The organism is Janthinobacterium sp. NKUCC08_JDC (genome assembly GCF_019345575.1).
GTDB classification, from domain to species: Bacteria; Pseudomonadota; Gammaproteobacteria; order Burkholderiales; family Burkholderiaceae_D; genus Janthinobacterium; species Janthinobacterium aestuarii.
This window is the reverse complement of sequence record NZ_JAHKQW010000009.1, coordinates 1-115,343: the sequence shown is the minus strand read 5'-3', so window position 1 is coordinate 115,343 and position 115,343 is coordinate 1. Positions and strand designations below refer to the sequence as shown.

General features: G+C 63.2%; 96 protein-coding genes and 3 tRNA genes (1 of these 99 running past the window's edge). 59 read left to right on the top strand and 40 right to left on the bottom strand.

Annotated features, from left to right (window positions below; genetic code table 11):
• Nucleotides 1-2,863, bottom strand: partial view of a DUF748 domain-containing protein gene (locus tag KO538_RS20085; RefSeq protein WP_374106867.1) — the 5' portion only. 602 nt of this gene lie to the left of the window's left edge; only the first 2,863 of its 3,465 coding nucleotides appear in the window; it begins with the start codon at nucleotides 2,861-2,863; the stop codon falls past the left edge of the window.
• A 248-nt stretch (nucleotides 2,864-3,111) separates the two neighbouring features.
• On the opposite strand from KO538_RS20085, the gene KO538_RS20080 reads away from it, so the two are divergent.
• From KO538_RS20080 to KO538_RS20065, 4 genes are all read left to right on the top strand, one after another.
• Nucleotides 3,112-5,256, top strand: a complete 2,145-nt coding sequence (locus KO538_RS20080; protein ID WP_219329433.1) for a TonB-dependent siderophore receptor — start codon at nucleotides 3,112-3,114, stop codon at nucleotides 5,254-5,256.
• Between the two features lie 51 nt (nucleotides 5,257-5,307).
• Nucleotides 5,308-5,700 carry a DUF2946 domain-containing protein gene (locus KO538_RS20075; RefSeq protein WP_072453789.1) on the top strand — a complete coding sequence of 131 codons (393 nt, stop codon included), beginning with the start codon at nucleotides 5,308-5,310 and terminating at the stop codon, nucleotides 5,698-5,700.
• An 89-nt stretch (nucleotides 5,701-5,789) separates the two neighbouring features.
• Nucleotides 5,790-7,868, top strand: a complete 2,079-nt coding sequence (locus tag KO538_RS20070) for a TonB-dependent receptor (protein ID WP_219329432.1) — start codon at nucleotides 5,790-5,792, stop codon at nucleotides 7,866-7,868.
• 227 nt (nucleotides 7,869-8,095) lie between these two features.
• The gene (locus tag KO538_RS20065; protein ID WP_139248284.1) at nucleotides 8,096-8,317 is read left to right on the top strand and encodes a hypothetical protein; all 222 of its coding nucleotides are present in this window, start codon (nucleotides 8,096-8,098) and stop codon (nucleotides 8,315-8,317) included.
• A gap of 42 nt (nucleotides 8,318-8,359) precedes the next feature.
• On the opposite strand, the gene KO538_RS20060 is transcribed toward KO538_RS20065, so the two are convergent.
• Entirely contained in the window at nucleotides 8,360-8,584 is a 225-nt protein-coding gene (locus KO538_RS20060) for a hypothetical protein (RefSeq protein WP_034751205.1), read from the bottom strand.
• Between the two features lie 308 nt (nucleotides 8,585-8,892).
• Here KO538_RS20060 and KO538_RS20055 point away from each other — a divergent pair, with 308 nt between their 5' ends.
• The 3 genes from KO538_RS20055 to KO538_RS20045 are packed head-to-tail and all read left to right on the top strand — an operon-like array spanning nucleotide 8,893 to nucleotide 12,006.
• Nucleotides 8,893-10,224, top strand: a complete 1,332-nt coding sequence (locus KO538_RS20055) for a D-serine ammonia-lyase (RefSeq protein WP_219329431.1) — start codon at nucleotides 8,893-8,895, stop codon at nucleotides 10,222-10,224.
• On the top strand, nucleotides 10,224-11,147 hold the full coding sequence (gene dsdC, locus KO538_RS20050; RefSeq protein ID WP_219329430.1) for a DNA-binding transcriptional regulator DsdC: 924 nt from the start codon (nucleotides 10,224-10,226) through the stop codon (nucleotides 11,145-11,147). The genes KO538_RS20055 and dsdC overlap by 1 nt, the downstream gene beginning before the upstream one ends.
• 43 nt (nucleotides 11,148-11,190) lie before the next feature.
• Nucleotides 11,191-12,006, top strand: coding sequence for a ferritin-like domain-containing protein (locus KO538_RS20045; protein WP_034751444.1), 816 nt, complete (start codon nucleotides 11,191-11,193; stop codon nucleotides 12,004-12,006).
• A 6-nt stretch (nucleotides 12,007-12,012) separates the two neighbouring features.
• Here the strand turns inward: KO538_RS20045 and KO538_RS20040 are convergent, their stop codons facing one another.
• Nucleotides 12,013-15,384, bottom strand: a complete 3,372-nt coding sequence (locus tag KO538_RS20040; protein WP_219329429.1) for a hypothetical protein — start codon at nucleotides 15,382-15,384, stop codon at nucleotides 12,013-12,015.
• A 229-nt stretch (nucleotides 15,385-15,613) separates the two neighbouring features.
• On the opposite strand from KO538_RS20040, the gene KO538_RS20035 reads away from it, so the two are divergent.
• Nucleotides 15,614-15,874: a hypothetical protein gene (locus KO538_RS20035; protein WP_219329428.1), complete on the top strand. Its 261-nt coding sequence runs from the start codon at nucleotides 15,614-15,616 to the stop codon at nucleotides 15,872-15,874.
• Here KO538_RS20035 and KO538_RS20030 read toward each other — a convergent pair.
• Nucleotides 15,834-16,931, bottom strand: coding sequence for a DNA topoisomerase IB (locus KO538_RS20030; RefSeq protein WP_219329427.1), 1,098 nt, complete (start codon nucleotides 16,929-16,931; stop codon nucleotides 15,834-15,836). The genes KO538_RS20035 and KO538_RS20030 overlap by 41 nt on opposite strands.
• Nucleotides 16,932-17,023: 92 nt before the next feature.
• Between KO538_RS20030 and KO538_RS20025 the strand changes: the two genes are divergently transcribed.
• Entirely contained in the window at nucleotides 17,024-17,407 is a 384-nt protein-coding gene (locus KO538_RS20025; protein WP_046685558.1) for a YkvA family protein, read from the top strand.
• On the opposite strand, the gene KO538_RS20020 is transcribed toward KO538_RS20025, so the two are convergent.
• The 4 genes from KO538_RS20020 to KO538_RS20005 form a co-directional block, all read right to left on the bottom strand.
• Complete coding sequence (locus KO538_RS20020; RefSeq protein WP_219329426.1) at nucleotides 17,404-17,574, bottom strand: hypothetical protein; 171 nt, start codon at nucleotides 17,572-17,574, stop codon at nucleotides 17,404-17,406. The genes KO538_RS20025 and KO538_RS20020 overlap by 4 nt on opposite strands.
• A gap of 91 nt (nucleotides 17,575-17,665) precedes the next feature.
• Entirely contained in the window at nucleotides 17,666-18,847 is a 1,182-nt protein-coding gene (locus KO538_RS20015) for a serine hydrolase (protein WP_219329425.1), read from the bottom strand.
• A gap of 109 nt (nucleotides 18,848-18,956) precedes the next feature.
• The gene (locus KO538_RS20010; protein WP_219329424.1) at nucleotides 18,957-20,252 is read right to left on the bottom strand and encodes a sodium:proton antiporter; all 1,296 of its coding nucleotides are present in this window, start codon (nucleotides 20,250-20,252) and stop codon (nucleotides 18,957-18,959) included.
• A gap of 51 nt (nucleotides 20,253-20,303) precedes the next feature.
• Nucleotides 20,304-21,419, bottom strand: coding sequence for a mechanosensitive ion channel family protein (locus KO538_RS20005; RefSeq protein ID WP_072453781.1), 1,116 nt, complete (start codon nucleotides 21,417-21,419; stop codon nucleotides 20,304-20,306).
• Nucleotides 21,420-21,678: 259 nt separating this feature from the next.
• Here KO538_RS20005 and KO538_RS20000 point away from each other — a divergent pair, with 259 nt between their 5' ends.
• The 4 genes from KO538_RS20000 (at nucleotide 21,679) to KO538_RS19985 (ending at nucleotide 27,007) form a co-directional block, all read left to right on the top strand.
• Entirely contained in the window at nucleotides 21,679-23,943 is a 2,265-nt protein-coding gene (locus KO538_RS20000) for a trehalose-6-phosphate synthase (protein WP_139143514.1), read from the top strand.
• A complete protein-coding gene (gene otsB / locus KO538_RS19995) occupies nucleotides 23,943-24,704 on the top strand; it encodes a trehalose-phosphatase (protein ID WP_219329423.1) in 762 nt (253 codons plus the stop codon). The genes KO538_RS20000 and otsB overlap by 1 nt, the downstream gene beginning before the upstream one ends.
• Nucleotides 24,705-24,707: 3 nt before the next feature.
• The gene (locus KO538_RS19990; RefSeq protein ID WP_219329422.1) at nucleotides 24,708-26,549 is read left to right on the top strand and encodes a glycoside hydrolase family 15 protein; all 1,842 of its coding nucleotides are present in this window, start codon (nucleotides 24,708-24,710) and stop codon (nucleotides 26,547-26,549) included.
• A gap of 98 nt (nucleotides 26,550-26,647) precedes the next feature.
• Nucleotides 26,648-27,007: a hypothetical protein gene (locus KO538_RS19985; RefSeq protein ID WP_034751161.1), complete on the top strand. Its 360-nt coding sequence runs from the start codon at nucleotides 26,648-26,650 to the stop codon at nucleotides 27,005-27,007.
• A gap of 40 nt (nucleotides 27,008-27,047) precedes the next feature.
• Here the strand turns inward: KO538_RS19985 and KO538_RS19980 are convergent, their stop codons facing one another.
• Nucleotides 27,048-27,971 (bottom strand): LysR family transcriptional regulator, encoded by a 924-nt coding sequence (locus tag KO538_RS19980; RefSeq protein ID WP_070305853.1) that lies wholly within the window; start codon nucleotides 27,969-27,971, stop codon nucleotides 27,048-27,050.
• A gap of 119 nt (nucleotides 27,972-28,090) precedes the next feature.
• Here KO538_RS19980 and mdcA point away from each other — a divergent pair, with 119 nt between their 5' ends.
• The 9 genes from mdcA to mdcH are packed head-to-tail and all read left to right on the top strand — an operon-like array spanning nucleotide 28,091 to nucleotide 35,365.
• Nucleotides 28,091-29,764 (top strand): malonate decarboxylase subunit alpha, encoded by a 1,674-nt coding sequence (gene mdcA, locus KO538_RS19975; RefSeq protein ID WP_219329421.1) that lies wholly within the window; start codon nucleotides 28,091-28,093, stop codon nucleotides 29,762-29,764.
• Nucleotides 29,764-30,651, top strand: a complete 888-nt coding sequence (locus tag KO538_RS19970; RefSeq protein WP_374106866.1) for a triphosphoribosyl-dephospho-CoA synthase — start codon at nucleotides 29,764-29,766, stop codon at nucleotides 30,649-30,651. Before mdcA ends, KO538_RS19970 begins: the two co-directional genes overlap by 1 nt.
• The gene (locus KO538_RS19965) at nucleotides 30,638-30,946 is read left to right on the top strand and encodes a malonate decarboxylase subunit delta (RefSeq protein ID WP_219329419.1); all 309 of its coding nucleotides are present in this window, start codon (nucleotides 30,638-30,640) and stop codon (nucleotides 30,944-30,946) included. Before KO538_RS19970 ends, KO538_RS19965 begins: the two co-directional genes overlap by 14 nt.
• On the top strand, nucleotides 30,943-31,797 hold the full coding sequence (locus tag KO538_RS19960) for a biotin-independent malonate decarboxylase subunit beta (protein ID WP_219329418.1): 855 nt from the start codon (nucleotides 30,943-30,945) through the stop codon (nucleotides 31,795-31,797). Before KO538_RS19965 ends, KO538_RS19960 begins: the two co-directional genes overlap by 4 nt.
• The gene (gene mdcE, locus KO538_RS19955) at nucleotides 31,794-32,606 is read left to right on the top strand and encodes a biotin-independent malonate decarboxylase subunit gamma (protein WP_219329417.1); all 813 of its coding nucleotides are present in this window, start codon (nucleotides 31,794-31,796) and stop codon (nucleotides 32,604-32,606) included. The genes KO538_RS19960 and mdcE overlap by 4 nt, the downstream gene beginning before the upstream one ends.
• A gap of 54 nt (nucleotides 32,607-32,660) precedes the next feature.
• Nucleotides 32,661-33,065, top strand: coding sequence for a malonate transporter subunit MadL (madL, locus tag KO538_RS19950; protein ID WP_219329416.1), 405 nt, complete (start codon nucleotides 32,661-32,663; stop codon nucleotides 33,063-33,065).
• Nucleotides 33,058-33,822: a malonate transporter subunit MadM gene (madM, locus tag KO538_RS19945; protein WP_034751139.1), complete on the top strand. Its 765-nt coding sequence runs from the start codon at nucleotides 33,058-33,060 to the stop codon at nucleotides 33,820-33,822. The genes madL and madM overlap by 8 nt, the downstream gene beginning before the upstream one ends.
• Nucleotides 33,822-34,430: a malonate decarboxylase holo-ACP synthase gene (locus KO538_RS19940; RefSeq protein ID WP_219329415.1), complete on the top strand. Its 609-nt coding sequence runs from the start codon at nucleotides 33,822-33,824 to the stop codon at nucleotides 34,428-34,430. The genes madM and KO538_RS19940 overlap by 1 nt, the downstream gene beginning before the upstream one ends.
• Nucleotides 34,427-35,365, top strand: coding sequence for a malonate decarboxylase subunit epsilon (gene mdcH / locus KO538_RS19935; RefSeq protein ID WP_219329414.1), 939 nt, complete (start codon nucleotides 34,427-34,429; stop codon nucleotides 35,363-35,365). The genes KO538_RS19940 and mdcH overlap by 4 nt, the downstream gene beginning before the upstream one ends.
• On the opposite strand, the gene KO538_RS19930 is transcribed toward mdcH, so the two are convergent.
• Together KO538_RS19930 and KO538_RS19925 are read right to left on the bottom strand one after the other, a co-directional pair.
• Nucleotides 35,362-37,665: a TonB-dependent receptor gene (locus tag KO538_RS19930; protein ID WP_257620463.1), complete on the bottom strand. Its 2,304-nt coding sequence runs from the start codon at nucleotides 37,663-37,665 to the stop codon at nucleotides 35,362-35,364. The two genes, mdcH and KO538_RS19930, sit on opposite strands and share 4 nt — an antisense overlap.
• A 298-nt stretch (nucleotides 37,666-37,963) precedes the next feature.
• On the bottom strand, nucleotides 37,964-39,223 hold the full coding sequence (locus KO538_RS19925) for a PepSY domain-containing protein (RefSeq protein WP_219329412.1): 1,260 nt from the start codon (nucleotides 39,221-39,223) through the stop codon (nucleotides 37,964-37,966).
• A 249-nt stretch (nucleotides 39,224-39,472) separates the two neighbouring features.
• Here KO538_RS19925 and KO538_RS19920 point away from each other — a divergent pair, with 249 nt between their 5' ends.
• From KO538_RS19920 to KO538_RS19905, 4 genes are all read left to right on the top strand, one after another.
• Nucleotides 39,473-40,303 carry an alpha/beta fold hydrolase gene (locus KO538_RS19920; protein ID WP_219329411.1) on the top strand — a complete coding sequence of 277 codons (831 nt, stop codon included), beginning with the start codon at nucleotides 39,473-39,475 and terminating at the stop codon, nucleotides 40,301-40,303.
• 11 nt (nucleotides 40,304-40,314) lie between these two features.
• On the top strand, nucleotides 40,315-41,850 hold the full coding sequence (locus tag KO538_RS19915) for an ATP-binding protein (RefSeq protein WP_219329410.1): 1,536 nt from the start codon (nucleotides 40,315-40,317) through the stop codon (nucleotides 41,848-41,850).
• 25 nt (nucleotides 41,851-41,875) lie between these two features.
• Nucleotides 41,876-42,391, top strand: coding sequence for a hypothetical protein (locus KO538_RS19910; RefSeq protein WP_219329409.1), 516 nt, complete (start codon nucleotides 41,876-41,878; stop codon nucleotides 42,389-42,391).
• 122 nt (nucleotides 42,392-42,513) lie between these two features.
• Nucleotides 42,514-43,212, top strand: a complete 699-nt coding sequence (locus tag KO538_RS19905) for an aspartate/glutamate racemase family protein (protein ID WP_161781482.1) — start codon at nucleotides 42,514-42,516, stop codon at nucleotides 43,210-43,212.
• 51 nt (nucleotides 43,213-43,263) lie between these two features.
• On the opposite strand, the gene KO538_RS19900 is transcribed toward KO538_RS19905, so the two are convergent.
• The 3 genes from KO538_RS19900 to KO538_RS19890 all read right to left on the bottom strand — a co-directional run bounded on the left by KO538_RS19900 (nucleotide 43,264) and on the right by KO538_RS19890 (nucleotide 46,228).
• The gene (locus tag KO538_RS19900) at nucleotides 43,264-44,481 is read right to left on the bottom strand and encodes an MFS transporter (RefSeq protein WP_035818476.1); all 1,218 of its coding nucleotides are present in this window, start codon (nucleotides 44,479-44,481) and stop codon (nucleotides 43,264-43,266) included.
• Between the two features lie 294 nt (nucleotides 44,482-44,775).
• Nucleotides 44,776-45,192 carry an SRPBCC family protein gene (locus KO538_RS19895; RefSeq protein WP_219329408.1) on the bottom strand — a complete coding sequence of 139 codons (417 nt, stop codon included), beginning with the start codon at nucleotides 45,190-45,192 and terminating at the stop codon, nucleotides 44,776-44,778.
• A 19-nt stretch (nucleotides 45,193-45,211) separates the two neighbouring features.
• Nucleotides 45,212-46,228, bottom strand: coding sequence for an aldo/keto reductase (locus KO538_RS19890; RefSeq protein WP_219329407.1), 1,017 nt, complete (start codon nucleotides 46,226-46,228; stop codon nucleotides 45,212-45,214).
• 101 nt (nucleotides 46,229-46,329) lie between these two features.
• Here KO538_RS19890 and KO538_RS19885 point away from each other — a divergent pair, with 101 nt between their 5' ends.
• Both KO538_RS19885 and KO538_RS19880 read left to right on the top strand, forming a co-directional pair.
• A complete protein-coding gene (locus tag KO538_RS19885; RefSeq protein WP_219329406.1) occupies nucleotides 46,330-47,253 on the top strand; it encodes a LysR family transcriptional regulator in 924 nt (307 codons plus the stop codon).
• 30 nt (nucleotides 47,254-47,283) lie between these two features.
• Nucleotides 47,284-47,748 carry a DUF421 domain-containing protein gene (locus KO538_RS19880; protein WP_219329405.1) on the top strand — a complete coding sequence of 155 codons (465 nt, stop codon included), beginning with the start codon at nucleotides 47,284-47,286 and terminating at the stop codon, nucleotides 47,746-47,748.
• 92 nt (nucleotides 47,749-47,840) lie between these two features.
• Here the strand turns inward: KO538_RS19880 and KO538_RS19875 are convergent, their stop codons facing one another.
• From KO538_RS19875 to KO538_RS19860, 4 genes are all read right to left on the bottom strand, one after another.
• A complete protein-coding gene (locus KO538_RS19875; protein ID WP_219329404.1) occupies nucleotides 47,841-50,051 on the bottom strand; it encodes a hypothetical protein in 2,211 nt (736 codons plus the stop codon).
• Between the two features lie 266 nt (nucleotides 50,052-50,317).
• A complete protein-coding gene (locus KO538_RS19870) occupies nucleotides 50,318-50,791 on the bottom strand; it encodes a DUF6328 family protein (RefSeq protein ID WP_070301903.1) in 474 nt (157 codons plus the stop codon).
• Nucleotides 50,792-50,878: 87 nt separating this feature from the next.
• Nucleotides 50,879-51,586, bottom strand: coding sequence for a hypothetical protein (locus KO538_RS19865; protein ID WP_070301901.1), 708 nt, complete (start codon nucleotides 51,584-51,586; stop codon nucleotides 50,879-50,881).
• A gap of 109 nt (nucleotides 51,587-51,695) precedes the next feature.
• On the bottom strand, nucleotides 51,696-51,908 hold the full coding sequence (locus KO538_RS19860) for a hypothetical protein (RefSeq protein WP_034751103.1): 213 nt from the start codon (nucleotides 51,906-51,908) through the stop codon (nucleotides 51,696-51,698).
• Nucleotides 51,909-52,199: 291 nt separating this feature from the next.
• On the opposite strand from KO538_RS19860, the gene KO538_RS19855 reads away from it, so the two are divergent.
• Nucleotides 52,200-52,586, top strand: a complete 387-nt coding sequence (locus KO538_RS19855) for a YidB family protein (protein WP_051991132.1) — start codon at nucleotides 52,200-52,202, stop codon at nucleotides 52,584-52,586.
• A gap of 167 nt (nucleotides 52,587-52,753) precedes the next feature.
• Here KO538_RS19855 and KO538_RS19850 read toward each other — a convergent pair whose 3' ends face one another.
• The gene (locus KO538_RS19850; RefSeq protein ID WP_235194210.1) at nucleotides 52,754-53,779 is read right to left on the bottom strand and encodes a LacI family DNA-binding transcriptional regulator; all 1,026 of its coding nucleotides are present in this window, start codon (nucleotides 53,777-53,779) and stop codon (nucleotides 52,754-52,756) included.
• Nucleotides 53,780-54,017: 238 nt separating this feature from the next.
• Complete coding sequence (locus tag KO538_RS19845; RefSeq protein WP_219329402.1) at nucleotides 54,018-56,078, bottom strand: Ig-like domain-containing protein; 2,061 nt, start codon at nucleotides 56,076-56,078, stop codon at nucleotides 54,018-54,020.
• Nucleotides 56,079-56,257: 179 nt separating this feature from the next.
• On the opposite strand from KO538_RS19845, the gene KO538_RS19840 reads away from it, so the two are divergent.
• The 5 genes from KO538_RS19840 to KO538_RS19820 all read left to right on the top strand — a co-directional run bounded on the left by KO538_RS19840 (nucleotide 56,258) and on the right by KO538_RS19820 (nucleotide 60,760).
• Nucleotides 56,258-57,508 (top strand): Hsp70 family protein, encoded by a 1,251-nt coding sequence (locus KO538_RS19840; protein WP_219329401.1) that lies wholly within the window; start codon nucleotides 56,258-56,260, stop codon nucleotides 57,506-57,508.
• 38 nt (nucleotides 57,509-57,546) lie between these two features.
• Nucleotides 57,547-58,176, top strand: a complete 630-nt coding sequence (locus tag KO538_RS19835) for a PolC-type DNA polymerase III (RefSeq protein WP_170846245.1) — start codon at nucleotides 57,547-57,549, stop codon at nucleotides 58,174-58,176.
• Nucleotides 58,177-58,352: 176 nt separating this feature from the next.
• Nucleotides 58,353-59,741: a tetratricopeptide repeat protein gene (locus KO538_RS19830; RefSeq protein ID WP_219329400.1), complete on the top strand. Its 1,389-nt coding sequence runs from the start codon at nucleotides 58,353-58,355 to the stop codon at nucleotides 59,739-59,741.
• 102 nt (nucleotides 59,742-59,843) lie between these two features.
• A complete protein-coding gene (locus KO538_RS19825) occupies nucleotides 59,844-60,320 on the top strand; it encodes a DUF4262 domain-containing protein (RefSeq protein WP_219329399.1) in 477 nt (158 codons plus the stop codon).
• Complete coding sequence (locus KO538_RS19820) at nucleotides 60,317-60,760, top strand: DUF6386 family protein (RefSeq protein ID WP_219329398.1); 444 nt, start codon at nucleotides 60,317-60,319, stop codon at nucleotides 60,758-60,760. Before KO538_RS19825 ends, KO538_RS19820 begins: the two co-directional genes overlap by 4 nt.
• 22 nt (nucleotides 60,761-60,782) lie before the next feature.
• On the opposite strand, the gene KO538_RS19815 is transcribed toward KO538_RS19820, so the two are convergent.
• The gene (locus KO538_RS19815; protein ID WP_034751085.1) at nucleotides 60,783-62,570 is read right to left on the bottom strand and encodes a GGDEF domain-containing protein; all 1,788 of its coding nucleotides are present in this window, start codon (nucleotides 62,568-62,570) and stop codon (nucleotides 60,783-60,785) included.
• A gap of 196 nt (nucleotides 62,571-62,766) precedes the next feature.
• On the opposite strand from KO538_RS19815, the gene KO538_RS19810 reads away from it, so the two are divergent.
• The gene (locus tag KO538_RS19810) at nucleotides 62,767-62,973 is read left to right on the top strand and encodes a hypothetical protein (RefSeq protein WP_139248279.1); all 207 of its coding nucleotides are present in this window, start codon (nucleotides 62,767-62,769) and stop codon (nucleotides 62,971-62,973) included.
• A gap of 11 nt (nucleotides 62,974-62,984) precedes the next feature.
• A complete protein-coding gene (locus KO538_RS19805) occupies nucleotides 62,985-65,180 on the top strand; it encodes a prolyl oligopeptidase family protein (protein WP_219329397.1) in 2,196 nt (731 codons plus the stop codon).
• 93 nt (nucleotides 65,181-65,273) lie between these two features.
• Here KO538_RS19805 and KO538_RS19800 read toward each other — a convergent pair whose 3' ends face one another.
• From KO538_RS19800 to KO538_RS19775, 6 genes are all read right to left on the bottom strand, one after another.
• Nucleotides 65,274-66,170 carry an STM4011 family radical SAM protein gene (locus tag KO538_RS19800; protein ID WP_219329396.1) on the bottom strand — a complete coding sequence of 299 codons (897 nt, stop codon included), beginning with the start codon at nucleotides 66,168-66,170 and terminating at the stop codon, nucleotides 65,274-65,276.
• The gene (locus tag KO538_RS19795) at nucleotides 66,164-67,543 is read right to left on the bottom strand and encodes an STM4012 family radical SAM protein (RefSeq protein WP_219329395.1); all 1,380 of its coding nucleotides are present in this window, start codon (nucleotides 67,541-67,543) and stop codon (nucleotides 66,164-66,166) included. Before KO538_RS19795 ends, KO538_RS19800 begins: the two co-directional genes overlap by 7 nt.
• Nucleotides 67,540-68,382: an STM4013/SEN3800 family hydrolase gene (locus KO538_RS19790; protein ID WP_257620462.1), complete on the bottom strand. Its 843-nt coding sequence runs from the start codon at nucleotides 68,380-68,382 to the stop codon at nucleotides 67,540-67,542. Before KO538_RS19790 ends, KO538_RS19795 begins: the two co-directional genes overlap by 4 nt.
• On the bottom strand, nucleotides 68,375-69,451 hold the full coding sequence (locus KO538_RS19785; protein ID WP_219329394.1) for an STM4014 family protein: 1,077 nt from the start codon (nucleotides 69,449-69,451) through the stop codon (nucleotides 68,375-68,377). Before KO538_RS19785 ends, KO538_RS19790 begins: the two co-directional genes overlap by 8 nt.
• Before the next feature lie 6 nt (nucleotides 69,452-69,457).
• On the bottom strand, nucleotides 69,458-70,384 hold the full coding sequence (locus KO538_RS19780; RefSeq protein ID WP_219329393.1) for an STM4015 family protein: 927 nt from the start codon (nucleotides 70,382-70,384) through the stop codon (nucleotides 69,458-69,460).
• 91 nt (nucleotides 70,385-70,475) lie between these two features.
• On the bottom strand, nucleotides 70,476-71,051 hold the full coding sequence (locus tag KO538_RS19775; RefSeq protein WP_070218654.1) for a helix-turn-helix domain-containing protein: 576 nt from the start codon (nucleotides 71,049-71,051) through the stop codon (nucleotides 70,476-70,478).
• A 218-nt stretch (nucleotides 71,052-71,269) separates the two neighbouring features.
• Here KO538_RS19775 and kbl point away from each other — a divergent pair, with 218 nt between their 5' ends.
• From kbl to KO538_RS19760, 3 genes are read left to right on the top strand one after another with little or no spacing between them, the layout of a single operon-like run.
• A complete protein-coding gene (gene kbl / locus KO538_RS19770) occupies nucleotides 71,270-72,493 on the top strand; it encodes a glycine C-acetyltransferase (protein ID WP_219329392.1) in 1,224 nt (407 codons plus the stop codon).
• Nucleotides 72,494-72,513: 20 nt separating this feature from the next.
• Nucleotides 72,514-73,479, top strand: a complete 966-nt coding sequence (locus tag KO538_RS19765) for an NAD-dependent epimerase/dehydratase family protein (protein WP_219329391.1) — start codon at nucleotides 72,514-72,516, stop codon at nucleotides 73,477-73,479.
• 46 nt (nucleotides 73,480-73,525) lie between these two features.
• Nucleotides 73,526-74,938: an L-serine ammonia-lyase gene (locus KO538_RS19760; RefSeq protein WP_219329390.1), complete on the top strand. Its 1,413-nt coding sequence runs from the start codon at nucleotides 73,526-73,528 to the stop codon at nucleotides 74,936-74,938.
• A 156-nt stretch (nucleotides 74,939-75,094) separates the two neighbouring features.
• On the opposite strand, the gene KO538_RS19755 is transcribed toward KO538_RS19760, so the two are convergent.
• Entirely contained in the window at nucleotides 75,095-75,838 is a 744-nt protein-coding gene (locus tag KO538_RS19755; protein ID WP_034751064.1) for an AAA family ATPase, read from the bottom strand.
• Nucleotides 75,839-76,108: 270 nt separating this feature from the next.
• Here KO538_RS19755 and thrC point away from each other — a divergent pair, with 270 nt between their 5' ends.
• From thrC to moaD, 3 genes are read left to right on the top strand one after another with little or no spacing between them, the layout of a single operon-like run.
• The gene (gene thrC, locus KO538_RS19750) at nucleotides 76,109-77,590 is read left to right on the top strand and encodes a threonine synthase (protein WP_070301878.1); all 1,482 of its coding nucleotides are present in this window, start codon (nucleotides 76,109-76,111) and stop codon (nucleotides 77,588-77,590) included.
• On the top strand, nucleotides 77,590-78,816 hold the full coding sequence (glp, locus tag KO538_RS19745) for a gephyrin-like molybdotransferase Glp (protein ID WP_034751056.1): 1,227 nt from the start codon (nucleotides 77,590-77,592) through the stop codon (nucleotides 78,814-78,816). The genes thrC and glp overlap by 1 nt, the downstream gene beginning before the upstream one ends.
• Nucleotides 78,817-78,826: 10 nt before the next feature.
• A complete protein-coding gene (gene moaD / locus KO538_RS19740) occupies nucleotides 78,827-79,081 on the top strand; it encodes a molybdopterin converting factor subunit 1 (RefSeq protein ID WP_034751044.1) in 255 nt (84 codons plus the stop codon).
• Nucleotides 79,082-79,122: 41 nt separating this feature from the next.
• On the opposite strand, the gene KO538_RS19735 is transcribed toward moaD, so the two are convergent.
• Entirely contained in the window at nucleotides 79,123-79,356 is a 234-nt protein-coding gene (locus KO538_RS19735) for a hypothetical protein (RefSeq protein WP_034751041.1), read from the bottom strand.
• 152 nt (nucleotides 79,357-79,508) lie between these two features.
• On the opposite strand from KO538_RS19735, the gene KO538_RS19730 reads away from it, so the two are divergent.
• Complete coding sequence (locus KO538_RS19730; RefSeq protein WP_219329389.1) at nucleotides 79,509-80,765, top strand: TIGR03862 family flavoprotein; 1,257 nt, start codon at nucleotides 79,509-79,511, stop codon at nucleotides 80,763-80,765.
• Here the strand turns inward: KO538_RS19730 and KO538_RS19725 are convergent.
• The 6 genes from KO538_RS19725 to hpnC all read right to left on the bottom strand — a co-directional run bounded on the left by KO538_RS19725 (nucleotide 80,752) and on the right by hpnC (nucleotide 85,793).
• Nucleotides 80,752-81,558 (bottom strand): head GIN domain-containing protein, encoded by an 807-nt coding sequence (locus KO538_RS19725; RefSeq protein ID WP_070301869.1) that lies wholly within the window; start codon nucleotides 81,556-81,558, stop codon nucleotides 80,752-80,754. The genes KO538_RS19730 and KO538_RS19725 overlap by 14 nt on opposite strands.
• 10 nt (nucleotides 81,559-81,568) lie before the next feature.
• On the bottom strand, nucleotides 81,569-82,357 hold the full coding sequence (locus tag KO538_RS19720) for a DUF1700 domain-containing protein (RefSeq protein WP_257620461.1): 789 nt from the start codon (nucleotides 82,355-82,357) through the stop codon (nucleotides 81,569-81,571).
• 28 nt (nucleotides 82,358-82,385) lie between these two features.
• A complete protein-coding gene (locus tag KO538_RS19715; RefSeq protein WP_161781480.1) occupies nucleotides 82,386-82,541 on the bottom strand; it encodes a hypothetical protein in 156 nt (51 codons plus the stop codon).
• Nucleotides 82,542-82,665: 124 nt separating this feature from the next.
• Nucleotides 82,666-84,039, bottom strand: a complete 1,374-nt coding sequence (gene hpnE / locus KO538_RS19710) for a hydroxysqualene dehydroxylase HpnE (RefSeq protein ID WP_219329388.1) — start codon at nucleotides 84,037-84,039, stop codon at nucleotides 82,666-82,668.
• Nucleotides 84,032-84,865, bottom strand: a complete 834-nt coding sequence (gene hpnD, locus KO538_RS19705; protein ID WP_139092815.1) for a presqualene diphosphate synthase HpnD — start codon at nucleotides 84,863-84,865, stop codon at nucleotides 84,032-84,034. Before hpnD ends, hpnE begins: the two co-directional genes overlap by 8 nt.
• A 46-nt stretch (nucleotides 84,866-84,911) precedes the next feature.
• A complete protein-coding gene (gene hpnC, locus KO538_RS19700; RefSeq protein ID WP_219329387.1) occupies nucleotides 84,912-85,793 on the bottom strand; it encodes a squalene synthase HpnC in 882 nt (293 codons plus the stop codon).
• 288 nt (nucleotides 85,794-86,081) lie between these two features.
• Here hpnC and KO538_RS19695 point away from each other — a divergent pair, with 288 nt between their 5' ends.
• The 3 genes from KO538_RS19695 to KO538_RS19685 all read left to right on the top strand — a co-directional run bounded on the left by KO538_RS19695 (nucleotide 86,082) and on the right by KO538_RS19685 (nucleotide 90,596).
• Nucleotides 86,082-87,245, top strand: a complete 1,164-nt coding sequence (locus KO538_RS19695; RefSeq protein ID WP_080698541.1) for an efflux RND transporter periplasmic adaptor subunit — start codon at nucleotides 86,082-86,084, stop codon at nucleotides 87,243-87,245.
• A complete protein-coding gene (locus KO538_RS19690) occupies nucleotides 87,242-90,340 on the top strand; it encodes an efflux RND transporter permease subunit (RefSeq protein ID WP_219329386.1) in 3,099 nt (1,032 codons plus the stop codon). Before KO538_RS19695 ends, KO538_RS19690 begins: the two co-directional genes overlap by 4 nt.
• Before the next feature lie 173 nt (nucleotides 90,341-90,513).
• Nucleotides 90,514-90,596, top strand: a tRNA-Leu gene (locus KO538_RS19685).
• A 59-nt stretch (nucleotides 90,597-90,655) separates the two neighbouring features.
• Here the strand turns inward: KO538_RS19685 and KO538_RS19680 are convergent.
• Together KO538_RS19680 and KO538_RS19675 are read right to left on the bottom strand one after the other, a co-directional pair.
• Nucleotides 90,656-92,215: a hypothetical protein gene (locus KO538_RS19680; RefSeq protein ID WP_219329385.1), complete on the bottom strand. Its 1,560-nt coding sequence runs from the start codon at nucleotides 92,213-92,215 to the stop codon at nucleotides 90,656-90,658.
• A complete protein-coding gene (locus KO538_RS19675) occupies nucleotides 92,178-92,360 on the bottom strand; it encodes a hypothetical protein (RefSeq protein ID WP_034751016.1) in 183 nt (60 codons plus the stop codon). The genes KO538_RS19680 and KO538_RS19675 overlap by 38 nt, the downstream gene beginning before the upstream one ends.
• A 600-nt stretch (nucleotides 92,361-92,960) precedes the next feature.
• Between KO538_RS19675 and tig the strand changes: the two genes are divergently transcribed.
• The 8 genes from tig (at nucleotide 92,961) to KO538_RS19635 (ending at nucleotide 102,270) form a co-directional block, all read left to right on the top strand.
• On the top strand, nucleotides 92,961-94,301 hold the full coding sequence (tig, locus tag KO538_RS19670) for a trigger factor (RefSeq protein ID WP_219329482.1): 1,341 nt from the start codon (nucleotides 92,961-92,963) through the stop codon (nucleotides 94,299-94,301).
• 85 nt (nucleotides 94,302-94,386) lie between these two features.
• Nucleotides 94,387-95,004 carry an ATP-dependent Clp endopeptidase proteolytic subunit ClpP gene (gene clpP / locus KO538_RS19665; RefSeq protein WP_374106865.1) on the top strand — a complete coding sequence of 206 codons (618 nt, stop codon included), beginning with the start codon at nucleotides 94,387-94,389 and terminating at the stop codon, nucleotides 95,002-95,004.
• Between the two features lie 200 nt (nucleotides 95,005-95,204).
• Nucleotides 95,205-96,473, top strand: a complete 1,269-nt coding sequence (gene clpX, locus KO538_RS19660; RefSeq protein WP_034751010.1) for an ATP-dependent Clp protease ATP-binding subunit ClpX — start codon at nucleotides 95,205-95,207, stop codon at nucleotides 96,471-96,473.
• A 276-nt stretch (nucleotides 96,474-96,749) separates the two neighbouring features.
• Nucleotides 96,750-99,161 carry an endopeptidase La gene (lon, locus tag KO538_RS19655; RefSeq protein WP_034751007.1) on the top strand — a complete coding sequence of 804 codons (2,412 nt, stop codon included), beginning with the start codon at nucleotides 96,750-96,752 and terminating at the stop codon, nucleotides 99,159-99,161.
• A gap of 204 nt (nucleotides 99,162-99,365) precedes the next feature.
• Nucleotides 99,366-99,638 carry an HU family DNA-binding protein gene (locus tag KO538_RS19650; RefSeq protein WP_010398442.1) on the top strand — a complete coding sequence of 91 codons (273 nt, stop codon included), beginning with the start codon at nucleotides 99,366-99,368 and terminating at the stop codon, nucleotides 99,636-99,638.
• 125 nt (nucleotides 99,639-99,763) lie between these two features.
• Nucleotides 99,764-99,840, top strand: a tRNA-Asp gene (locus KO538_RS19645).
• Nucleotides 99,841-99,857: 17 nt separating this feature from the next.
• A tRNA-Asp gene (locus KO538_RS19640) sits at nucleotides 99,858-99,934 on the top strand.
• A gap of 410 nt (nucleotides 99,935-100,344) precedes the next feature.
• Nucleotides 100,345-102,270, top strand: coding sequence for a SurA N-terminal domain-containing protein (locus KO538_RS19635; RefSeq protein WP_219329384.1), 1,926 nt, complete (start codon nucleotides 100,345-100,347; stop codon nucleotides 102,268-102,270).
• Between the two features lie 232 nt (nucleotides 102,271-102,502).
• On the opposite strand, the gene KO538_RS19630 is transcribed toward KO538_RS19635, so the two are convergent.
• Nucleotides 102,503-103,192 carry an arylesterase gene (locus KO538_RS19630; protein ID WP_080698539.1) on the bottom strand — a complete coding sequence of 230 codons (690 nt, stop codon included), beginning with the start codon at nucleotides 103,190-103,192 and terminating at the stop codon, nucleotides 102,503-102,505.
• On the opposite strand from KO538_RS19630, the gene KO538_RS19625 reads away from it, so the two are divergent.
• On the top strand, nucleotides 103,191-103,943 hold the full coding sequence (locus tag KO538_RS19625) for an ABC transporter ATP-binding protein (protein WP_046685128.1): 753 nt from the start codon (nucleotides 103,191-103,193) through the stop codon (nucleotides 103,941-103,943). The two genes, KO538_RS19630 and KO538_RS19625, sit on opposite strands and share 2 nt — an antisense overlap.
• A 108-nt stretch (nucleotides 103,944-104,051) precedes the next feature.
• Here KO538_RS19625 and KO538_RS19620 read toward each other — a convergent pair whose 3' ends face one another.
• Nucleotides 104,052-105,596, bottom strand: coding sequence for an NAD(P)H-hydrate dehydratase (locus KO538_RS19620; RefSeq protein WP_219329383.1), 1,545 nt, complete (start codon nucleotides 105,594-105,596; stop codon nucleotides 104,052-104,054).
• 144 nt (nucleotides 105,597-105,740) lie between these two features.
• Between KO538_RS19620 and KO538_RS19615 the strand changes: the two genes are divergently transcribed.
• Nucleotides 105,741-109,313: a hydantoinase B/oxoprolinase family protein gene (locus tag KO538_RS19615; protein ID WP_219329382.1), complete on the top strand. Its 3,573-nt coding sequence runs from the start codon at nucleotides 105,741-105,743 to the stop codon at nucleotides 109,311-109,313.
• On the opposite strand, the gene KO538_RS19610 is transcribed toward KO538_RS19615, so the two are convergent.
• Nucleotides 109,295-110,242, bottom strand: a complete 948-nt coding sequence (locus KO538_RS19610; RefSeq protein WP_219329381.1) for an AraC family transcriptional regulator — start codon at nucleotides 110,240-110,242, stop codon at nucleotides 109,295-109,297. The two genes, KO538_RS19615 and KO538_RS19610, sit on opposite strands and share 19 nt — an antisense overlap.
• A 179-nt stretch (nucleotides 110,243-110,421) precedes the next feature.
• Between KO538_RS19610 and KO538_RS19605 the strand changes: the two genes are divergently transcribed.
• The 3 genes from KO538_RS19605 (at nucleotide 110,422) to KO538_RS19595 (ending at nucleotide 114,984) form a co-directional block, all read left to right on the top strand.
• Nucleotides 110,422-111,468 carry an NAD(P)-dependent alcohol dehydrogenase gene (locus tag KO538_RS19605; protein ID WP_219329380.1) on the top strand — a complete coding sequence of 349 codons (1,047 nt, stop codon included), beginning with the start codon at nucleotides 110,422-110,424 and terminating at the stop codon, nucleotides 111,466-111,468.
• 502 nt (nucleotides 111,469-111,970) lie between these two features.
• On the top strand, nucleotides 111,971-114,331 hold the full coding sequence (locus KO538_RS19600) for a membrane-bound PQQ-dependent dehydrogenase, glucose/quinate/shikimate family (RefSeq protein WP_219329379.1): 2,361 nt from the start codon (nucleotides 111,971-111,973) through the stop codon (nucleotides 114,329-114,331).
• Nucleotides 114,332-114,411: 80 nt separating this feature from the next.
• Nucleotides 114,412-114,984, top strand: coding sequence for a TetR/AcrR family transcriptional regulator (locus KO538_RS19595; RefSeq protein ID WP_219329378.1), 573 nt, complete (start codon nucleotides 114,412-114,414; stop codon nucleotides 114,982-114,984).
• The last annotated feature ends 359 nt before the right edge of the window (nucleotides 114,985-115,343 follow it).

The window sequence follows — 115,343 nt, the reverse complement described above, 5'->3', positions numbered from 1 at the left end:
CCCGCTCAGGCGGCAGCAGCACGGCGCTACCCGCGTCGAAGTCGATAGCTTCGAGCTTGTCGGCACTGATGCCGAGCAAGTTGCCCAGCGCGCGGAACGGCGCCGTGACGATTTTCGTCAGCACATTACCCACGGCTTTCCAGATCAGGGCGCCATAGCTGAATTGCGGGTCGTTCATGTCGCCCGACACGGGCAAACCGAGGTCGATGCGCCCGTCGCTATCCTTGAGGATGGCCAGCGCCAGTTCCAGCGGCAGCTTCAAGGCGTCCGGGCTGTCGATGCGTTCGCCCAGGGTCAGCTTGTCGAGCACGATCTGGTTGGTACCGTCGAGCTGGCGGTTGCGCACCTTGTATTGCAAGTCCAGCGAAATCTTGCCTTCTGCCACCTTGTAGCCGGCGAACTTCATCGTGTACGGCGAGGCGGACACCATGTCGACATTCTTGAAGACGACGTTCAAGTCCGTGTTGTCGGTCGGGGCGAACGGATTTAATTGGCCGCGCACGCGGGCCAGGCCGAATTCGTCGATGCGGCCATCGAGTTCGATCTGGCTGCGCGCATCGCGTTTCGTCGACAGGCCCGTGACGACGCCATTGAGTTCATAGATCTTGGCGGCGAACTGGGGCCGCAAGCTGAGGTCGGCAAAGTCCAGCTTGGCGTTTTGCAGGCGCACGCGGCGCACGCGCACGGGGAAGGCGGCGTCGGCCGCCGGCGTGGCGGAGGCCGCAGGAGCGGGGGCCGTGGCCATGGCAGGCTCGGGCGCCTTGACCAGCAAACGCTGGGCATTGAGGCTGCGGTCGTTTTCGATGATCAGCTGGGCGTTCGGTTCGACCACGCGCAGTTCGGGGATGTCGATAAAGTCGGGCCCCACGCTGGCCGTCATCTTGTCGGCGCGCACGCTTTTCCATGAGGCAAAGCGTTTGCCATCCGTTTCATTGAGCACGAGGCCGGCGATATCGACGCCCCCCACATAGCGGACCTTGGGCGCTTTCGGCGCGCCGCCGCCCGTCGTCAGGCGGCCGCTGCCGGAGAGCGACCCGCTTGCCAGTTTCAGTTTGATATGCTGCGCCAGCAATGGTTGTACGGGCGCCAGGGTCAGCTGTTTCAAATTCAGCTGCGCATCGACGGCGCCCGTGCCCGGCACGAACTTGCCATTGGCTGTCAACAGGCCGCCTTCGCGCAGGCCCACGCCCAGCTCGAACGGCAGCGCCTGTTTCATGTCGTTGCTGACGTCTTGCAGCGACAAACGGGCATCTTGCACATTGACCTTGATGCCCGTGCCCGCGTCATCGAAACGGGCGCCGAACTTGCTCAGATCTACCTTGTCTATCTTGGTGGACCAGGGCGCGGATGGCGCGTCCTTGGCAGGGGGGGCCTTGCTGGAGGCAAACACGGGCAGCTTTTGCGCAATCGCAAATTCCCCCTGGCGGTTGCGCGCCAGGTCAATCTGCGCGCCGCTGGCCGTCACGGCGCCCAGGTGCACAGTGTGCGCGGCCAGGTCGATCTTGCCGCCGGTGAAGCCCAGTTGGGCCAGCTTGAACGGCGTTTGCGCGCCCCGTTGCATGGTGAGGTCGGCCAGGCCGAACTGTGCGCCATCGATGACGGTGGCCATGCCCGATGGCCCTTGCTGCAAGCCCAGTTGCAAATTCAGCTGCAGCTGTCTGGCGCTCAGCTGCAAGGCCGGCGAGACGGTTTCATCGATGGCGGACACGTCCACATTGGCCAGCGCCAGCTGTTTCAAGTCTACCTTCCACTTGCCAGGCTTGGCTGGTGCGGCGGGCGTGGCGGCGGCCGATGCTGCTGGTGCGGGATTACCCGGCAGCATCAGGTTTGCCACATCGATCTCGCCCTTGCTGTCGCGGCGCACGGCGACCTTGCCGCCAACCAGGTTGACCTTGTCGACCGTAACGCTCTGGCGCGCCAGGTCCACGTTCACGCCGGCGATACCCAAAGTGTTCAGCGACGTAAAGGCGTCGCTCTTGCCACTTTGTACCAGCGCCAGGTCGCGCAAGGCGAGGCCGGCGCCTTTGACGGTCGCTTCCAGCTTGCCATCCGCATAGGAAAAAGCGTAGGGCAGGCGCGCCGACAGCTTGCCGCTGGCGACAGTCGCGCGCGTATAGGCTTTCAAATACGCGGCCAGGCCGGGCAGGGAAGCGTCGTTCAGTATCAGTTCGCCCTCGCCACGGATGGGGCTGAGCGAGGCCGTGCCGCGCCAGTGCAGCTTGCCGCCGCGCGCCGCATCGGCACTGAGGCTGTAGCTGCCGTTGGCGTCGGGCAGGGTGGAGATATTATCGAGCGTAAAGTTGATCGGCGTGAAGTTGTCCGCATAGCCGGCCTTCTGGTCTTGCCAGTCGACTTTGCCTTGCTCCAGTGCAAAGTGGGCGATGACGAGGCGCGGCATGCCGCCTTCGCTCTTTTCCGGATGGTTGCGTTGCCAGGTGGCCAGCACTTCGGCCAGGTTGAACTTGCCGTCCGGCGTGATCGTCAGCTGCGCTTGCGGCGCCGTGATGCGGATTTCCGCCAGGCTCCAGGCGCGGCGGACGATGGATTTCCATTCCAGCTGCACGGCCAGGGCGCCGATGGACAGCAGCGGAGCATTGTTTGCGCTGGCCGCTTCCTTGAAAGCGATCTTGTCCGCTTCCAGGCGCAGGGTAAACGGGTTGAAACGCACGTCGGCGATGCTGGCCTGGCGCGCGAGTTCTTTTTCTGCAAATTTGGGTAACTGGTTTTTGATGACGTAGGGTACCAGCCAGAAGCCGGCCGCGCTGTAGGCGGCCAGGGCGCAGCCCGTGCCCAGGGCCCAGCGCTGCCAGCGTTTCCAGCGAAATGTTTTCGTCTGCACGCTTTTGTTGTCGATTGTGTTCACGAACTTACCTTTTAGTATCTTGTTAGGCGGCACGTCTTGCGCGCCGTGACTGTCAGTATGCCTCTTTGCGGCCTCGTCTGCAAAATCCAAACGTGTTCAAGTGATAACAGGCGCCAGAGGGAGCTAGTTTCTTCTGTAAAACTCACACAAACTCACCTTTTCTTGATAATGATTCTCATTATCGGTATCATGTGCGCTAACCGTAAGTTTCCGCTTGCCCCCCATTTTCCAATTGAAAGCCTGACGCCATGCCTGTTGCCACTCCCCGCACCCGTTTACTTCCAGTGGCGGCAGCCTTGTCGCTGGCCTTCGCTTCCCACGCCGCGCTGGCGGCCAAGGCGGCCAGCGGCCAGGACGAGCCGACGGCTGGCGATGAGAAAGTCATGCAAGCCGTGCAGGTGACGGGCGCCCGCGCGCAAGGACTGGTGCCGCTCACCACGGAGGCGGGCAGTTTTCGGGGCGCCAGCATCATGGACGTGCCATCGACCGTCAACGTGATCACGCGCGAATTGCTGGAGCAGCAAGCCGTCTCCGGCCTGTACGACGCCGTGCGCAATACGGCCGGCGTGACGCGCCAGCAAAACGGGGGAGAGACGTGGGATCAGCTGGTGATACGCGGCATTGCCGTGGAAAACCGCACGAATTACCGCCTCAACGGCTCCCTGCCCATCATGAACTTCTCGCAAGTGCCCATGGAAAACAAGGAGCGGGTGGAAGTGCTGAAGGGCGCTTCGGCCCTGTACTACGGCTTTACGTCGCCGGCCGGCGTCGTCAACTTCGTTACCAAGCGGGCCGGCAGCCAGCCCGTCACCAGCATGGGCTTGAGCCTCGATGACCGTGGCAGTGCCGTGGCGAATGTCGACGTGGCGCGCCGTTTTGGCGCGCAGCAGGAATTCGGCGTGCGCATCAATGCGGCTGGCGGCACCCTTGGTTCCTACCTGGATGATGTCGGCAATGGCAACCGCCGCTTCCTTTCCACGGCGCTCGACTGGAGAGTGACGAACAAATTGCTGCTCAAGGCCGACCTCGAGTACGAGCGCCGCAGGGTGACGGAGCAGGCGGGCATCGCCTTGCCCACGGCCGTGAAAGGCGTGATCAGCTTGCCGCGTGCCGTTGATCCGCGCAAGCTGATCGGCCCGGACTGGTCGAATTTCGAAGCGCAAACGAAAAACGCGCAATTGCGCGCCGACTACGCCATCGCCGATGGCTGGGCCTTGACGGTGGAGGCGGGCCACTCGGAAACGGCGCGCGACCGCCGCCTGGCGATCTTCCGCCTGAACAACGCGGCCGCGCTGGCCACGGGCGCGGGCCGCATCACGGGCAATATCCAGCACAGTGTGATGGCGTCGGACTTGCTGCGCGCGGAACTGGCCGGCAATTTCAACACGGGTTTCATCGCCCATGAACTGACCCTGGGCGCGTCGCGCACGGACAAATCGCAAGATCCGATTTACCAGAGCAATTACACGATCGCCTCGCAAAACCTGTACAACCCAGTGCCCGTGACGACTGTCGTGTTCGGCCCCAAGCCGACGGCGCCGACGACGGCCGGGCTCGACACGCGCGACACGGGCTTGTATGCGCTCGACCGCATGGTTTTCAGCCAGCAATGGCAAAGCGTCATCGGCGTGCGCCGCAGCAGCTATCAAAGCGACCAGGGCGCCAGCCACTACGACGTCAGCAAGACGACGCCGATGGCCTCATTGATCTACAAAGCCACGCCCGAGCTGTCGTTCTACGCCTCCACGGCGCGGGGGCTGGAAGAGGGCGAAACGGGCCCGACGGGCACGGTCAACCAGGGCGTCAAGATGGCGCCCGGGGTCAGCAAACAAAAGGAGCTGGGCGCACGCTGGCTGACGCCGGGCGGTACCTTGCTGTCTGCGGCGCTGTTCGACATCACGCGCCCCGGCTACTACACGAATACCAGCAATGTATTCACGTCGGACGGTGAACAGCGCTACCGTGGCCTGGAACTGTCGACCCAGGGCAAGCTGACGCGCCAGTTGTCGTGGCAGACGTCGGCCCAGTTCCTCGATCCAAGCTTTGCGCACATCAATGCCGACTACAATGGCAAGGCGCCGGAAAACGCGTCGAAACGCACGGCCAGCGTCTTCCTCGCCTACGCGTTTGACACCGTGCCGGGCCTGTCCGTCAACGGCGGCGCGTATTACTACAGCGCCCGTCCCGTCAACGACCTGAACCAGGCCTTCCTCGGCGGCGTGAGCCTGTTCAGCGCGGGCGCCCGCTATGCGAGCCGCGTGATGGACAAGGCCGTCGTGTGGCAGTTGAACGTGGAAAACGCGGCCGACAAGCGCTACTGGGCCGGCGCCGGCACGCGCCTGGCGTCGGGCGCGCCGCGCGCGATCAAGCTGTCGATGAAGGTGGATCTATAAGGCTTGACTTGCGCGCTGTCCACGGGTGATCGGCGCTGATACAATGTTGCCATGTTCATCAGCAAAAGCAAGGCCAGCATCGTCCTGTGGATCGCGTGTATCGCCATCTTCCTGGCTACGCTCGCCCCTACGGTGTCGCGCGCGCTGACGGTCGCCAGCGGCCTGGCCGTGCCCAGCCTGGAAATCTGCTCGGTGGCGGGCGGCATGAATATGCTACCCGCAACATTCTCCACGGATAAGCCCGATACCAAGAGCAGCATGCGCATAGGCGATTGCCCGTGCTGCAGCATGCATGCGGCCACCCTGGACGTGCCACCGACGACCCTCGTGCTTGCTTCCGGCGAGCTCATCACGGGCTTGCTGCCCCTGCTGTTTTACCAATCCGCCACGCCGCTGTTCGCCTGGACACCCGTCCAGCCCCGCGGGCCGCCTGCCGCTTTCTGATCTGTCCCTTTCCCTGAACTGCCTTGCGCCGCGCGTGTCGTGCGCTTGCGTCTGTTCGTCTTGCCCATACAGAATCTGAAAGCAGCACCATGAAACATTTACCGTTATTGATTTCCCTCGCCATCGCCATGCCCGCCGTGGCGCAAACGCGCACTGAACAGGTCCTGCCCGAGATGAAAGTCATCGTCACGGCCATAGGCGACGGCTACCGTCCCGCCGCCGACACGGCGCTCATGTTGTCCAGCACGCCTGGCTACAGCGTGGCGGCCGGCGGCGGCGTGTCCGGCTTGCCGGTGGTCAATGGCTTTGCCGATGACCGGCTGAAAATACGCATCGACGGCATGGAACTGACGTCGGCCTGCGCCAACCACATGAATGCGCCGCTGTCGTATATCGATCCGCAGCAGGTGCAGCGCATCCGTCTGATCGCGGGCGTGACACCCGTCAGCGCGGGCGGCGACAGCATAGGCGGCACCATCGAAGTGCAGTCGAACGCGCCCGTGTTCGCCCAGCCCGGCGCGGGCCTGCTCACGCAAGGCAGCTTTGCCGTGTCGGGACGCAGCGTCAACAACAGCGTGGCGACCAGCGTGAACGCGTCGGCCGCCAGCGACAGCCTGAGCGTCGGCTACAGCGGTGCCTACACGCGCGGTCACAGTTATGAGGATGGCCACGGCAATAAAGTGCTGGCCAGCATGTTTGAAAGCATCAACCAGTCCATCGTGCTGGCGGCGAAGCGCGATGGCCAGCAGCTGACCCTGCGTGCCGGCGTGCAGCACATCCCGTACCAGGGATTTCCCAACCAGTACATGGACATGACGGACAACCACGGCCAGTTCGCCAACCTCGCTTACCAGGGCACATTTGCCTGGGGCGTGTTTGACGCGCGCGCCTACTGGCAGCAGACGGATCATGAAATGGGTTTCTTTACGCCCGAGCGCAAAGGTTCGATGCCGATGATCACGCACGGGCGCAACACGGGCTATGCGCTGATGGCCAGCCTGCCGACCGCTGCGGGCGAGTTGCGCCTGGGCCAGGAGTGGCACGGCTTCCGCCTCGACGATTACTGGCCGGCCGTGCCCGGTTCCATGATGATGGGACCGCGCACCTACCTGAACATCAACGACGGCAAGCGCGACCGCACCGTGCTGTTCGGCGAACTGGAAACGCGCCACGATGCGCGCTGGACGAGCGTGCTGGGCTTGCGCGGCGAATCCGTGCGCATGGACACGGGCGACGTGCAATCGTACGGCACCAACATGATGAACATGCCGGACGTGATGGCCGCCAGGGCTTTCAATGCGCGCAGCCGCAGCCAGCGCGACACGAATATCGATGCTTCCGCGCAAGCCACGTTCACGCCAGACTCGGCCAGCAGCTATGAATTCGCGCTGGCGCGCAAGGTGCGCTCGCCCAACCTGTACGAGCGCTACTCGTGGGGCCGGGGTTCGATGGCGATGACCATGACCAACTGGTTTGGCGATGGCAACGGCTATGTGGGCGATATCGACCTCAAGCCCGAAACCGCTTACACGGCTGGGTTCACGGCCGACTGGCATGGCGGCGGCGAGGAGGGCTGGTTCGTGCGCCTCAACCCCTATTACAGCAAGGTCGACAATTACATCGACGTCGACGTGCTGTCATCTTTCCACCCGTACATGAAAATGGGTGCGAACGGCAATTTGCTGCGCTTTGCCAACCACGACGCCAAGCTGTACGGCGCCAATCTGGCGTGGCAGCTGCCACTGACGAGCAGTGCACGCTGGGGCAGCTTCATGGCGACAGGCAACGCCGCATATACGCGGGGCAAGCGCAGCGATGGCGGCGACCTGTACCGCATGATGCCGTTCAACGCCTTGCTGGCCGTCGAGCACAAGCTGGGCGCCTGGAGCAACCGCATCGAAACGAAGATCGTGGCCCGCAAGGACAAGGTCGACGCGCGCCGCTTCGAACCGGAAACGGGCGGCTACGCGCTCGTCAACCTGCGCAGCAGCGTAGCGCTGAGCAAGATGGCCAGCCTGAGCGCGGGCGTGAGCAACCTGTTCAACCGCGCGTATGCAGACCCGCTGGGTGGCGTGTATTTGTCCGGCTTGAAAGCGAACGGCGGCGCGCTGCAAGCATTGCCGGCCGAGGGCAGGTCGATTGATCTGGGGCTGCAACTGAAGTTCTAAGGCGGGCAATCAGCGGCGTCTTCCTGTGCCGATGTGGAAGGAAGACGCCTGCTGATAATGCCGCACCGGCGAGCGCCAGGTGTTCGTGACAATGTGCGCATGTTTCTTCCTGGTAATTTGTTATGCTGTGTGGCGCCTGTTTCAAACGTTCGGCGCACATGGGTGCGATAGCGGAGGCTGCCGGCCTTGGCTGCTGAAATGATGCCGACTTTAATAAAAAGGTGTACATGATCGCGTTTAAAGATTTTCGTTCGACCACGTCGGGCAGTCCTCTCTCTGACGGCATGGACAGATCGCTGGTAATGGCCAATGAATGGCTGGTAAAAAACGGCATTCGTCCTGTCTCCATTGAAACCATCACGGAAACCAGGGGCTGGATGGCGATCACCCAGATTGAGCGAGGCTTACGGGTTTGGTACGAAGTGACTTCACTTCCATTGAAACCCTGACGTGTTCAAGCCGGATATCCCAGGGTACCCGGCACAGCGCCATCAATTTCCGCCTCCGTTCTTTTTCCGCCGTGACCCCGTCAGCACGCGCAGCGCGGTGGCGATCGGCACCTTGTTCTTGGCGAGGTAGGCGGCGGCCGTGGCCGTATCGAGCATTTCCTGGAAAATAATGCCGACTTCAACCTTTTGGGCCGTCAAATCGTCCTGCCTTGCGCAGTCGAGGATATCCATATTCGTAGCAGTGACTTTGTCGTTCTTGGAGCGCATTTTTGCCTCGGTGGAAAAGAGAAAAAATGTCTCCTTTTATTTGCCTTTAAGATAACTTATTTTTGTGACTTTGTGGTAATTTTTCTTTAATCGATAGTGCATTCAGGAATTAAATTTAGCTATCGTTCAAGTTCAGGGCCCAGTCATGCGCGGTGTCGGCATGCGATATCGTTCACGCGTTCTGGCGTTCCGTGCGGACGATAAATAAGGCATAGATGATCCACCGTCACCCATTGCCTGATCAACCATCGTTTGCCAGTGGCGCCCGGATACGGTCTAATCATGGCTTGTTCCTTTACGAGCTTGCCATGCTGCCCACTTCCGCCATCGTCGCGCTGCGCGAAAAATTTCCCCTGATTACAGAACTGATGGCCTTGCAGCCCTTGAGCTGGTTCAATCCCGGCATTGCGCCGGCGGCCGAGGGCCTGAAAGACGTAGGCTTGACGGCCGATGACGTGGCGCAGGCCAGTGCGCGTCTGGCCCGTTTTGCGCCGTATCTGGCCAAGGCTTTCCCGGAAACGCAGGCCAGCGGCGGCATCATCGAGTCGCCCGTCGTGCCGTTGCCGGCCATGCAGGCGGCACCAGGTTTGGCGTTAGACATGACAAGCGGTCAGCTGTGGCTCAAGCAGGATAGCCATTTGCCCATTTCCGGCTCGATCAAGGCGCGCGGCGGCATCTATGAAGTGCTGAAACATGCGGAAACGCTGGCGCTGGACGCCGGCTTGCTGAAAGAGGGCGATGATTACAGCTTGCTGGCCAGCGACGCCGTACGCGCCTTCTTTGGCCAGTATGCGATCGCCGTCGGCTCCACGGGCAATCTGGGTTTGTCGATCGGCATCATGAGCGCGCGCCTGGGCTTTCGCGCTACCGTGCACATGTCGGCTGACGCGCGGCAGTGGAAAAAAGATAAATTGCGCAGCCACGGCGTCACCGTCGTCGAGTACGCGACCGACTACAGCGTGGCCGTGGAAGCGGGGCGCAAGCAGGCGGAAAGCGATCCCACCTGCCACTTCGTCGACGATGAAAATTCGCACGATCTGTTTCTCGGCTATGCGGTGGCGGGCGAACGCCTGAAAACCCAGTTCGCCGCAAAGAACGTCACGGTCGATGCGCAGCACCCCTTGTTCGTGTATCTGCCGTGCGGCGTGGGTGGCGGCCCCGGCGGGGTGGCCTTTGGCTTGAAGCTGGCCTTTGGCGATCATGTCCACTGCATCTTCGTCGAGCCGACCCACTCGCCATGCATGCTGCTGGGCGTGTACACGGGCTTGCATGATGGCATCAGCGTGCAGGAAATCGGCATCGACAACCTGACGGCCGCCGATGGCCTGGCCGTGGGACGCCCGTCCGGCTTCGTCGGGCGTGCCATGCAGCGGCTGATCGACGGCTACGCCACCGTCACGGATGAAGAACTGTACCGCTTGCTGGCGACCTTGGAACAAACGCAAGGCTTGCGCCTGGAACCGTCGGCCGTGGCCGGATTCGCGGGCATTCCCGCTGTGCTGGCCGCGCCGCAATACCAGCAGCACCTGGAAACGGCCACGCACCTGGTGTGGGGCACGGGCGGCAGCATGGTGCCGGAGCACGAAATGGCCGCTTACGTGGCGCGCGGCCGCGCCTTGCTGGCGGCCGGCGCCGCTTGATGCCGGCCGGCGCACCGCGCATGGCCACGTTGACGGCCAGCCAGTTTGCCAACCTGCACACGTTTCTCGTGGCGGCGCGCCATGCCAGTTTTGCCTTGGCCGCGCAGGAACTGGCGCTCACGCCCAGCGCCGTCAGCCACCGCATTGCGCGGCTGGAAGCGGGCCTGGGTCTGCGCTTGTTCCAGCGCCTGACGCGGCAAGTAAAGCTGACGCAGGATGGCGAGCGCATCTTCGCCGCGCTGCAAATCGGCTGGGATGGCTTGCATGCAGCGCTGGCCGGCGGCGATGCGCTCACGGGCAGCATCACCGTGCATGCGCGCCCCTCCATCGCTCAATGCTGGCTCGTGCCGCGCCTGGCAGGCTTTACGGCGCAGTATGCGGACGTGTCGATCGATTTGCGCGTGGGAAATGATAGCGTGGACTTTCGCGCGGGCCAGGTCGACCTGGCCTTGCATTACGGCGACGGCAGCTTTCCCGGCCTGGCATCGCGCAAGCTGATGGACGAATGGCTGGCGCCCGTGTGCAGCCCGGATTATGCGCGCGAACACGGTTTGCTCGATGCGCCGCATCAGCTTCAAGGCGCGACGGTACTGTACGACACCCTGGCCTGGCCCGCCTGCGCGCCCGATGCCGAGTGGCGGCTGTGGCTGGACGGGCAGGCGCCCGGCGTGAACTTGCCCGCGCGCAGCCTGCGTTTCGACCGCGCCGACCTGTGCGCGCAGGCAGCCATCCACCACGCGGGCGTGGCCATGGGCCGGCGCCAGCTGGTGCAGCCGTGGCTAGATAGCGGCCAACTGATCCTGCCGTTTGGCGGCTTTGCCTTGCCCAGCCCGCAGGCGTATTACCTCGTGCACAGCGGGCGCGCCGCGCTGCCGGCAAGAGTGCAGGCCTTGTTCGACTGGCTGCTGGGGCAGGCAATTTGATACACTGCGCGCCTTGTTCAAGAAAGCGCACGAAGGAAGCACCATGCACGCATCATCCCCACTGACCTCCACGCCGCCACAGGAATTGCGCGCGACTGCGCTCGCCTGCCTGCTCGAACCGGACCCGGCAACGAAGGTGGCGATGGTGGCGGCCATGGCCGAAGCCCAGCTTTCTATCGATGCGCAAGCGCCTTTGGCGCCGACCGGCCCCGTGCCGGGCCGTCCCGAACGGCCGGAACTGGTGCCGCCGCGTCTGGTGGGGCGGCGGTCGATGATCACGCCGGAAGGGCGCGCCATGCTCGTGCATGCGCTCGCGCACATCGAATTCAATGCCATGAATCTGGCGCTCGACGCGCTGTGGCGCTTCCCGGATTTGCCCTTTGACTACTACACGGACTGGCTGCGCGTGGCAAAGGAGGAAGCCACGCACTTTGCCATGCTGCAGGCGCACCTGCAGGTGCTGGGGCACACATATGGCGACTTCCCAGGCCACGACAGCCTGTGGGAAATGGTCGACAAGACGCGCGGCGACGTGCTGGCGCGCATGGCGCTCGTGCCGCGCACCCTGGAAGCGCGGGGGCTCGATGCGATTCCGCCGCTGCGCGCCAAGCTGGCGCAGGCGGGCGACATGGCCGCTGCCGCCATCCTCGACATCATCCTGCGCGATGAAGTGGGGCACGTGGAAATCGGCAACCGCTGGTATGGCTACCTGTGCGATCAAAGGGGCCTGGAATTGCGCGCCACCTATGCCGAGCTGGCGCTGCGCTACGAAGCGCCCACCCTGCGCGGTCCGTTCAACCTGGAAGCGCGGCGCCGTGCGGGGTTTTCGGAGCTGGAATTGTCCGATCTGCCCGCCTGACCATGCTTACGGATGGGCCGTGATGCTGATGTGCCAGTGGCTCAGGTGTCCCGTCTCGATGTGCACTTTTGCCGGCTTGGTCCAGGCGCCAGCGCCGGGGATATGGTCGGTAGTGGCGGCGGAAAAACGCCCGTCGACGAGGGCCAGCTTGATGAAGCGGGGGCCGATGTAGATCACGCGCGTGCTGGCCTGCGCCGCTTCCAGGGCCAGCATGGCGCGGTTCGCCGCAATCCACGCCACCAGGGCTGCCAGTTTCGGCTTTTGCGCGAGGTTGGCCACCACTTCCGCTTTGGCGGCATTGATCAGATTTTGAATGGCGGCGCCATCGTTCTGGCCGCCCAGCGCGTCCGTGTAGCCGCCCGCGCCGTCCGCGTAGCGCAAGTCGATCTGCTGGCCGTCGCTGTGGCCGCTGTGGCCGAGGATGGAGCGGCCCGTCGCCGTCTGCGTCACGTGCTGGCCGCTGATGTCGTCGAAACGGTAAGCCTTGCCTGCCAGCCAGGCGATGGCCAGGCGCGTGGCCCACGAATCGCCGCCAGGGTCGCGCGTGCCATAGCGCCGCGCCGCCAGCGCCGCCTCGTTGTCGGCCAGGTACAGGGGGATGTAGGCCGTGTCGCCCTTGAACTCCACTTGCCCCCCTTCGGCGGGGTCCGAGCTGGCATCGACATTATCGATGCGGCCCTTCAGACGCACCGTGACGACGGCCTTCTTGTCGAGCTTGGCGCCGGCAAAGGCTGGCAGCACCAGGCTGGGAAATTTTACGGTGCCGGCAGTCTTGGTATTGGTCTGGGACAATAGATTCTCCGCGCTGAAGGCGGGATTGCCGCCGCCCGACGAAATGCCGATGTTGACTTCCGTAATCGTCGCCGCCGCTGGCGTGTAGTGCAATTCCAGCGGCAAGGTGTGCGTGGCCGTAGCCGTTCCTTGCGAGACGGAAACATACGGCCCCGCCAAATTGCCCGTCAGCTTGATCGGCTGCAGCACGGGGTGGGCGGCCTGGTTCGGCGAGCTGAACTTCGCCAGCGTCACCTTCAAACCCTTGCACGCGAGACTCAGTTCCACCGTCGTCACGGTGGCCAGGGCGCTGTCGCCGATATTCGTGGCGCTGACGTTGCCACCCAGGTTCAGCGCGCCATTGCTGGTTTGCTTGCTGACGTCGACGCACTCCGTCCTGACGATGGTGCCTTGCGTGAAGTGCGACTGGTTGACTGCGCCCGTGGCGGCCAGGTTGACGCCGGGCAGCCCTGTCACGGCGTATGACCAGGTATCGTTGTACTGGCTTTGCGCCGTCGTGTAGGTGGGATACTCGGCCGTGCTGACGGTGATTTTCACGCCCACGTTTTTCGTGCCCTGGGGCACGGTGAAGGCGATGGGCGAGGTGATGGTCTGGTTTTGTGCGGCTGCAATGGCCGTGAAGGTCTTGCTGCCCTCGTCAGCCTGCGGCGTGGCGTCGCCCGCGGCGCGGGGGCTGGCGGGCAGGTCGCGCGCGGGCGGTCCGGCGCCATCCTGCGTGACGCGGCCGGCCGCATAGGTCTGCGCCCCGCCGCGCAAGGCCAGGCTCGCCGCATACGGATAGACGATGTCGACATTGACGTTGCTGCTGTTCTCAAAAACGACGGCGCTGACGCTGACCACGTTCGGGTGGACGAGATCGTTCAAGGTCAGCTGGTAGGTATCGGGCAGCACGCCATCGAAATGGAAGGCGCCCGTGGCGTCGACCACGGCCACCTGGCGCTGGTGGTTGTTGTAGCCGGCCAATAGCATCTTCTTGCCGGCCAGTCCCGTGGCATTGCCGCCCGCCGGGGTGCGCAGCTGTCCTTGCAGCACGATGCCGGATTTGATGACGATCAAGGCATAGCTGGCCGTGAACTCGCCATCCTGCGAGACGAAATTGAGGTTCAGGTCGTAGCTGCCGTTGGGCAAGGATGCCAGCAGTTGTTGCATGGCCGTGGCGCCGATGCTGAAGGTGCCGCTGGCCGCATCGAACGTCCAGTAGGTCTTGAGGCTGATGGCCACGTCATTCGGGCCGGACAGCAGGCCGTCGCTGTCATCCTGCAGGGCCATGGGGGCCGCATCCACGAGGCGGAACGCGAGGCCGCCCGGCTGCAGGCGGTTGTTCGGCCCCAGTCCCGTGATGGCCAGCACGGGCGCCGTGGTCGGCACGCTGCCGTCATCGTTCGGCTCCACATAGGTTTCCACAGCCGTGGGCAGTTGCGTCTGGATCAGCAGGTCCAGGGTCGTGACCTTGCCGCCCTTGCTGAGGGAAAATTGCGCGTGCTGGTCCACGCCCGTGTCGCCGGGCGTGGAAAAGCGCAGGCTGCCGTCCTGCAGCAGCACGTCCGTCACGGCCCCGCTGGCCTTGACGCTGTCGGCGCCATCGGGAAAGCCCAGCTCGGCCAGCGGCAGCACGATCACTTGCGCGGGCCGTACGGGGTCGAGGACGATGCCGTCGCCGGTACTGAAGGTCCATGTCAGGCCGGAGCTCTGGAAGGCGATGCTGCGCTCGATGCGCACGGTGATGGTGTCGGCGGGCGTGACGGTGGCGCCCGCGCCGATGCTGCCGGCCAGCACGTTGCCATCGATGATGGTGCTGCCTGCGGGCGCGCTGGCCAGCACGGCTTGCACGTTGACGGCCGCTTCGCTGCCATTGTTGCGGATGTGTACGCGGTAGGTGTAGTCCCAGGCCGTGCGGTTGACGCGCTGCTCGGCCACTTTTTCCAGCAAGGTGACTTCCAGGTCCCCGGCGGCCTGGGCGGTGGTCGCACCGGCCAGCATGACCTTCGGCGCGGGCGCCTGCGTGGGATCGTTCGGGCCGCCGCAGGCACACAGGCTCAGTGCCAGCCCCGTGGCCAGCGCGGCGCCCGCCAGCTGCCGGCGCCGCAGGCAGGCCATGGCCAGTACGCCGGCCAGCAGCAGCCATGGCGTGGAGGGCAGGGCGACGGCGGCAGGCAGCGTGATGCCCGCCTCGAGCTCGATGAAGGAGACGGGGTCGAGGATGGAAAACGGCTGGGCGCCGGGGCTGCCCGCGCCCAGATAATCGAAGGTGACGGAAAAGCTCGTGGCCGTGGCGCCGGGCGCGATGCCGCCGGCCAGCGCCAGCGCGTCGAGGTAGCCGCTGGCGGGAATGGCGGGATCGGGCTGCACCAGCAGCACGTCCCAGCCTGGTAGCGTGGAGGCGCTGTGCAGGTTGGCGTACTGGCCCACGCTGAAGAACAAGGTGAATTCCTCGATGGGCACGGCCAGGGTGGTATTGCTGACCGTATAGTCGTAGCGCCACTGCATGCCGCCCAGCGATGTTGCCGTGTAGCCGATGCTGGCGCCGTGCGCGGCGGACATTGCGCACAGCAGCAGCGCCAGCAGCGCCTGTTTGATAAAGCTCATGATCGTTCCCCCCGTAGACTGGCGCCAAGCGTGCCCAGGCAGGAGGTCAAGCAGGAAGCGTTCCTATATTAATTGTGCTGCAAAAACAAGGGCTTGGCGGAAACGGGACGGAGCAGGTGTCAAATTTTCCGACACGGCACGTTATGGCTGAGCCTGTCAGCGCTATCCTACTCGTCTTGTCGAAACTGTCTGATTGTATGCCTTGCGGAAACACGCGATGATCGTGTCCATGCTGCAACAGCCAACCAGTCCGACGGAGTACGCGATGCAAAAGCCAGGCCAGTCCATCCACGTGAACAAGCCCTTCCTGCTGATCTGCCTGTTTACGTTCTCGACCCTGGCGGCCACCTTGATGAATACGGGCGAGGCCCAGCCGGACGATGCCGCGCCGGCACCCGTGGCGCGCGATGCCGGCCATGGCGCCTTGCCTGTCTGCAGCAGCGATGCGCTCACGCTGTCGGCACATTGCCAGCCGGAACGCCGGGCTTGACCGTAGCGGCACCCTGCAGCCGCTGCTGCAGCAAGGCCAGCACGGCCGCTTCCTCCGGCGCCAGCGCCTGCAAATCGTCCTGCATCTGCTGCCGCGCCCGCTCGCGCATGCCTTCCAATAAACTGCCATCGAGATACGATTCCAGCACGGCCGGGTGCACATAGCACTTGCGGCAGATCGTCGGCGTGTTGCCCAGCTTCTTGGCCACGGATTCGATCGCCTGCACGATGTTCTTCTTCGCTTGCGCATCGGAATCGACCTGTTCGAACGCCTGCAGGGCCAGCGCGGCCAGCAGGGTGCCGGACCAGGTGCGGAAATCCTTGGCCGTGTAGTCTTCGCCCGTCACTTCGCGCAGGTAATCGTTGACGTCGCCCGAACCGATGCCGTGGCGCGCACCATCCTCATCGACATATTGGAACAGTTCCTGCCCCGGCAGTTCGCGCATGCGCTGCAGCACCCTGGCCAGGCGCCGGTCGCTCAGGCGGATATCGTGGCGCACGCCGCTCTTGCCCTTGAAGTGGAAGGCCACGGCGCTGCCGTCGACCTGCACGTGGCGCGTACGCAGGGTGGTCAGGCCGAACGATTTGTTCGTGCGCGCATATTCTTCGTTACCGATGCGCATCATCGTCAATTCCAGCAGATGCACGATGGTGGCCAGCACTTTTTCCCGGGGCAAGCCCGGCAGCTGCATGCCGCGCGCGACGGCGGCGCGGATGGCGGGCAGGGCACGGCCAAAGCTGAGCATGCGCTCATATTTCACCTCATCGCGCACCTGGCGCCAGCGCGCATGGTAGCGGTATTGCTTGCGGCCCCGCGCATCGCGCCCCGTCGCCTGCAAATGGCCATTCGCGTGCGGGCAGATCCACACGTCCGTCCAGGCCGGCGGAATGGCCAGCGCCTTGATACGCGCCAGGGTGGCGGCATCGCGCAGGACTTTGCCATCCGCGTCGCGGTAACGGAACTTGCCGGGCTTGCCCGATCGGGCGATGCCGCTCTGATGGTCGCCCGTGTAGCGCAGGCCGGCGGCGCGGGCCGTGGTGGTGGCGGATATTTCCATGGATATAGCGTACCTTGTACGCCGCGCACCTGCCGCGCCGTTATGCTAAGGTGCGCATTCGTAACGCCGTGCGCGGCAGACAGGAGCAGCAGATGTTTGGCAGAAAAAAGAATCTGGAAGAAGACCACGCCCCCCAGGCCGACAAGCAGTATGAAAAGAAATACACGGATGACAGCTTCTGGGACAAGGTCGTCAAGTTCGCCAAGACGGCGGGACGCGAAGTCATCGAAAAAGCCCTGTGGCTGTATTACGCGGCGCAGCAGCCGAATACGCCGCTGTGGGCCAAGACGGCCATCTACGGCGCGCTCGGCTATTTCATTTCGCCCATCGATGCGATTCCCGATATCACGCCCGTGGTCGGCTATGCGGATGACCTGGCCGTGCTGGCGGCGGCTGTTGCCACGGTGGCCACCTACATCACGGCCGAGGTCAAGGAACGGGCCGCCGAGAAACTGCGCGGCTGGTTCGGCGCCTAGCTTGCCGGGGCGTGCTGGCCCGGCTGGCCCTTGATGGCGTTGCGGTACTTGGCCCTGGCCTCGGCCTTCTTGACCGCCTCGTTGGCGATGTTCTGCGCCTTGATGCGGGCTTTTTCACTCTTGCTGCGCTGCTGCGCCACGTCCTTGTTGCCGATGCGGTTAGTCATGCCGGTCTCCTTGTTGAGCGTCAAATCTGACCAGCACAGCATACGTTCTTGCCCGTGCGCCACCGTGCGTCCGCTCACACAAGCGGCATGCCTACCGCGCTTGCGCGCCGCTGCCGCCATGGGCCAGCAGGCGCAGCACGACTTCTTTCTGGAATGAACGAAACTCCTTGTCGGCGCTGACGTTGGCGAAGGCCAGCACGGCCGTCTTGCTGGCGCGGTCGACGCAGACGACGGACGCGGCGCCCGGGTCGCCGCCGCTGTGCGTGGCCAGCGGCCTGCCGTCGACGTCGCGCAGCAGCCACACGAGGGCTTGCCGCACGGACGAATCGGCGGGCACGACGGGAGCTGCTTGCGGCGCGAAAAACAATTGCAGGGTGGAGTCTTGCAGGTAGCGGTGGCCATCGACCCGGCCGCCATTGCTGAAGATGGCCAGGAAGCGGGCAAAGTCATGCGCCGAGCTGCGCAGCAGGCCGGCAGGCCAGTCCGGATAGCCGACGGGCGGCAGCGCTTGCAGGCCCGGTTCCTTGTGCGCATACGGCTGGGCGACGACGGTGCGCCGCGGCAAGCCGGCCAGATTCCACGCCGTGCTGTCCATGCCCAGTGGTTCGAACAGGTGCTCGTGCGTAAAGGCGTCGAGGCCATCGGGGTTCAAGCGGCCCACGAGATAGCCGAGCAGGGCGATGCCGACATTGCTGTAGCGCCATTCCGTGCCGGGCCGGGCCGCGAACGACACGTCCGCGTCATACCAGGCGCCGCCGCGCGACAGATAGCCCTTGACGAAGTCGCGCAGCGGTAATCGCGGGTCGCCCTGCACGGCAAACGTCGTCGTCTTTTCGTACACGGCGTCGGAAATGCCCGAGGTGTGGCTGAGCAAATGGCGAAAGGTGATAGGCACGTCGGGAAACTTCGGATGCATGAGCGGGAAGTCCAGGTAGGCCGCCACCTTGTCGTCGAGCTGGAAGGCGCCCTGTTCCAGCAGCATCATGACGGCTGTGGCCGTGACGAGCTTGCTGACGGAGGCGACATGGAACACCGTGCTGGCGTCGGCCTTCTTGCCGGCCTGGATGTCGGCCCAGCCATAGCCGCGCGCGAAAATCGTTTGCTCGCCGCGCACCACGGCCACGCTCATGCCCGGCGTTTCCGTGCGGGCCAGGCCATCGCGCATGAAGCCGTCAAATGCCGTTTCCCACGCCAGCCTGGCCGGATCGGTGGCGCAGCCCGTTTGCAGCAGGGCCATCGAGACGCCCAGTCCCAGCACGCTTCTTCGTTTCATTGCTTCTCTCTTTTGCCATTTTTAATTATCTTAACAATATTTCCGCCCGTCATAGGCGCAATTGACAAAACATTGCTTTGAAGCAGTGATAAATGGGTGCCGCCGGCGCCTATTTGCGCCAGTAGCGTTCCAGCAGCGGTTTGACCGTCAGGCCGTGGGCGACGATGGAGAGGATGACGACGACGAGGGTGATGTCGGCCAGTTCGCGCGCCAGGCCGTCCGCCAGGCCATGCGCGATGGCATAGCTGAGGTAGTACAGCGAGCCGATGCCGCGCACGCCGAACCAGGCGGCCAGCCCGCGCAGGCGCACGCTGGTGCCCGAGGCCAGCAAACCGAGCATCACGCTGGCCGGGCGCGCCACCAGCAGCAGGAACAGCGCCACGCTCCACGCCTGCCAGCTCCAGGCGGCGGCCGTGACGGCGCCGCCCAGCAGCAGCACCAGGGTCAGTTCGGACAGGCGTTCCAGATGTTCCTTGAAGACGAGGGATTCGCCGCTGACGGTCAGCGTCACGTCGCTGTCGTGCGGCTTGGCGGCGGACACGGCATGGGTTTCCTCGTCTTGCAGCAAGCCGTGCCGGTCTTTCGGCGCGCCCGCCAGCCGCAGTTCCGTCTGGCGCAAGGCCACGCCGGCAAAGAACACGGCCAGAAAGCCCCACGCGTGCAGCCACGTGGACACCCCATACACGAGGGCGATCAAGCCCAGGGCCGCCAGGTCGTCCAGCATCGCGTGTTTCGGCTCCTTGGCGCGCACCTGCCAGCCCAGCCAGGCCAGCAGCGCGCCGCCGGCCGCGCCCAGGGCGATGGCGCCCGCGCTGGCCCAGACCAGATCGCGCCACAGCCAGGTGGCGCCTTGCGGGCCCAGCTCATGCAGGCCCAGCAAGCCCAGGCCCAGCATGACGAAGGGAAAGCCGCTGCCATCGTTCATGCCCGCTTCGCTGGTCAGCATGAAGCGCAATTGCTCGCGGTCGCCCGCATGGCGCAGCTGCACGTCGGTGGCCAGCACGGGGTCGGTGGGTGCGAGGATGGCGCCCAGCAGTATGCCCGCGCCCAGGGGCAGGCCCAGCACCAGGCAGGAAAAGGCCGCCACCAGGGCCACGGAGATGGCCATCGACAGCCACGCCAGGCGCAGCGACGGCAGCCAGCGCGCCAGGCTGAAAGGCACGGGCATCTTGACGCCGGCGGAAAACAGGGAGATGAGGACGGCGATTTCCGTCAGGGTTTCCAGCAGTGGCGCTTGCTGCACCAGGTCGAACGAAAACAGGCCGAGGAACATGGGCCCCAGCAGCAGGCCCACGCCCAGGTAAGCCATGGCCGAGGTCAATGGCAGGCGCGCGATGCCATCGGCGCCCAGGCCACGCGCCAGCATCAGGCAACCGATCAGGATGAACCAGGCGGTGGTGCTCATGTGAACCATTGTAGCGGCGCGCGGGCAAGGGCAGCGCGCCGCACGGTTTTTTTATGCTTTGTGCAGCGACACGCTGTCGTTCTGCGCCTGCATGCCATGCAGCTCGATGGGGTCGTGCGTGGAGCGCAAGCGGGGCAGGCCGTGCGGATAGTGGGTGGTGATAAAGGCCAGCATCTGTTCGCGTACCATGCAGCGCAATTCGAACGCCGTGCCTGAATCGACAGCGCTGATGAGGAAACGTACACGCACGGCCCGCTCGTTCGAATCCGTCGCCTGCACCGTGCAGACCCGGCCATCCCATTGCTTGGCGCCTTCGCAGATGCGCGTCAGTTCCGCGCGCAGGGGCTCGATCGGGATGCTGAAATCGAGCCACAGGAACACCGTGCCCAGGATCTCCGAGGAGGTATGCGTCCAGTTCTCGAACGGATTTTCAATGAACCACTGCAGCGGCACGATCAAACGGCGCTCGTCCCATACGCGCACGACCACATACGTGCCCTTGATTTCCTCGACCGTGCCCCATTCTCCGTTGACGATCAGCACGTCGTCGATGCGGATCGGTTGAGAGAACGCAATTTGCAGGCCTGCGATGAAATTGCCGAGCACGGGCCGGGCGGCGATACCGGCCACCAGGCCCGCCACGCCGGCCGACGCCAGCAGGCTGGCGCCGATCTGCCGCGCGCCGGGCAAGGTCAGCAGCACGAAGGACAGGCCCAGGAGGACCACGATGGCGTGTGCGCTGCGCGTCAGTACGCGGGCCTGGGTGATCCGGCGCCGCGCGCGCAGGTTGTCGGCCGCGTCGACGGGATTGATCTGGGAAATCGTGATGCTGAGCGATTCGATGCATTGCATGGCCAGCCAGGTCAGCGCGATGATCAGCGCCACGCTGGCCAGGTGCGACATGGCGACCAGGCCCGGCGTGTCGTCGGGCGCGCTGGCCAGCACCATGCGCAAGCCGAAGACGATCAGGCACAGCTGGCTGGCGCGGAAGGCCACGCGCGCGACGTTGCTGGCAAGCGGGTGGCCATTGGCCAGTCTTTTCAGCAGGCCGATGCCGGCCCGGTGCACGCCGATGGCAACCAGGGTGACGAGCAGGGCGGAAACGAGCACGGTCAGCGCCGAGCGCAGCGGGCCTCCCATCAGCGAGTGGAACGTGCTGAGATCCATAGGCGAAAACTCCTTGTTCTTAAATGAAATGGATGTCGGAAGCGGGTATTTTACGGGCAGATGGCGTAACGGGGCGTGCGTTGCCGTACGGATAAGACTTGCGTCAACGTGGATACTTGCAGAAATTGCTGCGCTGCGCCATGTCACGTTGACGTTTCAATACGGAAAGCAAACGGGCGTCGCCGCAGTGGAAACATAGTCATACTTGCCATGCTTTTTGTTTTTGCAAAGGAAAACGATGATAGTACGATCACTCCGAATGTCCTTGCGCTTCATCCTGCCACTGGCCCTGGTGCTGGGACTGTTTGCCTATATTGTGGTACCCCTGCTCGACAACATCACCCTGCGCTGGTATGTGCGCGACCTCGACAGCCGGGCAGAATTGCTCGCTGGAACCCTCCGGCCTTCGCTCACCGAATACCTGCCCGCGCAGGACACCACCCGCATCAGCGAACTGTTCCAGGGCGCCACGCGCGACGAGCGCCTGATCGCCATCGGCTTTTGCGACAATGCGGGCCATTTGCTGTACCAGTCCGCGCAATACCCCGCTTCCATCGGCTGCTGGAGCACGCCTTCCACGGGCGGCTTGTACAAATCCTTGGCGCAATTGCCGCAAGGGCAAGTCCATATCAGCGAAACGCCCGTGATGCAGGATGCGTCCCAGCTGGGCCGGTTGGTGCTGGTGCAGGACATGAGCTTTGTCGAGCGCCGCAATACCGATACCAAACGTTTTATCTTTGCCTTCCTGGCCGTGCTGGCCGTGCTGATTTCCCTGATGACCGTGTTCGTGGCCCACCTGAGCTGGCGCGGCTGGCTGGCGGCCGTCAAGGACATTTTGCGCGGCGAATTGCTGTCGAAGAATAATCCCGCCGTTGCCGCCGCCGCACCGGCCGCCGCGCCCGCGCCGCCGCCGGAAATGCAGCCGCTGATCGGCGACTTGCGCGAATTGCTGCAGGAATACCACCTGGAACGCCAGGGCGATAACGGCTGGTCGTCCGACTGGACGCCGGACAAGCTGCGCGCCTTGCTCGAAGCGGACTTGTCGGGCGACCAGGTGCTCGTGGTGTCGAACCGCGAACCGTATATCCACACCAAAACGGAAACCGGTGTTGCGGTGCAGCGTCCCGCCAGCGGCCTGGTGACGGCCGTGGAAGCCGTGATGCGCGCCTGCTCCGGCACGTGGATCGCGCATGGCGCCGGTTCCGCCGACCGCGAGACGGTCGACAAGCTCGACCACGTGCCCGTGCCGCCCGATAACCCCAGCTATACCTTGCGCCGCGTGTGGCTGACGCAAGAGGAAGAGCAGGGCTATTATTATGGCTTCGCCAATGAGGGCATGTGGCCGCTGTGCCATATCGCCCATGTGCGCCCCGTGTTCCGCTCGTCCGACTGGGAGCAGTATGTGAAGGTCAACCGCCGCTTTGCCGACGCCGTGATCGCCGAGGCGAAGGCGGACAACCCCGTCGTACTGGTGCAGGATTACCACTTTGCCTTGCTGCCGCGCATGGTGCGCGAAGCCTTGCCGAAGGCGACGATTATCACTTTCTGGCACATCCCTTGGCCAAACTCGGAGTCGTTCGGCATTTGTCCATGGCGCGAAGAAATCCTCGACGGCTTGCTGGGCAGCACGATTCTCGGCTTCCACACGCCATTCCACCGCAAGAATTTCCTCGAAACGGTGGACCGCTACCTGGAAACCCGTATCGAACCGGAAGCGTCGACCATTTCCTATGGCGGCGAGATGACGCAGGTCGAGGATTATCCGATTTCCATCGCCTGGCCGGAAGACAACCCGGACCAGCCCGACGTGGCCACGTGCCGCGCACAGATTCGCAGCGAACTGGGCGTGGCGCCCGACCACTTGCTGGGCATCGGCGTGGACCGCCTCGACTACACGAAAGGCATCGTCGAGCGATTCCAGGCCGTCGAACGCATGCTGGAACAGCAGCCCGGCATGGTCGGTCATTTTACCTTCGTGCAAATCGCCGCCCCGAGCCGCGCGTCGCTCGATGAATACCAGAGTTTTGACGCCCGGGTGCGCAAGATGGTCGAACGCATCAACCGTCGCTTCGGCAGCGGAGACTATGTGCCCATCCTGCTGAAAGCCGAACACCATGGCCAGGACGATTTGCAGCGCTATTTCCGCGCTTCCGAAGTGTGCATGGTGACAAGCTTGCACGATGGCATGAATCTGGTGGCCAAGGAATTCATCGCCGCGCGCGACGACGAGCTGGGCGTGCTGGTGCTGTCGCAATTTACGGGCGCCGCCCGCGAGCTGCATGAAGCGCTGATCATCAACCCTTACCATATCGAGCAGGGCGCCGAAGCCCTGTACCGCGCCCTCGTGATGCCGCCCGTGGAACAGCGCGAGCGCATGAAGAGCATGCGGGCCCGTGTGAAACATTTCAATGTCTACCGGTGGGCCGGGCGCATGCTGCTCGATGCGGCCCGTCTGCGCCAGCGCGACAAGGTCATGACCAAGATCGATGCCCACAGCCGCATCAAGCGGCGCAAGGGGATCTGATGGCGGAGATCCCTGACGATAGCGCAGCCTTGCTGCAACTGCTGAGTGCGCCCGGCAGCGCCATCTTCTTCGACTTCGACGGCACCCTGGTCGACCTGGCGCCCACGCCCGACGGCGTGCGCCTGGAAGCGGGCGTGGTCGACGCGCTGATGCTGCTGGCGCGCTGGCATGGCGGCGCGCTGGCCCTCGTTTCCGGCCGCCCCGTGGCGCAGATCGACGCCATGCTGGCGCCCCTGATCTTGCCCGTGGCCGGCGTGCACGGCGTGGAGCGGCGCGGTGCCGACGGCACACGGCATGTGGCGGCCACGCCCGACGTGTCGTCCGTGCTGGCGCATGCCCGGGCACTGGCGGCGGTGTACCCCGGCTTGCTGGTGGAACACAAGCGCGGCGCCGTGGCTCTGCATTACCGGCTGGCGCCGGAGCTGGAACAGCTGTGCCTGCAGGAAATGACGGCGGCCGTGCAAGCGTGCCCCGGTCTTTTGCTGTTGCATGGCAAAATGGTTCTGGAAGCCAAGCCTGCCGCCACGGACAAGGGCGGCGCTATCGCCGCCTTCATGGCCGAGGCGCCGTTCAAGGGACGCCGTCCTGTCTTCGCGGGCGACGATACCACCGACGAGGCAGGCTTTGCCTATGTTCAACAAATTGGGGGGCAGGGCGTGAAAGTGGGCAGCGGCCCCAGCGCCGCCAGCCTGCGCCTGGCCAGCCCGGAGGTTTTGCGCACCGTGTTGCTGGCCGCGTCCGTATCCCCGTTCAAGGAGTAGCCGATGACGACATCCTATGACACCCCCAGCGGTGCCCACGCATCCGCCGCCACTGCGCCGCCGGCGCAAGCGTCCCTCAACTGCGGCGTGGTGGGCAATTGCGCCTTCAGCGCCCTGATCGACCAGGCGGGGCAAGTCGTCTGGTCCTGCCTGCCCCGTTTCGATGGCGACCCCGTCTTCAATACCTTGCTGGACGACACGGAAAATGGCAGCGTGTGGGCGATCGACATCGAGAATTTTGCCCGCAGCGAGCAATTCTACGAGCCGAACACGGCCGTACTGCGCACGCGGCTGTACGACACGGATGGGCGCGGCGTGGAAATCACGGATTTCGCGCCCCGATTCCTCAGCCGCGACCGTATGTTCCGCCCGCTGATGCTGATCCGCCGCGTGCGTCCGCTTGACCACGCCGTGCGCATCCGCGTGCGCCTGCGCCCCCGCTACGACTGGGGCAAGCTGGCGCCGCAGGTCACGCAGGGCAGCCACCACATCCGCTACGTGGGGCCGGATCAGACCTTGCGCCTGAACACCGATGTGTCGCTCAACTATGTGCTGAGCGAAACGTATTTCGTGCTGGGCGGCACGGCCAACTTCCTGCTGGGCCCCGATGAAACCCTGGCCGGTGGCATTGACGAGACGGCGCGCATCTTCGAAAAGGAAACCATCAACTATTGGCGCACCTACACGCGCCGCCTGGCCGTGCCGCTGGAATGGCAGGACGTGGTCATCCGCGCGGCCATCACATTAAAACTGTCTTTATATGAAGACACGGGCGCCATCATCGCCGCCATGACGACGAGCATCCCGGAAGCGCCGGGCAGCAGCCGCAACTGGGATTACCGCTATTGCTGGCTGCGTGACGCTTTCTTCGTCGTGCGCGCACTCAATAGTTTGTCCGAAGTGGGCACGATGGAAGAGTATTTGCGCTGGCTGACGAATATCGTCGCCCGCTCGAAAGGCGGCCACATCCAGCCCCTGTACGGCATCGGCCTGGAAGAGCAGTTGCCCGAGTCCATGCTCGACCACTTGCCCGGCTACCGGGGCAATGGTCCCGTGCGCGTCGGCAACCAGGCGCAGGAACACTTTCAGCACGACGTCTATGGCAATATCGTGCTCGGTGCTGCACAGGCTTTCCTCGACCACCGCTTGTTCCACCGGGCGGGCAGGGCCGAGTTTGCCGCGCTGGAAGCCGTGGGTGACCAGGCCTTCAAATTGCACGCGGAACCGGACGCGGGCATGTGGGAGTTGCGCACGCGGGCCAGGGTCCACACCTCGTCCATGCTGATGAGCTGGGCCGCCTGCGACCGCTTGGCCAAGGTCGCCCATAAACTGGGCTTGCCGGACCGGGCCGAGCACTGGAACAGCCGCGCCGTGCTGATACGCGAGAGGTTGCTGCGCGAAGCGTGGAGCGAGGAGCGCCAGGCCTTCGCGGAAAGCCTGGGCGGGCGCGACCTCGACGCCTCCGTCCTACTGATGGCGGAAGTCAACTTCATCGACCCCATGGACCCCCGTTTCATCGCGACAGTCGACGCGCTGGAAGCATCGCTGTGCGACGGCCCCTACATGCGCCGCTACGAAGCGCCCGACGACTTCGGCAAACCGGAAACGGCCTTCAACATCTGCACCTTCTGGCGCATCGACGCCCTGGCGCGCATCGGCAGGAAAGACGAAGCGCGCAAAATCTTCGAAACGATGTTGATGGCGCGCAACCACCTGGGCCTGCTGTCGGAAGATACGCACCCGGTGACGGGGGAGATGTGGGGGAATTTCCCGCAGACGTATTCGATGGTGGGCCTGATCAACTGCGCCGTCAGGTTGTCGGCGCCTTGGGATAGCGCTATTTAATTGTGCCATGTCATTACGCGCCAGGTCATCACCAGCCTTGGTGCGCAGGAATACGAAATGCCGAATGGCATCCACACTGATCAATACGAAATACCGAGATGACGACCGCAAACGACATTTTAGCGACAATAAATGACAGCATTTTTCTTGAGACTATTTTCCAGAAAGATACTGATTGGGATGCTGTATTGTGCGCCAGGGAATCTGTTGAGTTTGATGGCGCATGGTGTGCCAGCTACGAAAAAGTGACCTCATCTTGTCCACCTGAAGGCGCCCTGGTGAAGGGGATCAGGGAGGTCGCATTCAAGAAAGTGTATCAAATCACTGAGAATTCCGACCTTGCTGGCTATGTGTCGGACGATATGGGCCTGATTGCACAGGCATGCCACGATAAAGTCGAGATCGACTTTATCGACAATCTCTGGAAAACCTATATGCGCGGAGAGTTTCCAACTTGAGCTGATACAGGCATGTTCGCGGCGCATCTGCGACGCCATTTCAGCTGCCAGTTGCGCGCTCGCCACGCCCATACAACCTGCACTCCGCCGCCAGCGCCAGCAAATTCGGGTCGCGCTCGCGGCTGCTCAGCATCAGCAGGGTGATTTGCTGGTGCGAGCCGTAGCGCGCGTCCAGCGGCAGCAGTTCGATGCGCGAGCTGAAGGCGCGCACGCGGCCCGGCAGCAGGCTGTAGCCGATGCCGCCGCTGACGAGGTTGATCAGCGAGAAGATGTCGCCCACGCGCATGGCCGTGTCGGGCACGAATCCCGCCAGGTCGAACGCGTGGTTGAAGCTTTGCGAGGTGACGAAACCTTCGTTCAGGGTGACGAATTTCTCATGGCGCAGCAGCTGCAAGTCCACCGAGGCGGCGCCCGCATAGGGCGAGGCTAGCGGTGCGGCCAGGTAGACGTCGTCCTGGAACAGGGGCACGGCCACCAGCCCGGCATGCTGTTCTTCCTCCTGCACGCCGACGATGATGGCGTCCAGGCGTCCATCGGCCAGGCTTTGCAGCAGTTCGCGGTTCGAGCCCAGGGTCAGGTCGATGTCGAGGCCGGGCCGGCGCAGCTTCAGGGCGATCACCAGTTGCGGGATGCAGTGCAGGGTCAATGAATACAGCGAACCGATCTTCAGGCGCACGGGGTTGATGCCCGACATTTCGCGCACCTTGCGCACGCCTTCCTCGCACTCGGCCAGCGCGCGCCGCGCCGATTCGGCAAAGGTGTAGGCCGCATGCAGCGGTATCAGGCTGCGGCCCTCGCGCTTGAACAGGGGACAGCGCAAGCCGTCTTCCAGCGAGTGCAGGGCGCGGTGCACGCTGACCGTGCTCTGGCCCAGCGCGTCGGCCACCCGCGCCAGGTTGTTCAATTCCATAAAGCTGAGAAAAACCTCGAGCTTTTTCAGCGTGATTTCTTCGTTGATGGCCATGTTCACCGTGATTATCGTGAGTTCATTAACTTCAGGGTAATGAACATGGTAGCAGGTTGATTGTCGCGGCCCCGTTTTCGCTCTATCGTCAAGGTTCGATAGCTTAATTCGGAGGCAAGATGTCAACCGCCACAGCAGCGCCAGCGCAGCGGCAAAAACAATGGGACACGCGGCGCACCGAGAAGCGCCGCCGCCTGGAAGCCGTGCGCCACTACGCGAGCGGCCCCGTGCTGCAGCAGGGCGACATGGTCGCCGTGCTCGAAGCCTTGCTGGCGCCGGGCGACCGCGTCGTCCTCGAAGGCAATAATCAGAAGCAGGCCGACTTCCTCGCCCGCATGCTGACCCAGGTCAATCCCGACAAGATCAATCATCTGCACCTGATCATGCCCAGCGTCAGCCTGCCCGAGCACCTCGACCTGTTCGAACGGGGTATCGCCCGCAAGCTCGATTTTTCGTTTGCCGGCACGCAAAGCCTGCGCATCGCCCAGTTCCTGCAGGATGGCTTGCTCGAGGTGGGCGCCATCCACACCTACATCGAACTGTATGCGCGCCTGTTCGTCGACCTCACGCCCAACGTCGTCATGGTGGCCGGCTACATGGCCGACCGCCAGGGCAATCTGTACACGGGCCCCAGCACGGAGGACACGCCGACCCTGGTGGAATCGGCCGCCTTCCGCGACGGCATCGTCATCGCCCAGGTCAATCAGATCGTCGACGACGTCAGCGATTTACCCAGGGTCGACGTGCCCGGCTCGTGGATCGATTTCGTCGTGCAGTCCGATAAACCGTTCTTCATCGAGCCGCTGTTTACCCGCGACCCGCGCGTGATCAAGCCCGTGCACGTGCTGATGGCCATGATGGCGATCCGCGGCGTGTATGAAAAACACCAGGTGCAGTCGCTCAATCACGGCATCGGTTTCAATACGGCCGCCATCGAGCTGATTTTGCCCACGTATGGCGAGCAGCTTGGCTTGAAGGGCAAGATCTGCCGCAACTGGGTGCTGAACCCCCATCCGACCTTGATCCCTGCCATCGAGACGGGCTGGGTCGAGAGCGTGCACTGCTTCGGCGCGGAACTGGGCATGGAAGGCTATGCGGCCGCGCGGCCCGACGTGTTCTTTACGGGCCGCGACGGCTCCATGCGCTCGAACCGGGCCCTGTGCCAGCTGGCGGGCCAGTACGCGGTCGACCTGTTCATCGGTGCCACCTTGCAGATGGATGGCCTGGGCAATTCGTCGACCGTGACGAATGGCCGGCTGGCCGGCTTTGGCGGCGCGCCGAACATGGGCCACGATCCGCACGGCCGGCGCCACCCGACACCGGCCTGGCTGGACCTGATCGAGACCGATGATCCGCTCGCGCGCGGCAAGAAGCTGGTGGTGCAGATGGTCGAAACGTTCCAGGATGGCGGCCAGCCGACGATCGTCGAATCGCTCGATGCCGTCGCCGTGGGCCAGGCCAGCGGCATGCCGCTGGCGCCCGTGATGATCTATGGCGACGACGTCACCCACGTGCTGACGGAAGAGGGCATCGCCTACCTGTACAAGGCCCGCTCGCTCGATGAACGCAAGGCCATGCTGGCGGCCGTCGCCGGCGTGACACCGATCGGCCTGCGCCACGACCCGAAGACGACGGCCAAATTGCGCGCCGACGGCCTGATCGCGCTGCCCGAGGATATCGGCGTGCAGCGCGGCGCGGCGAGCCGTTCGCTGCTGGCCGCGAAAAGCATCGCCGACCTGGTCGAATGGTCGGACGGCCTGTATCAACCACCCGCCAAATTCAGGAGCTGGTAATGATTGCAATGAGCACAATGATGACGATGACACCGGTGCGGGAACGCTGCGCCACGTTGGGACGGCAAGTGCTGCAGGCGCTGCTCGATGAAGTGACCTTGACGCCGAAACCGGGCCTGGTCGATTTGCGCAGTCGTGGCGCTCACACGGACTTGAACTGGGCTCTGATGTGCCATTCGGCCTGCGTGCTGGAGCCCGTGTTTGCCGCCATGGCCGACGCTGGCGCGCAGAGTGAAGACGACGACTTGCTGCGTCAGCGCATCGGCGCCATCGGCCGCGATGGTGAGGCGCTGATGCTGGCAGCCACGGGCGGCGTCAACACGCACCGGGGCGCCATCTGGGCGCTGGGACTCTTGGTGACGGCGGCGGCGCAGCAGGGTGTGCGCGGCGGATCGCTGGCGCCGCAAGCCGTGGCGGCGCGGGCCGGTGCGCTGGCCCGTTTGCATGACCGCGGCGCGCCTGGCGCCACCGGCAACAAGGGCGAACTGGCATGCCGCCAGTATCAGGTCGACGGCGCGCGCGGCCAGGCCCGGGCCGGCTTTCCTCTGGTGACAGGCGCCGGATTGCCTGCCTTGCTGGCCTCGCGGGCGCGCGGCGACAACGAAACGACGGCGCGCCTGAACGCCTTGCTGGCCATAGTCAGCCAGCTGGACGACACCTGCGTGCTGTCGCGCGGCGGCGAATTGGCTTTGCTGGCAGTGCAGGCAGGCGCTGCGCGGGTGCTGGCGGCCGGCGGCGCAGCCACTGACGCTGGTACCGAAGCATTGCTGGCGCTGGAAGCCGTGGCGCTGGCGCGCGGCGTCTCGCCAGGCGGCGCGGCCGACCTGCTGGCGGCGACCCTGTTCCTCGACCGATTGACACAAGGAGAAGCGCATGGAAACGCGTGACTATACATTCCCGGCCGGGCCGCCGGCGTCTAGCCGCGCCCTGGCCGGCGTCGTCGGCTCGGGCGACCTGGAAGTGCTGCTGCAGCCAGGCGACGATGGCGTGACCCGCATCGTCGTCAACACCTCCGTCGATGGCAAGGGCGCCGTGTGGGATGCGCTGTTGCAGCGGGTATTCGGTGGCGAGCCGCTGCCGGCGGCGCGCATCGTCATCAACGATTGCGGCGCCACGCCGGGCGTGGTGCGCATGCGCATCGAACAAGCGTACGAAGAATTGCAAGCGGGGAGGGCAGCATGAGCACATTGCAGCAATTACTCGAGCGCGACAGCTTCATCGAACGGGGCGCTCGCAGCCGGGCCAAGGCCTTGCTGGATGCGGGCAGCATGCGCGAACTGCTCGACCCGTTCTGCGGCATCGCTTCGCCCTGGCTGCCGCAGCAAGGCGTGACGGCCCAGGCGGACGACGGCGTGGTGGTGGCCAAGGGCCTGTTCGGGGGCCAGCCGGCCGTGGTGCTGGCCATCGAGGGCGCCTACCAGGGCGGTAGCATGGGTGAGGTGGGCGGCGCGAAAATCGCCGGCGCGCTGGAACTGGCGGCGCGCGACAATCGCAACGGCATCCCGACGCGCGCCGTAATCCTGTTCGAAACGGGCGGCGTGCGCCTGCAGGAAGCCAACCTGGGCCTCGCTGCCATTGCCGACATCCATGCGGCCATCGTCGACCTGCGCCGCTACCAGCCCGTGATCGGCATTACGGCCGGCACCGTCGGCTGCTACGGCGGCATGTCGATCGCGGCGGGCTTGTGCAGCTACCTTGTCGTCACGCGCGAGGCGCGCCTGGGTCTCAACGGTCCGGCCGTGATCGAGCAGGAGGCGGGCATGGACGAATTCGACTCGCGCAACAAACCGTTCATCTGGAGCCTGACGGGCGGCGAACAGCGCTTCCACAGCGGCCTGGCCGACGCCTATGTGGAAGACGACACGGCGCAGATGCGCGCCACGGTAGCCGAATTGTTCGCGCGCGGCGTGCCAGCACAGCACCGCAGCAGCCAGGCTGACGATTTTCTCGCCCGCCTGGCGCAAGTGGACGCCGGCCCGCAAGCCACGCCGCAAGCCGTGCGCACCATCTACAGCAAAGGAGCAGCAGCATGAACGCCATCACCGATACGAGCCGGGGCGCCGTCTGGCTCGCGGCCCTGACGCAGCATGCCGCGCCGCTGCTTGATTATCCGCCTTCCGTGCGCGTGGCCGACGCGCCGCTGGCGGACGAGCCGGCGCGCTACCTTGCCGTGCTGCCCGACCCGGACAACCGTTTTGTACGAGCCCGCACCGGTGAAGTCGGCCTGGTCGAGGCGTGGCAGCTGGCGCGCGCCGTGCGGCAGGTGGTGGTCGAGGACCAAGCGCTGGCCGTGAAACGGCCCATCGTCGCCGTCATCGACGTGGCCAGCCAGGCGTATGGCCGGCGCGAAGAGGCGTACGGCATCCACCAGGCGCTGGCCGGCGCGGCGGGCGCTTATGCCGAGGCACGCCTGGCCGGCCATCCCGTGATCGGCCTGATCGTCGGCAAGGCCATGTCGGGCGCCTTCCTTGCGCACGGCTACCAGGCCAACCGCCTGATCGCGCTCGACGACCCGCAAGTGATGGTGCACGCGATGGGCAAGGCGTCGGCCGCGCGCATCACCCTGCGCACCGTGGAAGCGCTCGAAGCGCTGGCCGCCACCGTCGCGCCGATGGCCTACGACATTGGCAACTACGCCACCCTGGGCCTGCTGTGGCAAACCTTGCCGGTGGCGCAGCCGGACGATCCGTCAGCACAGGACACGGCCGCCGTCGAGGCCTGCCTGCGGGCGGCCCTTCGTGACATCCGCGCCGACCCGCTGGCGGACTTGTCCAGCCGCCTGGGCGCGCCGCATCGCCAGGCGTCGGCAAAAGTCAGGGAGGTGCTGGGGCAGCAGTGGTAGGTGAAACAACAGAGAAGACTTCAAGTCATTCCATTCCTATAACGGAGACAAATCATGATCATTTACGGAACCGCACTGCTGGCGTTATGCCACTTGCTCGGCATCTTCCTGGGCGACCTGCTCGGGCAGCTGATGGGCGTCAAGACCAACGTGGGTGGCGTGGGCATCGCCATGCTGCTGCTGATCTGCGCCCGTCTCTACATGCAGCGGCGCGGCTGGCTGCCGCAGATGACGGAGCGGGGCGTCGAATACTGGGGCGCCATGTATATTCCCGTGGTGGTGGCGATGGCTGCACAGCAGGACGTGGTGGCGGCCCTGCGCGGCGGGCCGGTGGCCGTGCTGGCCGCCATCGGTTCCGTCATCGTTTGTGGCGCAGTGATCTCGCTGATTAATCGAATGGAAAGCCCGGCCGCCGCCGAAGCCGATTCGGTGTTGATCAAGGAGCACCGTCATGCTTGAGATATTTGAAAAAGCCGCCATCCACAATGGCCTGGTGACGGCATTCGCTTTTGTCGGCCTGATCATGCTGCTGTCCGTGGCGCTGTCGAAGTATCTGACCTTGGGCCGCGTGCATGGCTCGGCCATCGCCATCGTGATCGGTCTGGGCCTTGCTTACTGGGGTGGCGTGCATAGTGGCGGCCACAAGGGACTGGCCGATCTGTCGTTGTTCGGCGGCATCGGCCTGATGGGCGGCGCCATGCTGCGCGACTTTGCCATCGTCGCCACGGCCTTCGAAGTGCAGGCGACGGAAGCGCGCAAGGCTGGCCTGATCGGCGTCGTGGCGCTGATGCTGGGCGTGGTGCTGCCGTTTCTCGTCGGCGCGGGCATCGCGTATGCATTTGGCTATTCGGATGCCGTCAGCATGACCACCATCGGCGCCGGCGCCGTCACCTACATCGTCGGCCCAGTCACGGGTGCGGCCATCGGCGCCAGTTCCGACGTCATGGCGCTCAGTATCGCGGCGGGTCTCATCAAGGCCATCCTGGTGATGGTGGGCACGCCCGCCGCGGCGCGCTTTTTGCGCCTGAAAACACCGCGTTCGGCCATGGTCTTCGGCGGCCTGGCCGGCACCGTCAGCGGCGTCTCGGCGGGCCTTGCCGCCACCGACCGCAAACTGGTGCCGTATGGCGCGCTGGTGGCCACGTTTCATACGGGCCTGGGCTGTTTGCTGGGTCCATCGTTGCTGTTCTTTGCCGTCAAGGCGGTGGTGGCCTGATGGAAGCCTGGCGCGCGCATGACTTGCTGTGGCTGGACGGCTTGCCGGACGGTGCATCCTTGCCAGCCTGGGCCGACTCTGCCTGGCTGCAGGCCGCGCCCCTGGTGGTGCGGCGCGCCAGCACGGCGCCCGGGCGCATCCCCGTGGGCCTGCGCGGCAGGTCGCGCAGCGAACGGCATGCGTTCGAAGTGGATGCCGCCGCCGTCGTGCGCCGCGTCACACCGGAAATGCTGGCGCATGCGCCAGTGCCGGATGTTTCCTGCGCCGCACTGGACGCGCTGCGGCAAGTTGCGCCGTTGCTCGACGCCACGGGCTGGGCCTGGGGGCCGACGGGCGGCGTCGGTTTCGCACTGGCCAGCGGCTTGCCCGTGCTGCGCGCCGACAGCGACCTCGATCTCGTGCTGCGCATCGGCGCGCCGCCGGACCCCGCCCGGGCCGACGCCCTGCGCGCCATCGCGGCCACTGTCACGGCGTGCCGGCTGGATCTGCAGATCGACACGGGCCGTGGCGGCTTTGCGTATGCCGAGTGGGCGGCGGGGCGGGGCCGGGTCTTGCTGAAAACGGATCACGGCCCGGTGCTGACGGCCACGCCATGGGAGCTGGCATGAGCGTCTTGTTTACCTTTCCCGGCCAGGGCGCCCAGACTCCAGGCATGCTGCATGCGTTGCCCGGCGATCCTGCCGTGGCGGCGGCCCTGGCCGAAGCGGCTGAAGTGCTGGGCCACGATCCGTTGGAACTGGACACGGCTGCCGCGCTGGCGTCGACGCGGGCCGTGCAACTGTGTTTGCTGATCGCGGGCGTGGCGATGGCGCGCTCCCTGGCCACGCGCGGTGCGCTGCCCGACATGGTGGCCGGCTTTTCCATCGGAGAATATGCGGCGGCCGTCGTCGCCGGCGCGCTCGATTTCACCGACGCCGTGCGCCTGGTGGCGCGGCGCGGCGAGTTGATGGAGCACGCGTATCCGGCCGGCTACGGCATGGCGGCCATCATCGGCCTGGACCTGGCGCAGCTGGAACCCTTGCTGGCGCAGGTGCATGGCGCTGCAACGCCCGTATATGTCGCCAACCTGAACGCGCTGCGCCAGATCGCCATTGCCGGCAGCGAGCCCGCCTTGCACGCCGTGATGGCGCTGGCCCTCGCGCATGGCGCCAGCAAGGCCAAGCGCCTGGCCGTCAGCGTGCCGTCGCATTGTCCGTTGATGGAGGCTGCCGCCGGCGACATGGCTGCCGCCTTCGATGGCGTGGTCGTGCGCCGTCCATCGCTTGTCTACCTGAGCAGCAGCGCGGCGCGCGCGCTGTTCGACCCGGCCCGCATCCGCGACAGCCTGGCCGCCAACATGGCGCAGCGCGTGCAATGGTCCGCTACCGCGCGCCTGGCGTGGGAAAGGGGGGCCAGGCTGGCGCTGGAAATGCCGCCCGGCAGCGTCCTGACGCGGCTGACGGCGCCAGACTTCACGGATGGCTTGGCCATCTGCTGCGACGGCAACCGGGCCGACAGCCTGCTGGCGCTGGTGAGGCGGGAGCGGGATGGCGCCGCGCCTTAGAGCCTGGCGCTCAATCCAATCTGGAAGCCACGGCCAGGCAAGGGCGCGATGTATTTCAGTGGGGAATTGTGCGGCCTGGCGTCCTCATCGAGCAGGTTGGTGCCGCTGATGAACACGTCGATGCCGGCAAACGGTGAATTCGGCACTTGCAGTGCACGGCTCACCTGGAAGTTCACCATGGTGTAGCCGTCGAGCGGCACTTCCTCGCTGACGCTCTTGCCCAGGTACTTCTGCTTGTCGTACCACGTGCTGGAAAGCCTGGCCTTCCAACCCTTGTTGTCCCACAGCGCACTCGCGCCATAGCGGTTGGTGGGCATGTTGGGCAGGTAGGCGCCGTCGTTGTGCGCGCGCAGCTTGTCCGGATTGTCCGCCTTGTTCCTGACCAGGTCGGCAAAGGCGGAGAGGTTCAGCTTGCCGTAGCCGCCAAGCTGAATGAGCTGCGAGGCGTCGATCTCGAATCCCTTGACCGTCGTATCGGTCTGCTTCCAATATTTTAATGGCAGGCGATTGGCCGTCTGCAGTCCCGAGTGGCCAAGATACAGAAAGTTTTCATACTTCATGACGTAGCCGGTGGCGGACAGCTGGAAGCCGCGATGGCCGAACAATCCGGTAAGCTCGGTATTCCGCGCGCGCTCGGCTTTCAAATCCTGGTTGCCTTCTTCCTGGGTCATGATCGAATAGTGGCGGTTGCTCGCATACAACTCATTGACGTCGGGCGCTCTTTCCGACGAGGCATGGCGCAGCTTCGCACCGAAAAGCTGCCCCAGCTTGGCCGAGGCCCCCAGGCTATAGCTGTTCAGGCTGAATGACCTGTCCTCGAGTTTGGCGTTTTTCGCATTCCTTGACGTCTTGAATCCGCTCTTGTGGATGTCGTGCTCGACTTTTTCATGGCGAAAACCGGCATCGAAGGTGGCCCAGTCGACGTCGAGGCTTTCCTTGACGAACAGCGCGCTGCTGGCCGTGCTCGCATCGGGAAGGTAAAGCTGCGGCCCGCTGCCGGTGACGTCGCGGGATTGATGGCTCAGGCCAAGCAAGCCGCTCAAGGGGCCCGCGCGCCGGTGCGCGAGCAGGAGCTCGGCCTGGTTGGTGTCGAAGCGGTAGTCATTCGCCTTCGCCGCACCGAGGCGTTCTCCCGACGTATTGTTCAGGCGCGACACGCGCAACTGCGCGCTTTCCATATACGCGACGGGATCGCGCAGAGTGGCTTCCAGCGCATATTTATCCTGGCTGATCACGACGCCGACGGGCACCCCCTCGTCATAATTCGAGCCGAAAGACTGGTTTTCCATGGAAAAGCCCGGCACGCCATAGTCGCTATTCTTGGTGTCGAGGCTGGCGGCGACGTAACCGCGATCGAAAAAGTAGGTGCTGCCGACGGCAAAGTGGGAATTGCTGGCATGGCTGTTGCCCAGGGTGCCGTGGTAATCGGGTGTCACGTCCTTGTTGATCTTGTTCTGCACCGTCTTTGGCGTGCCGGGCACGTAAGCGGGGTTGGCCGGATTGACGTAGGTCTTGCGCTGCCATACGGATGTCGGCTGATTGGTATAGAAGGAAAAATCGCCATCCGCCCAGTCCGGATTTTCCTTCATGAACTGGTCGATAAACGGTTGCGAAGCCTTGTTGTAGACCTGCTGGATCCGCGCCTCTTTCTGGCAACTGTCGGCCAAAAAGCTATTCACGCCGCCTTTCACTGGGAACAGCTGGCTGTTGCACACGCCGGCCTTGCTGTTGCCAGGAATATCGTAATGCCCGATTTTCTGGAAGGACATCTGCAGATTCGTCGAGAAATGTTTGCCATCATTGAAATTCATGCGCAAGCCTTGCGCGTCGGCATCGTTGAAGCCCTTGCGCAGCACCAGCTCCAGGTCTTTCTCCTTGCTCTCCATCTTCCTGGAAATGAGGCCGGAATCGACGTCCACGCTGCCGCCGATCGCATTGCCGCCGAAACGCACGCTGTCGGACGATTTGTTGACGGTGACGCTGCGCGCAAACAGCGGGTCGAACGGGATGTTGATATCGCCGCTGAGCGCATTCATGCCGAGGATGGACTGGCCATCCTCGAGAATTTGCACGCGGCTGCCACTGAGGCTGCGAATCACGGGTGCGCCGGCATTCGGGCCGAAGGCGCTGCTTTGCACGCCCGATACATGCTCGAGCATGCCGCCCAGGGTCCTGTTCTGCGCTTGCGTATTCTCGACGATGACGACGCTGTCGATGCCGGAAGGCCTGTCCGCGCGGACTTGGATGGTTTGCAGGGTGACGTCGTCCGCCGCGTAAGCGAGCGGGGCAGTGGACAGCATGGCGGCTGCGAATACATGATGGCGCATAGGACTCTCTAATAGGCGTATGGGATGCTGGCGCTGGACGCAGGCGCAGCGCAAAGTGGTAAATGCAATTGAGTTGCAATAATAGCTGGCGCGTCATGCTATTGCAAGTAAACTGCATTAGTCGAGCGGAAGGCGCAGCACGGACAGCCGGCATGTGCCGGCTACCGTGTAGCAAAGTGAGGAGGTGGGATGGCCGCTACTATTAGTTGCGCGTTGCGCGTGTGCGGCGCAGACCGGATGCGTCCGCCTGCGCCCTTGTGGAGTCGCCAGGTCAGGTGGATTGCAATGGCTTTTTCGCCTGCAGGCGGCGCGAACGACGTTTTCTTTCCCAGATGACGATGCCCGTCACCGACAGCATGGCCACCATCACGCCCATGAAGGACATCATGATGCGTCCCGGCAGGCCGAGGATGCGGCCCGAGTGCAGGGGGAATTGCAATTGCACGAAGACGTCGGCGGCCGTGCCTTCCCATGGCTTGTGCTGGCCGATGATGCTGCCGTCCATGCCGTCGACGTACAGGTTTGACAAACCCATGCCGGCGGCGCCGAATTCATCGGCCGGGTCGAAGAACGAGACGTTGTAGAACGAGTAATTGCCACCATAATAAATGCCGCCGATGGGTGAGGTGATGCCGCGCTGCACGGCCTGCTTTTTGGCGATGGCCACGGCTTGCTCGAAACCGATCACGGGCGTGATATACGTGCCGTATGGCGCCGGCGTCTGCGTTTCGTACGGGCCCGGCGTGGTGGTCGAGACGAGCGACATGACGGGATAGAACACTTCGCGGTACAGGTTTAGGGAGAACGACGTGAACGCGACGACGATGATGATGGCCCACACCCACAGGCCGCCCGCGCGGTGCAAATCGAAATTGAGCTTGTAGCCGCCGGCCGCCCAGCGCACCACCCATGACGGTTTCCAGCGCTGCCACCAGTTGGCGGCGTCGCGGTGGCGCGGCGCTTCATCCTGCGCGCGTGGGCGCAAACGGCGCGGCGTGGTCAGATAAAACGCCACCATGCTGTCGAGCAGCCAGATCAGGGCCACCGTCCCCATCAGCCAGTAGCCCCAGCGGTCCGTGCCCCAGAAGGCGGGCACGTGCAGGCTGTAGTGCAGATGGCGCAAGAATGGCATCAGGCTGCGGCGCGACAGGGAAATGGCGGTCGAATCGCGCGTGCCCGTGATCTGCGCCGTGACGGGATCGATGTAGACGGTATTGTAGTCGAGCACGAACGGCTTGTTCGTGGCCGGGTCGGTGAGCGGGCGCACCATGAAGGCGCCCGCATGGCCTTCTTCCAGGCCCAGGGTCATGTAATTGACTTCCACGCGCGGGTCGGCGGCGGCCACTTTTTGCGCCAGCACGAACGGCGGCTGCAGGGGGCCGCGGCCCGGCGTTTCCATGATGTCGGCGTTGAGCCATTCGTCCAGTTCATGGTCCCACGACGTGACGGCGCCCGTGAGGCCCGCGACGATGAGGAAGAGGGCGATGGTGAGACCGGCCCAGCGGTGTATGACAGTCCAGAAAGCGCGCATGCGGTACAAACCTTCAACATAAAACCGGCTTGTTGCCGCCAGCGGGCGCCACCGGGGCGCACAGGGAAAAGCCAAGTATGGGCCTGGTACAGGCCTGTTATTTTGATAATGGGAATCGTTCTCATTATCCGCCGTGGCATGGCGTTTGTCCAGCGCCAATGGTGTTGCCTCGAGTCAAATGGCGCATGCTAAGATGCTAGCAAGAAGTTAATTTACATTCCACATGGAAATATTCAAGGTTGAAGCGGCATGCGTATAGAAGATCGGAACAATGTCCGCGTGAACGAACGCAACGGTGCACCGCTGGCGGGCGCGGCAGCCACCATGGTGTTCATGCATGGTTTTGGCTGCGATCAAACCATGTGGCGCTACCTGGAGCCCCTGTTTCGTCCGCACTACCGCACCGTGCTGTTCGATCTTGTCGGCAGTGGCGCTTCCGACCAGGGCGCCTATGATTTCGATCGCTATGCGCGGCTCGATGCGCATGGCGCCGATTTGCGCCGGGTCATCCATGCCGTTGGCGGCGGTCCCGTGATTTGCGTCGGCCATTCCGTCAGCGCCATGAGCGCCTTGCTGGCCACGATTGCCGAGCCGGAGTTGTTCGTCGCGCAAGTCATGCTGGCGCCGTCGCCGTGCTATATCGACGATGCGGCGGCCGGTTACCGGGGCGGCTTCAGCAGTGCCGATATCGACGACTTGCTGGACGCCATGGACGCCAATTACCTGGGCTGGTCCGCCGGCATGGCGCCTGCCATCATGGGCGCGCCCGGGCAGCCGGCGCTGGGAGACGATCTTGTGAACAGCTTTTGCCGTACGGATCCGGCCATCGCCCGGCATTTCGCGCAAACCACGTTTTTGTCCGATCACCGCGCCATCTTGCCGCACAACAGCACGCCGGCCCTGATCGTGCAATGCAGCGACGACTTCATCGCGCCGCCGTCCGTGGGCGAGTACTTGCGCGAGATGCTGCCGCGCAGCAGCCTGCACGTGGTCGAGAATGTGGGCCATTGCCCGCACATGAGCGCGCCCGACGCCAGCTACCGCGCCATCCGCCGCTTTCTCGATGGCCTGCACCTGTAATGCGCGACACGATGCCTTCCTTGCCTGATACCAGTACCTTGTTCCAGCACGCAGCTTGCGGCTTGCTGCTGTGCACGGCCGACGGCACCATTGTGCAGGCGAACGCCACCTTTTGCGGCTGGCTCGGCTATGGCTCTGCGGAATTGCTCGGCAAAAAGAAACTGCAGGACTTGCTGACCATCGGCGGGCGCGTGTTCCACCAGACGCACTGGCTGCCGCTGATGCAGGTGCAGGGCAGCGTGTCGGAAATTCTGCTCGACATGCGCCAGCGCCAGGGGCAATCCATACCGATGCTGTTCAACGCCGTGCGCCGCGTGCACGAGGGCGTGCGTTATGACGAGATCGCAGTCTTTGTCGCCAGCGACCGGCGCAAATACGAGCAGCAGCTGCAGCTGGCGCGCAAGGAGGCGGGCGAGCTCAACGAGCAGCTGGCGGCCGCCGACCGGCGCAAGGACGAGTTCCTGGCCACCCTGGCGCACGAGCTGCGCAATCCGCTGGCGCCCATGCGCAATGTGCTGGAAGTGCTGCGCCTGGCGCAGCTGGACGATCCGCAGCTGCGCTGGGCCCGCGACGTGCTGGGCCGGCAAGTGGCGCACATGACGCACCTGGTCGACGATTTGATGGAAGTGTCGCGCATCACGCAGGGGCGTCTGGAATTGCGCCGCGCCAGCGTGGAGCTGGCCCCCGTGGTCGAAGCGGCCCTGCACAGCGTGGCGGAGCTGGCCGCGCAATCGGGCCACGCGGTGCACGTGGGGCAATGGCCGCAATCCATCTGGCTCGACGCCGACGCCACGCGACTGGGGCAGATGATTGCCAACCTGCTGACCAACGCCGTCAAGTACACGCCCGCCAACGGCGTCATCGGGCTGGAAGTGTCGTGCACGGACAACGACGTGCACATTACCGTGCACGATTCGGGCATCGGCATTGCGCCCGAGCACCTGGACACGGTGTTCGACATGTTTTCGCAGCTGGAACCGGCCCTGTCGCGGGCACAGGGCGGCCTGGGCATCGGCCTGTCGCTGGTGCGCGGCCTGGCCGAATTGCATGGCGGTAGTATCAGCGCGCACAGCGATGGCGTGGGGCTGGGCAGCACCTTCATATTGCGCCTGCCGCTGCCCGCCGTGCCGCTGCAGGCGCCGCCCGAGCCCAACCGCCGCTTGCTGGCCGGCACGCGCGAGGGCAAGGTGCTGGTCATCGACGACAGCGCCGACGCGGCCGAAAGCCTGGCGCTGGCGCTCGACATCCTCGGCTATGAAGTGCGCACGGCCTACGATGGCCCGGCCGGCATGGTTGCGGCGCAAGTTTTCATGCCACGCGTGATCCTGCTCGACATCGGCTTGCCGGACATGAATGGCTACGACGTGGCACGGCTGTTGCGTAGTGAACCCTGCGGCAAGGACGCCATCCTCGTGGCCGTCACGGGCTGGGGCCAGGACAAGGATCGCCAGATGGCATCCGATGCGGGCTTCGATCTGCACCTGACCAAGCCCGTGGATTTTTACGAGCTTGATGCGGTGTTGCAGAAGATGCTGCGGGCGGAGTGAGGAGGGCATCAGCAAAATGAAAGACATGGAACAACTGACAGAATTGGAAATCGCCGTTTTCCAGCTGCGCATGGGTTTTGCCCTGGCGGACCGCTGCGTGGACTGGGCCGTGGAGCGTTTGCATCTGGACCAGGAAGGCGACGACCTCGAGGTCGTGCTGCTGGCCAGCGCCCGGGGTGTTGACGAGGTGTTGCCGCTGGCTGACGTGATCATCGAGCGCTACCGGGGCACGCAACGGCTCGATCAGCAATTCCTCGCTGGCAAATTCATCGTCGAGTTGCGCGCCGCCTATCTGGCAGGGCGGGAAAGCGTGGCTTCGCTCGACGCCATCTTGACCCGCTTGTACCCGGCGCTAGCTTATCCCGACTGGCTGGTCATGCTGAGCCGCAATTGCGAGTATGCGACGGACGTGGCCGATTTCGAGCAGCCGTTCGAGGATGAATTTCGCTATATCGCCAGTCTGTGGGCGCAGGCGGAGAGCCTGGCGGCGTTTGAGAGCGAATACAGCCGACACACCTCCAATGGCCATGACATCAGGTAGATGCGGAGGGTAGACGGCAAGGTGCCGCGCCATCTGGATGGCGGCAGCGCTGCGTGCTTCTCTGCCGTCGTCTGGATACGCGTGACATACAATGTACGAAACTCTTTTTTGCCAGGATAGACGTGCAACATAAAACGATAGGCTTGATCGGCGGCATCGGCTGGGCGTCTACCCTGGAATACTACCGCTTGCTCAATGAAATGCTGGTGGCGCGCATCGGTCCCGCGCATAGCGCGCGCATCATGCTGGTCAGCATCGACCAGGCCGATTTCGTGGCGCACGCGGCGCAAGCCGATTCCCACGCCATCGAGCAATTCCTCGTCAAGGAAGGGCGGCGCCTGCAAGGCATGGGCGCGGATTTCTTCCTGCTATGCGCGAATGGCGTGCACCGCTTCGCGCCGGCCGTCGTACCGCGGATCGGCTTGCCTTTCATCAGCATCGTCGAGGAAACGGCGAAGCGGGTGCAGCAGTCGGGCTTGCGCAAGGTCGGCTTGCTGGGTGTCAAGCAGACCATGGCGGGCCGCTTTTATCACGACGCGCTGGAGCGCTTTGGCATCGCCACAGTGACACCCGATGCGGCCGAACAGGAAGTCGTCCACGACATTATCTACACGGAACTGGTACAGAATATTGTTACCGATGGCAGTCGGAAAATTTTTCTCGGCATCATAGAGAAACTGCGGCTGCAAGGCGTGCAGGGCGTGATTCTGGGTTGCACGGAGATTCCATTGCTGGTCAAGCCCGCAGATATCGACTTGCCGTTATTTAATACCACGGCCATTCATTGCGAGGCGGCGGTGGCGTTTGCCATCGAGGACTAGACGAGCGCGCAGTGAGCGGCCGCCTGAACCGGCCGCCGCTCACTGCACGGATCAAGCCGGCTGCGCGCCGCCCACATTGCGGCTGCGGTTTTCCACCAGCACGGAAATACCGAGCACGACGATGCCGCCGCAGGCCAGCATGGCGCCGACCCAGCCTGTCGAGCGCAAGCCCATGCCCATGGCGATGGCGATGCCGCCGGCCCAGGCGCCCAGGGCGTTGGCGATATTGAAGGCGGAATGGTTGAGGGCGGCGGCTACGGTTTGCGCGTCGCCGGCCACGTCCATCAAGCGCGTCTGCACGGCGGGAGCGACGGCGATGCCGGCGCCGATGGCGAACAGGTTGATGGCCGTCAGCCAGACATTGCTGCTGGTGTAGGTAAATGCGGCCAGGGCGGCCACGTTCCACAGCAGCACGCCGAAGATGGTCCACAGGCGCGAGCGGTCGGCCAGCCAGCCGCCGATCAGATTACCCACGGTCATGCCGACGCCGATGATGGCCAGCAAGATGGAGATGACGAGGGGCGACACTTTCGTGATTTCCAGCAAGGTCGGCGTGATGAACGTATAGACGGCGAACATGCCGCCAAAGCCGATCGCCACCATCAGCAGGGTCAGCCACACTTGCAGGCGGCGGAACACGCCCAGTTCGCGGCGCGGGCTCGAGTCGCCGGCGGCGACCATCGGTACGAAGATGCGCACCATCAGCATGGTCAGCAAACCCAGCGCGGCGACGAGCAAGAAGGCCGAGCGCCAGCCCAGGGTCTGGCCGATATACGTGGCCAGCGGCACGCCGAAGATATTGGCTACGGTCAAGCCCATCAGGACACGGGCGACGGCCTGGCCCCGCTTGTCCGGTTCGGCCAGGGCGGCCGCCACCAAGGCCGCCACGCCGAAATACGCGCCGTGCGGGATGCCGGCGACAAAACGCGCGACGACCAGCAAGCCATAATTGGGGGCGATGGCGCTGAGCAAGTTACCGCCAGCGAACATCAGCATCAGGCAGATCAGCATCAGCCGGCGCGGCATGCGGGCGAGGAAGATCGTGATCAGGGGCGCGCCGACGACCACGCCCAGCGCATAGGCGCTGATCATGTGGCTCATCTGCGGCAAGGTCGTGCCCAGGTCGTCAGCCACCACGGGCAGGATGCTCATGGAGGCGAATTCGCCCGTACCGATGGCGAGGCCGCCGATGGCCAGGGCCAGGTCGGCATAGCCAGCGCCAAAAGGCGCGGTGACGCGCGGAATCAATGGGTCTACGGAGGCGTGCATGTTCTTGTTAGTTGGGTAAAGAATGACAGGGTGGAGAGAAGCGCTGTGGCCCGGCCGGAAGTGGCAATGCGCCACCAGAGTCGTCGGCTGGCCGGTATTTTCGGGCGATAGGAACTGCCCAAAGACAACATTGTAAAAGATTCGGGCAAGCTCTGCTGGGCGATGGCTGAAATATGCTGCACTGCACACAATAACGCTTGCTCTTGTTGTTAACGATAACACGGAATCTGCGCGATTCCGCCACAGGGCAGGCGAAGAAAAGCTGGCTGTGGCGGAAATGGTCTTCGCGGATTGTTACTTCGTCAATGATTGCTGCAGTGCTTCCAGTCCCGCCACGTAGATGCCGTGGAACAGCTCCGTCACTTCCTGCTCGCTCACGCCCATGGGCGTGAAGCGGCCCGACCAGCTGACCCGGGCGCCATCGCTGCCGGGAATCGCGCTCACTTGCAGGGTGGACAGATAATCGGTGGCGGGAAACGGCGCCTGCAGGATGGAATAGCTGTAGCTGCGCGCCGCATTGTCGTACGCTTCCAGCTGCTCGACGATGACGTCGCCGGCCGGGTTGGCCAGGTGGCGGATGCGGCCCCCCTCGCTTAACGTGCTGCTGGGAATATACGGCAGCCAGTCGGGCAGCGAGTTGAAGCCGCCAATCAGTTGCCACACTTGCGCCGGCGTGGCGGCGATGTCGATCGAGGTGGTGGTATGGGCCATGATGGTCTTCCTTTATATATTAGTTGCTGCCGGTTGGCAGGGGAGCGAATGGCGACACCAGTTGCTCGGCGCGCATCTCTTGCCAGAAGGCGGCGGGGATGACGCTGTTCAATGCTTGCTGGTCTTCGGCCAGGCGTTGCGGACGGCTGGCGCCGGGGATCACGGCGGCCACGGCCGGGTTGGCCAGCGAGAATTGCAGGGCGGCCGCCTTCACGCTGACGCCGTGGCGCGCGGCAATGGCCTTGATGCGTTCCACTTTTGCAATGATCTCGGGCGAGGCTTTCTGGTATTCGAAATGCGCGCCACCGGCCAGGATGCCCGAACTGTAGGGTCCACCGACGACGATGTCGACGTTCTGTTTCGCGGCGGCAGGCATCAATCGCTGCAGCGCCCGTTCATGGTCGAGCAGGGTGTAGCGGCCGGCCAGCAGGAAGGCGTCGGGCTGGGCTTCGGCCAGGTCCAGGGTCATTTCCAGCGGTTCCACCTTGTTCACGCCCACGCCCCAAGCCTTGATGACGCCTTCTTCGCGCAAGCGGGTCAGCACGCGGAAGGCGCCTGTGCGCGCCGTTTCAAATTGCGCCAGCCAGTTGTCGCCGTGGAAATCCTGGGCGATGTCGTGTACCCAGACGATGTCGAGGTGGTCCGTATCCAGGCGTTTCAAACTGTCTTCGATCGAGCGCAGGGTGGCGTCGGCCGAGTAATCGTCGACGATTTTGTTCTTGCGGCCAAATTCGAACAAGCCGCCTTTTTCACCCAGTTCGCGGCTTGCCGGGTCTTCCAGTTCGTCGAGGATCAGGCGGCCGACCTTGGTGCTCAGTACGTATTCGTCGCGGCGGCGCTGTTTCAGGGCGGCGCCCAGGCGCAGCTCGGCCAGGCCGGCGCCGTAGAACGGGGCCGTATCGAAATAGCGGATGCCCGATTCCCAGGCCGCGTCGACGGTCGCCATCGCTTCCTCTTCAGGAATGTTGCGGAACATATTGCCCAGCGGCGCCGTGCCGAAACCCAGTTTGCCTGTCAGTAAGTGTTTGATACTCATGATGTTTCCTTCAATGTGTGGATCAGTGAAGACAGAATAGCTGGACAAGTTAAGCCTGTCCAAGACATAATTAGCGCAACTTGAGTCCTTAAGGGTCTGATATGCTGGACATCCGCCAATTGCAATACTTCATCGCCGTCGCCGAGGAAGAACACGTGGGGCGCGCCGCCGAGCGCCTGCATATTTCCCAATCGCCGCTGAGCCGGCAAATCGCCCAGCTTGAAGACAGGCTGGGCCTGACCCTGTTCGAGCGCAGCGCGCAGCGCATCCGCCTGACGCGCGACGGCCATACTTTCCTGGCCGAAGCGCGCGCTTTTATCACGCACGGGAATCGCCTGGAAGCGCTGGCCAAGCGCCTGGGACGCGGCGACGAGGGCGGCCTGTGCATCGGCTACATCGAGAACGCCATGCATGCGGGCGTCCTGCCCGATGGCTTGCGCGCCTTGCGCGCCACGCGCCCACAGGTGCACATCGCCCTGTACAACCTGCATTCTGCCGAGCAGATCGAAGGCTTGCGCCAGCGCAGCCTCGATATCGCGCTGTTGTGCGAACCGCCGCTGCCGAACGACCCCGACCTCGATTGCGCGCAAGTGCTGAGCGACCCCATGCTGCTGGCCTTGCCGGAGACGCACCCGCTGGCGCACAAGACGGAGCTGACGCCCGAGGACCTGGCGGGCCAGGAATGGATTGCCGTGCTGCACAAGGAAAGCGTGCTGAAACACGATAACTTCATCGCCGCCTGCGCGCGCGCCGGTTTTACGCCCGATATCCGCCTGGAAGCAACGGAACCGCTGACGGCGCTGGGCCTGGTGGCGGCCGGGCTGGGCATGGCCATGATCCAGCACAGCCTGCGCCAGCACGCGCCGGCCGGCGTGATCGTGCGCGCACTGCCGTGGTTCAGCTACCGCACGCCATTGTGGCTGGCCTGGCACAAGGTCAACTTGCGTCCGCTGGTGGGGATTTTCCGCGAAACGTTGCTGGAGCAGGCCAGCGGTGTGGCCATGCCGGAGCAAAAAGACGTATAAATAAGGCAATCATCTGTGGGGAGGATTGCCATGTTCGATCTGGATGTGCCGGTATGGGAACTGGTGGCGCGCGCCGTCATCATCTACCTTGCCTTGCTGCTGATGGTGCGCATGACGGGCAAGCGGACGGTGGGGCAATTCACGCCGTTCGACTTGCTGGTCGTCATGCTGCTGAGCGAGGCGGTATCGAATTCCCTGTCCGGCGGCGACGAATCCGTTCCCGCCGGCCTGGTACTGGCGTTGACTTTGATCTGCCTCAACATGCTGATCGCATGGCTGAGTTCGCGCAGCCGTAAGTTCGCCGATCTGGTCGATGGCACGCCCGTGCTGCTGGGGCGCGACGGCCAGATTTTTGAGGATGTCGTCAAGAAATGCCGGGTGGCCGGCGGCGATGTCGAGCAGGCGCTGCGCGAGGCCGATTGTCCGTTGGCGGACATGAAATGCGCGTTCCTCGAGGCAGATGGCAAGATCACCATTTTGCAAAAGGCGGGGTAGCGGCTTGCCCATGCTGCGTTTCCTTTCGCCGTGCGTCGCTTGCCGTCTGTGTAATTCCTGCCGCCACGGCGAGCCATGGCGGCAGGGCAGGCTTACAGCGTGGTCTGCCGGGCAGTTCGCAGCGGAGGCGGGGCCATGACAGGCGTCTTGGCCAGCTGTGCTTTCAAACTTGCAAATAGCGACCAGCAGGGGATGGCCATCTTCTGGACTTGTTGCGCCTGCGGGCCGCCGGGCAGCTTGCTCCACGGTCCCACGTTGAGCCTGCCATCCTTGATATTGATGCTGTAGAGGGCCGTATACAGGGCTGGCGTATCGGTCGCGATGTAGGCGACTTCTCCGCCATGTTGTACAGCTGTAACGGTGCGTGTCGTGATGCTGGCGAACAGGGTGCCATCCTTGCACGGCGACAGCGATTGTATGCCGATCAGCGGCGGGTAGGGAATCCTCGCCTGGGTGTACCTGTCCCGCCACGTTTTGCCCGGATGGGTATGTGTGTCGCCGATCAGCGCTTCGGGGATATGGCTGATCCATCTGGGCGATTTGATGATGCCGCGTATACAACTGATGACCGAGGCGTGCGTGGCGCACGCCAGGCCCATCGGCCCAAAAACCCAGACATAGTAGGGATCGACATCGATACCGGTATAGCTGCCCCACGGCGCTGGCACGTAGCAGCGGGTATTTGACTGGTCGACGTAAAGCTCTCCGGAAGCGGCAAGGGCGCCGTACATGATGGAGTTGTAATGGTCCGTCCCTTGCAGGAGGGCCGGCAGCATGGCGGCCCCGTCCGGGTCATCGGGCAATGTCGCGGGCGGATGGGTGATGGCGCGGACGTTGACGACGCCGGCCTTGGTCGCCGGCTGCCAATTTCCGGCTTTCAACTCTCCGCTGTCATTCAATTGATGCAGCTTGATGGAGCCTTGCCTGCCTTCATTGCGCGCCGTGTAGACGAACGATGCGCGGCTGTCGTCGGGGGACGGCAGTGCCCAGACGTCATGGAATTTATCACCGGATACTTCTTTCATGTCCGACACTTCAAGCGTGGTCGGATCCAGCCAGCCGTGTTCCATGTCGCCGTTATCGGACGCGCTCCAGTGCTGGCAGAAGAAAAGGTGATAGCGTGGCTTCAGCGAGCCTGCCTCCGTCTTTGGCATCGTCAAGGCGAAGCGGCGGCCACGATTGCCATAGCCGATCTGAAAAGGCTTCCATTCGCCGGTTCGCGTGACGCTGCCTCCCGTCGCGGCGTAGAGGTTCTTGCTCATGTTGGTACCGAGGTGAGCGAACAGGCCCCGGTCGCGGGCGACCGGTTCGATCGCCTTCAGGCATTCCAGCATCTGGGTGTTGCCGTCGTTCCACAGCTTGGGCAGCGCCTCCATGTCCGCTTCGAGCCGTATCAAACGGTCGTAGATCGCGTCATACTCGTGCGGCGTGTTCTTGTAGTCCGGATTTCGAATCGAGGCCTGCTCCAGCTGCCGCCCCACCATTTCATGGTCGACGAGGGACTCCAGCAGTACATGGGCGAGCAGCGCATCGGCGTAGGTGCGGCAGAAAACGCCGAGGATTTCCGGCCATTTCTCCAGGTCCTGGGTTTTTTCGTCCTTCAGCCATTCGGCGGTCATCCATTTGTCGTATAAAACGGAAATAATAGTAAACGCATTATTTATTGAAATAATGCAACTATCGAGACATTTGTGGACCTTCACCCGATTCTCCACCGTGTTCAAGGGCGTCGGCAGAATTTCGGACAGATCCAGTTTGATGCGGCCTATGGTCGCCATATATTGATCAACCGCACTGCCATTGGCCTTGACTTCACGCAGTTTCTCATCCGCGTTCAACCCTTTCATTGCCTCAATGATCTGATCCTTGAGAGAAGGTTGCTTTGGCCCGAAATAGGTGAGCAGTTGACCGACAATGCTGAACAGGGCGCCGAATATCGCGCCGTACGGACCGGCGCCGGCTGACAGGCTGCCGATCAGCTGCATGCCGGCGGCGCAGATATCCATGATGGCGGCGCTGCCATTGATATAGTCGCCCGACTTGAAGGCGCTCGCCGCGGACAGCACGCCCTTGACCATGTTGGGCAAGTTCTTGTTGATGGCGTCCGTGACGTCCTTTGCATATTTCTTGGCTTCCGCGCTGGCGTTCTTGTCGGCCAGGATGCGTTTTGCCCCTTCATATTCCGCCTGCATTTTCCGTGTCGCTGCCTCGAATGCCCTTGCTTGCGCGGGGTCCATGCTCGATTGCGCGTGCAAGGCCATCAATTCAATCTGTTTCTTGAGGAGGTCGAGGTCGGGATCCAAGTTGTCATCCTTTCAATGCGGGTTCGATACTGCTTGTACAAAGACAAAATATTGCATTCATACTAATCTTGGCGTCGAGGTGCGCAAGCTGTATTTGCATGACGGCAGCCGTGCTGATGGCCAGGACGGGGGAATCGCTCTGATGTCACTCGGAGACGGACGGGGCAAGGAATTTCTGATCCCATGGAAAATATTGACACGTAGAATATGAAAGCGACTATGCCTACGATAGTTGCCGGACGCGGACTGGGCGCTGGGCGCTGCGCTTAGATCTTCTTGCTGCTTTTCAGGTGCAGGGGCAGCCACCACCACATGCAAATGATGAGTGACCCCATCAGGACGCCGGCGATGATGCCGGCGATGTGGCCGAACACTTCCGACATCACCAGGTTCGTGCCCAGAATAAACGCCAGCGCCAGGGAAAAGGCGCCGCACATCATGATGCGGTCGGCCACGCGCTTGAAACGTTCGCGGTCTTGCAGCGGGCGCATCACGCGGTGCTGGATGGCTGGCGCGCTGAGCAGCACCAGGCTCGTCATGGACAGGAAGAACGTCAGCAGGAAGACGACTTTTTCCGCCTGCACGATCTTCGCGAAGCCGCCGTTGAAGGGCAGGATGATGAGGAAGGCCGTCAGCATCTGCGCGCCCGGCAAGAGGATGCGCAATTCGCTGAGCAGGTCGGACAAATCGCCTTCGTCGCCTGGCTGGCCATTTTCATCCTGGTGTTGCGTTTGTGGCATGGTGCCGTCCTCGTGGTGGTGATGGAGGGAGTCTACTCGGCAGTGCATTGCCTGACTGTGGGCGGACGCACCATCAGACGCATTGCGTCAGAACCATTGCGCGTAGCGTTGGCGCAGCCGCCACAGGGGCGTCGAGACGATGGCCGTGGCGCTGTGCGAGGCGTCGTGGCCGCAATGGCCGCAGCTGTGGCGCCGGTGCGGCGCCAGCGCGAAGCTGCCCAGGTCCAGGTGCGGATGGCCGCAGCGGGCGCAGTCGCTGCAGTCCAGCGGCGTGCCTGCCTGCAAGGCGGCGGTGAACGCTTGCGCGGCGGGCGGCGTGATGTTCAGCTGCACGACGTCGGGCGGGAACAGGCCGGGCAGGGCGCGGCAGTCGATGGCCAGCGCGGCTAGGTCGCGCGCCAGCAGGGCGCCGCCGTCATCGGCCTTGGCGCGCAGTTGCAGCACGCCATCGGGGCCCGGGCGCAAGGTCGTGGCGTGAAACTGGCTGGGGTCGAACAGTGCCGGATACAGCACGTAACCCATGGGGCTGGCGTGCTGGCGGCAACGCATCTGCCGCGTTGACTGCCAGTCGGCCACGTCGGCCTGCGTGCCCCAGTAGCACTGGTGCGTGCGGCACCAGTGGCGCGCCGCGCCATTGCGGAACTTCCCGGCTGCCAGCAGATCGCACACGATGATGGCATCTTCGCCCGCGCCGGCGCGAAAGTGGCCCGTGATGTGCTGCGTGGTGACGGCAAGGTGGCCCGTGCTCGCTTGCAGGGGCCAGCAGATGCCAGGCAGGGTCAGCGGCGTAGTCAACGGCGACTCCGCGCGGCTATCGGCTTGCCAGCCGGTAGTAGGCCGGAATGAAAAAACCCGCCGACTGGGGCGGGCTGTGCTGACGGGAATGCCTGCGGCATGGCCCGGTTTATTCTTCCGTATCGGCCAGGGTGACGATGGCGCGCGCCCACTTCGAGTATTTCAGGTTTGCCAGATCGCGCACGGTCTTGATATTGAACGCTTGCTTGAGCAGTTCCGCATCCTTTTCGCTCACGCCTTGCAGCGCATCGACGGGCGCATCAGCGATTTCCTTGAAGGTCTTTTTTTCGTAAGCCTTGTCTACCGCTTTATTGATGTTCATGTGTTGATACTCCTCAGTAAGTGGAAAATTAATTCTACACGTTTTTGCAAACTGTCAATTTACGCTTGCAAGTTGGGCCGAACTAAATATGATGGAGGTGGATGCCTCGACAGTGAGGCGATCTGTGCGTTCGCCTCAAGATTGTAATTATAGCATTGTTATTATTCATAGTATAATGATTTCCATGGCGCAGAATGGTCTGCGCCATACCGACGCCGCAGTCACGCGGCACCAATCGATAGCGTTCAGGAGAATACGATGAGTTTGCTAGATCAACTTGCAGGACAGGCGATGAGCGCTTTGGGCAACAAAAGTGCTGACGGGGAAGCCCCATCGGGATTGATGGCCAGTGTGATGGACCTGGTCAACCAGCACGGCGGCTTGCCCGGCCTGCTGCAGAAATTCCAGGAAAGCGGCCTGGGCGACCAGGTAGCCAGCTGGATCGGCACGGGTGCCAATGCGCCTGTCTCCGGCGAACAAATCAAGGATGCGCTCGGTAGCGACACGATCACCCAGATCGCGGAAAAAGCGGGCGTCGCACCGGACGCGGCTTCGGGCGGCCTGGCCGCCTTGCTGCCCCAGCTGATCGACAAACTGACCCCTGATGGTCAGGTACCGGAAGGCAATGACCTCGTCAGCCAGGGTTTGAATATGCTCAAGGGCAAGATCTTCGGTTGATTCCCTGGACTTGAAATGAAAAACCTCGCAGCAATGCGAGGTTTTTTTATGTGCAAGGTTTTTGGCAGAGAAGTGCGAGCGTCTGAAAAACGCCTGTGGCTAGGCGCGGCCCCGAAGACAGTACGAATAGTACGGCGAGGGGCAGGCAACAACGCCACGGGCGTTTTTCAGGCGGCGGCCATCATGCCGAAATATGGCTGTGCTCCAGTCAGCCTCGCCGTACTTCCCTCGACCAGATACGAGCAATAGCGGCGCCGCTCGGCGATGCCGCCGCGCCGTTCCATCAGTTCGCCCAGCATGGCGACGGCGTCGGTGGCCATCTTTTGCACGGGCTGGCGCAGGGTGGTGATGTCGTAGCTGAGCCAGCCCGATGCTTCCAGCGCGTCGAACCCGGCCACCGACATCTGCAGCGGCACCTCGATGCCCATCTGGTGGCGCGCCGTGTCCAGGCAGCCGATGGCCATGATGTCGTTGCCGCAAATGACGGCGTCCGGCACGCGGCCCAGGCGGTCGATGACCTTGCGCAAGCCGCGTCCGCCGCTGGCGTAATCGTAGTTGCCGCTGACGACGATGGGCGCGGGCAAGCCCAGGGTCAGCAAACGGTCGAGCATGCCGGCCTTGCGTTCCTGCGCGACGGCCGAGTCGCCGGGACCGTCGATGATGGCGAACTGGCGGTGGCCCGCTTCGGCCAGGCGCGAGACGAGCAGGCGCGCCGCTTCGCCCTGGTCGCACAGCACGGCGTGCACGGCGTGCTCGCGCGGACTGCGGTTGAACAGCACCAGCGGCACGTCGCGCCGGCCGAATTCGGCCATCTGTTCGTCCGACAGGCAGGCGGCCACGATGGCGCCATCGACCTGGTATTGCCACACATCGCACAAGACCTTGCCGATGTCCGCTTCGCGCTCGAGGGTAAACAACAGGAGACGCTTGCCCTGGCGGGCGATTTGCTGGCTCAGGTCGGACAATACTTGCGGATAGTACAGATTGGCCAGGTTGGAAATGATGACGGCCACCAGGTTCGAGCGCCGCGTGATCAGGCTGCGCGCGGCCGCGTTGGGGATGTAGTCGAGGCTGATGGCCGCCTGCATGACCTTGGCGTGGGTGGCTGGCGAAACGCTGGCGCCCGGCTTGAAGCAGCGGGACACGGCCGATTGCGACACGCCGGCCAGCAGGGCCACGTCATACGAGGTCACGCGCCGTCCGGCGCCGGATACGGGGCGGGTGGTGGTGATGGGTGTCCGGGCTACAGTATTCTTTTTTCGCATAATGGTCTGGCAAGCAACCTGTCTCAAAGTATTCCTGCAGGCCCGGCCGCTTGTGGCGGCCTGGGCGGGAAAAATGAGCATAGCGAAAATATTTCCATGTGGCAAGACTGTTTTCTTGTCCATGTTGCAAATAATTTGATTTAATGGCAAGTGGTATGCCTGCTCCTCAATCGGGACTGTCGCAGGGGCCGCTACCATAGGGGCTGAGGCGTCCCGGCGGGTCCACGCGGCGGGCGCTGAAATCGCTGGCCAGGGTGGGTAAGGGCAAGTCCGCCGTGGCGCTCGCTTCCGTGCCGCTGACCGTGCCCCGCACGGTCAAGGCCACATGCACCCAGGAAGCAAAGTTGCGCGGATAGCTGACGGTGACGGTGGCCATGCCCAGCGCGTCGCTCAGGCCGCTGGCGCTGACGGTCAGGGGAATGCCCGGGTCGAGCACGCCATTGCCGTTGCCATCGTAGGCGGCGTCAAAAATACCGTTGCGCAAGACGTCCTCGTTGGCACAGCTGTAATGGGGCAGGGCCAGGCGCCAGACGCCCGTGTCGGGGAACTCGGGCTTGTCCGCTTGCCACGCATAGTATCCCTTGGCATAGCGGCTGGGCCAGGCGGCGGCCGTGATGGTGACGCCGGGCACGGCATTGCCGGCGCTGTCGGACACGAACACGGCAAAGTCCTTTTGCAGCACGCTGGCCGAATACTCGCGCAGCAGGCTGCCCGTGCCCAGCTTGACCGACAGCGCTTGCCTCGCCACCGTCAGCCGCACGAGGGCCGTGGCCGCCGCTTGCTCAGCGCCCTCGATGCGGGCCTGGATCAGCACGCCATCGCGGCCGCTGTCGGCCGGTCCCGCCACGTACTCGGCGCGCGCCAGGCCGTCGCTGCCCGTCAGTACGCGGCCCGCTTGCCGCAGGTAGCCGCCGCTGGGGTCGCTCAAGATGGTAAACAGCACGGGCGCGTTCTTGACCAGGTTGTTGGCCGCGCCATCGCGCACCACGGCGCCGATGGTGCTCATACTGGTGTTGGCGTTGTCGGCTGATGCCGTCGTATTCGCGCGCAGCACGGCCGGATCCGCTTGCACGGCCAGCTTGCTGGCAGGGCTCAATGGCGCGACGAATTCCAGCCGCGTCTGCGCCGAGGGGCCACCGGCCACGGCCGCCGTGATGGTGGTCACGCCCGCGTTGGCCGATTGCACATAGCTGCGCGGCAAGTTGCCATTGCTGAACATCAAGCTGGCGGGCAAGGCCTGGCTGCAGGCGCTGTCCGCAAACAGGTTGCCGCGCGAGGTCGACAGGCTGGCGCTGCCGGACTGCGCCACGCCCGCCTTGTCATAGCGCGCGTCGATGGGCTGGCATGCCAGGGCGGCCACTTCCGCCAGCACGTCCGCGCCGCTGGCATCCTGGCCCACGGCCGGGCTCAGGCGCAGGTCACTGCCGGCCACGGCATACGCTTGCGTGGCGGCGGCGCCCAGCGCATTGACGGACACGGCGTCCTTGCCCAGGCTGCTTGCCGTCAAGCGCAGCACCAGCTGGCCTTGTGCATTGCTGAGCGCTGCGCCGCCATCCTTGACACGCACGCTGTTGCCGGCGCCCGTACTGTAGGCGATGGCGGCGCCGGCCACGGGTTTGCGCGCCGAGTCGCGCACGGTGACGGTGAGGTCGGCGCCCTGGCCCAGCATCAAGGCGGCCGGCCCCAGCAGCTCCACCGTGCTGCCCGTGACGGCCACCATGCCTTTGCCGCTGCGGGCGCCCACATTGGCCGTTACGGTAATGCTGCGGTTGCTGTTGGCGCCTCCCGTTCCCAGCAGGGCGCGCGCCTGGCCATTCTTGTCCGTCACGGCATCGACGCTGCCGAGGATGCCGGAATCGGCGGCAAAGGAAATCTTCGCGTTGGGCAAGGCGAGGTTGGCGCCATCCTTGACGAGGGCCGTGACGGCCACCTCGCCGCCGGCCATGCCCGCCGAGGCCAGTTCCGTACTGGAAAACACGAGGTTGACAGCGCTGGCCAAGGTGGCCGGTTCGGGCGGCGTGACGGGCGGAATCACGGGCGGCGTCACCGGAGGCGTCACGGGCGGATTGACGACGGGCGGCGGACTGCCGCCGCAGCCTGCCGTGCTGTGCAGCCCGCAACCGGCGCCGGTCTGGGTGTCGGCCGAACCGCCGCCGCAGCCGGCCAGGGAAACGAGGAAGGCGGCCAGCAAAGCTGCTGGCAGGTGGCGTAGGGGAGCATGGGGCACGATGGGTCTCCGGAAGCTGGCCGAGTTGCTCGGCGTTAATTTCCCAAGAGTATCTTTTGCGTGCGGCTGGTACTTGATGCAAAGCAAGCTTATGCTGTTGACCGGGCTGAACGGGTTTTGCTGGTGCAAAGCCCTGCCTTCTGATAACATAACGCCCCTTTATTCAGGGAAGGGTCGACATGGCCAATGCTTGCGGCGTCGATTTCGGCACGTCAAATTCCACGGTAGGCTGGGCACGTCCCGGGCAGAGCACCATGCTCGGCCTGGAAGATGGCAAGACGACCTTACCGTCCGTCGTCTTCTTCAATGCGGAAGACGAGGAAGTCAGTTTTGGCCGCGCGGCGCTGGCCGGCTATCTGGCCGGTTACGAAGGACGCTTGATGCGCTCGCTGAAAAGCTTGCTGGGTACCAGTCTCATCGATGGCCAGACGGAAGTCGGTGGCCGCGCCTTGCCATTTCGCATGTTGCTGGCGCAATTCATTGGCGAAGTGAAACGCCGGGCAGAGCAGTCCGCCGGCCGCGAATTCTCGTCCGCCGTGTTCGGCCGTCCCGTCTTCTTTATCGACGACAACGCGCAAGCGGACCAGCTGGCGCAAGACACCCTGGCCGAAGTGGCGCGCTCCGTCGGCTTCAAGGATGTCGCCTTCCAGTTCGAGCCGATTGCCGCAGCGTTCGACTACGAGTCGCAGATAGCCAAGGAAGAGCTGGTGCTGATCGCCGACATCGGCGGTGGTACGTCCGACTTTTCACTGGTGCGTTTGTCGCCGGACCGGGCGAAAAAGGCCGAGCGCCGTGACGACATCCTCGCCACGGGCGGCGTGCACATCGGTGGCACGGATTTCGATAAATACCTGAGCCTGTCTTCTGTCATGCCTCTGCTCGGCTATGGCAGCCGCCTGAACAACAATAGCGAAGTGCCGTCCAGCTATTATTTCAATCTGGCGACGTGGCACACGATCAACCTGGCGTACACGAAGAAAATCTGGGTGCAACTGGCCGACGTGTGCCGCGATGCGCGCGAGCAAGACAAGATGGGGCGCCTGCAAAAACTGATTGACGAGCGCGCCGGCCACTGGCTGGCCATGAAAGTGGAAGAGGGCAAGATTGCCCTGTCCGACGCGGCCGAAGTGCAGCTGGAGCTGGACCGCTTGTCGCCCGCGCAAAGCCTGTTGCTCAAACGTACGCAGTTCGACGAAGCCATCGGCCACTTGTGCGGTTCCGTGGAAGAAACCGTGCTGCGTCTGCTGCGCGACGCGGGCGTGGCGCCGGAAGCCGTCGACACCGTGTTCTTCACGGGCGGCTCGAGCGGCGTGCGCCTGCTGCGCGAAAAGATCGCGGCGCTGGTGCCGGCCGCGCGCAAGGTCGAAGGCGATTTGTTCGGCAGTATTGGTGCCGGTCTCGCGCTGGACGCCGTGCGCAAGTTCGGCTAAGCTGGTCCACCGCAGCATCGCAGAAAGAGCCTGACTTCATGAATGTGTTTGACAAACCGATCGTCATGATCGACTTCGAGACGACCGGACTGTCGCCCGACATGGGCGACCGCATCACGGAAGTGGCGGCGCTGCGCATCGAGGGCGGGCGGATCACGGACCGTTACGTGACCCTGATCAACTGCAATGCGCGCATCCCCTCGTTCATCACGGGCTTGACGGGTATCACGCAGGCGATGGTCGACAAGGCGCCGCCCGTGGCCGAAGTGGTGCCGCAATTGCTGGACTTCATCGGCAGCGATGCCTTGTCGGCGCACAATGCCAGCTTCGATGAAAAATTCCTGCGCGCGGAAAGCGCCAGGCTGAACCTGACACCGGCGCACCAGTCGCTCGTGTGTTCCTTGAAACTGTCGCGCCGCGTGTTTCCCGGCATGGCCAGCTACAAGCTGGGCTTGCTGTCGAGCCAGCTGGGCATCGCCTTCAAGAGCGCCGCCCACAGGGCCGAGTCCGATGCGGAAGTGGCGGCGCAAGTGCTGATCCATATCGGCCGCCATTTGCGCAGCAGCTATGGCATCGCCGATGTCGACGCCGACTTGCTCGTGTCGCTGAACAAGCTGGCCGCCGCCAAGGTGCCGCAATTCCTGCAAAAGCATCCATCGCGCCGCTGAGCGCCGTTTCCCCTCTAAGCGGGCTCATCAAAACGATATAATTTTGTTATTTCTATTGAGCCTGCTCAAGTCCTTCCCCCGCAGCGAATTTAAAATTTAGGCAACACACGATTTCGCCGCCCTGGGCCGCCGTTTTGCGCGTGCTGCCGGCAAGCGCGATGTGGATGGGGGCGCACATGGACAAGGACCATACTGCCAGAGATAGCCACCAGGCGTATATCTGGTTCCGCACGGCTGCCGAGCAGGGCAATGCCTACGCCCAGTTCAACCTGGGATTGATGTACAAGAAGGGCGAAGGCGTGGCGCAGGACGACGCGCATGCCTTTGTCTGGCTACGCCTGGCAGCGCTGCAAGGGCTGGCGTTCGCGCAGAACCACCTGGGCGCCATGTATTACCACGGCCGCGGCGTGGCGCAGAGCGATGCCGACGCCGTGCTGTGGTTTCGCCGCGCCGCCGCCCAGGGCGATGCCTCGGCCCAGCAAAACCTGGGGCAGATGTACCGCAAGGGACGCGGTGTGCTGCAGAGCGACGAGCTGGCCCTGGCGTGGTTTTACCGCGCTTCCGAGCAGGGCGTGGCCAGCGCGCAATCTCTGCTGGGCGAGGCCTATGCCCAGGGTCTGGGCGCGAAAAAGAACGATGCGCTGGCCCTGGCGTGGTTCCGCAAGGCGGCCTTGCAAGGCGATGCGCAGGCACAGCTGAATCTGGGGCTCGTCTACAAACGGGGGCAGGGCGTGGTGCAGAGCGATGCGCAGGCGCTGGCCTGGTTCCGCCAGGCCGCGGCACAGGGGCTGGCCGTGGCGCAGCGGCAACTTGGCGTGGCGTATGCGGAAGGCCTGGGCGTGGCGCCCGACCAGCTGCGCGCCTATGCCTGGCTGCAGCGGGCGGCCGAGCAGGACGACGCCGACGCCCAGTTCAACCTGGGCCTGATGTTGGCGCGCGGCCAGGGCGTGGACAAGGACGAGGCGCGCGCCGTCGCCTGGTACCGGCGCGCTGCCCTGCAAGGCCATTGCATGGCGCAATACAATCTGGGCGGCATGTTTGCGGGCGGGCGCGGCGTCATCCGCGATTTGCGCCTGGCGCTCGACTGGTATGCCCGGGCGGCGGCCCAGGGCGCGTCGAATGCGCAGTTCAACCTGGGCGTGATGTATGCGAATGGCCAGGGCGTGGAGCGCGACGAGGTGTGCGCCGTGCGCTGGTACCGCACGGCGGCCGATCAAGGCGATGCCAGCGCGCAAAACAACCTCGGTGTCATGTATGCGAACGGCCATGGCGTACAGCAAGACGATGGCCAGGCCGTGCTATGGTATGCGCGCGCAGCTGGCCAGGGCCATGCGCTGGCGCAGTACAACCTGGGCGGCATGTACAACAGCGGACGCGGCGTGGAAAAGGATCCCGTCTGCGGCTACATGTGGCTGGCGCTGGCGGCCGAGGGCGGTGATAGCGGGGCGGCCAGGGCCAGGGAAGCGGCTGCCACCAGGCTGGAACCGGCACAGCTGCAAGAGGCGCAGCAGCGCATGCGGCAATGGCACCAGGTGCGCTTTCCTCCGCTGCAGCCGCCCGACTGAAGCGCCGCCGCCGTGCGCGCATGGACGCGTGCCGCATGCGATAATTGCCGGCAGGCATGTCGCCAAGGCGGCACGGTTTTTCGGCACGGTGAAAGGTGAAGCATGGTAAGGCAGGCAGGCGAGGATGCATCCGAGCAAAAAGTCATCGACGACATCGCCACGCATGGCTGGCATGGCGTGCATATCGGCGCCGATGAAGAAGGTCCCGGCTATGCTTTTACCATAGGCGCTTGCCACAGCTTCGGCCAGCCTGAATTCCTGATCATGGGCGTGCCCCATTCCATGGCCCACCGGATACTCGACGTGGCGCTGGACGCCGCACGCAGCGGCGCCATCACGGATTTCACGACTACCACGGACGTCTTGCTGGAAGGCCATCAGTGCGCCTTCGTGCGCGTGCCCGTCGAGCAATACCGCGACTATGTCGGCTATGCGCGCTGGTATTACCAGGGCGATGATTTCACCTTGTACCAGATCGTCTGGCCGTCGCGCGATGGCCACTTCCCGTGGCAGGTGCAAGCGAGCGCGCAGTATGTGGAGAGCCAGCCCCTGCTGGGACCGGCGCCGCTGGCCACATGACGCCAAGCACGTGCGTCAAAATTGTGACCGGGACGGCTATCCTGTGCGTGTTCGACCCTGCGCTCTTGCGCCACAAGCTGGAAGATGACTGCGACTGGTGGAGCATCCCCAGCGCCGAACTGGCGGCCGTGAATGCGGGGCAAGTCGCGTTTTTCAACGTGGGCGGCGATGGCGCGTATGAAGTCACCTTGCACGAGGAACTTGCCGAACCGCAGGTGATCGTGCATCTTGCCGTCGTTTCGGGCCGCGTCTTCATCGGCGCGGGGGAAGACGTCACGGGCGGCGGCCTGGAACCGGACACGGCGTATGGAGGACTGTTCGTGGATCTGCCCGCAGGCAGCTACCGCGTGCAGGCGCGCCGCGATGGCGCGCACATCAGCCTGGCATTCGTGTCCGATACGCGCAGCGGCAATGCGTTTGTCGATCTCGTGCGTATTTGATCTTGCGTATTATTGCTCCAGGCTAGGCATCCATGCGCGCCACAGCCGCGCCTTGCCGCCGGTCTAGGAACAGGCTGTTGCCGTGGATTTTCTTTGCCTGCTTCTTCGCTTCGGCCGCCTGCGTGGCGATCTGATGGTGTGTGTAGTACTGGTGCGCCTCGACCTTGATGACGCCCAGCGACAGGCTGATCAACGAATAAAACACTTTCTTGCCTTGCCGGTCTTCGCTGATGTAGCCACCCCGTTCGCAATCGCCTGTGCTGTAGTAGGCGAGGATGGCGGCCGCGAAGTCGTCGAGCATGGCTTGGCAGCGCGTTTCCCAGTCTTCGCTCTGGAACAGAATCATGAAATCGTCACCGCCGATGTGGCCGATGAAGTCGCGGTTCGGGTCGCAATGGCTGCTGAGGATTTCTCCCGTCAGCTGGATCACGTCGTCGCCCTTGCGGTAGCCGTACACATCGTTGAAGGGCTTGAAGTGGTCGAGGTCGCAATAGCAGACCCAGAAGCGGCTGCCGCTGTGCAATAAACGGTCGATATGCTCGTTGATGGGCACGTTGCCGGGCAGTTGCGTCAGCGGGTTGGCGTAACGGGCCGCGTTGATCTGCATCTGCGTGATTTCGCGCATCAGGTCGTGGCCCGTGCCCATGCCCAGGTAACGGCCGTGCTCGGTGATGATGAAACCGTTGAACAGGTGGTGGGCATCGGACTGCACCATCGTGTAGCTGAGTTCCTGCAAGCTCGTCTCGTGGTCGGCAATCAGGGGCGTGGCATCCATGAACAGGCTGCATGATTTCTTGCCATAGAGTTCGCGCTGGTAGGGGCGGGCGAAGTGGTCGATCATTTCGAAGCGGCTGATCAGGCCCAGCGGCACGCCGTCGTCGACGACGGGAATGATCATCAGCTTCGGTTCCTTCAGGAAGATATCGTACACCTCGTTATTGTTGAGCTGTGGCGACACGGCCGCCACCTTGTGCAGCAGCTTGCGGATGCTGGCGCCATTCTTTTCCAGGCTGCTGCGCTGCGGATACACGGCCACGCCATTGCGTCCCAGCGCCTGCACCACTTCGGCCGGCAGGGCGCGCGCCGGCACCGCGTTGGGCCGCCCCAGGTGATAGCCTTGTCCAAACGCCACGCCGAGGTCGCGCAAGACCAGCAATTCCGTCTGCGCCTCGATGCCTTCGGCGATCACCAGGGTGCCCGATTTCTCCGCGATTTCCTGGATCGAGCGCACGAACTGCAGTTTCACGGGGTCATTATTGATGCCCTGGATGAAATGCATGTCGATCTTCACATATTCCGGGCGCAGTTCCGACCATAGGCGCAGGCTGGAAAAGCCTTCGCCCAGGTCGTCGATGGCGATCTGGAAACCCATGTTACGGTAATGCAGCACCGCCTCGCGCATCAGCTCGTAATCGTAGGTGGGCTGGTTTTCCGTCAGCTCGATGATGACACGGTCCGGGTTGATGCCGATGTGCTCGATGTATTCGAGGGTTTCGCCATGGCGGGCATTGCGCAGCAGCAGGCATTCCGGGCTGACGTTGAGGAACAGCTTGCCCGGCAGCTGCAGTTCGGCAAAGCGTTCGAGCACCACTTGGCGGCACAGGTGTTCCACTTCCAGGGTCAGGTCATGCGCGCGCGCCACCTTGAACAGATTCATCGGCGCGTGCAGGGGGCTGTCGGACGGCCCCCGTATCAAGCCTTCGTAGCCGATGATGTCGCCGCTATGCATGTGGATGATGGGCTGGAACAGCGCGCTGAGCTTGCGGCCCGCCAGGATGTCGTGTAAGGCATCCGTCCCTTCGATGGTCATGCTTGCCGATGGCGGTTTCAGGTAAGCCACATTCGATGGCGTCGCGGGGGCCGGCGCGGCGGTGGCGGTAGGGAGGGCGAGAGTGTGCATAGGAGGCTGTGGCGGCACGGCCTCTGGACGGGCCATGAACATGTTGCCGATAGTAAAGAAGATTTATGACAACTTGATGAAATGACTTTGCTTTTGATAACGTTTCTTGCATGAACGTCAGTTTGCCGATTCCGCCGAAAGCGAGATTTATCATGGCGTTTCCCGTAAATTATCCAAACAAAAGACGGCAAATCCCTCAGATAACTGTGCTTTAAAAGTGGCAATCCGCGCTATGATTTCTCTTGGCGAAAGTCAACATGGGCAGGCGCGGCGTGTGTGTGAGCGGCCTGCTTTCCTCGACATCCAACAATGAGACAACAACCCATGCAATTACGTAGTGCATCCCTCATATTCAGCTTGATGGCCGCTTTCGGTGGCAATGCCCTGGCGCAAAGCGCCGCGATGCCATCGTGCCCGGCCGGCGACGGCGCTGCCGTGACGTATCCGGTCAGCAAAAAAGTCGACCAGCAAGACAGCTATTTCGGCACCACCATCGCCGATCCGTACCGTTGGCTGGAAGACGCCAACAGCGCGGAAACGGGCGAGTGGGTCACGGCGCAAAACAAGCTGACGCAGTCGTACCTGGGCACCATCCCCGAGCGCGCCGCGATCAAGCAGCGCCTGACCAAGCTGTGGAATTATGAGCGTTTCTCTACGCCAACCAAGCAGGGCGGCCGCTATTTCTACAGCCGCAACGATGGCTTGCAGAACCAGGCGGTGCTGTACACGGTGAAAAAACTGACGGACGAGCCGCGTCTGCTGCTCGACCCGAACACCCTGTCGACGGATGGCACGGTGGCGCTGGCCGGCACCTCGATCAGCCCGAACGGCAAGTACCTGGCGTACGCCACGTCCGCTTCCGGTTCCGACTGGAACGAGTGGAAAGTGCGCGACATCGAATCGGGCAAGGATTTGACGGACCACATCAAGTGGGCCAAGTTCTCGGGCGCCTCGTGGACCAAGGACAACAAAGGTTTCTTCTACAGCCGCTATGACGCGCCGAACGAAGCGACCAAGCTGGCCGATATCAATTACTTCCAGAAATTGTATTTCCACAAGATCGGCACGCCGCAAAGCGATGACGTGCTCGTCTTCGACCGTCCCGACCAGAAGGAATGGGCGTTCGGCGGCAGCACCGTCAGCGACGACGGCAATTATCTGATCATCACGGCCACGCAAGGCACGGAACGCAAGAACCGCGTTTTTTATAAAGACTTGCGCCAGAAGAATGCCAAGGTAGTCGGTTTGCTGGAAGAGTTCGACGCTTCGTACTCGTTCATCGACAATGACGGTCCCGTGTTCTTCTTCAAGACGGACAACAAGGCGCCAAAGTCGCGCGTGATCGCCATCGATACGCGCAAGCCTGCTCCTGCCGACTGGAAGGAAATCGTGCCGCAAAGCGCGGAAACCCTCGTCGCCGTCAACCTCATCAACAACCAGCTGGTGCTCGACTACTTGAAAGATGCGCAAACGCAAATCAAGATTGTCGACCTGAACGGCAAGCTGGTGCGCGAAGTGGCCTTGCCGGGCATCGGTTCGGCCGGTGGTTTTGCGGGCAAGCGTGGCGACACGGAAACGTTCTACTCGTTTACCAGCTTCACGACGCCAGCGACCATCTACCGCTACGACATGAAGTCGGGCAAGAGCACGGTGTACCGCCAGCCGAAGGTCGATTTCGACCCGAACGCCTTTGAAACACGCCAGCAATTCTTTACCAGCCGCGACGGTACAAAGGTGCCGATGTTCATCGTCTCGAAAAAAGGCATGAAGCTCGACGGCTCCAACCCGACTTATCTGTACGGCTATGGCGGCTTCAATATCTCGCTCACGCCTAGCTTCTCCGTGGCGAATCTGGCCTGGGTGGAAATGGGCGGCGTCTACGTGATGGCCAACCTGCGCGGCGGCGGCGAGTACGGCGAAGCCTGGCACCAGGCTGGTACCAAGCTGAACAAGCAAAACGTGTTCGACGACTTTATCGGCGCGGCGCAATGGCTGGTGGACAACAAGGTCACCTCGCCATCGAAACTGGCGATCGGCGGCGGCAGCAATGGCGGCCTGCTGGTAGGCGCGGCCATGACGCAGCGTCCGGACCTGTTCGCGGCGGCGATCCCGCAAGTGGGCGTGCTCGACATGTTGCGCTTCCACAAGTTCACCGTGGGCTGGGGCTGGGTACCTGACTACGGTTCGTCGGACGACGCCGAACAGTTCAAGGCGCTCGTGAAATACTCGCCGCTGCACAATCTGAAGGCGGGCGGTTGCTATCCGGCCACCATGATCACGACGGCCGACCACGATGACCGCGTCGTGCCAGCGCACAGCTTCAAGTTCGCCGCCGCCGCCCAGGCAGCGCAAGGCGGCGCGGCGCCCGTGCTGATCCGTATCGACAGCAAGGCGGGCCATGGCGCCGGCAAGCCGACGACCAAGCAGATCGAAGAAGTGGCGGATCGCTGGGGCTTCCTCAGCCGTTCGTTGAAGATGACGCCGGTAGTGGCGGAGCCAGCCAAGGTGGCTGCGAAGTAAAATACGGTAGGTCGGATTAGCGCGGCATCGCCGTGCGTAATCCGACAACACCCGTCATGCCAACAATGTGTCGGATTACGCGGCGTGCCGCCGCTAATCCGACCTACGCTGGCTAATCCGACCTACAGTCACGATCCTCGCCAGCACCCCTTCCCCAAACACTGCCTGAAACGGCAAATCCTTGCGCTGTGCATAGCCGATATAGCAGTCGCACTTGAAGCGCGGGCAGCGGCGTTCCTGCAGCATGTCTGCCAAGTCATCAACGTACAGATTCCCCAAGCGCTCCGGCACGAAATGACAGCGCGTCAGTTCGCCATCGCCGTCGACGGACAGCGACGCTTCGCCCGCCAGGCACGGTTTGCCGCGCGAGGGTGACGGACGGCGGCTTTGCGAAAACCACGGATCGGCGGCGTCGAGCCAGGCCAGGTCCTGTTCTCTGTAGTAGCCGGGGCCACGGCGGTCGTAGGCGTTGAGCCACAGGTAGACGTGCGCGGGCAGGGCCGCGCGCAGGGCGCGGATGGCGTCCAGGTGTTCGTTCATGGCGACGACGCCGACGGAATAGCGCACGCCCATCGTGTCCAGGCGTGCGCAGCGTTCGAGAAAACGGGCCAGTGTCGTCTGGTCCGGGTGGTAGGTGCACCACAGGCCGATCTTTTCCAGCCCGTCCAATCCCTGCAGCCAGTTCAGGGGGCCGGACAGATTCGTCTGCAGCGCCACCTGGCGCACATGGGGCAAAGCTGCCAGGGCTTGCATGGCCGCGCGGTAGTGGCGCCGCACCAGCGCTTCGCCCCAGGGCGTGAACAGGACGCTGATGTCCCGTTTTTGCGCCGCCACCCAGCTGGTAAAACGCGCCACTTCGCGCGCATCGCGGGCCAGGGTGGCGCGGCTGTCGCGCTTCTTGGCGAACGGGCAGTAGCCGCAGGCATAATTGCAGCTCGAAAGCGTGCCGCGATACAGCAGGGACAGCGTTGGCGCTTGCGCTGTCAGCACGCCTGGCCGCCTTCGGCCATCAGCGCGCGCACCGTATCGGACGCCAGCCACGGGCCGATGGTGTCGGCGTAGCTGTAGCCCCGATCATTCAGGCGCAGCAGCGGGCCGTTTTCTTCCACCAGTTCCAAGGCGTGCAGCTCGGCCAGCTGCGGCAGATCAAGCTCGCAGCGGCTGCCGAAGCGCGCCGTGTAGGCGTCGCGGTCCAGGCCCGGTTCCGTCAGCAGCGACTGGATCACGTAGCGGCGGCGCTGTTCTGCATCATCGAGCACATAGCCGTGTTCCGCCTGCGCGAAGCGCGTTTCGTCAAGCGCCAGATACTGTTCGATGATGCCGATGGTCTCCGTTCTCGCCACCGCATACTCGCTCGAATAATGGAGGTTCGCCGTGTAGGAGCGGGCGCCCGCGCCCAGGCCCACCATGCCATCGTTCTGGCAGCAGTACGACGGTCCGTTCTGCTCGGGCGCATGCGGTGCGCGGAACATGCGCATCGACACCTGCTCGTAGCCCTGGGCGCGCAAATGGTCGCGCGCGGCCGCGTACAGGGCCAGGCGGCTGTCGCCGTCGCGGGCCAGCATGATGGGATTGAGCGACGCGGCACCCTGGCGGCGCGCCACTTTTCCAAGGCCTGTTTGTTCGCGTACGTACAGCGGATACAGATAGATTTCCTCGGGCCGGAAGGCCAGTGCGCTGTCGATGGAAGCGAGCAGGCTGGCCACGGTTTGCCCGGCGATGCCATAGATCAGGTCCAGGTTCAGGGTGGGAAAGCCGGCCGCGCGTATCAGGCCGATGGCATGATGGACGGTGGCGTTTTGCTGGGGGCGGGCCAGCGCGCGCATCTCGCCTGCGGCAAAGCTTTGGATGCCCAGGCTGACGCGGTCGATGCCATGCGCGCGGCACACGGCAAGCCGCTCGGCCGTGATGGTTTCGGGCGACGCTTCGATGCCGGCCGGCGTGGCTTGCAAGTCGATGCCGAGGATGTCGCGCGCGCCGCACAGCAAGGTGTCGAGCTGCGCGGGCGACAGGTAAGTGGGCGTGCCGCCACCGAGCGCGAAGCGGGCAAAGCGGCGTTCACCGAGGGCGCCGTCCATCGCGCGCATCTGCACCAGCACTTGCTGCACGTAGCGCTCGACCATGTCCGCGCTGGGCCGCGCCATGGCGAACAGGTTGCAAAAGCCGCAGCGCATCTCGCAGAACGGGATGTGGATGTAGGCGAAGAGGGCGGAGCGGTCCTGCTGCGCCCACAGGGGCGCCAGCGGCGCGGCCTGCGGCAAGGCGCGGTAGGCCGCCTTGTGCGGATACGAGTATGAATACGCCTGGTAGGGCGTATGGCGCATGCGCTGCGCCAGGGTGCCCGGTTGTTCGGATGGGTTCACGGTGGGGACTCCTGGGAAATGGTATCTGGCGTGAGGAAGAAGTGCGCGTACGGCACCTGCCACACGCTGTCATGGGCGACCCTGTGGCCACGGTAGCCGTCTTCGCCATACGCGCTGCCGTGGTCCGAGCAGACGATGGCGAACGTGGGCGCGCGCGCGGCGCAGGCGGCAAACAGGGGCGCCAGTGCGCTGTCGACATAGCGCAGGGCCGCCGCATGGCTGTCCAGGTTATCGCTGTGGCAGCCGGGCAGGTAGGCGCGGTTCGGCGTGTGCAGGGCGGCCACGTTGATGAACAAGAAGGTGCGCTGGTCGTTTTGCGCCAGCAGCCGGGTCGCCAGCGCCACCTGCTTTTGCGTCGAATGGCGGCTGGCCACGCCCATGCCCGCGCTCCAGTGGCTTTCCTGGAACAGCGACGGTAGCACCGTGCCCAGCGCCGTCTGTTTATTGAAGAAACCTACGCCGCCGATGCAGATGGTGCGGTAGCCGCGCGCGGCCAGCGCGGCGGGCAGGTCCGCTTCCTCGAACGCAAACGTGTGCGGCGAGGTGGTTTCGCTGCCAGCAAAGGCGCTGGCGAACAGGCGCGGATGGCGGCCCGGCGCGGCTGGCGTGGGCAAGAAACCCGCAAAGAACGCCTGGTGCGCCGCGTAGGTAAACGTGGCGGGCGAGTGGCGCCTGTCCCAGCCGCCCGGCGGCAGAAAACGTCCCAGCACGGGCAGCTCGCCCGCCTCATACAGGGCTTGCGCCACGTCATAGCGTAGGGTGTCGAGCGTGAGGAAGACGATGTCGTGGCTGCCGACGATGCGGTGCATGTCGGGGATGGGGGCTGTGTCTTTAAACATGGGCCAGTTGCGCTGCGTAAGTGTCCGCGCCTTGCCACAGCAGGCCTGGCAGCAGGTCGCCGAAGGCGTTCGCCTCGAGCACATGGGCCTGGCCGTGGCGTACGACGAGGTCGTAGCCCGTCACGTGGCTGTGGGGGAAGGCGCGCGCGGCCTGGGCGCTGGCAACTTCCAGCGCCGCCATGTCGGCAGCGTTCAAAAGGCCGGCCGCGTCGCCGCGCCGGTTGTCGAGGTGGAGATTGGTCATCATCTGGTCGCCGATGCGCGCCACCCGGTGCGCGGGCTGGCCGGCCACGGTCACGACCCGCAAGTCGTAATGGCTGTCGCCGCAGCGCGGCTTGTTCAGCCATGCTTCCGCATACAGTTCCTGGGCTGCCAGCGCGTCGACGAGGGCGGCGATGTCGTGTTCGGACTCGTAGCGCGCCATGCGTTTGCTGTTGATCAGGCGCGTTGCGCCCTCGGTGCGGTGCAAGGCGGCCGAAGTGGTGGCTTGCTGGCGTCCGGCCTTGTTCCTGCGGTAGGCGACGACACCCGATGCGGACGAGCCGTAGCGCGGTTTCAGATAGACGCGGTCAAGCTGGTGTTCGTGCAGCAGCGACTGCAGATGCTCGTAGCCCTCCACTGGTCCCAGCAAGGCAGGTATGGGCACGCCATGCGCGGCCAGGTGGCGCTGGCACGCCAGCTTGTCCGTCATGAGACAGATTTCGGCTGGCGCATTGAAGACGCGTATTTGCGGCAGGTCTGCCAGCTGCGCCGCCAGGGACGCCATGGCATTGGAAAAACCGGCAAACCACGCATCCATGGCCAGCAGCTCGCCATGCGCGGGCGCCGAGAGCAGCGGACGGTCCAGCAGCCGGCAGCCCGCCTGCAGCAACAGCAGGTGGGCGGCGGGATCGTCGCCGGGCGGTTCGATCTTGAGCGGGCCGGTCTGGCGCAATGAATCCTCGAGCAAGGCAGGCTGACGCAGCCAGTCGCGCCATTCCAGCACCTGCGCGGGCGGCAGACGCAGATGCGCGCGCGCCGCCTGCAGCAGGCGCACGCGCTTGCTGCCCTGTGTTGCCAGCAAAAGCATCAGGTTTTATTCGCCGACGGCGACATAGCGATAGACTTCGTCGTCGTCCTCGTCGTCTTCCTGCGGATCATCGAGCCTGACGGGGAAGGGAAGGGCGTTGAGTTTTTCCTGGTTCGCTTCGGAGATATAGTGATGCGACAGGTCCATGCGTTTCAGATTGCCCAGTTGCGTGCCTTGCAGCAGTGCTTCGGCGCCCACGTCGCCCAAGGTGCCCAGCGACAGGTCCAGGGTCTCGACGGTGGCCAGCAGCGGCTCGTTGGCCAGCCAGACGGCCAGCTCGTCGGCGATCTGCGCATCGCGCAGGCCCAGGTAGCGCAGGGTCGGCGTGGCCAGTTGCGCCAGTACTTTCTGGTACAGCGCCACGTCGCCGGAAAAACCATAGTCGTCGCTACCGAGCCACAGTTCCAGGTATTCCAGCTTGGGCATGCTCGACTGGGCCAGCGCCTGCGCGATCTTCTGATCGAGGCCACCGGACTCGATGGTGAACTTGCGCAGGTTCTGGTGCGCGAACGGTTCGACGGTCAACTCATTGCCGCCGCGGATGCGCAGCTCTTCCAGCTGCGGGAAGGCGTCCAGCAGCGGCTTGTAGCTGCCTTGCACGATCCACGAGATTTCGCATTCCTCGTACGTCATGTCGCCGATAAACAGCGCGCGCAAGTTCGGCAACTGCGGTGCGTGGCTGATCAGCGCCGCGATGACCTCGTCGGCGCCCGCTTCGTACGGATCACCCCACATGCCGATGATCAGCGCCTCCAGCGCATTCTTGTCGGTTTTTTCCAGGAAGCCGGCGATCAGGTCCGGCATCTTGCGCTTGTCGTCATACTCGAGCGAAAGGCGGTAGACGATATCCTGCCCGGATTGCAGCGCAATATCAGGATCGTACTGGACGACCTTTTTTTGGTGGAAGAGGGTGGTGCTTTCGGAAATCGTCATTGCTAAGGCTCCATGAAAGACAGTGAAAATCTTGTCTAATCCAAAATCTTAGCATGGGCGAAAGAGCCTATTGCACACCGCTGAAAAGCAACTATCTATGGATGACCACCAATAAGGCCTTGCCTTCCGTCTTGCCCAGGTTGCGGATGGTATGCGGCTGGTCCGCCGGGTAGCGTGCCGTGCCGCCATTCTTGACCTTTTTCTTCGCCGCGCCCACTTCCAGCTCCAGGTTGCCGTGGATCACCGTCAAATGCTCGGTGGTGCCCGGGTCGTGCGGCTGCGACGCCAGTTCGCCGCCCGGCGCCAAAGTCACTTCATACCATTCATATTTGCCGGCCAGCTCCATCGGCCCCAGGATGCGCAGCACGTAGCCCGCATGGTCGCCGGGCAGGGTGGGAGTTTCGTGGGCGTCCGTGATGCGGATGGTTTCCACGGCTTTTTCCGCGCTGGACAGCAATTCGCCGATCTGCACGCCCAGGGCGTTGGCCAGGCGCCATGTGATGGCGATGGTGGGATTGGCTTTTTCGCGCTCGATTTGCGACAGCATGGACTTCGAAACGCCGGCGATGCGCGACAAATCCTCGAGTGTCAGGCCGCGCGCCAGGCGCAGCCGTTGCAGGGTGGCGCCCACTTCGGGCGGAGAATTGGTCGAAACGCTGGTTTTCATCGGCAGGTAGCTTGCAAAGTTCAAAAGGCTTGGGTAATATCCACTATATTGAATTTCAGTTCGAAATAGTGGATTTTGAGGAAAAACACGGAAACGTGTAGACTTCAAACAGCGCTTCACGGTACAGCATTGTGCGCGCACCGGTCAAGCGGCCGCTTTTCCCTATGGCGGCTGAGGTCACACGGATACCACAAACGCAGGGACACACAAGGATCATCATGAGCGAGCAAGCGAAGAACACCTTTTTCAGCGGTCTGCAACAGAACCTCGATCAACTGCGCCAGCAGGGTTTGTACAAGCCCGAGCGCGTGATCGCCTCGCGCCAGGGCGCCGAAGTGGTGTGCGACGATGGCCGTACCCTGATCAATATGTGTGCAAACAACTACCTGGGCCTGTCCGGCGACCTGCAGACGCAGGAAGCATCCATTGCCGCCACGCAAAAGTATGGCTACGGCCTGTCGTCCGTGCGCTTCATCTGCGGCACGCAAACTGTGCACAAGGAACTGGAACAGGCGATCTCCAGCTTCCTCGGCACGGAAGACACGATCTTGTACGCGGCGGCATTCGACGCCAACGGCGGCGTGTTCGAGCCCCTGTTCGATGAAAACGACGCCATCATCTCGGACGCGCTGAACCACGCTTCCATCATCGACGGCATCCGCCTGTGCAAGGCTGGCCGCTACCGCTACGCCCACAACGACATGGCCGACCTGGAAGTGCAGCTGAAAGCGGCGATTGCCGCCGGCAAGCGCCATAAAGTCATCGTCACGGACGGCGTGTTCTCGATGGACGGCACGATTGCGCAACTGGACAAGATCTGCGACCTGGCCGACCAATATGGCGCGCTGGTGATGATCGACGAATGCCACGCTTCCGGCTTCATGGGCGCGACGGGCCGCGGCACGCATGAACACCACAATGTGATGGGCCGCATCGACATCATCACGGGCACCCTGGGCAAGGCCCTGGGCGGCGCCATGGGCGGCTTTACCTCGGCGCGCAAGGAAGTCATCGACACCCTGCGCCAGAAATCGCGTCCCTATTTGTTCTCGAACACCCTGGCGCCATCGATTGCCGGCGCCTCGCTGTCGGTGTTGGAACGCCTGGCCAAGTCGACGGAACTGCGCGACCGCCTGCATGACAACACGGCTTTCTTCCGCAGCGAGATCGAGCGCATCGGCTTCACCATCAAGCCGGGCACCCATCCGGTCGTGCCGGTGATGCTGTTCGACGCCCCCGTGGCGCAGAAATTCGCCGCGCGCCTGTATGAACTGGGCGTGCTGGTGACGGGCTTCTTCTACCCGGTCGTGCCGATGGGCCAGGCCAGGGTCCGTGTGCAGCTGTCGGCTGCGCATACGCGTGAACAGCTGGTGCAAGTGCTGGCCGCTTTCGAACAGGCTGGCAAGGAACTCGGTTTGCTGACCACTACCACTACCAATTAACAAGATTTCAGGAAAATAGCATGGAACGCATCTTAGTCATTGGCGCAAACGGCCAAATCGGTAGTGAACTGGTGGGCGCGCTGGCGCTGCAGCATGGCGCGGACAACGTCATCGCCAGCGACATCGGCACGAACAATCTGTACCAGGCCAAGCGCTACGCCCAGCTCAATGTGCTGGACAAGGACGGCCTGGCGGCCATCATCGCCGATGAAGGCATCACCCAGGTGTACCAGCTGGCGGCCATGTTGTCGGCCACGGGCGAAGCGGCACCGCTGAAGGCGTGGAGCCTGAACATGGATGGCTTGCTCAATATCCTGGAACTGGCGCGCGAGCGCGGCGAGGCGGGCAAACCCTTGCGCATCTTCTGGCCGTCGTCGATCGCCGCCTTCGGCCCGAACACGCCGCAAGTGAACACGCCGCAAATGACGGTGATGGACCCGACCTCGATGTACGGCATCAGCAAGCTGGCCGGCGAGCGCCTGTGCGAATACTACTTCAACAAGTATGGCGTGGACGTGCGCAGCATCCGCTACCCGGGCATCATCAGCTACAAATCGCCTCCGGGCGGCGGCACCACCGATTACGCCATCGCCATCTTCCATGCGGCCTTGCGCGGCGAGCGCTATGACTGCTTCCTCGATGCGAATACCACCTTGCCGATGATTTACATGCCCGACGCGATCCGCGCCACCATCGAACTGATGGACGCGCCAGCGGCACAGATCAAGATCCGCTCGTCGTACAACGTGGCCGGCGTGTCGTTCAACCCCGAGCAGCTGGCCAAGGCCATCGTGCGCATGGTGCCGGACTTCAAGATCGGCTACAAGCCGGACAGCCGCCAGGCCATCGCCGACAGCTGGCCGCAAAGCCTCGACGACAGCAAGGCCAGCGCGGACTGGGGCTGGAAGGCGCAGATCGGCGTCGAGCAGATGGTCACGGACATGCTGGCCAATGTCGACGTGGGCCATGCCGCCAAGGCGGCCTGAGTCCGGCAGCAGTACTAAAAAAACATACTAAATAAAGAGACACTACATGGACATGAGCGTATTTGACCTGTTTAAAATCGGCATCGGGCCGTCGAGTTCCCACACGGTGGGACCGATGGTGGCGGCGCGGCGTTTTCTGGTCGAATACGGTCCGCTGGACCAGGTAGTGGGCGCCGAGGCGGCCCTGTATGGCTCGCTGGCGCTGACGGGCGTGGGCCATGCGACGGACAAGGCTGTCATTCTTGGCTTGATGGGCGAAACGCCGCAAAACGTGGCACCCGATGAAGTCGACAGCAAGCTGGCCGCCATCGAGGCGGCCGGCGAGATCGCCTTGCTGGGTACGCACGTGGTGCCATTCACGGCCGCCACGGGCCTGGTCTGGCACAAGAGCGAATCGCTGCCCGAACACCCGAACGGCATGCGTTTTACCCTGAAACTGGCGGACGGCAGCCGTGTCGACAAGGTGTATTACTCGATTGGCGGCGGTTTTATCCGCGAGGCCGAGGAAGTTCAAACTGCGGCGCATGCCGAAGCGGCCGTGGAATCGGCCGCCAGCGCGCGAGTCGTCTTCCCCTTCGACACCATGGAGCAGTTGCTGGCGCATGGCGTCGAAAGCGGCTTGTCGATCCCTGAAATGCTGCGCGCGAACGAGTGCGTCAAGTGCAGCGATGAGGAATTGAACGCGGGCCTGGACCGCATCTGGCACGTCATGCGCGACTGTATCGCGCACGGCCTGGAAACGACGGGCAACCTGCCGGGCGGCTTGAACGTGAAGCGCCGCGCCGCGAAATTGTGGCGCTTGGCGCAGGAGGCGAAAGCGTCCGACAACCGCGCCAACGACTTGCCGCACGACGCCGTGCACCTGGTCAGCCTGTACGCGATGGCCGTCAACGAGGAAAACGCGGCCGGCGGCAGGGTCGTGACGGCGCCGACCAACGGCGCCGCCGGCATCATCCCGGCCGTGTTGCGCTACTACGCGCAGGATTGCCGCCCCAGCGACCCGGTGGGCGGCGTGCGCCGCTTCATGCTGACGGCAGCGGCCATCGGCATGCTGTGCAAGCGCAATGCCTCGATCTCGGGCGCCGAAGTGGGTTGCCAGGGCGAAGTGGGAGTCGCTTGCGCCATGGCCGCGGCCGGCCTGGTGGCGGCCCTGGGCGGCACGAATGAACAGATCGAAAACGCGGCCGAAATCGGCATCGAACACCACCTGGGCATGACGTGCGACCCCATCGGCGGCCTGGTGCAGATCCCCTGCATCGAGCGCAATGGCATGGGCGCCGTGAAAGCCATCACGGCCGCCTCGCTGGCGCTGAAGGGCGACGGCACGCATTTCGTCAGCCTCGACGAAGTCATCGAAACCATGCGCCAGACGGGCGCGGACATGCAGGACAAGTACAAGGAAACGTCGCTGGGCGGGTTGGCCGTGCATGTGATTACCGTCAATCACGCTGCCTGTTGATGCCCTGATGGTGTTGTCGGATTACGCGCTCACGCGCTAATCCGACCTACGGTGAATGGCAATGTCGCAGATGGGCGTTGGACGGCGTAGGTCGGCGTAGGTCGGCTTAGCGCAAAGCGCGTAAGCCGACATGACCACAGTAGCAAGACACCACCTTCACTCCTCCTCAAACAACTGCTCCAGCCTCCTCGGGTAGTTATTCAAGAAATCGCGCGTCACGGCATAGTGTTCCGTGTCTTCATACGCCACTTCGTGGATGCCGCCGCCCGTAAACATGAGGATTTTCGCGTTCGGGTAGGCGAGCAAGATCGGCGAATGGGTGGCGATAATCAGCTGCGAGTCGTCCTGCACCAGCTGGTGGATCACGGATAGCGCCGCCATCTGGCGGCTCGGCGACAGGGCCGCCTCGGGTTCGTCCAGCAGGTATAAACCCTTGCCCCGCAGCTTGTTGATCAAGGTCGCCATGAACGCTTCGCCGTGCGATTGCGCGTGCAGCGACTTGCCGCCGTAGCTCTCCAGGTACTCCTGTGGCATCTCGTCCATGTAGGTGGCGACGTTGAAAAAGCTCTCGGCGCGCAGGAAATAGCTGTCTTCGGGTTTTTTATAGCTCTTGCTCAGGCGCAAGTGCGCGTGCAAGCCCGATTCCTCGTCCGACGGCAGGGCGATGCGCACATTGCGCGTGCCGCCATCCTTGCCGAAGCCCAGCCCCACGGCCAGCGCTTCGAGCATGGTCGACTTGCCGCTGCCATTTTCGCCCACGAAAAACGTCACGTCGCGGTGGAAATCCATGTGCACGAAGTCGCGGATGGCGGGGATGGTGAATGGATAGTGATCGAGGTCGACGACGGCGTCGGAGCGCAGCGCGGCGCTTTGCAGATATGGTTTTTTACTCAGCGACATGGCCGGTTCTCGACTCCAATAATGATCGTGGCAAGGGATACTCAGCACAGTGTGACGTAAATCGCCGGTGCGCGCCAGTGCGTACGCCAGCCATGTTCGCCTGGCTTGATCTCATGCAATTATGGCTTGTTTGATAATAGGCAGGCGCTCCAATTGTCACATCTTGATCAGGCGGGCGCCACGCGATTCGCCTTGGGCGGCGGCTGGCACTATAATATCCGCTGCCATTCATGATCAACCGCACTCAGCTCAACTGGACTCTTCAAATTTATGCACTACGTGTCTACCCGCGCTGATAAAGCGCCATCGAATCAGCAGCAATTCTCCGACATCCTCCTGGGCGGCCTGGCCCCCGATGGCGGACTGTACCTCCCAGAACACTACCCGCAAGTCACTGGTGCCGAGCTCAATGCCTGGCGCACATTGTCGTATGCCGACCTGGCATTCGAAATCCTGAAGAAGTTCGCCACCGATATCCCGGCTGCGGACCTGAAGGCACTGACGGCGAAAACCTATACCAAGGCAGTCTACAAGAACGCCCGCGCCGGCGAAAACGCGGCCGACATCACGCCGCTGCGCGTGCTCGAAGAAAACGCCGTCAAGGGTGGCCAGACCACCTTGATGCTGCAGGCGCTGTCGAACGGCCCGACCCTGGCCTTCAAGGACATGGCCATGCAGCTGCTGGGCAACCTGTTCGAATACACCTTGGCCAAGCACGACGCCGAACTCAATATCTTCGGCGCCACGTCGGGCGACACGGGCAGCGCGGCCGAATATGCGATGCGCGGCAAGAAGGGCATCCGCGTCTTCATGCTGTCGCCGCACAAGAAAATGAGCGCCTTCCAGACGGCGCAGATGTTCAGCCTGCAAGACCCGAACATTGTCAACATCGCCGTCGAAGGCGTGTTCGACGATTGCCAGGATATGGTGAAAGCCGTGTCGAACGACTTGCCGTTCAAGGCCAAGCAGAAGATCGGCACCGTCAACTCCATCAACTGGGCGCGTGTCGTGGCGCAAGTCGTCTACTACTTCCGCGGCTACCTGGCGGCCACCACCAGCAACGAGCAAAAAGTGTCGTTTACGGTGCCGTCGGGCAACTTCGGCAATATCTGCGCCGGCCATATCGCCCGCATGATGGGCTTGCCGATCTCGAAACTGGTGGCGGCGACGAATGAAAACGACGTGCTCGACGAATTCTTCCGCACGGGCGTCTACCGCGTGCGCAAGTCGGCCGAAACGTACCACACGAGCAGCCCGTCGATGGATATCTCGAAAGCGTCGAACTTCGAGCGTTTCGTCTACGACCTCGTGGGCCGCGACAGCGACCGCGTGCGCGCCCTGTTTACGAAAGTGGAAACGCACGGCGGCTTCGACTTGTCCGGCAAGCCTGGCAGCGATGGCGACGAGTTCAAGCTGGTGGCCAAGTATGGCTTCAAGTCGGGCAAGTCCACGCACCAGGACCGCCTCGACACCATCCGCGACGTGGCCGACGACTACGGCATTACCATCGACACGCACACGGCCGACGGCATCAAGGTGGCGCGTGAGCACCTGGAACCGAACGTGCCGATGATCGTGCTGGAAACGGCGCTGGCGGCCAAGTTCAACGAAACCATCCTCGAAGCGCTGGGCGTGGACGCGGAACGGCCAGCCGGCTTCGAGAACATCGAAGACTTGCCGCAAAAGTTCGTCGTGATGGATGCGGACGTGGAAAAAATGAAGGCGTATATCGCCGCCAATACGGGCTTGTGATGAGCGATCCGACCGCACAACGCAAACCGATGCTGTCGGTGGCCGAGGCGCAAGCCTTCATGCTGGGCGCGGCGCGTCCGGTGGCCGACGTGGAGCTGGTCGACACCATGTGCGCCAACGGCCGCGTGCTGGCGGCCGCGCAAACGTCGACCCTGAACGTGCCCGAGCGCGACAACACGCAGATGGATGGCTACGCCGTGCGCGCCAGTGACTGCGCCAGCGGCGCGGCCAGCTTGCCCGTGTCGCAGCGCATCGCGGCCGGCCACGTGGGCCAGCCCTTGCAGCCGGGGACGGCGGCGCGCATTTTCACGGGGGCCCTGATTCCGGACGGCGCCGATTGCGTCGTGATGCAGGAGCAGTGCACGGTGGCGGACGGCGTGGTGACGGTCAACCACGTGCCGGCAGCGGGAGAATGGGTGCGCCGCCAGGGCGAGGATATCCGCGCCGGCGGCGAAATCCTCGGTGCGGGCCGGCGCTTGCGCAGCCAGGAAATGGGCTTGGCCGCCTCGGTGGGACTGGCGCAGCTGCCTGTGCTGCGCAAGCTGCGCGTCGCCGTATTTTTTACCGGCGACGAGCTGGCCATGCCCGGCGAACCGCTGGCGCCGGGTGCCGTCTACAACTCGAACCGCTTTACCTTGCGCGGCTTGCTGGAAAACCTCGGTTGCGAGATCACGGACCTGGGCATTGTGCCCGACAGTCTGGAAGCAACCAAGGCCGTGCTGCGCCAGGCGGCCCAGGGCAATGATCTGATCATCACCTCGGGCGGCGTGTCCGTGGGCGAGGAAGACCATATCAAGCCGGCCGTGGAAGCGGAAGGGCGGCTGAACATGTGGCAGATTGCCGTCAAGCCAGGCAAACCGCTGGCGTTTGGCGAAGTGCGGGAGGCGTTCTTTGTCGGCTTGCCCGGCAATCCCGTGTCGAGCTTTGTCACGTTTTTGCTGTTCGTGCGCCCGTTCATTTTGCGCCTGCAAGGCGTGGCGGGCAACCTGGCGCCGCGCAGCTACAAGCTGCCGGCCGCGTTCGAACGCCTGAAGGCGGACAAGCGCAACGAGTTCTTGCGCGCCAAGGTCAATGACGAGGGCGAGCTGGAACTGTTCGCCAACCAGAGTTCGGGCGTGCTGACGTCCACCGTGTGGGGAGACGGCTTGATCGATTGCCCGCCGGGGCTGTCGATTGCGCGCGGCGACATGCTGCGTTTTATCCCGTTTAACGAATTGCTGTACTGAGGAAGTATCGATGAAGATCAATCTGCGATTTTTTGCCAGCGTGCGTGAGCTGGTGGGCACCGGCCATGAAGTGCTGGAAGTAGCCGAGCCGCTGGCGGTGGGTGCGGTGAGAGCGCTGCTGATCGCCCGCGGCGGCAACTGGGAATACGCGCTGGCGCAAGGCCGCGCGCTGCGCATGGCGCATAACCAGGTGATGTGCGATGCCGACACCTTGATCGGTGATGGCGACGAGGTGGCGTTTTTCCCGCCCGTGACGGGCGGTTAAGAATACTGACTCAAGAAAATGGCCGCTGATGCGGCCATTTTTTATCGCGACTTGGTTTTTGGTTTGTCCCCGCTGCACGTGGCGCAGGCGACGGCTTTCCGGTAGCGCCAGTATTTCGAGCCGATGAAGATGGCCGAGGCCACCAGCGACCAGGCCAGCGCGCTGAGGATATCGGCCTGGCTGGGCGTGCCCTTGCTGTACTCGACCACCGTCAGGATGATGAATAAAATCGAACTGGCCAGCAAATAGCGGGAAATCCAGAATCCTGCGCCCATGTGTTTCTCCTCTTGTCGTCTCGTTGTCTCGTGAAGTCAAAGCCGATCGTTGCGGCATGTCCGCGCAGTATGCATCATTTTTCGGCATTCTTGCCATCCACCGGCCTTATCTCGACTAAAATGCCGGGGTTTTCACCGTCTTCCAGCTTGCCATGACCAACTCCAGTTCCCCTCCGTTTCACATCGCCGTCATCGGCGGCGGCCCCGCCGGCCTGATGGCCGCCCAGGCGGCGTCCGGCCTGGGAGCCAAGGTGGAACTGTTTGACGCCATGCCGTCCGTCGGCCGCAAGTTCCTGCTGGCGGGGCGCGGCGGCATGAACATCACGCATGCGGAAGGCTACCAGCCCTTCGTCTCGCGCTACGGCAGGCAGGCGCACCGGGTGAAGCCTGCGCTGGACCAGTTCGGCCCGCAAAAGGTGCGCGACTGGGTGCACAGCCTGGGCGTGGAGACCTTTGTCGGCTCTTCGAACCGCGTCTTCCCGACGGACATGAAGGCGGCGCCCCTGCTGCGCGCCTGGCTGCACCGCCTGCGCGAAGCGGGCGTGCAATTTCACATGCGCCACCGCTGGACGGGCTGGCAAGATGAGGATGGCCAGCTGGCGTTTGCCACGCCGGACGGCGAGCGTTTGCGCGCCTTCGACGCCGTGATCCTGGCGCTCGGTGGCGGCAGCTGGGCGCGGCTCGGTTCCGATGGCGCCTGGGTGCCGCTGCTGCAAGGGCAGGGCGTGGCCGTGGCAGCGCTGGCGCCGGCCAATTGCGGCTTCGACGTGGACTGGAGCGCGCATTTCAGCAGCCGCCATGCGGGCGAACCGCTGACGACCGTTGCCATCACGGCGCATGACATCGACGGCCTGCGGATCAAGCGCCAGGGCCAGTTCGTCATCACGGCGGGCGGCGTGGAAGGCAGCCTGATTTATGCCTTGTCGGCCGCGCTGCGCGAGCAGATCGCACGCGACGGCAGCGCGACCATCTGGCTCGACCTGGCGCCCGACCACAGCCATGAACGCGTGTTCGAGGAAGTGACGCGCCCCCGTGGCGCCCGTTCCATGTCCAGCCACCTGAATAGCCGCCTGGGCATCAAGGGCGTGAAATCGGGCTTGCTGCGCGAGTGCCTGAGCGCGGCCGACTTCGCCGATGAAGCGACGCTGGCGGCCGCCATCAAGCTGCTGCCCGTCACGCTCGTGCGCCCGCGTCCCATCGATGAAGCCATCAGCAGCGCCGGCGGCGTGGTGTTCGACGGCATCGACGGCAGCATGCTGCGCGCCATGCCGGGCGTCTTCGTGGCGGGGGAAATGCTGGACTGGGAAGCGCCGACGGGCGGCTACCTGCTGACGGCCTGCCTGGCGCAAGGCAAGGCGGCCGGCGAGCAGGCGGTCAGTTGGCTGGAAGAGAAGGTCAATGCCAGGTGATATCGCCTGAGCCGCTCTTTTGCGTCTCGCGCTGGCGCGGGTTGCCGTGGACGTTAATGTCGCCGCTGCCGCGCAGGGTCAGGTTGGCCGCGTCGCGCACGAAGACGGTGCTCGTGCCCGAGCCTTGCAGGCTGACGCTGGCCTTGTCGGCGGCCAGGTGCTCGGCATCGATGTCGCCTGATCCGCTCAGGTCGGCACGGAGGAATTTCGTGTTGCCGCTGGCGGCGATGCGCCCGGAGCCCACCATTTCCAGCACCACGCTGTCGCTGTTGCCGGCGTTGATGTCGAGGTCGCCGCTGCCGTTGACGGTCGCTTGCACCTGCTTGTAGCGTCCCGTGAAGCTGACGTCGCCCGAACCCGTCAATTCCAGGATAAAACTGTCGCCGGAAAATCCCGTGATCTTGCTGTCGCCATTGCCGTGTACTTCCACGCGCACGAGGGCTGGCAGCACCAGTTCCACCTGCAGCGGCTGGCGATGGTGGAACAGCATGCCTTTCGGACCGATATGCAGGGTCGTGCCATCGGCCGTCGTGTCGACGTTCGACAGCAAACGCTGCTCGCCGCTCACTTTCAGCGATGGCGTGGCGCCGCGGCGCAGCACCAGGTCGATGGGGCCGGCCAGGTCGATGCTGTTGATATTGGCGGCAACCGGGCGCGTTTCGCTGCGCACGGCGCGGCCGGCGGCGCTGCTGGGATTGCTGATACCCTTGGCGCGCAGCGCCGCATACGACATGGCGATCAGGACCAGTGCCAGCAAGAGCATGGACAGGCCAACTTTGAGCAAGCGTTTCATGGCAGCCTTTCTAGTGACCTTTGAGCAGGGAGACATTCATGGCGACATAGCGCTTGATACCGATCAAGGTATAGCGAGTGACCACGAGACTGAGCAGGAAGATGGCGATGCCGCCGAGCAGCATGCCCACGCCGAAGACGGTTTGCGTGGTGCGCGCGTCGCGGTCCATGTCCGTGGAAATGCGGATGCCGCCACCGGCCAGCGCTTCGGCCCGCTCCATCACGCGCGATGACGCGCCCGGCGCCTCGGACTCGGACTCGGCTTTGACGGGGCCGGGCAGGTGATCGACTTCGATGCCCGTGTCGCCGATGGTGATGCGCGTTTCGCGCCGTTCGCCGCCTTCGCCGCCGTCATCGTCATGGATGAAGACGTGGCGCAGCGGGCCGTCGAGCACCAGTTCGTTGGCGCCGGACAAGCCGCTGGCCGTGATGGCGATGCCGGCCAGGTAAAAGCTCAGGCCGGCGGCATACAGGGCGGCCAGCAGGGCCGCATACACGGCGGCAGGCACGACCATGAACAGGTTGAAGATGGCCAGGCCCACGAGCGAGACAAGCAGGCGCAGCAGGTTGACGGGGGTCTTCTTTTGCTCGAAAGCCTGGCGGTGGGTGCTGCTGCGCAAGGTGAGGGCGATTTTTTTCGGGTCGCCCAGGTCGTCGGCGATTTCCTGCTCGCTGCGGCCGGCCGCAGCGCCTTCGATGAAGGTCTGTTCGTAATAATCGAGGGTCTTGGCCACCAGGTCCGGTGGCAAGCCTTCCAGCGCGCGCCGCAGTGCGTCGAGATAATCTTGCTTGTTCATCATATTCTTCCTGTCAGTCCGCTTTGCCGCTTCAGCCCATTGCCGGCAGCAGCATGCTTGCCTGGCTCAGCAGCAATGGCGCATGGGATGCCTGCTGTACGCTGACAACGATCAAGGTGGCCAGCGCCACGCAAGCGAGCAGCGCCACGGCTTTCAAGCTGTTTTTCAAGTGCAAGGTGGTGTGCATGGTATTTCCCGTGGCATGGACGTTGTCGATGATCAGACTGTACCCAAGCGCACGCGAGCGCACCAGCACGGTGCGACAGAATGCAATTTCGCGGGGGCGAGCGACGCCAGGGCAGGATGCACCGTCAAGGCTGTTTTGCCGCCTTGCCCGTGGTGACGGCTTTGGCCGCCGCCACGCCGCTGCGTACGGCCGCCTCGATGGTGGCCGGATAATCTTGCGTCCGGTCATCATTGGCCGTGTAGTCGCCAGCCAGCAGCAAGCCCGGCACGCCGCTGGCGTTGCCGGGGCGGGCAAGCTCCGGCGTGCAGGCAAAGGTGGCGCGCTTTTCCGTGATCAGCTGGGTCCAGGCAGGTTGCGCCAGTTCCGGGCGTTGCAGCACCTGCGCCAGTTGCGCCGCGATCGCTTGCGCCAGCGGGCCATGGCCTTGCTCGGCGGCAGCGCTTGACGCGCTGACGACGACGGCCAGCAAGCCAGCCTGCTTGCTGTCGAGCTGGCCCCGGTCAAAGACGAACTGGCCCCAGTGCTGCTGCTCCGGCGTATCGACGAGGGCATAGAACGGCAAGTCCAGGCGCACCGAGGCGTCGTATTGCAGGTAGCAGGTGCTGATGGCTTCCGGCGTGAAAGCTTGCATGCGGCCAATAGCCTCGTCGAGGCGGGCGTCCTGCAAGCCCTGCAGCAGGCTGGCCGCCTGCACGGACGAGGTGGCGATGATGACGCCGTCGTAGGTGCCGGTCTCATCAAGCTGCCAGCAACCATCGGCCAGCGCCTGCAAGGCGTCGACCTTGGCGCCCGTGTGCACTGTGCCGCCATGCCGTTCCACATAGCGGGCGGCCGCGTCGGGCAACAGGGTACTCAAATCCGCTTTCGGGATCAGCATGTCGGATGCGCGGCGGCGCGATGCGCCCAGGCTGTCGCGCAGCACGTTGATGAAGACGCGGGCCGAGGCCCGCTCGGGCGGCGTGTTGAGTGCGGCCAGGCATAGCGGATGCCACATCAGCCGGTTCAAGCGCTCCGTCTGGTCGAAGCGCTGCAGCAGTTCGCTGACCGTGCAATCGTTGTATAGCTGCCAGCCCATCCAGCGCATGGCCGTGGAAAAACGCATCAGGGCCAGCTTGTCGGCACGCAATAAACCTTTGGCGCGCAGCAGGGCCCACGCCAGGTGCAGCGGCGCGGGCAGGCGCGGCGCGATGAAATCCATGCCGCCCGAGTCCGCCGGATAGCGCATCTGCAGGGGCAAGGTGAGGATCAGTTCGCCAGGGTCTTGCCCCGCGAGCTTGATCAGGCGCAAGGTTTCCGTGTACGCGCCCAGCAGGATGTGCTGGCCGTTGTCGAGTAGCGTATTTTCTCGCTCGACGCGGCGCGCGCGTCCGCCCAGGGTGCGCGCCGCCTCGAACACGGTCACCGAATGACCGGCGCGCGCCAGTTCCATGGCTGCCGCGCAGCCGGCCCAGCCGGCGCCGATGACGGCGTAGCGTTGCTTCACGGCCTTGTCAGCCACGAACCCAGGTTTTCCAGGCCAGCCACAGTTTGCGGATCGGCGTGAGCGAAATGCGCTGTTTCAGCACATGGTAGCCGTCGCGCTCGACTTCATTGAGCAGGGTACGATAGATGGCGGCCATGATCAGGCCCGGGCGCTGGGCGCGGCGGTCCTCGGCAGGCAAGAGCGCGAATGCCTCGTCGTAGGCCTTTTGCGCGCGCGCCACCTGGAAACGCATGAGGTTTTCAAAGTTTTCGCTGTGGCGCGCATTCAGCAGGTCGGCCGCCGTCACATTGAATTGCTGCAATTCGCTGATCGGCAAATAGATGCGCCCCTTGCGCGCATCTTCGCCCACGTCGCGGATGATGTTGGTCAGCTGGAAGGCATGACCGAGCTTTTCCGCGTACAGCAGGGTTTCCGGGCGGGTCGCACCGAAGATGCTGGCCGACAAGATACCGACCACGCTGGCCACATGCCAGCAATAGCGGCTCATGGCCTGGTAATCGAGGTAGCGGGTTTGGTTCAAGTCCATTTCCATGCCGTCGATGATGGCCTGCAAATGCTTTTCTTCCAGTTTATAGATGTCCAGGTGCGGCTGCAGCGCGCGCATCACGGGATGCGTGGGGTTGCCCTCGTACATGGCCTTGACTTCCTTGCGCCACCAGACCAGCTTGGTGCGTGCCACGGCTTCGTCCGTGCATTCGTCGACCGTATCATCGACTTCGCGGCAGAAGGCGTACAGGGCCGTGATGGCCTTGCGGCGCTCGGCCGGCAGGAACAGGAAACTGTAGTAGAAGCTGGAGCCGCTCTGGGCGGCCTTTTGTTGGCAGTATTCGTCGGGAGACATAGTCAAAAGAGCAAGGGTTGCAGATCGAAGCCGCTATTCTATCGTCTTACAGAGTGGGCGACGGGGGAAAAGCCGTTTTTACTTGTGTCTCTTGATGCAAGCTTTTGCGCGACATGCGCAGGGCGCGCCAGAAAATGATCAGCCAGTCGCGTTTCTCCAGCTTGGGACGGCGCCGGAACACGTCGTAATTGACGGCTTCGATGCACTCGAGAATGCGCAATCCCCCTTGCACCACCAGGCGCAGTTCCCAGCCGATGCGTCCGCGCAAACGCAGGGCCAGCGGCGCGCCGGACAGCATCAGCGCGCGCGCGCGGGTCACTTCGAAGCGCATCAGGGCGCTCCACTTGCCGTGCGCCTCGGGCCGCTCGAAGGCGGCGGCGGAGACGGCAAAGCGGCTCAAGTCTTCCATCGGCAGGTAGATGCGCTCTTTTTGCTGGTCGATGGCGACGTCTTGCAAGAAATTAATTAGTTGCAAAGCTGAACATATGGCATCGGAATCGCGTACATTCTGTTCATCGGCCGCACCGTACAGGTGCAGCATCAGCAGCCCCACGGGGTTGGCGGAGCGGGCGCAGTAATCGAGCACGTCGTCGTAGCTCGCGTAGCGCGTCGTTTCCACATCCTGCTTGAAGGCGGACAACAGATCGTAAAACGGCTTCAGCGGCAACTGGTGTTTGGCAATGACGGCGGCCAGGCGTTCGAACATGGCGGCGTTCTCGCCGGCATGGCCTTCCTGGCGGTCGATGCGGCCCAGCGCCTCTTCATAGGCGTGCAGGGCCGCGAGGCGTTCGGCCGGCGTGGCGTCGCCTTCATCGGCCAGGTCGTCGGCGCTGCGGGCGAAGGCATAGATAGCCTCGACGGCGGGCACCAGGCGGCGCGGCAGTAAAAATGATGCAACAGGAAAATTTTCGTAATGGTCTACAGGCATGAACACACTTCTCTAGTCTTGAGTTTGTCCGGCACCCCAAATGCTCGAGTGCGGCCGGACGTTGTACGTCTCAAGATTAATGACGCAAAAGTCACTAAAAACTTTTACGCACGATTATAATTAATAACCAGAAAGTCAGTAGGCGAAGAATACTCCCCGTCACGACCAAGCTGATATTGTCACAAATTTAAGGATATCGCGTGCGAAAAAGTTTGTCTTGGCCCAAAGGGCAGGCAAAAAGTTTCTCCGCATAAAAATATTGCAGCCCGCATAGTAAAGGAAAATACCTTGTTTGCCCTGAAAACCCTGCGCCGCGAGACCGGCGCATCCGCACTTCCCGCCCTGCGGCTGACTGCCGCCGCAGCCCTCGCGCTGACTCTGGCGGCCTGTTCCAAGCCTGCCGTCAAAGTGGAAGACGTGCGCCCCGTGCGCGCGATCGTGTTGTCTAGCAGTAATGTTGACGTCAGTGCCGAGCTGTCGGGCGAGGTCGTGCCCCGCGTCGTGTCGCAGCTGGGTTTCCGCGTGGGCGGCAAGATCGTCGCCCGCAAGGTCGACGTGGGCGCCAGCGTCAAGAAGGGGCAAGTGCTGATGCAGCTCGATCCCGTCGACTTGCAGCTGTCGCAGGCGCAGGCCAAGGCTTCGCTGGTCAGCGCGGAAACGAGCCGCGACTTGGCGCGCGCGGAATTGAAACGCTACCAGGATTTGCGCGAGAAAAATTTCGTCAGCCAGGCTGTGCTCGATGGCAAGGATGCCACCTACAAGGCGGCGCAGGCGAACGTGGAAGCGGCCCAGGCACTGTACCGTGGCCAGGCGAACCAGTCCGGCTATGCCAGCCTGCTGGCCGACGTCGATGGCGTTGTCACGCGCATCGAGGCCGAAGTGGGGCAGGTGGTGGCGCCCGGCGCGCCCGTCGTGCAAGTGGCCAGGAGCGGCGAGAAGGAAGTCGTGATCGGCATTCCGGAAGATAAGGTCGAGACTTTGCGTGGCGTCAAGGATGTGGTCGTGCGCCTGTGGGCCGACCCGAAACAGGCGCTGCCGGGCAAGATCCGCGAAGTGTCGCCCGTGGCCGATGCCGCCACGCGCACCTATATTGCCAAGGTCAGCATCCCGGACGCGCCGCAAGTGCGCCTGGGCATGACGGCCGTGGTGCAGTTCGCCTCGCAGACGGCCACGCCGCAGATCAAGGTGCCGTTGACGGCCCTGTTCAATGAAAAGTCGCAAAGTTCCGTGTGGGTGGTGGAAAACGGCGCCGTGAAGCTCGTGCCCGTGACGGTGGGCGGCGTGGCCGGTAATGAGTTGCTGCTGGCGTCGGGCGTGAAAGCGGGTCAGACGGTGGTCACGGCCGGCGTCAACCTGCTCAAGCCGGGCCAGAAAGTGACCATCCTCGGCGCCGACGTGGCCAGCAAGCCGGCTGCCGCCGCTGCTGCCGTCACCGTGGGTGCGGCCAAATGAAGGGCGGCTTCAATCTGTCGCGCTGGGCGCTCGAACACATCCCGCTGACGCGCTACCTGATGGCCGTGCTGCTCATTGGCGGCATGCTCAGCTATGCCAGCCTGGGCCAGGATGAAGATCCGCCGTTCACCTTCCGCGCCATGGTCTTGCAAGCGTATTGGCCCGGCGCCACGGCCTTGCAGATGGCCGAGCAGGTGACGGACAAGCTGGAAAAGAAACTGCAGGAAACGCCGTACATCGACGAGATCACCAGTTATTCGAAGCCGGGCGAAACCCTGATTTTGCTGGAATTGCGCGAATCGGCGCCGCCCAAGGAAACGGCGGCCGCCTGGTACCAGGTGCGCAAGAAGATCGGCGACATCCAGGGCACCTTGCCGGCCGGCGTCGTGGGCCCGTTCTTCAATGACGAGTTCGGCGACACGTACGGTTCCATCTTCGCCCTGTCCGGCGACGGTTTTACCTACGCGGAAATGAAGGATTACGCGGACAAGGTGCGCCAGGAACTGCTGGCCGTGGGGCAGGTATCGAAGGTGGAACTGTTCGGCGTGCAGGATGAAAAGATCAATATCATCTTCTCGCACAAGAAATTTGCCCAGCTGGGCATTCCTTTCGACGCCATCGTGCAGCAACTGTCCGCGCAAAACAGCATCAACGCCACGGGCGTGCTGGTGACGCCGACCGATAATCTGCAAGTGCGCGTGACGGGCGCCATGGTGACCGTCAAGGATCTGGAAAACCTGGAACTGCGCGCCAACGGCACCACCTTCCGCCTCGGTGACTTTGCCACGGTGAAACGAGAATTTGTCGATCCGCCGAAGGACAAGATGCGTTTCAACGGCAAGGAAGTGATCGGCCTGGGCGTATCGATGGAAAAGGGCGGCAACATCATCGACATGGGCAAGGCCTTGCAGGCCACCGTCACGCGCATGAAGAGTGAATTGCCGGTCGGCATAGAATTGCAGCGCGTGTCGAACCAGCCGGAAGCCGTGTCCGCTTCCGTGGGCGAATTCGTGCATACCCTGATCGAAGCCATTCTGATCGTGCTGGCCGTCAGCTTCGTTGCGCTGGGCTTGCACACGAAGCCGCTGCGCATCGACGTGCGGCCGGGCCTGGTGGTGGCGCTGACCATCCCGCTGGTGCTGGCCGTCACCTTCCTGTTCATGCGCCTGCTCGACATCGACTTGCACAAGATTTCGCTGGGCGCCCTGATCATCGCGCTGGGTTTGCTGGTCGACGACGCCATCATTGCCGTCGAGATGATGGTGCGCAAGATGGAAGAGGGCATGTCGCGTTTCGACGCGGCCACGTTCGCCTACACGTCGACGGCCATGCCCATGCTGACGGGCACCTTGATCACGGTGGCGGGCTTCTTGCCCATCGGCCTGGCCAAGTCGGCCGCCGGCGAATACACGTTCTCCTTGTTCTCCGTCAATGCGCTGGCACTGATCATTTCGTGGGTGGTGGCCGTGGTGTTTACGCCGTACATCGGCTACATCTTGCTGAAAGTCAAACCGCACGCGCATAACGACCATGAATTGTTCGATACGCCAAACTTCCGCCGCTTCCGCCGTGCCGTCACCTGGTGCGTGGAATGGCGCAAGACGACGATTGCCGCCACCCTGGCCATCTTTGCGCTCGGTATTTACGGCTTTAACTTTATCGAAAAGCAATTCTTCCCCGATTCCAGCCGTCCGGAACTGATGGTGGAACTGTGGTCGCCCGAAGGCACGACGTTTGCCGCGAATGAAAAGCAGGTCAAGAAATTCGAAGCCTTCGTCGGCAAGCTCGACGGCGTGGAAAGCGTGACCAGCTATGTGGGCACTGGCAGTCCCCGTTTCTATTTGCCGCTGGACCAGATCTTCCCGCAGACCAATGTGTCGCAAGTGGTGGTCTTGCCGAAGAGCCTGGCGGACCGTGAACGCTTGCGCCAGCAAATCGTCGACGTCTTCAAGAAGGACTTCCCGGAAGTGCGGGGCCGGGTCAAGCTGTTGCCGAATGGGCCGCCGGTGCCGTATCCCGTGCAATTTCGCGTCATGGGGCCGGAAGTGGCGGGTGTGCGGGCCATCGCCGACCAGGTCAAGGACATCATGCGCGCCAATCCGAACACCTTGGGCGTGAATGACAACTGGAATGAATCGGTGAAAGTGCTGCGCCTGGACCTGGACCAGGACAAGATGCGCGCGCTGGGCGTCACCTCGAAAACGGTGATGCAGGCGGCCAATACGATCCTGTCGGGCACCGTCATCGGCCAGTTCCGCGAGGACAACAAGCTGATCGACATCCAGGTGCGCCAGCCTCTGGAAGAGCGGGCGACGATTTCCGTGTTGAATGACACGAATATCCCGACGGCGACGGGCAAGTCCGTGCCCATTTCGCAGCTGGCCCGCGCGCATTTCGTGTGGGAGCCGGGTGTCGTCTGGCGCGACAAGCGCGCATGGGCCATCACCGTGCAGTCGGACGTGATCGATGGCATCCAGGGCGCGACCGTGTCGACGCAGCTGGCGCCGCAGCTGGACGCCTTGCGCGCCAAGTTGCCGTCCGGCTACCGCATCGTGGTGAAAGGCGTGGCGGCCGACAGCGGCGAGGCGGAAGCGTCGATCTCGGCGAACCTGCCGCTGGCCATCTTCATCATCTTCACCTTGCTGATGTTGCAGCTGCACAGTTTCTCGCGTTCCCTGCTGGTCTTCCTGACGGGGCCGCTGGGTGTGGCGGGCGCCGCGTTTGCCTTGCTGGCGCTGGGCCGGCCACTTGGTTTCGTGGCCAACCTGGGCATCATCGCGCTGTTCGGCATGATCATCCGCAACTCGGTGATCCTCGTCGACCAGATCGAGCAAGACATCAAGGACGGCTCCGCCCCGTGGGACGCCATCATCGATTCGGCCGTGCGCCGCTGCCGCCCCATCGTGCTGACGGCCGCCGCCGCGGCGCTGGCCATGATCCCGCTGTCGCGCTCCGTGTTCTGGGGGCCGATGGCCGTGGCCATCATGGGCGGCCTGATCCTGGCGACGGCCTTGACCTTGCTGTTCCTGCCGGCCCTGTATGCGGCCTGGTTCCGGGTCAAGAGGCCAGAGCCGGTGAGCGCAAAAGAAGGCTAGGCGCCAGCGCCAGGGTGCTGGCATAAAAAAGGCGGCATTCCTCTGGGAAATCCAGTAGAATGCCGCCTTTGCTTTACCGAGGGCTTGCTCGTTTAGTCTGCGGTAGCCAGATCGCTCCCGAGTTGTTAAAATCAGGAGCAGGCTGCAACAAGTAGCACAAAGTAGTACCAAATGCGGATGTGGTGGAATTGGTAGACACGCTGGTCTTAGAAGCCAGTGCTTCGGCTTGGGAGTTCGAGTCTCCCCATCCGCACCAATCCGGGTTGTTCCAGCCCGGATGTGCAGCGCCATCAAGATTTTCTCCAAAGTAGTCAATTAAGCGAGTGCGCCCAGCGCGCCCAGCTGCCGGCTCGACTGTTGCACCATCTGCGCAATCACTGCCTGCGCCTGCGGGTAGCCATTCCTTTCCATTAAATGATCATCTTCAGTCAGCGGCCACAGCGCCTGCAAGACGCGTTGCCGTGTCTGCGGCCAGTTGTGCTCGTGCGCCTGCGTTGAGGGCGGCAGTTCCTTGTCCAGCAGGTGCAGCGCCTCGCGCGTCATCGCCAGTTCTTGCCGCGCCTGCGCGGCCAGCGTGTCGCTGCGCGGTGGCGGCTGCTGCGCCAGATAAGTGTCGAGCTTGCGGCTCTGGCGCTCGTACAGGTCGAGCAGCAAATGCACGGTGGCGCCGCCTGGCCGCCGTTGCGTGTCGAGCGCGTCGAGCACATCGAGCAGCCAGTGCGTCATCTGCCGCCCGGCCAGTCCCAGTTCCGGCCAGGTGGTGCTTTGCAATTGTTCGCCCAGGTAGCGGGCGCGGTCGATGGCGCGCCGGCTGCCGCTCATGTGCTGGCCGATGGGCCCGTACTGGGGCGACAGTGCCGCCTCCTGTTGCTCGGCCAGCAGGCACAGCAAGGCGAGGTGGACATACACATGAAAGGCGGCCAGGGTGCGGTGGGCATCCCAATAGTGATTGCCCTCATCATCGGGCGCATTCCACAGCGAGCAGACCTTGGCGCCATCCTCGCGCGCATAGTCGGGCGCCAGCAGGCTGTGGCCGTGGCGGAAGTCGTACAGTTTCTGGTGCAGCGACTCGTGCAGCAAGTGCTCGGCCAGCCACCAGGGATTGCCGATCAGTTCCTGGTTCAGGAACACGCTGCCGTTGACGCGAAATTGCGAGCTGGACGCCTTGCCGCGCCACGTGCCCAGCTTGGGAAACAGGGCGACCAATTGCACGTGAGAAAGCGCGCTGGTCGTGAGGCGGGGCAGCAAGGTTTCCAGCAAGCCTAGCCCGCGGCGCAGCAGGGTCCGTTCCTGCGGCGTGGGCGTGGCCAGTGGCGCGCCGTAGTTATCGTCCATCACTGCAAGAAAGGCGCGCGCATACGGCGTACCTTCCTGCCAGGCATGCCATAGGTAAGTGCCGTTATCCTGCGGCGGGTGCTCGCCGTAAAGACGCGCCATGTCGGGCAGGTGCGTCGTCAGCGGGCCGCCGGGCAGGCCCGCATCCAGGTGTGCGCTGGCCGCCTGAAACAATGCCGCGCATTGCGGCAGGGGCAAGCCGTACTCGTCGCCGAGGTGCAACTGGCGCATGGCGTGCTGGACGGCGCAGCGCAGCACCGTGTCGCCCAGCAGCTGGCGCTGGCGCGCCGGTGGCGCCCCCTCAAGCAGGCTGGCCAGCCGCGCGGCCTCGGGCAGGGTGCCGCCCAGTTTGTGCAGGCGCCGCCGGTAGGTGATGGCCAGCTGGTCGCGGATATAGTCGCTGTCGCCAAACGCGCGGTGGGTCGCCAGCGCCGTTTCCACGGCGGCCAGCACGTCCGCATCCGGTGGCGCGGCGCGCACGGTAAGCGCAGCCACTGTCGGATCAGGCGACGGTGGGGTGGTCGTGGTCGTGGTGGCCATCGCCGCGCATGCGCAATTCCATTTCATCGACTTCCGTCTGGATTTTTTGCAGGTCGTCATCGGATACGCCGTCGAGCAGGCGGCTGAGGACCATTTGCAGCTTGGCTTTGGCGTTGCTGGAACTGCCGGATGTGCTATCGCTCATGATGTTTTCTCCATTAAATTCACTTGGAGAGGGCGCGCGCGGCTTAGGTTTGCCTGAAAAATGGCCAAATTGAGGTAAATCAAAGGTTTTTTGCCCGAAATCTTCGCTGTGAGCGCATTTCTTTGTTTCGGACGGGGCGCCAGTTCGCATATACTAATGAACGAAGCAGGCTGGAAAGCCTGTCTCTGGCGAAATAAAGAATGCCGGGGCAAGAGTAAAGACAGGGCACCCCCAGGCTGTGGCGACTCGTTCGCCGCCGCTGGTATCCTCTGTGGCCGGGCTGCAAAGCCAGCCACTTTCCCGAAGTCCTTTGTTATAATGCCACGCTTTACCGAATGATGGCCGGCCCTGCATATACTTAGACGCATGGCTGGACGCTCGGAGCCCTGTCGCAGTACTGGAAGCGGCGGATTGTTTGGTGCCTGGTGCGGGTTTTCCCTCAGCCGGGTAGACCAGGTCCATCGTCCTGTTTTCAGTACTTTTACAGATGAATATGCGAGCGAGTGAAGCTGGGCCCATGTCTTGCCGCCAGTGATGGCGCAAGGGGTCGGGTCTTCTTTTCTCGCACCAACAGTGTTTATTTTTTGGACGATTTTTTACATGGCAACTGCAGTCGAAACCTTGGGCAAACTCGAACGTCGTATCACGATCTCCTTCCCGCTGACGGACGTCCGCACGGAAGTTGAGAAGCGCCTGAAAGTGCAAGCCCGTACGGCTAAGGCACCGGGCTTCCGTCCGGGCAAAGTGCCGTTGAAAATGGTCGCAGCACAATACGGCTACCAAATTGAATCGGAAGTGCTGAATGACAAAGTCGGCCGCGCGTTCAACGACGCCGCCAACGAAAACAATCTGCGCGTGGCCGGTTTCCCGAACATCGTGCCGAAAGAAGAAGCAGCCGAAGGCCAGCTGGCTTTCGACGCAACGTTCGAAGTGTATCCGGAAGTCACCATCGGCGACCTGACGGCCGTTGAAATCGAAACCGTGCAAGCCGACGTGTCGGAAGCCGAAATCGACAAGACCATCGACATCCTGCGCAAGCAGCGCGTGCACTTCCACACCAAGGGCGAAGCTGGCGAACACGGCGACGGCGGCGAAGCTGTCGCTGCCAACGGCGACCGCGTGACCGTCGACTTCGTTGGCTCGATCGACGGCGTTGAATTCCCAGGCGGCAAAGCTGAAGGCTACGCTTTCGTGCTGGGCGAAGGCCGCATGCTGCCAGAATTCGAAGCAGCGACCCTGGGCCTGAAAGTTGGCGAAGCCAAGACGTTCCCATTGTCGTTCCCAGAGGACTACCATGGTAAAGACGTTGCCGGCAAAACCGCATCGTTCACCATCACCCTGCAAAAGCTGGAATGGGCGCACCTGCCGGAAGTCGATGCCGAATTCGCCAAGTCCCTGGGCGTTGCCGATGGCGACCTGGCCAAAATGCGCGAAGACATCAAAGTCAACCTGCAACGCGAAGTCGCTGGCCGCGTGAAAGCACGCAACAAGGAAGCCGTCATGGACGCGCTGATCAAAGTTGCTGAGCTGGAAGTGCCAAAAACGCTGATCGCTCAGGATTCCGAGCGCCTGGCCGAAATGACCCGTCAAGACATGGCGCAGCGCGGCATGAACGTCAAGGACGTGCCTTTCCCAGCAGAACTGTTCGCAGAAAAAGCCGAGCGTCGCGTACGCCTGGGCCTGATCCTGTCGCAACTGGTGGGCGACAACAACCTGCAGGCAACGCCTGAGCAAGTCAAAGCGCAAATCGAAGATTTCGCCCAAAGCTACGAAGATCCACGCGAAGTGCTGAAGTACTACTACAGCGACCGTCGTCGTCTGGGTGAGATCGAAGCCCTTGTATTGGAAGAAAACGTCGTCACTTACGTGTTGGGCCTGTCGAAAGTCACGACGAAAGCAGTTGCTTTCGACGAACTGATGGGAAGCAACGCACAAGCGTAAACCAGTTGGTATTGGGATGCCGGCTCTTGCCGAAAGGCGAGGGCGGTATCCCCTAACTGCTTCACAAGGAAATGAAATGACAGGTATGAACCGTAATCCGGCGCTGGACACAGAGATGCTCGGCCTGGTGCCGATGGTGGTGGAACAAAGCGGTCGCGGCGAGCGCTCGTATGATATTTACTCGCGCCTGCTGAAGGAACGCTTGATTTTCATGGTCGGCCCGGTCAATGACCAGATGGCCAACCTGGTTGTCGCCCAGCTGCTGTTCCTGGAAAGCGAAAATCCGGAAAAGGAAATCTCGCTCTACATCAACTCGCCAGGTGGTTCGGTCTCGGCCGGTATGGCCATCTACGACACCATGCAGTTCATCAAGCCGGACGTCTCGACCCTGTGCACGGGCATGGCTGCTTCGATGGGCGCTTTCCTGCTGGCCGCTGGCGCCAAGGGCAAGCGTTTCTCGCTGCCGAACTCGCGCATCATGATTCACCAGCCGTCCGGTGGTTCGCAAGGCATGGCGTCCGATATCGAGATCCAGGCGAAGGAAATCCTTTACCTGCGCACCCGCTTGAACGGCATCATGGCCGAGCGCACGGGCCAGTCGATCGAACAGATCGCCAAGGACACCGACCGCGACCGTTTCATGTCCGCCGACGAGGCCGTTGAGTATGGTTTGATCGACAAAGTGTTGACCAGCCGCGCTTGATGAGCCCCTACCGGTATTGCTAAGTACGTAAGTAAACGCCCGGGCGATCAAACGTTCGGGCGTTTCGCTTTTATTTCGGGTAGCATGGAGCTTGTGCACGTTGTTGACTTGCGCCATGGGTAGCCGCCTTTGCGGGCGGCAACCATCATCCGGCTTGCGATTTTGCAATATTGTTAATGCAGTTCCAACCAAAATGCCTTATGTCAGACAAAAAATCCTCTAGCGGCGAAAAATTACTGTATTGCTCGTTCTGCGGCAAAAGCCAGCACGAGGTGAAGAAACTCATCGCCGGCCCGTCCGTATTTATTTGCGACGAGTGCATCGACCTGTGCAACGACATCATCCGTGATGAAACGTCGAGCATCGAGACGGTGACCGGTACCAAATCCGACCTGCCGACGCCGCAAGAAATTGCCGCCTTGCTTGATCAGTACGTGATCGGCCAGCAGACTGCCAAGCGCATCCTGTCGGTGGCGGTGTACAACCATTACAAGCGCCTCAAGCACCTGGGCAAGAAAGACGACATCGAACTGGCCAAGAGCAACATCTTGCTGGTCGGTCCTACCGGCTCGGGCAAGACCCTGCTGGCACAGACCCTGGCGCGCATGCTTAATGTGCCGTTCGTGATCGCCGATGCCACCACCCTGACCGAAGCCGGTTATGTGGGCGAGGACGTGGAAAACATCATCCAGAAGCTGCTGCAAAGCTGCAACTATGACGTCGAGAAAGCCCAGCGCGGCATCGTCTACATCGATGAGATCGACAAGATTTCGCGCAAGTCCGACAATCCGTCCATCACGCGCGACGTGTCGGGCGAGGGCGTGCAGCAGGCGCTGTTGAAATTGATCGAAGGCACGATGGCTTCCGTGCCGCCACAAGGCGGCCGCAAGCACCCGAACCAGGATTTCGTGCAGATCGACACGACCAACATCATGTTCATCTGCGGCGGCGCCTTTGACGGCCTGTCGAAAGTGATCGCCAACCGCTCCGAAAAGAGCGGCATCGGCTTCTCGGCCACGGTGCGCAGCAAGTCGCAAAGCTCGGCCAGCGAACTGATGCTGCAAGCGGAGCCGGAAGACCTGGTCAAGTTCGGCCTGATCCCGGAACTGGTCGGCCGTCTGCCCGTCATTGCCACCTTGGCGGAATTGACGGAAGAGGCGCTGATCCAGATCCTCGTCGAGCCGAAGAATGCGCTGATCAAGCAGTATTCGAAGCTGCTCGACATGGAAGGCGCGGAACTGGAGATTCGTCCGGCCGCCCTGCATGCGATCGCCAAGAAAGCATTGGCGCGCAAGACCGGTGCCCGTGGCCTGCGTTCCATTCTGGAACATGCTTTGCTGGACGTCATGTACGAACTGCCGAGCGAACAAAATGTGGTGAAGGTCGTCATCGACGAAAATACCATCACCAGTGGCGCCAAACCTTTGTTGATTTATCAAGAGACTGCCAAGGCCTCCGGAGAAAATTGATTACTGCTGAGACAAATGCATAAAAAGGGTTTTGATTCCTTAATGCATGGCAGTACAATTTAAATCAATGAGTGCAGGCTTCAATCGGAAAGCCACTCGCGGCGCTTAGCTGCGCGTGGCTTTTTTACTGTGAAAACTGCATTTATTACCGTCATGCGGGTGTGTTTTGCGAAATAGACAGAAAAATGTTTGTTTCACAGAATTATTTATTCTCGCCGGTCTTGTGTTTTGGCAGCGAGCGCCAACATCGTAAACACGCTTTCTATAAGGTACGCCATGACAACTTCCAAATTAACTGAGCAAACTCAACTGCCGTTATTGCCGTTGCGGGATGTCGTCGTTTTCCCGCATATGGTGATACCGCTGTTCGTTGGCCGTCCAAAGTCGATCAAGGCGCTGGAAGCTGCGATGGAGCAGGGCAAGAGCATCATGCTTGCCGCTCAAAAAGCAGCCGCGAAGGACGAGCCGTCTCCTTCGGATATCTATGAAATTGGCTGCGTCGCCAATATTCTGCAAATGCTGAAGCTGCCCGATGGCACCGTCAAGGTGCTGGTCGAAGGCGCGCAGCGTGCCCGTATCAACCATATCAGCGATGCGCCGACGCACTTCATCGCCGACCTGACGCCGCTCGAGTCCGAGCCGGGCGACGAGTCGGAAGTCGAAGCCATGCGCCGCGCGATCGTGCAGCAGTTCGACCAGTACGTCAAACTGAACAAAAAGATCCCGCCGGAAATCCTGGCATCGTTGTCGGGCATCGACGATGCCGGCCGCCTGGCCGACACGGTGGCCGCGCATTTGCCGCTGAAACTTGAGCAAAAACAAGTCATCCTGGAAATTTTCAGCGTGGCCAAGCGCCTTGAGCACCTGCTGGGCCAGCTCGAAGGCGAGCTCGACATTCTGCAGGTGGAAAAGCGCATCCGCGGCCGCGTGAAGCGCCAGATGGAAAAATCGCAGCGCGAGTACTACCTGAACGAGCAAGTCAAGGCGATCCAGAAAGAACTGGGCGAGGGCGAAGATGGCGCCGACCTCGACGAGCTGGAGAAAAAAGTCGCTTCGGCAAAAATGCCGAAGGAAGCGCTCGACAAGGCCACCAACGAGCTGAAAAAACTCAAGCTGATGTCGCCGATGTCGGCCGAAGCCACCGTCGTGCGCAACTACATCGACACCCTCGTCAATTTGCCTTGGAAAAAGAAATCCAAGGTCAATAACGATCTGTCGAATGCGGAAAAAGTGCTCGAAGGCGACCACTACGGCCTCGACAAGGTCAAGGAACGCATCCTGGAATACCTCGCGGTGCAACAGCGCGTCGACAAGCTCAAAGCCCCGATCCTGTGCTTCGTCGGTCCTCCTGGCGTCGGTAAAACCTCGCTGGGCCAGTCCATCGCCCGCGCGACGAACCGCAAGTTCGTGCGCATGGCCCTGGGCGGCGTGCGCGACGAAGCCGAGATCCGCGGCCACCGCCGCACCTACATCGGCTCGATGCCGGGCAAGATCCTGCAATCGCTGTCGAAAGTCGGCGTGCGCAATCCTTTGTTCCTGCTCGATGAAGTCGACAAGATGGGTGCCGATTTCCGTGGCGATCCATCGTCGGCCCTGCTGGAAGTGCTCGATCCGGAACAGAACCACACGTTCTCCGACCATTACATCGAAGTCGATTTCGACTTGTCCGACGTGATGTTCGTGGCCACGTCGAACTCGTACAATATTCCGCCAGCCTTGCTTGACCGCATGGAAGTGATCCGTCTGTCCGGTTACACGGAAGACGAAAAGACCAGCATCGCGCAACGTTATCTGCTGCCGAAGCAGATCAAGAACAATGGCTTGAAGGAAGAGGAAATCTCGGTGGCCGAGTCGGCCTTGCGCGACATCATCCGCTACTACACGCGGGAAGCCGGTGTGCGTTCGCTCGAGCGTGAAGTGTCGAAGATCTGCCGCAAGGTGGTCAAGATGCTGCTGCTGAAGAAATCCGACAAGAAAGTCATCGTCAACTCGAAGAATCTGGACAAGTTCCTCGGTGTGCGCCGCTATGATTTCGGTGTCGCAGAGAAAGAAAACCAGGTGGGCCAGGTGGTCGGTCTCGCATGGACGGAAGTGGGCGGCGATCTGCTGACCATCGAAGCCGTGTCGATGCCGGGCAAGGGCGGCATCATCCGCACGGGTACCCTGGGCGACGTCATGAAGGAGTCGATCGAGGCAGCCCGCACGGTGGTGCGCAGCCGGGCACAGCGCCTGGGCATCAAGGCGGACGTGTTCGAGAAGAGCGACATCCACATCCACGTGCCGGAAGGCGCGACACCGAAGGATGGTCCTTCGGCTGGCGCGGCCATGACGGTGGCGATGGTGTCGGTCTTCACGGGCATCCCCGTGCGCGCCGACGTGGCGATGACGGGCGAGATCACCTTGCGCGGCGAAGTATTGCCGATTGGCGGCCTGAAAGAAAAACTGCTGGCGGCTCATCGCGGCGGCATCAAGACGGTCCTGATTCCCGAGCAGAACGTGAAAGACCTGGCCGACATTCCGGACAACGTCAAGAACAAGCTCGAGATCGTCCCGGTGCGCTGGATCGACAAAGTGCTGGAAATCGCCCTCGAACGCATGCCTGAAGCGTTGGCGGACGTCGCTGCGGTGGAGGCTGTCACGGCCGCCGCGGCCAAGCCTGACGCGGCCGGCGAGGTAGTAAAACACTAACGTTTTACCCCTGTTTTCCCCAAACAAGCGCTTTTAGAGCGCTTGTTTTATATTGAAACGTGAATTGCGCCCCCAAAGCGCTTGACACATATACAGTGTGGCTTGTTTAATACGCCTGCACATTTTTTTCGCCGGACAGCTGTGGTGCCAAAAGTGCCGCAACGATACGGTAAACGTTTTATACCTTTGTAATTGGGGATGCTAGTGAACAAGACTGAATTGATCGACCACATTGCTGAAAAAGCTGACATTTCCAAAGCCGCCGCTGCGCGCGCACTCGACGCTGTTATCGGCGGCGTGACGGAAACTTTGAAAAACAACGACAGCGTGACGCTGGTTGGTTTTGGCACTTTCTCGGTCAGCGAACGCGCTGAGCGTACCGGCCGCAATCCGCGTACCAAAGAAGCGATCACGATCGAAGCTGCAAAAGTTCCAAAATTTAAAGCTGGTAAAGCTTTGAAGGATGCTGTAAACTAACGGACTTCGGTGAGGTGACAATCACCGGAAACATTTGGCGGCGCCTCCGGGTGCCGCGATTTCAGGGTTGAAGTTCTACGAATCGCAACCCTGAATACAAATGCAAGTAGTACTGTGTATTTTTCGGAGTGGTAGTTCAGTTGGTTAGAATGCCGGCCTGTCACGTCGGAGGTCGCGGGTTCGAGTCCCGTCCGCTCCGCCAAAAAAATACGCTCTTAAGGAGTGGTAGTTCAGTTGGTTAGAATACCGGCCTGTCACGTCGGGGGTCGCGGGTTCGAGTCCCGTCCGCTCCGCCAGAATATAGAAGCCCGCGCTGCTGAATAAGTAGCGCGGGTTTTTCTTTTCCGGCGCCAGATTATCTCGGCGCACCGTCTTTTAAAATCCCGTCCTGCCGTTTTGAATAAAAACGCCCGCGTTTAAATCCGCTTTAAGCTGCGCCGTGTTAAATGCTCAAGCCCGGCGCCTTGCCGTCCAGGCGGCGCCAGGGCAGGGCGCGCGCCCTGATTTACTCTTGCTATAGCGCTATGGGCATTGTAGAATCAGGAGATAATGGCTTGGGCGTCAGAATCCTGCTTTAGTTCCAGCGCCAAGTTGTTGAATCTAAAGGGGAAGTGGACATCTGTCCCGTCCATTCCGCCGAAGAAATCAAGGCGAACGCATGTTCGCCTTTTTTTATAGTGATCCACTCATCCCGAATTGGCTGACCATGTTTGAATTTATTCGTACCCATCGACGCTTGATGCAGTTTCTCCTGATGCTGGTCATCGTCCCGTCTTTTGCACTGGTCGGTATCAGCGGCTACCAAAGCTTCGGCGATGGCGCGAACACCATCGCCAAGGTCGGCGACCAGGTCGTTACGCAGCAGCAATATGAAGAAGCGCAACGCCAGCAGATCGACCGCTACCGCCAGATGATGGGCGAGCAGTTCGACCAGAAAATGTTTGACACGCCGGAAGCGCGCCAGAGCATCCTCGACAACCTGATCGCCGAGCGCGCCGTGGCCGCCGAAGTGGGCCGCAGCCACCTGGTCATCAGCGATGCCGTGCTGCAAAAGGAAGTGCTGGACATCCCAGGCTTGACCTTGCCGGACGGTAAATTCGACTTGGAACGCTACAAGGCCATGCTGGCCGCCCAAGGCATGACGCCGCAGATGTACGATGCGCGCCGCCGCAGCGACCTGGCCCTGCAGCAACTGGCCGGCGCCGTGCAAGGCACCGCCTTCGCGCCGAACACCGTGTCCAAGCGCCTGTCCGATATCACCTCGGAAGAGCGTGAAGTGCAGGAACTGCTGCTGCCGATCGCTCAGTACGTGTCGGAAGTCAAAGTGACGGACGCCATGATCAAGGCTTTCTATGACAAGAACAGCAAGTTCTTCGAAATCCCGGAACAAGCGAAGGTCGAGTACGTCGTGCTGGACGACAGCGCCGCCGGCGAGCAGGTCGACGTCACCGACGCCGACGTGACCGGCTACTACGCGAAGAACCAGAAAGCCTACACGACGGAAGAAGCGCGCCAGGCCAGCCACATCCTCGTAGCCGTCAAGAAAGACGCGTCGGCCGCCGACAAGGCAGCCGCCAAGGCCAAGGCCGAAGCCATCCTGGCGGAAGTCCGCAAGGCGCCAGCCAGCTTTGCCGCCGTGGCGAAAGCCAAGTCGGAAGATCCGGCGTCCGCGGAACAGGGCGGCGACCTGGGCGTAATTGGCAAGGATGGTTTGCCAGCACCGCTGCTGAGCGCTGTCGCGAAACTCAAGCAAGGCGAAATCAGCGATGTCGTCGCTTCCGATTTCGGCTTCCACATCCTGACCGTCACCTCGCTCAAGCCACAGCACGTCCGTGCGCTGGACGAAGTGCGCGGTGAAATCACGGCCGACCTGCGCAAGCAATTTGCCGCCAAGAAATACTCGGAAATGGCCGAAACGTTCACCAACACGGTCTACGAGCAATCGGACAGCCTGAAGCCGGTGGCCGACAAGCTGAAGCTGAAAGTGGAAACCGTCGCCAATCTGTCGCGCACGCCGTCGCCAGCACTGGGCAAGGCACCGTTCAACAACGCCAAGTTCCTGACAGCCATCTTCTCGAACGACTCGCTGAAAGACAAGCGCAACACGGAAGCCGTCACCGTCGCACCTAACGTGCTGATCGCCGGCCGCGTGGTGGAATTCAAGCCTGCCTCGAAGCGTCCGCTGGCCGAAGTCGAAGCGATGATCCGTCAGCGCGTGACGATGGAAGAAGCGGAAAAGCTGGCCAAGAAAGCGGGCGAGACCAAGCTGGCCGCCTTGAAAGCCTCCGGTGATGCGACCGGTTTCGGCGCGGCGCAATGGGTATCGCGCAGCAAGCTCGACGGCATCAACCGTGCCGCCATCGCGCAAGTCATGAAAGCGGACACGAGCAAGCTGCCAGCCTATGTGGGCGTGGATCTGCCAGCCCTGGGCTACGGCATCTACCGCATCGCCAAGGTGCAGCAGCCAGCACAAGTGGACGCAGCGCGCCGCCAGCAAGAGAAAGACCAGATCAGCGGCATCCTGGCACAACAGGAAATGTTCGATTACGTCGAGTACCTGAAAGCCAAGGCCAAGGTGAAGATCGTCAAGCCGGTGACCGCACCGGTTGCAGCAGCGCCGGAAGCACCGTAATCAGTTTTAGCCCATAAAAATAGCCGCTCTTGAGCGGCTATTTTTTTGTCTGTGGATTTTGTCTGTGGAGTGAGCGTGCCATGGACGCGAGCGGGATCGTCAGCATAAAGCTTGGGTCAGTCGCTTCGCGATCGGGATATGCCCCACTGGGGCATATCCCCCCGGCGGGTCTCGGCGACCCCATCTGACCCCGGATCTTTGCCTCGGGCTAGAGCTAACGTCAACAACCGGCTTACTTCGCCCCCAGCAACGGCGCCAGCCGCGGCCAGATATTCCTCAAAATCGTCGGATGCGCATTCGCATTCGGGTGCATGCGGTCGGCCTGGAACAGCTGCGGCTGGTCGGCGATGCCTTCGAACATGAACGGCACCAGTGGCGCCTTCCATTCCTTGGCCAGCTTGCCGTACACGCCGTAAAACTGTTCGCCATAGGCGCGGCCATAGTTGGGCGGCATGCGCATGCCCACCAGCACCACTTGCGCGCCCGATTTTTTGGCTGCCTCGCCCATGGCGCGCAGATTCGCCTCGGCGGCCGCCACGGGCAAGCCGCGCAAGCCGTCGTTGGCGCCCAGTTCGATCAGCACGACATCGGGCTGGTGCTTGGCCAGCAGGGCAGGCAGGCGCGCGCGGCCGCCGCTCGTGGTCTCGCCGCTGATGCTGGCGTTGACGATGCGCGTGTCGTTCTTTTGCGCTTGCAGCCGCTGTTCCAGCAGCGCCACCCAGCCCGTGCCGCGCGCCAGCCCATACTCGGCCGACAGACTGTCGCCGAGCACCAGCAGCGTTTTTGGTGCAGAATAGGCGTTCGTCATGCTCGATACCAGCAGCAGGGCTGCCGCAGGAAGCAAGGACAGGGTGCGCCGCCGCATGCGGCTGCTGCCCTCGACACTTATTTGTTCACGAAATTTTTTAAGATAGATCAGCATGCCCGAATTCCCTAAAGCGACTTCCACCAGTTTTCTCCCGTCCGACGCAGCGGCCCAGCGGCCCGCCGCACCCAACAGCCAAAATGCCCAGCCGGCCATCGAAGTGGTCCAGCTGGCCAAGCGCGTACCCGATGCCGATGGTGAGCTGACCATCCTGCATCAAGTCGATTTTACCGTGCAAACGGCGGAGACGCTGGCCATCGTCGGCGCCTCCGGTTCCGGCAAGTCCACGTTGCTGGGTTTGCTGGCGGGACTGGACACGCCCAGCGAAGGCAAAGTCATCCTCGACGGCACCGATATCTTCGCCCTCGATGAAGACGGCCGCGCCGGTTTTCGCAAGGAAAAGCTTGGTTTCGTGTTCCAGTCCTTCCAGCTGCTGGCCCATCTGACGGCACTGGAAAATGTCATGCTGCCGCTGGAATTGCGCGGCGACCCGGACGCGAAGGAAAAGGCGCAAGCCATGCTGGGCAGGGTCAACCTGGGCAGCCGCCTGAAGCATTATCCGAAATACCTGTCCGGCGGCGAGCAGCAGCGCGTGGCCCTGGCCCGCGCGTTCGTCACGGAGCCGCCGCTGCTGTTCGCCGATGAACCGACGGGCAGCCTCGATGCCGCCACCGGCGAGGCCGTGATCCAGTTGATGTTCGAGCTGAACCGCGAACGCGGTTCGACCCTGGTGCTGGTCACCCACGACAGCTCGATCGCGGCCCGTTGCGGGCGGACGATCACGATTGCTGCTGGTCGGCTGGTGTGATTGTTAGTGGTGGTTGTCGGATTACGCGTTCCGCTAATCCGACCTACCCGGCCTCCGGGGTGTAGGTTGGATTAGCGCAGCGTAATCCAACACAAGCGCGCGATATGCTTATGCCGACAAGGCATTGATCAACTTGCGTATCGCCGGGATCAATTCCCCGGCCGTCAGCCCGATCGGGCCGCTGCCTGCGGCCACCAGCGCATCGGCCGCCGCGCCATGCAGCCAGACGGCGCCTATTGCCGCTTCCCATTCCGGCCAGCCTTGCGCCAGCAGGCTGCCGCACAGGCCGGACAATACGTCGCCCGTGCCGGCCGTCGCCAGCGCGGGGCCGCCCGTGTTGTTGACGACGACCTGGCCATCGGGCGCGGCGATCACCGTGCCCGAACCTTTCAACACGACGATGACGCCCAGCTGCGTGGCCAGCTGGCGCGCCGCGCCCAGGCGGTCGGCCTGCACCTCGGCCACCGTCAGGTCGAGCAGGCGCGCCGCTTCCAGCGGATGCGGCGTCAATATCGTCGCCCCCGCGCCCGTGCGCACGGCCAGCGCCGATTGCAGCTCCGGCTCGGCCGCCATCAGGTTCAGCGCGTCCGCGTCCAGCAGCAGGGGGCTGTCACTGTCAATGGCACGCTGCAGCAGCTCCACCGTGCCGGCCTTGTCGCCGAGGCCGGGACCGGCCACCAGCGCGGCGAAGTGCAGGCCCGAGAAATCCACGTCCCTCGCGTGCCGGCACATCAGCTCCGGCTGGCCGCTGTCGAAGGCGGGCGGCGCGTCGGGAAACGCGATATACACTCGTCCCGCGCCCGCATGCAGGGCCGTGCGGGCCGCCAGGATGGGCGCGCCGGCCATGCCTTGCGCGCCGCCGATGATGGCCACGCTGCCGTAGCTGCCCTTGTGCGTATTCTGCCGGCGCGGCTGCAGCTGGCGCGCAAACAGGTGCAGGCCGCCCAGCTGGGCCCTGGCGGGCGGCAGCAGGGAAGGATCGATGGCCAGCGCGGCCACTTCCACGTCCCCCGCATGGTCGCGGCCATTCGCCGTGTGCAGGCCCGGCTTGTCGCCGATGAAGGTGAGCGTATGCGTGGCGCGGATGGCGACGCCGTCGATGGCGCCCGTGTCCGCGTGCAGGCCGCTGGGCACGTCGAGGGCCAGCACGGGGCAATCGAGATTGTTGACCAGCTGCGCCATGTCGCGGCATTCGCCGTCCAGGGGGCGCGACGCGCCGATGCCGAACAGGCCATCGATGACGAGGTGCCATGGCGCCGCGCCCACCGCGGCCGACGCCATCGACGTTGCTGCATCCATGAAGCGCGCGGCGCTGTTGCGCGCGCGGCTCAGCGCCTGTTCGCGCTCGGGCGACGTGGCTTGCGCCTCGGGCGCCAGCCAGACGAGCACCTCGGTGCCGCTGCCGGCCAGGTGCGCGGCCGCTTCCAGCGCGTCGCCGCCGTTGTCGCCGGGGCCAGCCAGCACCAGCACGCGGCGGTGGCCGTCGTCGTCGCCATCGTCCTGGACGTGCAGCAGCTTCAGGGCGGCACTGGCGGCAGCCTGGCCCGCGCGCTGCATCAGCAGCCCTTGCGGCAGGTCGCGCATGGCCGCCTGTTCGATGGCGCGCAGTTCGGCGATGGAATACAAGGGGGCGGCAGAGTCGATCAGGTTCATGGAGCGTGTTCCGTTAGTCAGCATATCTTCAACATAAGGCCGAAGCGGGCGAAAGGCAAGGCGCGCACGCCTGCGGTGCGCCGTAATTGTGCGGCTACAATAGCCATCTCACATAGGATCTCACACAAGCACGGGAGCAAGGCGATGGACTGGCAATTCTGGATCGACCGGGGCGGCACTTTTACGGACATCGTGGCGCGCCGTCCTGACGGCAGCCTGGCCACGCATAAACTGCTGTCGGAAAACTCGGGCCAGTACCGCGACGCGGCGCTGGCAGGCATGCGCCAGCTGATGGACCTGGCGCCTGGTGCGCCGCTGCCTGTCGAACTGGTGGGCGCCATCAAGATGGGCACGACGGTGGCGACCAATGCGCTGCTCGAACGCAAGGGCGAGCCGACCGTGCTGGCCATCACGCGCGGTTTCCGCGACGCCCTGCGCATCGCCTACCAGAACCGCCCGCAGCTGTTCGCGCGCCAGATCATTGTGCCCGAACTGCTGTACGGCGACGTGATCGAGATCGATGAGCGCGTCGGCGCCCACGGTGACGTCGTGACCCCGCTCGACGAGGCGGCCGCGCGCACGGCGCTGGAACAGGCCTATGGACGCGGCGTGCGCGCCATTGCGGTCGTGCTGATGCACGGCTACCGCCATCACGCGCACGAGGCGCGGGTGGCGCAACTGGCGTGCGAGGCCGGTTTTACGCAGGTGTCCGTGTCGCACGAAGTCAGTCCCATGATGAAACTGGTGGCGCGCGGCGACACCACGGTGGTCGACGCCTATCTGTCGCCGATTTTGCGCCGCTACGTTGACCAGTTGGCGATGGAGTTGCCCGGCGTGCATTTGCAGTTCATGCAGTCGAACGGCGGCTTGACGGATGCGCGTGCCTTCCAGGGCAAGGACAGCATTCTGTCCGGCCCCGCCGGCGGCATCGTCGGCATGGTGCGCGCCAGCGCGCTGGCCGGTTTCGATAAAGTCATCGGCTTCGACATGGGCGGCACGTCCACCGACGTGTCGCATTACGCGGGCGAATTCGAACGCGTGTTCGAGACGCAGATCGCCGGCGTGCGCATGCGCGCGCCCATGATGAGCATCCACACGGTGGCCGCGGGCGGCGGCTCCATCCTGCATTTCGACGGCGCCCGCTACAAGGTGGGACCGGACAGCGCGGGCGCCAATCCCGGCCCCGCCAGCTACCGGCGCGGCGGCCCGCTGGCCGTCACCGACTGCAACGTCATGCTGGGCAAGCTGCAGCCCGCGTTCTTCCCCCGCGTCTTCGGCCCCGACGCGAATGAAGCGCTGGACGTGGCCACCGTGCGCGCCCAGTTCGAAGCGCTGGCGCGCACGGTAAACTCGACGCCGGAACAGGTGGCCGAAGGCTATGTCGCCATCGCGGTCGGCAACATGGCCAACGCCATCAAGCAGATTTCCGTGCAGCGCGGCCACGACGTCACCGAATACACCCTGACCAGTTTTGGCGGCGCGGGCGGCCAGCATGCCTGCCTGGTGGCCGATGCGTTGGGCATGCGCACGGTGTTCATCCACAGCCTGGCGGGCGTGATGTCGGCCTACGGCATGGGCCTGGCCGACCAGAGCGCGATGCGCGAGCGCGCCATCGAGGCGGCATTGGGCGCGGACCTGGCCGGCGATTTCGCGCAACTGGGCGAACTGGCGCGTGGCGACTTGCTGCGCCAGGGCGTGGAAGGGAAGCGCATCGCGCTGGTGTCGCGCGTGCACCTGCGCTACGAAGGCACGGATTCGGCCCTCGTCGTGCTGTTCGATACGGCCGCCAGCATGCAGGCGCAGTTCGAAGCGGCGTACAAACAACGCTTTTCCTTTCTGATGCCGGCGCGCGCGCTGATCGTCGAAGCGATTTCCGTGGAAGCCATCGGCGCGTCCGATGCGCCGCAGGTGGCCGCGCCGGCCCATGCGGCGCGCGCGGATGGGCTGGCACCCGTGCAGACGGTGGACATGTACTGCGCCGGTGCTTGGCGGCCAAGCGGCCTGTATGCGGCGGACAGCCTGCGTCCCGGCGACGCCATTGATGGCCCGGCCATCGTCAGCGACGCCAATGCCACCACGGTCATCGAACCGGGCTGGCGCGCCGAAGTGACGGCGCATGGCCATCTGGTCTTGCGCAGGGTCGCCGCCTTGCCGGAGCGGCGTGCCATCGGGACCAATGCCGACCCCGTGATGCTGGAAATTTTCAACAACCTGTTCATGTCGATCGCCGAGCAGATGGGGCTGCGCCTGCAAAATACGGCCCATTCCGTCAACATCAAGGAGCGGCTCGATTTCAGCTGCGCCATCTTCGACGCGCAAGGCCATTTGATCGCCAATGCGCCGCACATGCCCGTGCACCTGGGTTCCATGGGCGAGAGCATCCGCACGGTCATGACGCGCAATGCGGGCGCCATGCGGCCGGGCGATGTCTACATGCTCAACGACCCGTATCACGGCGGCACGCATCTGCCCGACGTGACGGTCATTTCACCCGTGTTCGACGAAGCGGGCGGCGCCATCCTGTTCTATGTGGGCTCGCGCGGCCACCATGCCGATATCGGCGGCACCACGCCAGGCTCCATGCCGCCCGACTCCACGCGCATCGAGGAAGAGGGCGTGTTGATCGACAATTTCAAACTGGTCGACGGCGACACTGGTCTGATGCGCGAAGACGAGACACTGGCCCTGCTGGCGGGCGCCAGCTGGCCGGCCCGCAACCCCCGGCAAAACCTGGCCGACCTGCGCGCCCAGGTGGCGGCCAACCAGAAGGGGGCCGAGGAACTGCACAAGATGGTCGCGCATTTCGGCCTCGCCGTAGTAAAAGCCTACATGGGCCACGTGCAGGACAATGCCGAGGAAGCCGTGCGCAGGGTCATCACGACCTTGAAGGATGGCAGCTACGCGCTGGACCTCGATAACGGCGCGCGCATCCAGGTGGCGATCAGGGTCGACGCAACTGCCCGCAGCGCCGTCATCGATTTCACGGGCACGTCCAGCCAGTTGCCGAACAACTTCAATGCGCCATCCGCCGTCTGCATGGCGGCCGTGCTGTACGTGTTCCGCACTCTCGTCGACGACGATATACCGCTGAACGCGGGTTGTTTGAAGCCGCTCACGGTGATCATCCCGCCCGGTTCCATGCTCAACCCGCAGTACCCGGCCTCCGTCGTGTCGGGCAACGTGGAAACCTCGACCTGCATCACGAATGCCCTGTATGGCGCGCTGGGAGCGATGGCCGCCTCGCAGGGCACGATGAACAATTTCACGTTCGGCAGCGCCAAATACCAGTATTACGAGACGATATCGGGCGGCTCGGGCGCCGGCCCCGGGTTTGACGGCACGGACTTGGTGCAGACGAACATGACCAATTCGCGCCTGACGGACCCGGAAATCCTCGAGTGGCGCTTTCCCGTGCGGCTGGACAGCTACAGCATTCGTCTAGGCTCCGGCGGGGCGGGGCGCTGGCACGGCGGCAATGGCGGCGTGCGCCGGGTGCGCTTTTTGGAACCGATGACGGCGGCGATCTTGTCGAACAACCGCATCCATCCGCCTTTCGGCATGGAGGGCGGCGCGCCGGGCGCGCTGGGGCGCAATTACGTCGAGCGGGTTGACGGCACGGTGGAACACTTGCCCCATATCGGCAAGACGGACATGTGCCCCGGCGACGTGTTCGTGATCGAGACGCCGGGTGGCGGCGCTTACGGCAAGACGGAATAGGCCGTGCCGCCATTGGCACCGCTGAGCTGCGCGCGTACCTGGCCCACGTCGCGCATGGGCGCGCGGCCGAACTGGCGGCTGTATTCGCGGCTGAACTGCGATTCGCTGGCGTAGCCGACCCGGTAGCCGGCCGTGCCCGCGTCGATCTGCTCGACCAGCATCAAGCGCCGCGCTTCCTGCAGCCGCAGCAGTTTCTGGTACTGCATCGGCGTCATGGCCGTAATCGCCTTGAAGTGGTGGTGCAGCGACGACATGCTCATGTTCGCCATGCCGGCAAGGTGCTCAATGCGCAGCGGCTCGCAATAATTGTGCTTGATCCAGTCGATGGCTTGCCCCACCTGGTGCGACTGGCTGCTGGCCAGCGCCATGTGGCGCAGGCGCGCGCCGACAGGGCCATTGAGCAGGCGGTAGGTCAGCTCGCGGCGGATCAATGGCGCCAAGGTGGCGATTTCCCCCGGTTTGTCGAGCAGGCGCACGAGGCGCAGCATGGCATCGAGCAGCTCGGCCGACACGTCGCTGACGGAAATGCCGCGTGTGGCGGGCAGGATTTTCTGCTGCGCCACGTTGTCGCTGCCGCTTTCGCTGTCGAGCAGCGCAGCCACGTCGGCGATGTCGATGCCCAGCACCACGCACAGGTGCGGCTTGTCCACGCTCGCTTCCACCACGCGCACCTGCACCGGCAAGTCGACGGACGTCAGCAGATACTGCATGCGGCTGTAATGGAAGGTTTCCGTGCCCAGGGTGACGTCTTTCGCGCCCTGCGCGATGATGGCCACGCTGGGGCGCGCCGCATGGAACAGCGATTCCGTGACCGAGGACTGGCGGTGGAAACTGAGGTTGCCGATGGCCGTCGTGTAGTCGCCCGTGCGCGGCGCGTGGCGGCTGATCAGGGCGGCGATTTCATCTTGCGGAGTAAGTGGCGTGGACATGGCGTTCAGTATGCATGAGGCGAAGAAGGGCAGGGGCTGATCTTACGCAGATTTGGAGGATCGTGCAAAGGTCTTGCAGGATCGCGGTAACGGCGGCCGGGCATCTCGGGCACACTTGTGCAATCGCATGCATGGCACGCGTCACCCCTCGCCACACACATCTAGACACAGGAGTTTTCATGACCACCATCGCCAAAGGCTACGCCGCACTGGGCCCGACTTCCGCACTGCAACCGTTCACGTTCGAGCGCCGCGCCCCGCGCGAAGACGACGTGGCCATCTCGATCAAATACTGTGGCGTGTGCCATTCCGATATCCACCAGGCGCGCGACGAATGGGGCGGCGCCGCTTTCCCGATGGTGCCCGGCCATGAAATCGCCGGCGTCGTCACGGCCGTCGGTGCCAACGTCAGCAAGTTCAAGGTGGGCGACCACGTGGGCGTGGGCTGCTTCGTCGATTCCTGCACCACTTGCAAGACGCGCAACGTGGACCTGGAACAGTACATGCCAGGCCTGATCCAGACCTACAACGGCGTCGAAGCGGACGGCAAGACGGCCACGCAGGGCGGCTACTCGGACAGCATCGTCGTCAAGGAAGGCTATGTGCTGTCGATTCCCGACAACCTGCCGCTGGACGCCGCGGCGCCGCTGCTGTGCGCCGGCATCACCCTGTATTCGCCGCTGAACCACTGGAAGGCCGGTCCTGGCAAGCAGGTCGCCATCCTGGGCATGGGTGGTCTGGGCCACATGGGCGTGAAAATCGCCCACGCCATGGGTGCCGAAGTGACGGTGCTGAGCCAGACTTTGTCGAAGCGCGAAGACGGCCTGCGCCTGGGCGCTGACCATTACTACGCCACCAACGACGCGGAAACGTTCACCAAACTGGCCGGCACGTTCGACCTGATTATCTGCACCGTCGGCGCGGCGATCGACTGGAACCAGTACATCAACCTGCTGAAAGTCGACGGCAACATGGTCATCGTCGGCATCCCCGACGGCGCCGTGCCGCCGATCAGTGCCTTCGGCCTGGTGGGCGCGCGTCGCAGCCTGTCCGGCTCCATGATCGGCTCGATCAAGGAAACCCAGGAAATGCTGGATTTCTGCGGCAAGCACAATATTGTGTCGGACATCGAGATCATCCGCATTCAGGATATCAATGAGGCGTTTGAGCGGGTCGTCAAGAGCGACGTACGCTACCGCTTCGTGATCGACATGGCATCTTTGTAACGCTCGAGAAAAAGCCCAGGGCGTTGTTACCGCGTCTCGCCGTACTATTCGTACTGTCTTCGACGCGGCGCCTAGCCCTGGGCATTTTTCGGGCGTTCCAACCGGTATGCTTTAAAAGCAAAACCGGCTGTTATCTGGTTGACCTGTGTTTGTTGGATTACGCGCTTTGCGCTAATCCAACCTACGCACGTTCAGCGTTCCGGTAGGTCGGGTAGGTCGGATTAGCGGGGCCGCCGAGGCGCGCAAGCGCGTAATCCGACGCTCCCGCCAACTCCCCATCCCCGCCAAAAATCAAGCTCCCGCATCAATTTTTCTTTCCTTGCATCAAAAATCGGCATAAAATGAAACCGTACAGTACAGTTTCACTACGTAGATTTGAAAAAACCAGCCATCCCCGGCGTATTTGCCTGGGCAGGGGAGGCGTCATGGATAAAAAATGGACACTTCAGTAAATAAAGGAGCGCCGGCGATCCCGGCGGTCTTCAGGGGCAAGCGGCTTGCCTTGACGGTTTTTGGCGTTTTTCTCGGATTTTCCGGCCTGGCCCTGGCGGCGGGCGGCATCGAACTTATTACCCTCGGCGGTTCCTGGTACTACCTGCTGGCCGGTCTCGGCCTGCTCCTCGCCGGCGTGCTGTATCTGCGCCGCAAACCGCTGGCGAGCGGCATCGTCGCCGCGCTGGTCATCGCCACCCTGGTTTGGGCCGTGTGGGAAATCGGCTTCGCCTTCTGGCCCATGGTGCCGCGCCTGGCGCCGTTCCTCGTCATCGGCCTGGTGACCGCCTTGCTGCACCCGTGGCTGGCGGGGCGCAAGCCCACTGGCCAGTCGCGCGGTTTCGCGGCCCTGGTTGCCGTCGTGCTGGTGGCCGGTTTCGCCGCCATGTTCAAGCCGCATGGCGTGCTTGAGGCCACCGTGCAGCCGCAGCAGGATGCGCTGGCGGCGGTGAACGGCGGCAGCGCCAACTGGGCGCATTACGGCTATGGCCCGAAGGGCACGCGCTTCGCGCCGTACACGCAGATCGACAAACAGAATGTCGACAAGCTGCAAGTGGCGTGGACCTACCGCTCGGGTGAGCTGGCCGAAGGCGCGTCCGAATCGCAAAACACGCCGCTGCAGATCGGCGACACCATCTATACGTGCACGCCGACGAGCAAGGTCATCGCGCTCGACGCGGATACGGGCAAGGAACGCTGGACCTTCGACCCGAAGCCGGCCAACATCAAGACGTGGAACCGTTGCCGCGGCGTCGGCTATTACGAGCCGGCGAAGGTGACGAATCCGTTCCGTTTTGAAGGCATGCAGGCGGCCAGCGCGCCTGTCGCGGGAGCGTGCGCCAAGCGCATCGTGCAAGTGACCATGGATGCGCGCCTGATTCAGATCGACGCGCAGACGGGCAAGCAGTGCGAGGGCTTCGGCGACAAGGGTTCGGTCGACCTGACGGTCGGCCTGGGCAAGGTCAAGATGAACGTGCCGTACTACGCCTACACATCCGCGCCCACGGTGGCGCGCAACCTGATCATCCTCGGCGGCTGGGTATTCGACGGCCGCTCCACCGATGAACCATCGGGCGTCGTGCGCGCCTACAGCGCCGACACGGGCGAACTGGTGTGGGCCTGGGACCTGGGCAATCCCGCCATCACCAAGCTGCCGCCGGAAGGGCAGACTTACACGCGCAGCACGCCGAACATGTGGTCGGCGCCCGCGTTCGATGATGCACTGGGTCTGGTCTACCTGCCGACGGGGAACGAGCAGCCGGACTTCTGGGGTGGCAAGCGTCCACCGCTGACGGAAAAATACGCATCGGCCATCGTTGCCCTCGACATGGCCACGGGCCGTGAACGCTGGACGTATCAAACCGTCCACCACGATATCTGGGACTACGACGTGGCAGCGCAGCCGGCCCTGTACGACGTCCCGGACGGCAAGGGAGGCAAGATCCCCGCGCTGGTGCAGCTGACCAAGCGTGGCCAGATCTTCATGCTGGACCGCCGCACGGGAAAACCGATTGCGGAAGTCGTGGAAAAACCCGTGCCGCAAGAGCACGCGGCCGGCGACTGGGTGTCGAAAACGCAGCCATACTCGACGGGCATGCCGGCCCTCGGCGCGGAAACGCTCACGGAGCGCGACATGTGGGGCGCCACTTTCTTCGACCAGCTGGCCTGCCGCATCAGCTTCCGCAAGCTCAATTACCAGGGCGAGTTCACGGCGCCAAGCACGAAAGAGACCTTGATCTACCCCGGCTATTACGGCGGCTTCAACTGGGGCGGCGCGGCCGTCGATGAAAGCAATGGCTATATGTTCGTCAACGATATCCGCATGCCGCAAGTGGTCAAGCTGGTGCCGCGCGAAACGGTGGACGTGGCCAAGCTGACGTCGGGCCACGGCGTGGGCAGCACCTATCCGATGGATGGCACGCCGTTCGTCATCGACCACAAGGCCTTCAATTCGCCGCTGGGCATACCGTGCCAAAGCCCGCCGTGGGGCGTGTTTGCCGCCATCGACCTCAAGACGAAGAAAAAAGTGTGGGAGCGTCCGGCCGGCACGGTGCAGGATGCGGTGGTCAATGGCGTCAAGGCGAGGCTGCCCATCCCGCTGGGCATGCCGACTCTGGGCGGCGGCATGAGCACGGCGTCCGGCCTCGTGTTTTATGCGGGCACGCAGGATTATTATTTGCGCGCCATGGATATCGCCACCGGCCATGAAGTGTGGAAGGCGCGCATGCCTGTCGGTTCGCAAGGCACGCCGATGACCTATGTGTCGCCCAAGTCGGGCCGCCAGTACGTCGTGGTGGTCGCGGGCGGCGCCCGCCAGAGCCCGGACCGGGGGGATTACGTGATAGCATACGCGCTTCCCAAGACACAGTAAGAGTTTGCTTCATGCCCCAGTTGCGCACCGTTCCCGCTTCCCCGAGTACCCGAAGCGAGGAGCGGCGGCGAAAGCTGCTGGTGGCGGCATCCAGACTCTTTCTTGACTCCGGCTACGACGGCGTCAGCATGGACGCCATCGTGGCCGAGGCGGGCGGCTCGAAAGCCACCGCCTACCGCTACTTCGGCAGCAAGCAGGAACTGCTGGTGGCCGTGGTCGAATACCTGTGCGCCGACTTCATCATCGCGCTGCGCCAGCTCGATACCTCGCAAGCGGGCCTGGAACAGGGCTTGCAATTGATCCTCGATGAACTGGTGGCCGTCGTCACCAGCCCCCGCCACGTGGATTTCTACCGCCTCGTCGTCACGGGCGCCGCCGCCGTGCCAGCCGTGGGCCAGACCTGGTACGAGCACGGCCCTCAAGTGTGGCACGCATTGATCCTGCGCCTGCTGGAACAGCAGCGCACCCGGGGCCGCATCGCGCCCGACACCTCGTTTTCCAACCTGCCGCAAATCCTGTTCGACGCTGTTTTTTCGCATCTGACCACGCGTACCGTGATGCTGGGGCAGGGCGGTAATGCGGCCACGTTCCGGCCGCTGATTGCGGAGTTGATTGAGCTGGTGGTGGCGCGGGTGGAGCGTGGGGCGGATTAGCGGGGCCATAATCCGACTGTGCTGAAAGGTGAGCAGCTGAAGCCGTCGGGCAGCATTGCATTAGTCATAGCATCAGTCCTGTTCGCCATCTTATCCCTGGCCGTCGTGTTCGTCTGCTTTCGCCCCAGAGTGTGTGAAAACGCACCCCAATGTAAACGAGATTTTTTCTGAAGCGTTAATAGCTCATTTGACGTAATCAGGAGAGCAGGATGAAGCGTTTTGTCGAGGGAACCGACCGCAGCCAGAGCGTTCTCTTTCCCGAGCATCTGGATGACTACGTTGCAGAGGACAATATCGTTCGGATTGTAGAGGCATTCATTGAAGCGCTTGATCTCAGGACCCTTGGCTTTGCCGGTGCC

Coding starts and splice junctions, on each gene's coding strand:
- KO538_RS20080 (WP_219329433.1), top strand. CDS start 3,112: ATGCCTGTTGCCACTCCCCGCACCCGTTTACTTCCAGTGGCGGCAGCC.
- KO538_RS20075 (WP_072453789.1), top strand. CDS start 5,308: ATGTTCATCAGCAAAAGCAAGGCCAGCATCGTCCTGTGGATCGCGTGT.
- KO538_RS20070 (WP_219329432.1), top strand. CDS start 5,790: ATGAAACATTTACCGTTATTGATTTCCCTCGCCATCGCCATGCCCGCC.
- KO538_RS20065 (WP_139248284.1), top strand. CDS start 8,096: ATGATCGCGTTTAAAGATTTTCGTTCGACCACGTCGGGCAGTCCTCTC.
- KO538_RS20060 (WP_034751205.1), bottom strand. CDS start 8,584: ATGCGCTCCAAGAACGACAAAGTCACTGCTACGAATATGGATATCCTC.
- KO538_RS20055 (WP_219329431.1), top strand. CDS start 8,893: ATGCTGCCCACTTCCGCCATCGTCGCGCTGCGCGAAAAATTTCCCCTG.
- dsdC (WP_219329430.1), top strand. CDS start 10,224: ATGCCGGCCGGCGCACCGCGCATGGCCACGTTGACGGCCAGCCAGTTT.
- KO538_RS20045 (WP_034751444.1), top strand. CDS start 11,191: ATGCACGCATCATCCCCACTGACCTCCACGCCGCCACAGGAATTGCGC.
- KO538_RS20040 (WP_219329429.1), bottom strand. CDS start 15,384: ATGAGCTTTATCAAACAGGCGCTGCTGGCGCTGCTGCTGTGCGCAATG.
- KO538_RS20035 (WP_219329428.1), top strand. CDS start 15,614: ATGCTGCAACAGCCAACCAGTCCGACGGAGTACGCGATGCAAAAGCCA.
- KO538_RS20030 (WP_219329427.1), bottom strand. CDS start 16,931: ATGGAAATATCCGCCACCACCACGGCCCGCGCCGCCGGCCTGCGCTAC.
- KO538_RS20025 (WP_046685558.1), top strand. CDS start 17,024: ATGTTTGGCAGAAAAAAGAATCTGGAAGAAGACCACGCCCCCCAGGCC.
- KO538_RS20020 (WP_219329426.1), bottom strand. CDS start 17,574: ATGACTAACCGCATCGGCAACAAGGACGTGGCGCAGCAGCGCAGCAAG.
- KO538_RS20015 (WP_219329425.1), bottom strand. CDS start 18,847: ATGAAACGAAGAAGCGTGCTGGGACTGGGCGTCTCGATGGCCCTGCTG.
- KO538_RS20010 (WP_219329424.1), bottom strand. CDS start 20,252: ATGAGCACCACCGCCTGGTTCATCCTGATCGGTTGCCTGATGCTGGCG.
- KO538_RS20005 (WP_072453781.1), bottom strand. CDS start 21,419: ATGGATCTCAGCACGTTCCACTCGCTGATGGGAGGCCCGCTGCGCTCG.
- KO538_RS20000 (WP_139143514.1), top strand. CDS start 21,679: ATGTCCTTGCGCTTCATCCTGCCACTGGCCCTGGTGCTGGGACTGTTT.
- otsB (WP_219329423.1), top strand. CDS start 23,943: ATGGCGGAGATCCCTGACGATAGCGCAGCCTTGCTGCAACTGCTGAGT.
- KO538_RS19990 (WP_219329422.1), top strand. CDS start 24,708: ATGACGACATCCTATGACACCCCCAGCGGTGCCCACGCATCCGCCGCC.
- KO538_RS19985 (WP_034751161.1), top strand. CDS start 26,648: ATGACGACCGCAAACGACATTTTAGCGACAATAAATGACAGCATTTTT.
- KO538_RS19980 (WP_070305853.1), bottom strand. CDS start 27,971: ATGGCCATCAACGAAGAAATCACGCTGAAAAAGCTCGAGGTTTTTCTC.
- mdcA (WP_219329421.1), top strand. CDS start 28,091: ATGTCAACCGCCACAGCAGCGCCAGCGCAGCGGCAAAAACAATGGGAC.
- KO538_RS19970 (WP_374106866.1), top strand. CDS start 29,764: ATGATTGCAATGAGCACAATGATGACGATGACACCGGTGCGGGAACGC.
- KO538_RS19965 (WP_219329419.1), top strand. CDS start 30,638: ATGGAAACGCGTGACTATACATTCCCGGCCGGGCCGCCGGCGTCTAGC.
- KO538_RS19960 (WP_219329418.1), top strand. CDS start 30,943: ATGAGCACATTGCAGCAATTACTCGAGCGCGACAGCTTCATCGAACGG.
- mdcE (WP_219329417.1), top strand. CDS start 31,794: ATGAACGCCATCACCGATACGAGCCGGGGCGCCGTCTGGCTCGCGGCC.
- madL (WP_219329416.1), top strand. CDS start 32,661: ATGATCATTTACGGAACCGCACTGCTGGCGTTATGCCACTTGCTCGGC.
- madM (WP_034751139.1), top strand. CDS start 33,058: ATGCTTGAGATATTTGAAAAAGCCGCCATCCACAATGGCCTGGTGACG.
- KO538_RS19940 (WP_219329415.1), top strand. CDS start 33,822: ATGGAAGCCTGGCGCGCGCATGACTTGCTGTGGCTGGACGGCTTGCCG.
- mdcH (WP_219329414.1), top strand. CDS start 34,427: ATGAGCGTCTTGTTTACCTTTCCCGGCCAGGGCGCCCAGACTCCAGGC.
- KO538_RS19930 (WP_257620463.1), bottom strand. CDS start 37,665: ATGCTGTCCACTGCCCCGCTCGCTTACGCGGCGGACGACGTCACCCTG.
- KO538_RS19925 (WP_219329412.1), bottom strand. CDS start 39,223: ATGCGCGCTTTCTGGACTGTCATACACCGCTGGGCCGGTCTCACCATC.
- KO538_RS19920 (WP_219329411.1), top strand. CDS start 39,473: ATGCGTATAGAAGATCGGAACAATGTCCGCGTGAACGAACGCAACGGT.
- KO538_RS19915 (WP_219329410.1), top strand. CDS start 40,315: ATGCCTTCCTTGCCTGATACCAGTACCTTGTTCCAGCACGCAGCTTGC.
- KO538_RS19910 (WP_219329409.1), top strand. CDS start 41,876: ATGGAACAACTGACAGAATTGGAAATCGCCGTTTTCCAGCTGCGCATG.
- KO538_RS19900 (WP_035818476.1), bottom strand. CDS start 44,481: ATGCACGCCTCCGTAGACCCATTGATTCCGCGCGTCACCGCGCCTTTT.
- KO538_RS19895 (WP_219329408.1), bottom strand. CDS start 45,192: ATGGCCCATACCACCACCTCGATCGACATCGCCGCCACGCCGGCGCAA.
- KO538_RS19890 (WP_219329407.1), bottom strand. CDS start 46,228: ATGAGTATCAAACACTTACTGACAGGCAAACTGGGTTTCGGCACGGCG.
- KO538_RS19885 (WP_219329406.1), top strand. CDS start 46,330: ATGCTGGACATCCGCCAATTGCAATACTTCATCGCCGTCGCCGAGGAA.
- KO538_RS19880 (WP_219329405.1), top strand. CDS start 47,284: ATGTTCGATCTGGATGTGCCGGTATGGGAACTGGTGGCGCGCGCCGTC.
- KO538_RS19870 (WP_070301903.1), bottom strand. CDS start 50,791: ATGCCACAAACGCAACACCAGGATGAAAATGGCCAGCCAGGCGACGAA.
- KO538_RS19860 (WP_034751103.1), bottom strand. CDS start 51,908: ATGAACATCAATAAAGCGGTAGACAAGGCTTACGAAAAAAAGACCTTC.
- KO538_RS19855 (WP_051991132.1), top strand. CDS start 52,200: ATGAGCGCTTTGGGCAACAAAAGTGCTGACGGGGAAGCCCCATCGGGA.
- KO538_RS19840 (WP_219329401.1), top strand. CDS start 56,258: ATGGCCAATGCTTGCGGCGTCGATTTCGGCACGTCAAATTCCACGGTA.
- KO538_RS19835 (WP_170846245.1), top strand. CDS start 57,547: ATGAATGTGTTTGACAAACCGATCGTCATGATCGACTTCGAGACGACC.
- KO538_RS19830 (WP_219329400.1), top strand. CDS start 58,353: ATGGACAAGGACCATACTGCCAGAGATAGCCACCAGGCGTATATCTGG.
- KO538_RS19825 (WP_219329399.1), top strand. CDS start 59,844: ATGGTAAGGCAGGCAGGCGAGGATGCATCCGAGCAAAAAGTCATCGAC.
- KO538_RS19820 (WP_219329398.1), top strand. CDS start 60,317: ATGACGCCAAGCACGTGCGTCAAAATTGTGACCGGGACGGCTATCCTG.
- KO538_RS19815 (WP_034751085.1), bottom strand. CDS start 62,570: ATGACCATCGAAGGGACGGATGCCTTACACGACATCCTGGCGGGCCGC.
- KO538_RS19805 (WP_219329397.1), top strand. CDS start 62,985: ATGCAATTACGTAGTGCATCCCTCATATTCAGCTTGATGGCCGCTTTC.
- KO538_RS19790 (WP_257620462.1), bottom strand. CDS start 68,382: ATGTTTAAAGACACAGCCCCCATCCCCGACATGCACCGCATCGTCGGC.
- KO538_RS19785 (WP_219329394.1), bottom strand. CDS start 69,451: ATGCTTTTGCTGGCAACACAGGGCAGCAAGCGCGTGCGCCTGCTGCAG.
- KO538_RS19780 (WP_219329393.1), bottom strand. CDS start 70,384: ATGACGATTTCCGAAAGCACCACCCTCTTCCACCAAAAAAAGGTCGTC.
- KO538_RS19775 (WP_070218654.1), bottom strand. CDS start 71,051: ATGAAAACCAGCGTTTCGACCAATTCTCCGCCCGAAGTGGGCGCCACC.
- kbl (WP_219329392.1), top strand. CDS start 71,270: ATGAGCGAGCAAGCGAAGAACACCTTTTTCAGCGGTCTGCAACAGAAC.
- KO538_RS19765 (WP_219329391.1), top strand. CDS start 72,514: ATGGAACGCATCTTAGTCATTGGCGCAAACGGCCAAATCGGTAGTGAA.
- KO538_RS19760 (WP_219329390.1), top strand. CDS start 73,526: ATGGACATGAGCGTATTTGACCTGTTTAAAATCGGCATCGGGCCGTCG.
- KO538_RS19755 (WP_034751064.1), bottom strand. CDS start 75,838: ATGTCGCTGAGTAAAAAACCATATCTGCAAAGCGCCGCGCTGCGCTCC.
- thrC (WP_070301878.1), top strand. CDS start 76,109: ATGCACTACGTGTCTACCCGCGCTGATAAAGCGCCATCGAATCAGCAG.
- glp (WP_034751056.1), top strand. CDS start 77,590: ATGAGCGATCCGACCGCACAACGCAAACCGATGCTGTCGGTGGCCGAG.
- moaD (WP_034751044.1), top strand. CDS start 78,827: ATGAAGATCAATCTGCGATTTTTTGCCAGCGTGCGTGAGCTGGTGGGC.
- KO538_RS19735 (WP_034751041.1), bottom strand. CDS start 79,356: ATGGGCGCAGGATTCTGGATTTCCCGCTATTTGCTGGCCAGTTCGATT.
- KO538_RS19730 (WP_219329389.1), top strand. CDS start 79,509: ATGACCAACTCCAGTTCCCCTCCGTTTCACATCGCCGTCATCGGCGGC.
- KO538_RS19725 (WP_070301869.1), bottom strand. CDS start 81,558: ATGAAACGCTTGCTCAAAGTTGGCCTGTCCATGCTCTTGCTGGCACTG.
- KO538_RS19720 (WP_257620461.1), bottom strand. CDS start 82,357: ATGATGAACAAGCAAGATTATCTCGACGCACTGCGGCGCGCGCTGGAA.
- KO538_RS19715 (WP_161781480.1), bottom strand. CDS start 82,541: ATGCACACCACCTTGCACTTGAAAAACAGCTTGAAAGCCGTGGCGCTG.
- hpnD (WP_139092815.1), bottom strand. CDS start 84,865: ATGTCTCCCGACGAATACTGCCAACAAAAGGCCGCCCAGAGCGGCTCC.
- hpnC (WP_219329387.1), bottom strand. CDS start 85,793: ATGCCTGTAGACCATTACGAAAATTTTCCTGTTGCATCATTTTTACTG.
- KO538_RS19690 (WP_219329386.1), top strand. CDS start 87,242: ATGAAGGGCGGCTTCAATCTGTCGCGCTGGGCGCTCGAACACATCCCG.
- KO538_RS19680 (WP_219329385.1), bottom strand. CDS start 92,215: ATGGCCACCACGACCACGACCACCCCACCGTCGCCTGATCCGACAGTG.
- KO538_RS19675 (WP_034751016.1), bottom strand. CDS start 92,360: ATGAGCGATAGCACATCCGGCAGTTCCAGCAACGCCAAAGCCAAGCTG.
- tig (WP_219329482.1), top strand. CDS start 92,961: ATGGCAACTGCAGTCGAAACCTTGGGCAAACTCGAACGTCGTATCACG.
- clpP (WP_374106865.1), top strand. CDS start 94,387: ATGAACCGTAATCCGGCGCTGGACACAGAGATGCTCGGCCTGGTGCCG.
- clpX (WP_034751010.1), top strand. CDS start 95,205: ATGTCAGACAAAAAATCCTCTAGCGGCGAAAAATTACTGTATTGCTCG.
- lon (WP_034751007.1), top strand. CDS start 96,750: ATGACAACTTCCAAATTAACTGAGCAAACTCAACTGCCGTTATTGCCG.
- KO538_RS19635 (WP_219329384.1), top strand. CDS start 100,345: ATGTTTGAATTTATTCGTACCCATCGACGCTTGATGCAGTTTCTCCTG.
- KO538_RS19625 (WP_046685128.1), top strand. CDS start 103,191: ATGCCCGAATTCCCTAAAGCGACTTCCACCAGTTTTCTCCCGTCCGAC.
- KO538_RS19630 (WP_080698539.1), bottom strand. CDS start 103,192: ATGCTGATCTATCTTAAAAAATTTCGTGAACAAATAAGTGTCGAGGGC.
- KO538_RS19620 (WP_219329383.1), bottom strand. CDS start 105,596: ATGAACCTGATCGACTCTGCCGCCCCCTTGTATTCCATCGCCGAACTG.
- KO538_RS19615 (WP_219329382.1), top strand. CDS start 105,741: ATGGACTGGCAATTCTGGATCGACCGGGGCGGCACTTTTACGGACATC.
- KO538_RS19610 (WP_219329381.1), bottom strand. CDS start 110,242: ATGTCCACGCCACTTACTCCGCAAGATGAAATCGCCGCCCTGATCAGC.
- KO538_RS19605 (WP_219329380.1), top strand. CDS start 110,422: ATGACCACCATCGCCAAAGGCTACGCCGCACTGGGCCCGACTTCCGCA.